Origin of the sequence: Pseudarthrobacter sp. NPDC058196, assembly GCF_042882685.1 — a bacterium.
In the GTDB taxonomy this organism is placed as follows: domain Bacteria; phylum Actinomycetota; class Actinomycetes; order Actinomycetales; family Micrococcaceae; genus Arthrobacter.
This window is the reverse complement of the sequence record NZ_JBHVVN010000001.1, coordinates 227,505-342,847: the sequence shown is the minus strand read 5'-3', so window position 1 is coordinate 342,847 and position 115,343 is coordinate 227,505. Positions and strand designations below refer to the sequence as shown.

89 protein-coding genes and 1 pseudogene (2 of these 90 cut by a window edge) are annotated in these 115,343 nt (G+C 60.9%); 59 read left to right on the top strand and 31 right to left on the bottom strand.

The window, feature by feature from the left end:
- Both ACFVVC_RS01530 and ACFVVC_RS01525 read left to right on the top strand, forming a co-directional pair.
- Positions 1-1,657: the 3' portion of an FAD-binding and (Fe-S)-binding domain-containing protein gene (locus ACFVVC_RS01530; protein WP_387448200.1), read on the top strand. Its footprint begins 1,205 nt before the window's first position; only the last 1,657 of its 2,862 coding nucleotides appear in the window; the start codon falls outside the window, past its left edge; it ends in the stop codon at positions 1,655-1,657.
- Positions 1,658-1,687: 30 nt separating this feature from the next.
- Positions 1,688-2,932, top strand: coding sequence for an MFS transporter (locus ACFVVC_RS01525; protein ID WP_387448198.1), 1,245 nt, complete (start codon positions 1,688-1,690; stop codon positions 2,930-2,932).
- 723 nt (positions 2,933-3,655) lie between these two features.
- Here ACFVVC_RS01525 and ACFVVC_RS01520 read toward each other — a convergent pair.
- Entirely contained in the window at positions 3,656-5,041 is a 1,386-nt protein-coding gene (locus ACFVVC_RS01520) for an MFS transporter (protein ID WP_387448196.1), read from the bottom strand.
- 192 nt (positions 5,042-5,233) lie between these two features.
- Entirely contained in the window at positions 5,234-6,448 is a 1,215-nt protein-coding gene (locus ACFVVC_RS01515; RefSeq protein ID WP_387448194.1) for a PucR family transcriptional regulator, read from the bottom strand.
- Positions 6,449-6,643: 195 nt separating this feature from the next.
- Here ACFVVC_RS01515 and ACFVVC_RS01510 point away from each other — a divergent pair, with 195 nt between their 5' ends.
- The 12 genes from ACFVVC_RS01510 to ACFVVC_RS01455 all read left to right on the top strand — a co-directional run bounded on the left by ACFVVC_RS01510 (position 6,644) and on the right by ACFVVC_RS01455 (position 19,285).
- Positions 6,644-7,816: a thiolase domain-containing protein gene (locus tag ACFVVC_RS01510; protein WP_387448192.1), complete on the top strand. Its 1,173-nt coding sequence runs from the start codon at positions 6,644-6,646 to the stop codon at positions 7,814-7,816.
- The gene (locus ACFVVC_RS01505) at positions 7,813-9,474 is read left to right on the top strand and encodes an AMP-binding protein (RefSeq protein WP_387448190.1); all 1,662 of its coding nucleotides are present in this window, start codon (positions 7,813-7,815) and stop codon (positions 9,472-9,474) included. Before ACFVVC_RS01510 ends, ACFVVC_RS01505 begins: the two co-directional genes overlap by 4 nt.
- A 38-nt stretch (positions 9,475-9,512) precedes the next feature.
- Positions 9,513-10,376: a PCC domain-containing protein gene (locus tag ACFVVC_RS01500; protein WP_387448877.1), complete on the top strand. Its 864-nt coding sequence runs from the start codon at positions 9,513-9,515 to the stop codon at positions 10,374-10,376.
- Positions 10,363-11,148: an SDR family NAD(P)-dependent oxidoreductase gene (locus tag ACFVVC_RS01495; protein ID WP_387448189.1), complete on the top strand. Its 786-nt coding sequence runs from the start codon at positions 10,363-10,365 to the stop codon at positions 11,146-11,148. Before ACFVVC_RS01500 ends, ACFVVC_RS01495 begins: the two co-directional genes overlap by 14 nt.
- Before the next feature lie 184 nt (positions 11,149-11,332).
- On the top strand, positions 11,333-11,698 hold the full coding sequence (locus tag ACFVVC_RS01490) for a gamma carbonic anhydrase family protein (protein ID WP_387448875.1): 366 nt from the start codon (positions 11,333-11,335) through the stop codon (positions 11,696-11,698).
- Positions 11,699-11,996: 298 nt separating this feature from the next.
- A complete protein-coding gene (locus ACFVVC_RS01485; RefSeq protein WP_387448872.1) occupies positions 11,997-13,517 on the top strand; it encodes an MmgE/PrpD family protein in 1,521 nt (506 codons plus the stop codon).
- Positions 13,517-14,422 carry a methylisocitrate lyase gene (prpB, locus tag ACFVVC_RS01480; protein ID WP_387448188.1) on the top strand — a complete coding sequence of 302 codons (906 nt, stop codon included), beginning with the start codon at positions 13,517-13,519 and terminating at the stop codon, positions 14,420-14,422. The genes ACFVVC_RS01485 and prpB overlap by 1 nt, the downstream gene beginning before the upstream one ends.
- Before the next feature lie 32 nt (positions 14,423-14,454).
- Positions 14,455-15,597 (top strand): bifunctional 2-methylcitrate synthase/citrate synthase, encoded by a 1,143-nt coding sequence (locus ACFVVC_RS01475; protein WP_387448186.1) that lies wholly within the window; start codon positions 14,455-14,457, stop codon positions 15,595-15,597.
- A 427-nt stretch (positions 15,598-16,024) separates the two neighbouring features.
- Positions 16,025-16,804, top strand: a complete 780-nt coding sequence (locus ACFVVC_RS01470) for an HpcH/HpaI aldolase/citrate lyase family protein (protein ID WP_387448184.1) — start codon at positions 16,025-16,027, stop codon at positions 16,802-16,804.
- A 767-nt stretch (positions 16,805-17,571) separates the two neighbouring features.
- A complete protein-coding gene (locus tag ACFVVC_RS01465; protein WP_387448182.1) occupies positions 17,572-17,775 on the top strand; it encodes a helix-turn-helix domain-containing protein in 204 nt (67 codons plus the stop codon).
- A gap of 203 nt (positions 17,776-17,978) precedes the next feature.
- On the top strand, positions 17,979-18,734 hold the full coding sequence (locus ACFVVC_RS01460) for an SDR family NAD(P)-dependent oxidoreductase (protein WP_387448180.1): 756 nt from the start codon (positions 17,979-17,981) through the stop codon (positions 18,732-18,734).
- A 170-nt stretch (positions 18,735-18,904) separates the two neighbouring features.
- On the top strand, positions 18,905-19,285 hold the full coding sequence (locus ACFVVC_RS01455; RefSeq protein WP_387448178.1) for an MmcQ/YjbR family DNA-binding protein: 381 nt from the start codon (positions 18,905-18,907) through the stop codon (positions 19,283-19,285).
- 392 nt (positions 19,286-19,677) lie between these two features.
- On the opposite strand, the gene ACFVVC_RS01450 is transcribed toward ACFVVC_RS01455, so the two are convergent.
- The 7 genes from ACFVVC_RS01450 to ACFVVC_RS01420 form a co-directional block, all read right to left on the bottom strand.
- The gene (locus ACFVVC_RS01450) at positions 19,678-20,493 is read right to left on the bottom strand and encodes an alpha/beta fold hydrolase (RefSeq protein ID WP_387448176.1); all 816 of its coding nucleotides are present in this window, start codon (positions 20,491-20,493) and stop codon (positions 19,678-19,680) included.
- A 259-nt stretch (positions 20,494-20,752) separates the two neighbouring features.
- Positions 20,753-22,384 carry a CocE/NonD family hydrolase gene (locus tag ACFVVC_RS01445; protein ID WP_387448174.1) on the bottom strand — a complete coding sequence of 544 codons (1,632 nt, stop codon included), beginning with the start codon at positions 22,382-22,384 and terminating at the stop codon, positions 20,753-20,755.
- A gap of 67 nt (positions 22,385-22,451) precedes the next feature.
- On the bottom strand, positions 22,452-24,350 hold the full coding sequence (locus ACFVVC_RS01440; RefSeq protein ID WP_387448173.1) for a dipeptide ABC transporter ATP-binding protein: 1,899 nt from the start codon (positions 24,348-24,350) through the stop codon (positions 22,452-22,454).
- Complete coding sequence (locus tag ACFVVC_RS01435; protein ID WP_387448171.1) at positions 24,347-24,964, bottom strand: ABC transporter permease; 618 nt, start codon at positions 24,962-24,964, stop codon at positions 24,347-24,349. The genes ACFVVC_RS01440 and ACFVVC_RS01435 overlap by 4 nt, the downstream gene beginning before the upstream one ends.
- Positions 24,965-25,239: 275 nt before the next feature.
- Positions 25,240-26,247, bottom strand: coding sequence for an ABC transporter permease (locus ACFVVC_RS01430; RefSeq protein WP_387448170.1), 1,008 nt, complete (start codon positions 26,245-26,247; stop codon positions 25,240-25,242).
- A gap of 55 nt (positions 26,248-26,302) precedes the next feature.
- On the bottom strand, positions 26,303-27,910 hold the full coding sequence (locus ACFVVC_RS01425) for an ABC transporter substrate-binding protein (RefSeq protein WP_387448168.1): 1,608 nt from the start codon (positions 27,908-27,910) through the stop codon (positions 26,303-26,305).
- 1,812 nt (positions 27,911-29,722) lie between these two features.
- On the bottom strand, positions 29,723-29,899 hold the full coding sequence (locus tag ACFVVC_RS01420; protein ID WP_387448869.1) for a hypothetical protein: 177 nt from the start codon (positions 29,897-29,899) through the stop codon (positions 29,723-29,725).
- 1,439 nt (positions 29,900-31,338) lie between these two features.
- Here ACFVVC_RS01420 and ACFVVC_RS01415 point away from each other — a divergent pair.
- The 3 genes from ACFVVC_RS01415 to ACFVVC_RS01405 all read left to right on the top strand — a co-directional run bounded on the left by ACFVVC_RS01415 (position 31,339) and on the right by ACFVVC_RS01405 (position 35,780).
- On the top strand, positions 31,339-32,814 hold the full coding sequence (locus tag ACFVVC_RS01415; RefSeq protein WP_387448166.1) for an APC family permease: 1,476 nt from the start codon (positions 31,339-31,341) through the stop codon (positions 32,812-32,814).
- 434 nt (positions 32,815-33,248) lie between these two features.
- A complete protein-coding gene (locus ACFVVC_RS01410) occupies positions 33,249-34,400 on the top strand; it encodes an alcohol dehydrogenase family protein (protein ID WP_387448164.1) in 1,152 nt (383 codons plus the stop codon).
- 482 nt (positions 34,401-34,882) lie between these two features.
- A protein-coding gene (locus ACFVVC_RS01405) for an IS5 family transposase (protein WP_387448163.1) occupies positions 34,883-35,780 on the top strand; the annotation gives its coding sequence in 2 pieces (ribosomal slippage) (positions 34,883-35,233 and positions 35,235-35,780; 897 coding nt in all).
- Here ACFVVC_RS01405 and ACFVVC_RS01400 read toward each other — a convergent pair.
- The gene (locus ACFVVC_RS01400) at positions 35,763-36,467 is read right to left on the bottom strand and encodes a transposase (RefSeq protein ID WP_387448161.1); all 705 of its coding nucleotides are present in this window, start codon (positions 36,465-36,467) and stop codon (positions 35,763-35,765) included. The genes ACFVVC_RS01405 and ACFVVC_RS01400 overlap by 18 nt on opposite strands.
- Entirely contained in the window at positions 36,464-36,715 is a 252-nt protein-coding gene (locus tag ACFVVC_RS01395) for a transposase (RefSeq protein WP_387448160.1), read from the bottom strand. Before ACFVVC_RS01395 ends, ACFVVC_RS01400 begins: the two co-directional genes overlap by 4 nt.
- 337 nt (positions 36,716-37,052) lie before the next feature.
- On the opposite strand from ACFVVC_RS01395, the gene ACFVVC_RS01390 reads away from it, so the two are divergent.
- Positions 37,053-37,964, top strand: coding sequence for an IS110 family transposase (locus ACFVVC_RS01390; RefSeq protein WP_387448158.1), 912 nt, complete (start codon positions 37,053-37,055; stop codon positions 37,962-37,964).
- A 1,269-nt stretch (positions 37,965-39,233) separates the two neighbouring features.
- On the opposite strand, the gene ACFVVC_RS01385 is transcribed toward ACFVVC_RS01390, so the two are convergent.
- Both ACFVVC_RS01385 and ACFVVC_RS01380 read right to left on the bottom strand, forming a co-directional pair.
- Entirely contained in the window at positions 39,234-40,019 is a 786-nt protein-coding gene (locus ACFVVC_RS01385) for an SDR family oxidoreductase (protein WP_387448156.1), read from the bottom strand.
- Between the two features lie 61 nt (positions 40,020-40,080).
- The gene (locus ACFVVC_RS01380) at positions 40,081-40,872 is read right to left on the bottom strand and encodes an SDR family NAD(P)-dependent oxidoreductase (protein ID WP_387448154.1); all 792 of its coding nucleotides are present in this window, start codon (positions 40,870-40,872) and stop codon (positions 40,081-40,083) included.
- Between the two features lie 1,132 nt (positions 40,873-42,004).
- Between ACFVVC_RS01380 and ACFVVC_RS01375 the strand changes: the two genes are divergently transcribed.
- The 9 genes from ACFVVC_RS01375 to ACFVVC_RS01335 all read left to right on the top strand — a co-directional run bounded on the left by ACFVVC_RS01375 (position 42,005) and on the right by ACFVVC_RS01335 (position 54,909).
- A complete protein-coding gene (locus ACFVVC_RS01375) occupies positions 42,005-42,943 on the top strand; it encodes an alpha/beta hydrolase (RefSeq protein WP_387448152.1) in 939 nt (312 codons plus the stop codon).
- Positions 42,944-43,015: 72 nt separating this feature from the next.
- Positions 43,016-43,696, top strand: coding sequence for a TetR family transcriptional regulator (locus tag ACFVVC_RS01370; protein WP_387448150.1), 681 nt, complete (start codon positions 43,016-43,018; stop codon positions 43,694-43,696).
- Between the two features lie 326 nt (positions 43,697-44,022).
- Positions 44,023-45,753 carry a CocE/NonD family hydrolase gene (locus ACFVVC_RS01365; RefSeq protein ID WP_387448148.1) on the top strand — a complete coding sequence of 577 codons (1,731 nt, stop codon included), beginning with the start codon at positions 44,023-44,025 and terminating at the stop codon, positions 45,751-45,753.
- Positions 45,754-46,388: 635 nt separating this feature from the next.
- Positions 46,389-48,050 carry a choline dehydrogenase gene (locus ACFVVC_RS01360; protein WP_387448146.1) on the top strand — a complete coding sequence of 554 codons (1,662 nt, stop codon included), beginning with the start codon at positions 46,389-46,391 and terminating at the stop codon, positions 48,048-48,050.
- A 527-nt stretch (positions 48,051-48,577) separates the two neighbouring features.
- Positions 48,578-50,029: an aldehyde dehydrogenase family protein gene (locus tag ACFVVC_RS01355; RefSeq protein WP_387448144.1), complete on the top strand. Its 1,452-nt coding sequence runs from the start codon at positions 48,578-48,580 to the stop codon at positions 50,027-50,029.
- Between the two features lie 762 nt (positions 50,030-50,791).
- A complete protein-coding gene (locus ACFVVC_RS01350) occupies positions 50,792-51,283 on the top strand; it encodes a MaoC/PaaZ C-terminal domain-containing protein (RefSeq protein WP_387448142.1) in 492 nt (163 codons plus the stop codon).
- Between the two features lie 98 nt (positions 51,284-51,381).
- Complete coding sequence (locus tag ACFVVC_RS01345; protein ID WP_387448140.1) at positions 51,382-52,089, top strand: NUDIX domain-containing protein; 708 nt, start codon at positions 51,382-51,384, stop codon at positions 52,087-52,089.
- 508 nt (positions 52,090-52,597) lie between these two features.
- Positions 52,598-53,488: a citryl-CoA lyase gene (locus tag ACFVVC_RS01340; protein WP_387448138.1), complete on the top strand. Its 891-nt coding sequence runs from the start codon at positions 52,598-52,600 to the stop codon at positions 53,486-53,488.
- A gap of 209 nt (positions 53,489-53,697) precedes the next feature.
- Positions 53,698-54,909 carry an NAD(P)/FAD-dependent oxidoreductase gene (locus tag ACFVVC_RS01335; protein ID WP_387448136.1) on the top strand — a complete coding sequence of 404 codons (1,212 nt, stop codon included), beginning with the start codon at positions 53,698-53,700 and terminating at the stop codon, positions 54,907-54,909.
- Between the two features lie 289 nt (positions 54,910-55,198).
- On the opposite strand, the gene ACFVVC_RS01330 is transcribed toward ACFVVC_RS01335, so the two are convergent.
- Together ACFVVC_RS01330 and ACFVVC_RS01325 are read right to left on the bottom strand one after the other, a co-directional pair.
- Complete coding sequence (locus ACFVVC_RS01330) at positions 55,199-56,077, bottom strand: zinc-binding dehydrogenase (RefSeq protein WP_387448867.1); 879 nt, start codon at positions 56,075-56,077, stop codon at positions 55,199-55,201.
- Positions 56,078-56,617: 540 nt separating this feature from the next.
- Complete coding sequence (locus tag ACFVVC_RS01325; RefSeq protein WP_387448134.1) at positions 56,618-59,509, bottom strand: FAD-binding and (Fe-S)-binding domain-containing protein; 2,892 nt, start codon at positions 59,507-59,509, stop codon at positions 56,618-56,620.
- 378 nt (positions 59,510-59,887) lie between these two features.
- Here ACFVVC_RS01325 and ACFVVC_RS01320 point away from each other — a divergent pair, with 378 nt between their 5' ends.
- From ACFVVC_RS01320 to ACFVVC_RS01290, 7 genes are all read left to right on the top strand, one after another.
- Positions 59,888-60,667, top strand: coding sequence for an SDR family NAD(P)-dependent oxidoreductase (locus tag ACFVVC_RS01320; protein WP_387448132.1), 780 nt, complete (start codon positions 59,888-59,890; stop codon positions 60,665-60,667).
- A gap of 116 nt (positions 60,668-60,783) precedes the next feature.
- On the top strand, positions 60,784-61,830 hold the full coding sequence (locus ACFVVC_RS01315; protein WP_387448130.1) for an NAD(P)H-dependent flavin oxidoreductase: 1,047 nt from the start codon (positions 60,784-60,786) through the stop codon (positions 61,828-61,830).
- A gap of 110 nt (positions 61,831-61,940) precedes the next feature.
- Positions 61,941-63,482, top strand: coding sequence for a class I adenylate-forming enzyme family protein (locus ACFVVC_RS01310; RefSeq protein ID WP_387448128.1), 1,542 nt, complete (start codon positions 61,941-61,943; stop codon positions 63,480-63,482).
- Between the two features lie 79 nt (positions 63,483-63,561).
- Positions 63,562-64,788: an NAD(P)/FAD-dependent oxidoreductase gene (locus ACFVVC_RS01305; RefSeq protein ID WP_387448126.1), complete on the top strand. Its 1,227-nt coding sequence runs from the start codon at positions 63,562-63,564 to the stop codon at positions 64,786-64,788.
- Between the two features lie 55 nt (positions 64,789-64,843).
- Positions 64,844-65,329 carry a MaoC/PaaZ C-terminal domain-containing protein gene (locus ACFVVC_RS01300; protein WP_387448125.1) on the top strand — a complete coding sequence of 162 codons (486 nt, stop codon included), beginning with the start codon at positions 64,844-64,846 and terminating at the stop codon, positions 65,327-65,329.
- A gap of 61 nt (positions 65,330-65,390) precedes the next feature.
- Positions 65,391-66,317: a polysaccharide deacetylase gene (locus tag ACFVVC_RS01295; protein WP_387448123.1), complete on the top strand. Its 927-nt coding sequence runs from the start codon at positions 65,391-65,393 to the stop codon at positions 66,315-66,317.
- The gene (locus tag ACFVVC_RS01290) at positions 66,314-66,904 is read left to right on the top strand and encodes an adenylate kinase (protein WP_387448121.1); all 591 of its coding nucleotides are present in this window, start codon (positions 66,314-66,316) and stop codon (positions 66,902-66,904) included. Before ACFVVC_RS01295 ends, ACFVVC_RS01290 begins: the two co-directional genes overlap by 4 nt.
- 34 nt (positions 66,905-66,938) lie before the next feature.
- On the opposite strand, the gene ACFVVC_RS01285 is transcribed toward ACFVVC_RS01290, so the two are convergent.
- Together ACFVVC_RS01285 and ACFVVC_RS01280 are read right to left on the bottom strand one after the other, a co-directional pair.
- Positions 66,939-67,547, bottom strand: a complete 609-nt coding sequence (locus ACFVVC_RS01285; protein WP_387448120.1) for an IS3 family transposase — start codon at positions 67,545-67,547, stop codon at positions 66,939-66,941.
- 828 nt (positions 67,548-68,375) lie between these two features.
- Entirely contained in the window at positions 68,376-70,049 is a 1,674-nt protein-coding gene (locus tag ACFVVC_RS01280; RefSeq protein WP_387448118.1) for a PucR family transcriptional regulator, read from the bottom strand.
- 350 nt (positions 70,050-70,399) lie between these two features.
- On the opposite strand from ACFVVC_RS01280, the gene ACFVVC_RS01275 reads away from it, so the two are divergent.
- The 9 genes from ACFVVC_RS01275 to pntB all read left to right on the top strand — a co-directional run bounded on the left by ACFVVC_RS01275 (position 70,400) and on the right by pntB (position 84,303).
- Complete coding sequence (locus ACFVVC_RS01275) at positions 70,400-71,608, top strand: NAD(P)/FAD-dependent oxidoreductase (RefSeq protein ID WP_387448116.1); 1,209 nt, start codon at positions 70,400-70,402, stop codon at positions 71,606-71,608.
- 194 nt (positions 71,609-71,802) lie between these two features.
- Positions 71,803-72,906 carry a nitrilase-related carbon-nitrogen hydrolase gene (locus tag ACFVVC_RS01270; protein WP_387448114.1) on the top strand — a complete coding sequence of 368 codons (1,104 nt, stop codon included), beginning with the start codon at positions 71,803-71,805 and terminating at the stop codon, positions 72,904-72,906.
- The gene (locus tag ACFVVC_RS01265) at positions 72,906-73,316 is read left to right on the top strand and encodes an acyl-CoA thioesterase (protein ID WP_387448112.1); all 411 of its coding nucleotides are present in this window, start codon (positions 72,906-72,908) and stop codon (positions 73,314-73,316) included. The genes ACFVVC_RS01270 and ACFVVC_RS01265 overlap by 1 nt, the downstream gene beginning before the upstream one ends.
- A 102-nt stretch (positions 73,317-73,418) precedes the next feature.
- On the top strand, positions 73,419-73,781 hold the full coding sequence (locus tag ACFVVC_RS01260) for a hypothetical protein (RefSeq protein ID WP_387448110.1): 363 nt from the start codon (positions 73,419-73,421) through the stop codon (positions 73,779-73,781).
- 575 nt (positions 73,782-74,356) lie between these two features.
- Positions 74,357-76,516, top strand: a complete 2,160-nt coding sequence (locus ACFVVC_RS01255; RefSeq protein WP_387448109.1) for a glycogen debranching N-terminal domain-containing protein — start codon at positions 74,357-74,359, stop codon at positions 76,514-76,516.
- A 195-nt stretch (positions 76,517-76,711) separates the two neighbouring features.
- Entirely contained in the window at positions 76,712-79,003 is a 2,292-nt protein-coding gene (locus ACFVVC_RS01250; RefSeq protein WP_387448108.1) for a molybdopterin-dependent oxidoreductase, read from the top strand.
- Positions 79,004-79,335: 332 nt separating this feature from the next.
- Positions 79,336-80,850 (top strand): MFS transporter, encoded by a 1,515-nt coding sequence (locus ACFVVC_RS01245; RefSeq protein ID WP_387448107.1) that lies wholly within the window; start codon positions 79,336-79,338, stop codon positions 80,848-80,850.
- Positions 80,851-81,268: 418 nt separating this feature from the next.
- Entirely contained in the window at positions 81,269-82,834 is a 1,566-nt protein-coding gene (locus ACFVVC_RS01240) for a Re/Si-specific NAD(P)(+) transhydrogenase subunit alpha (protein WP_387448105.1), read from the top strand.
- A complete protein-coding gene (gene pntB, locus ACFVVC_RS01235; RefSeq protein ID WP_387448104.1) occupies positions 82,831-84,303 on the top strand; it encodes a Re/Si-specific NAD(P)(+) transhydrogenase subunit beta in 1,473 nt (490 codons plus the stop codon). Before ACFVVC_RS01240 ends, pntB begins: the two co-directional genes overlap by 4 nt.
- 171 nt (positions 84,304-84,474) lie before the next feature.
- Here pntB and ACFVVC_RS01230 read toward each other — a convergent pair whose 3' ends face one another.
- Positions 84,475-84,792: a DMT family transporter gene (locus ACFVVC_RS01230; protein WP_387448102.1), complete on the bottom strand. Its 318-nt coding sequence runs from the start codon at positions 84,790-84,792 to the stop codon at positions 84,475-84,477.
- Positions 84,793-85,321: 529 nt separating this feature from the next.
- On the opposite strand from ACFVVC_RS01230, the gene ACFVVC_RS01225 reads away from it, so the two are divergent.
- From ACFVVC_RS01225 to ACFVVC_RS01190, 8 genes are all read left to right on the top strand, one after another.
- Positions 85,322-85,732: a hypothetical protein gene (locus tag ACFVVC_RS01225; RefSeq protein ID WP_387448100.1), complete on the top strand. Its 411-nt coding sequence runs from the start codon at positions 85,322-85,324 to the stop codon at positions 85,730-85,732.
- Positions 85,729-86,766 carry a hypothetical protein gene (locus ACFVVC_RS01220; protein ID WP_387448099.1) on the top strand — a complete coding sequence of 346 codons (1,038 nt, stop codon included), beginning with the start codon at positions 85,729-85,731 and terminating at the stop codon, positions 86,764-86,766. Before ACFVVC_RS01225 ends, ACFVVC_RS01220 begins: the two co-directional genes overlap by 4 nt.
- Entirely contained in the window at positions 86,763-86,957 is a 195-nt protein-coding gene (locus ACFVVC_RS01215; protein WP_387448098.1) for a hypothetical protein, read from the top strand. Before ACFVVC_RS01220 ends, ACFVVC_RS01215 begins: the two co-directional genes overlap by 4 nt.
- Positions 86,958-87,066: 109 nt before the next feature.
- On the top strand, positions 87,067-87,687 hold the full coding sequence (locus ACFVVC_RS01210; RefSeq protein WP_387448096.1) for a hypothetical protein: 621 nt from the start codon (positions 87,067-87,069) through the stop codon (positions 87,685-87,687).
- A gap of 107 nt (positions 87,688-87,794) precedes the next feature.
- Positions 87,795-88,496, top strand: coding sequence for an adenylate/guanylate cyclase domain-containing protein (locus tag ACFVVC_RS01205; protein ID WP_387448094.1), 702 nt, complete (start codon positions 87,795-87,797; stop codon positions 88,494-88,496).
- Positions 88,497-89,003 carry a Pycsar system effector family protein gene (locus ACFVVC_RS01200; protein WP_387448092.1) on the top strand — a complete coding sequence of 169 codons (507 nt, stop codon included), beginning with the start codon at positions 88,497-88,499 and terminating at the stop codon, positions 89,001-89,003.
- Positions 89,004-89,070: 67 nt separating this feature from the next.
- Positions 89,071-89,802, top strand: a complete 732-nt coding sequence (locus tag ACFVVC_RS01195; RefSeq protein ID WP_387448090.1) for a hypothetical protein — start codon at positions 89,071-89,073, stop codon at positions 89,800-89,802.
- A 43-nt stretch (positions 89,803-89,845) separates the two neighbouring features.
- On the top strand, positions 89,846-90,130 hold the full coding sequence (locus ACFVVC_RS01190) for a hypothetical protein (protein ID WP_387448088.1): 285 nt from the start codon (positions 89,846-89,848) through the stop codon (positions 90,128-90,130).
- A 10-nt stretch (positions 90,131-90,140) separates the two neighbouring features.
- Here ACFVVC_RS01190 and ACFVVC_RS01185 read toward each other — a convergent pair whose 3' ends face one another.
- Positions 90,141-90,275 (bottom strand): hypothetical protein, encoded by a 135-nt coding sequence (locus tag ACFVVC_RS01185; RefSeq protein ID WP_387448086.1) that lies wholly within the window; start codon positions 90,273-90,275, stop codon positions 90,141-90,143.
- A gap of 46 nt (positions 90,276-90,321) precedes the next feature.
- Positions 90,322-90,537: pseudogene (locus ACFVVC_RS01180) on the bottom strand (ATP-binding protein); the annotation flags it as partial.
- An 8-nt stretch (positions 90,538-90,545) separates the two neighbouring features.
- On the opposite strand from ACFVVC_RS01180, the gene ACFVVC_RS01175 reads away from it, so the two are divergent.
- A complete protein-coding gene (locus tag ACFVVC_RS01175) occupies positions 90,546-90,701 on the top strand; it encodes a hypothetical protein (RefSeq protein ID WP_387448084.1) in 156 nt (51 codons plus the stop codon).
- A 7-nt stretch (positions 90,702-90,708) separates the two neighbouring features.
- On the opposite strand, the gene ACFVVC_RS01170 is transcribed toward ACFVVC_RS01175, so the two are convergent.
- The gene (locus tag ACFVVC_RS01170) at positions 90,709-91,200 is read right to left on the bottom strand and encodes a hypothetical protein (protein ID WP_387448083.1); all 492 of its coding nucleotides are present in this window, start codon (positions 91,198-91,200) and stop codon (positions 90,709-90,711) included.
- A gap of 238 nt (positions 91,201-91,438) precedes the next feature.
- Here ACFVVC_RS01170 and ACFVVC_RS01165 point away from each other — a divergent pair, with 238 nt between their 5' ends.
- From ACFVVC_RS01165 to ACFVVC_RS01140, 6 genes are all read left to right on the top strand, one after another.
- Positions 91,439-93,859: a DNA topoisomerase gene (locus ACFVVC_RS01165; RefSeq protein WP_387448081.1), complete on the top strand. Its 2,421-nt coding sequence runs from the start codon at positions 91,439-91,441 to the stop codon at positions 93,857-93,859.
- Between the two features lie 251 nt (positions 93,860-94,110).
- On the top strand, positions 94,111-95,010 hold the full coding sequence (locus ACFVVC_RS01160; RefSeq protein ID WP_387448079.1) for a hypothetical protein: 900 nt from the start codon (positions 94,111-94,113) through the stop codon (positions 95,008-95,010).
- 41 nt (positions 95,011-95,051) lie between these two features.
- On the top strand, positions 95,052-97,346 hold the full coding sequence (locus ACFVVC_RS01155) for a hypothetical protein (RefSeq protein ID WP_387448078.1): 2,295 nt from the start codon (positions 95,052-95,054) through the stop codon (positions 97,344-97,346).
- The gene (locus ACFVVC_RS01150; RefSeq protein ID WP_387448076.1) at positions 97,343-98,506 is read left to right on the top strand and encodes an HNH endonuclease signature motif containing protein; all 1,164 of its coding nucleotides are present in this window, start codon (positions 97,343-97,345) and stop codon (positions 98,504-98,506) included. The genes ACFVVC_RS01155 and ACFVVC_RS01150 overlap by 4 nt, the downstream gene beginning before the upstream one ends.
- Positions 98,503-102,003 carry a hypothetical protein gene (locus tag ACFVVC_RS01145; RefSeq protein WP_387448074.1) on the top strand — a complete coding sequence of 1,167 codons (3,501 nt, stop codon included), beginning with the start codon at positions 98,503-98,505 and terminating at the stop codon, positions 102,001-102,003. Before ACFVVC_RS01150 ends, ACFVVC_RS01145 begins: the two co-directional genes overlap by 4 nt.
- A 78-nt stretch (positions 102,004-102,081) precedes the next feature.
- Complete coding sequence (locus ACFVVC_RS01140; RefSeq protein ID WP_387448072.1) at positions 102,082-102,600, top strand: hypothetical protein; 519 nt, start codon at positions 102,082-102,084, stop codon at positions 102,598-102,600.
- 114 nt (positions 102,601-102,714) lie between these two features.
- On the opposite strand, the gene ACFVVC_RS01135 is transcribed toward ACFVVC_RS01140, so the two are convergent.
- From ACFVVC_RS01135 to leuS, 7 genes are all read right to left on the bottom strand, one after another.
- Complete coding sequence (locus tag ACFVVC_RS01135; protein ID WP_387448071.1) at positions 102,715-103,179, bottom strand: hypothetical protein; 465 nt, start codon at positions 103,177-103,179, stop codon at positions 102,715-102,717.
- A gap of 129 nt (positions 103,180-103,308) precedes the next feature.
- Entirely contained in the window at positions 103,309-103,779 is a 471-nt protein-coding gene (locus tag ACFVVC_RS01130; RefSeq protein WP_387448070.1) for a hypothetical protein, read from the bottom strand.
- Positions 103,780-104,074: 295 nt separating this feature from the next.
- A complete protein-coding gene (locus ACFVVC_RS01125; protein ID WP_387448068.1) occupies positions 104,075-104,275 on the bottom strand; it encodes a hypothetical protein in 201 nt (66 codons plus the stop codon).
- 98 nt (positions 104,276-104,373) lie between these two features.
- Positions 104,374-105,147, bottom strand: a complete 774-nt coding sequence (locus ACFVVC_RS01120; RefSeq protein WP_387448067.1) for a hypothetical protein — start codon at positions 105,145-105,147, stop codon at positions 104,374-104,376.
- Between the two features lie 562 nt (positions 105,148-105,709).
- Positions 105,710-106,609 (bottom strand): ComEA family DNA-binding protein, encoded by a 900-nt coding sequence (locus tag ACFVVC_RS01115; RefSeq protein ID WP_387448065.1) that lies wholly within the window; start codon positions 106,607-106,609, stop codon positions 105,710-105,712.
- Positions 106,610-106,657: 48 nt separating this feature from the next.
- Positions 106,658-107,647 (bottom strand): DegV family protein, encoded by a 990-nt coding sequence (locus ACFVVC_RS01110; protein ID WP_387448063.1) that lies wholly within the window; start codon positions 107,645-107,647, stop codon positions 106,658-106,660.
- A gap of 86 nt (positions 107,648-107,733) precedes the next feature.
- Positions 107,734-110,256 (bottom strand): leucine--tRNA ligase, encoded by a 2,523-nt coding sequence (gene leuS, locus ACFVVC_RS01105; RefSeq protein ID WP_387448062.1) that lies wholly within the window; start codon positions 110,254-110,256, stop codon positions 107,734-107,736.
- Between the two features lie 285 nt (positions 110,257-110,541).
- Between leuS and ACFVVC_RS01100 the strand changes: the two genes are divergently transcribed.
- Positions 110,542-112,080, top strand: coding sequence for an FAD-dependent oxidoreductase (locus ACFVVC_RS01100; RefSeq protein WP_387448061.1), 1,539 nt, complete (start codon positions 110,542-110,544; stop codon positions 112,078-112,080).
- A gap of 93 nt (positions 112,081-112,173) precedes the next feature.
- Here ACFVVC_RS01100 and glpK read toward each other — a convergent pair whose 3' ends face one another.
- From glpK to ACFVVC_RS01085, 3 genes are all read right to left on the bottom strand, one after another.
- Positions 112,174-113,688 (bottom strand): glycerol kinase GlpK, encoded by a 1,515-nt coding sequence (gene glpK, locus ACFVVC_RS01095; RefSeq protein WP_387448059.1) that lies wholly within the window; start codon positions 113,686-113,688, stop codon positions 112,174-112,176.
- A gap of 40 nt (positions 113,689-113,728) precedes the next feature.
- Positions 113,729-114,478 (bottom strand): MIP/aquaporin family protein, encoded by a 750-nt coding sequence (locus tag ACFVVC_RS01090; protein ID WP_387448057.1) that lies wholly within the window; start codon positions 114,476-114,478, stop codon positions 113,729-113,731.
- A gap of 91 nt (positions 114,479-114,569) precedes the next feature.
- Positions 114,570-115,343, bottom strand: the 3' end of a protein-coding gene (locus ACFVVC_RS01085; RefSeq protein ID WP_387448056.1) for a glycerol-3-phosphate dehydrogenase/oxidase. Its footprint extends 1,044 nt past the window's final position; the window shows 774 of its 1,818 coding nt (coding positions 1,045-1,818); its start codon lies beyond the right edge, outside the window; it ends in the stop codon at positions 114,570-114,572.

Genomic DNA, 115,343 nt, shown 5'->3' with positions numbered 1-115,343 from the left:
GCCCAGTGGGTCCAACGCCTTGCTCGAAGACATCGCTGTTCCCGTCGCGGTTCTGGGCGAAACGTGCCGGGAACTCACCCGGCTCTTCGATAAGCACGCATACGAGGACTCGGTGATTTTCGGCCATGCAAAGGACGGCAACGTCCACTTCATGCTGAACGAAAACTTCGATGACGCAGTGTCCTTGAAGCGGTACGAGCAGTTTACTGAAGAGATGGTTCATCTCATCCTGGATCACGGAGGATCGTTGAAGGCCGAGCACGGGACGGGCCGGATCATGGCTCCGTACGTTCAGCGGCAGTACGGGGACGAACTGTACGAGGTCATGTGCGAACTCAAGGCCCTTGTTGATCCGCGCAATGCGTTCAACCGCGGGGTGGTCCTAAGCACTCATCCGCGCTCCTATCTCGATAATCTCAAAACCGCGCCGTCCGTAGAAGAAGAGGTGGACCGGTGTGTGGAGTGTGGCTATTGCGAGCCCGTATGTCCTTCCAAAGACCTCACTCTCACGCCGCGACAGCGCATCGTCGGGCGCCGGGAGATCGCGGCTGCGGAAGCCAACGGTGATGAAGAGCTGGCGCGGAGACTGCGGGAGGATTATGACTACGAGGGCTTGCAGACCTGCGCTGTGGACGGCATGTGCGCCACGGCGTGCCCGGTGAACATCAACACCGGAGATCTCGTTCGTCGCCTGCGTGAGGAAAACCACTCCGTTGTGGCCGATAGGGTTTGGGGGGCTGCCGCGTCGGTTTGGGGAACAACGACCCGCGTGGCTGGCGTGGGGCTCAGTGTGGCGAATGCGATGCCACCAGCGTTGCCTCGGGCGGTAACTAAAGTTGGCCGTGCCGTCCTCGGTTCAGAACACGTTCCTCAGTACCAAGACCTGCTGCCTGGCGGTGGGCGCTCCCGGCCAGCGCACCGGGACGAGGCTGCTACGGCTGTATTCTTCCCCGCCTGTGTATCCAGCATGTTCGGCACACCCGACGGGACGGGGATGTCTGCTTCCGAAGCGTTCCTCGCGCTATGTGAACGAGCTGGCGTGGCCATCACTATCCCTGAGGGGATCAACTCCGCGTGCTGCGGGACGCCCTGGAAGTCGAAGGGCTTACCTTCTGGATACCGAACAATGGCGCCGCGGACGCTGAGCATGCTTTGGGAAACTACGGATCATGGCCGGCTGCCGGTGGTCTGCGACGCATCATCATGCACGGAAGGATTAGTTGCAATGCGTGACCTCGTCAAGGGGTCAGCGGAATACAGCAGGCTCCGGTTTATTGATGCGGTGGAGTTCGTCGCCGACAACGTCCTACCCCACCTGACCGTGACCACGCTCTTGAACTCGTTGGCCGTGCATCCCACGTGCTCGTCGATCCATCTGGGCATCACTGACGCGTTAGAGAAAGTGGCGCAGGCAGTGGCCACTGAAGTCGTTCTCCCTAAAGAATGGAGCTGTTGCGCTTATGCAGGAGACCGGGGGATGCTACACCCTGAGCTGACAGCCTCTGCCACCGCAGCAGAGGCGGCCGAGATCAAGTCCGGCCAGTACGACGCCTACGCCTCCCTCAACCGCACCTGCGAGCAGGGCATGACAGAAGCCACGGGGCGGCCCTACTGGCATGTGTTACAGCATTTAGAGACGGTAACCCGTACCAGCTAAATTAGGCCGAATCGAACACTGAGAACATAAATGCCGCTGAACCTTGCCCGGGAGTTCCTGCTCCGTCCCAACCCTACGCCTCGGGGGTGGGACGCACCTCATGCGATACGAGTCGGGCTCGCCGCTCTTGGGATCGGTCTGCTCCCCCTGGGCACCAATCTGATGACCCCGCTTTTCCCCTTGTTCCAGGAACGCATGATGCTGGGCAACGGCGCTATCACAGCAGCCTTTGTAGCCTACGTCCTGCCAGTCGTCTTTGGATTGACTCTCTTCGGTCACTGGTCTGAGTACATGGGCCGGCGGGTAGTGCTGGTCGCCAGCCTTGCGCTTGGGATAATAGCCGTCACGGTTCTTCTCTTTGCCTCGGGGCTCCCCGGGCTGCTTGCAGGACGGGCGCTTCACGGGTTGGCGGTCGCCTTATCCTTCGGTGCTGGGGCAGCTGCACTGAGGGATCTGCTGCCCGGTGAGCCCGCTCTCTGTGCGCGTATCATCTTGCTCGCGTCAGTGGGAGGTGGCGCCGCAGGCCCCCTCGTGGGCGGATGGTTATCAGAATTCGGGGATCCGGTTGGAACACCGTTCTCTGTGTATCTCCTGACCATGGTGGTGGTAGTTGTCCTGCTGGCCGTGGTGCGAGCATATCCCCCACCTCTGGTTCCCCCATCGGGTGGGTTCCTGAGGAGTTTGCGTCCTCCCCGCCCGTCTATTCCCCGGCCTACTTTCAGGATCTTCTTTCTGACCTCCGGTGTGGGCTTTTTGTCCTTTGCCGTGTTTGGTTTCTTTCTCTCCGTAGCCCCGGCCTTTTATGCCCCGATACTGAGTGGATCGAGAATCATGGGCGGACTTGCGGGTGCGCTGTTACTAGGTAGTTCTGCCTGCGCCCAACTGTTGCCGATCCGAGGGCGACACAAAGCCGCGGTTAGCCTGGGGGCAATGGTGAGTGGCCTTGCGTTCATTGTGGTAGCCCAATTTCAGCATCTCACGGGGTTGCTCTTTATTTCCGCTGCGCTCACCGGGTTGAGCCAGGGAGTTGCCTTCCGGACGCTCTTCGCCGCACTCAACTCGGAGTTGCCTAGCGGGACCGCTGCCCAGACTGTCAGTCTGATGTACGTCATCACTTATCTTGGCAGTGCCATCCCGGTTCTCGGTCTTGGATTGGCTATGGATTTCTGGGGCGCGACAGCCGCGGTGAACGCCTTCCTGCTCGGCGCTGCCGGGGCTGCACTGATCTTCGCAGCTTTATGCATGTTCCATAGACCATCAGCGCCAGTGCCGTAACGCGAACGGCCCGCAAAGTCTCCCTTCGTCCACAAGGTTGTACAACCTGGATGAGCGCAGCCGGGTGGCCCAATGCCGGCAGAAGTTCTACCCTTCTGCAGCGCCAGCTAAGAATAGATTCAATATCTGCGCCAGCGTCGAGAAAGAAGGGTCCGGAAGGACGCATCGCTCGTAGTTGCCGGGGCAACAGAGCACTATTGTGGGATAGCAATTATGCTCTAGAGACCCGGCGGCTCCTCATGGCTTGCCCTGAAGACCAGGCCCCACACTCGCCGGTTCCCATTACAATCTCCCGCCTACTGATCAACGCGCCCGCCTGTGAACAGACCCAGTCAGCCACGACACCACCTACTGTCAGACCTCCGGAGGTTCAAGCGCGAGGTCCAAAAGGCGCTCTCATCGTTCGGATAGACCGCAAGCAGTCCAAGAACCACAACTCACTGGTCAAGACCCGAGAACGCCCCGCCGAGATCAAAGACCTCGCCGGGGCGTCAGTGAAGGGATCAACGACCAGGGCCGGCGGCCGGTCAGCGAAGGACTATCAATGTCATAGGTAATCGTCCCTAAATCTGCATCGACTCTTTATAAGCGCCTATATTGAACCGCGCCGGCCGTCCATGCGCTGATCGACATGGACATTCACACCCGTATTGCAGGCAGTGGGTTCCGTGCTGCCGCCGCGGGGACTTCGTTGGCCGAGGCCTGCTGTCAAACGGCGCGGGCTCAAGAAGGGTGACTGGCCTGCGACGTAGCGGTGACTGCAGGACCGCGGTGAATGTCCGCAGCGCGGAGACTCTTGCGCAATAGGAGAACTGCGATCACGGCTACGAGCTCAAATCCTCCGACGACCCACATGGCGGCACGCGAGTCGCCCGTAGCGTCGAGCAGCCAACCGGTCACATAGGGGGCGACGAGGCCGGATGCTGCGCCCAACGTGTTGACCAGAGCGATGCCAGCTGCAGCACCGGCCCCAGCGAGGAAGATTGAGGGCAGGTACCAGAACACGGGCATCGCACAGAAGATGCCGATGGCGGTTACAGAGATCACTGCCATCGTGGCCCACGGTGAGTTCGTATACAGGGCCAATGGTATGCTGACGGCCGCAAGGAGCGCAGGCAGGGCGACGTGCCAGACCCGCTCCCCTGTACGGTCCGAGTGCCGACTCCAGAACACCATAGCGATCGCACCACACGCGAATGGAACGGCGACGATCAGGCCGGTCTCGAGGATGGAAAATTTGGTGTTGAATGTCTTGGCGAGTCCACCAACGATCGTCGGGAGGAAGAAACTCAGAGCGAAGAGGCCATAGGCGATCCCAAAATAGACCACGCCAAGAGTCCACACACGGGGATCGCGAAGGGTGCGAGCGACGGATACGTGCCCTGCATCTGAGGCGGCCTGATGTTCGGCGTCTATGGTCGCGACGAGCCACTCCCGCTCGGGAGCAGTAAGCCATTTCGCGTGCTGCGGACGGTCCGTTAAGTAAAACCAGGCAGCGACGCCCAGCAGAACCGTTGGGATGCCCTGGAGCAGAAACAACATCTGCCACCCGGCCAAACCGAACACGCCATCCAGGTATTGGATGATCACCCCCGACACCGGGGCGCCCAAAGCCGAGGAGATCGGTAGCGCAATCATGAACGCACCGATGAGCCGAACCCGTACAGCACGGGGAAACCAGAACGTCAAGTACAGCACGATGCCGGGGAAAAACCCTGCCTCGGCGATCCCGAGCAGAATCCGGGCAATATAGAGCGTGGCTGGGGTGTTCACGAACGCCATCGCCGCCGCAACAAGGCCCCAACTGACCATGATCCTGGCGATCCAGCGCCGGGCACCGAACCTGTGCAGTGCCAGGTTGCTGGGAACTTCGAGGAATACGTAACCGATAAAGAACAGCCCACTTGCCAAGCCATACATCGTTTCAGTGAGCCCCAGGTCCTCACTCATCGTGAGCTTGGCGAAGGAGATATTGGTCCGGTCAAGGTAGTTGAGAAAATAGGCAAGCGCGAGGAAGGGAATGAGCCGAATGGCTACTTTGCGCATGACTTGCGCTTGGATGACCGGCAGGTCCTTACCTTGGTGGACTCGATCAGTTCCGAAACTCACGAAGACAGCCTCCTTGCTGTTTGAAGAGAGGAACCGCGAAGAACGGCACTCTGGAGCAGCCCGACGATCGTGAGCTGTCTGTCACAACACCTTGGTCGAATTGTGCCTTGGGTCACTACTACTCAACGACGAGAACTTGGCGCGCATTTTCCTCTCTCTGTAGAATGCGGCACCAACCTGACGCAGTGCGGGTCAGCGCGAAGAGGACGCCCTTACAAGGTCAAGCATGGTCAGCCCGGCGTGAAGACTAAGCCGCGTGCGGCCGTCGCTCAGATCCAGCCCGGTCAACTCCGTGATGCGTCCCAGACGGTAGTAGAGGGTCGTGCGGTGTATGTGCAGCGCTTCGGAAGCCGACGGACCGTTACAGGCGTGGTCGAGGTAGGCTCTCAAAGTCGCTGTCAGATCTCCACCAGGATCAACGGCGAGAAGTCGCCGGACTTCTTCAGGCAATGCTTCTTCAGTTACATCCTCGTCGGGTATTTGCAGCAGTAGGGCGTAGGGTCCCAGGTCCGTCCAGACTGCTACCTCCGAACCTAGGCCACGTGCCGCTGCCCGCCGCGCCAAGTGGGCATGCCTAGCGGTCTTGTGAGCCTGCTCAAGACCCGAAACGGAGGGTCCGATACCAGCCACGCAGGCGAATCTCCCCGATGACAAGTCCTTCAACTGATCGAGCATTTTCTGGACATGAACGCGGACGGCGGCCTCGCCGGTAGACGCGTCATTGCCAATAAGCAGAAAACCAGTCCCAGGGGCTACAGCGTGAAGCTCGGTTACGCGGCCCTGCCTGGAGCCCATGGTCAAGACGGTTCGCAGCGCCGCATCGGCGTGCGACGCGGTGGCACTGTCCAAGGTGCCCCGCAGACCGAACTCTACGGCAGTGACGTTCTCGAAACGTCCGGACATGTGGCTTGCAGCAAGCTCTTCCAGAGCGCGCCGACGCAATCTTACCTCCCGACCGAGCAGGTCACGAACCGTCTGATCCTGGACACCGGCGTCGGATTCCCCTTGTCCTTCAGCTACCATCACCGCAGCAATGTCCATTGCCGATTGGTTCATTTTAGACAATTCGGAAGTGGTTAGAGATCCCTCTGCGTCCATCACCATCAGCTGGCCCAGCAGCTCCCCGCGCCACCTAATGGGCACGCATACGCGCGCCTTCATTCCGATCTCTTCGTTGGCCGGAATGACACCCGCCGTGGTCCATGTCGAAACGCCCTGCGCGAGTACGTGACCTATGGCCTTAGTGCCGGCGTCCCTTTTGAGAATTGCTTGAACCCTTGCCGGGTCCTCATCACCAAAGTGGACACTGGAATAGAGCATATGGACTCCGGGGTCATTGATTACCACGGATCGTTGGAGCTGTTCCGCCAGTTGGTCCACAGCCGATTGAATTGGGTTCTCCTTCACGGTTCGATTCTACAGTCAGAGGAACAACGTCGACATTATCTCGTCGGCGGACGGTGCCCTCTCACTGCGTTCTTTGGCATCGTGATGGGAAACACAATGGCCCATCACAGCGGGCTTCCCTCCCAGTTATGTCGCCAAATCCTTCCTCCACCGGGTCGAGAGCTTTGGCACAAACTTTGAAACGAAGAGGTTTCGATGGTCACTTCACCACACATCATTGGATGGGCCCATACCCCGTTCGGCCGCCAACCACATGAGGACGTTGAGGCGCTGATCGCGGCTGTCAGCGGCTCCGCCATTGAAGACGCAGGGCTTGAGCCCGGCGACATTGATGCAATTTTTGTCGGTGTATTCAACAACGGGTTCTCCGCGCAAGGGTTCGAGGGTGCGCTGGTCGGCGCAGCCCTGCCAGCGCTGGCGGCAGTTCCCGCCACGCACGTGGAAAATGCCTGCGCCACCGGTTCTGCTGCCATTTTTGGAGCCTTAGACCGGATCGAGGCCGGCAAAGCCCGGGCAGTACTCGTCGTGGGCGCGGAAAAGATGACTGCGACGGCAAACGCTGAGGTCAACGATATCCTGCTCAGCGGCTCGCACCGGCGGACTGAAGGCAAAGCAGGCAGTTTCGCTGGTGTCTTTGCCGGCCTGGCTGATCGGTACGCGGACCGGTACGGCGACCCGCATGACGCCATGGCCATGATCGCCGCGAAGAACCATCGCAATGGCGTTGACAACCCATGGGCGCACATGCGAAAGGACTTGGGTTTCGATTTCTGCGCCGCCGAGTCCGAGCGAAACCCCAGGGTGGCGGGTCGGCTGCTGCGCACTGACTGCTCGATGGTTTCTGACGGTGCGGCAGCACTAGTCATCACATCGGCTGACATAGCCCGAACAGCGCGCCGATCCGTTGCGGTCCGCGGCCGTGCGCACGTCAACGACCACTTCGCCATTGCCGCCCGTCCAGACCCCCTCGCACTAGCGGGTGCGGCAAGCGCCTTCCGTCGCGCCCTCGAGGAAGCTTCGGTCACCTTGGAAGACTTGGACCTCCTTGAGACCCACGACTGCTTCACCATTGCCGAGCTTCTGCAGTACGAAGCGTTCGGGATTGCTGAACCAGGCAAGGCAGCCCAAGTCCTGGCCAGCGGCGCTACCAACCGGGACGGAACGCTGCCGGTAAATGTCTCGGGCGGCTTGAAGTCCAAGGGACACCCACTGGGAGCGACGGGCGTCTCCCAGCACGTCATGGCAGCGATGCAGCTCGTGGGCGAAGCCGGAGCGATGCAGTTGGCCAAAGTCAATCGGGCAGCAGTGTTCAACATGGGCGGCACCGCAGTGGCAAACTATGCAACCGTTCTGGAGAGTGTCCGGTGAGCGCCGTCAACGTCGAAATGTCTAACCACCCTATTGGGAGCGCGTCGACCGCCCCAGCTCACAGGGCAGTGAATCTGGCTCACGCCCTGACCCAGACGGCCAGGCGAATCCCGGAAGCTGACGCCCTCATTCATGGGCAGACGCGCTGGAGCTGGCGCGACCTGAACGACAGGGTCACTGCCCTTGCCGCCCACTTGATCGAAAGGGGGGTTAAGCCCGGCGAGTGCGTACTATTGGACGCACCGAACCACCCAGAATTCGTACAGGCAATGTACGCTACCTGGCGCATCGGTGCAGTGCTGGCCCCAGTTAATACCCGTCTGCACGACAGTGACATCGTTTCGATCGCCCGGGTTTGCCAACCGGTACTAATGATCGCCCATTCGTCCACGGCTTCCCATGTCAACGCCGTCAAGGCGGCCATCAGCCCGGAACTGGAAACGCTGTGGCTGGACGATTCTCCCGGTCCCGACACAGTCAGCGCCTATACCCGCCCAGCCAGTCCGCTCCAGGACCAAAGCGTGTGGACGGGTGACGCAGCCTGGTACTTCTTCACTTCCGGAACCAGCGGTCCACCAAAAGCCGCTGTACTGACCCACGACCAGCTCGGCTATGTCGTTACCAATCACCTGGCAGATTTGATGCCCACCACGACGGAGACTGATCGTTCTCTCGTTGTGGCCCCGCTGTCACACGGCGCAGGCGTTCACCTCCTGCCACAGGTGGCACGAGGAGCAGCAACGGTCATCCCGGTCTCCTTCAGCCTCAAACCTGCAGAGGTGTGGGAACTGGTCGAGACCGAGCGTGTGGCCAACATGTTCACAGTCCCGACCATCCTGAAGCGTCTGGTCGACGACGAGTCCATCAACAGCTATGACCACTCTTCCCTTCGCTACGTCATCTACGCCGGGGCGCCCATGCCCAGCCGGGACCAGCAGGAGGCTCGCGCCGCCCTCGGCGAGGTTCTCGTGCAGTACTATGGCTTGGCAGAGGCCACAGGCAACATTACTGTCCTTCCCCCTCACCACCACGGTCATCCGTCACCTCCCGGCATCGAGTTCAGCACCTGCGGCTTCCCGCGGACTGGGATGCAGGTGAGCATCCAGGATGAGCAGGGCAATGAACTGGCGCCTCTTGAACACGGAGAGATCTGCGTCGCCGGGCCCGCTGTCTTTCCCGGATATCTCAATAACCCCAAGGCTAATGACGCCGCCTTCCGCGACGGCTGGCTCCGTACCGGAGATATCGGAACATTCGATAATGAGGGATTCCTCTACATAACGGGCCGCTCCTCCGACATGTTCATTTCTGGCGGTTCCAATATCCACCCCCGCGATATCGAGGAGAAGATCCTTACACATCCGGCCGTCCAGGAGACGCTTGTCCTGGGAATGCCTGACCCCACGTGGGGCGAGGTTGGAGTGGCCGTATGCGTGCTGCACCGGGGAAGTTCCATGACCGAAGAAGAGATGCGCCAGTACCTCTCCGAGCGCATGGCGCGATACAAGATCCCCCGCCACATCGTGTTCTGGGATGAGCTGCCGCGCTCCGGAAACGGCAAAATTGTGCGCCGCACCGTACGGCAACTCTTCCTCGAACTTGGCTGGGACCCCCAACTCGGACCCGTCGGCGGACAGACCAAGGGAGACACCCCTTGACTCTCACCCGCCGAATCCAGCCCCTCAAACACCCCGGAGTGGTCGCTGCGGAGCGCAGGACGTCCGTAGTTACCCGCAGCATCGCGCGCAGGGTGACCCTGCCGGCCGGGGCAAAGCTCCTTGATGCCATGGCGGACGCGTTAGAGGCTCTGGGAGCCACGTCTGGACAGGTGGAACTCCTCGACGGTTCCCTGTCCAGGGTCAGCTACTGTTTTCCCGCCCTTTGTGAGGACGCATCGACCGCAGTCACCTACAGCTCGACGCATGAGGCTATGGTTCCGGCGAGGGTGATCGCCGGGTCTGCAACCGTCGGATTCCGTGACGGAAAGCGCCTAGCCCACTGCCATGCCAGTTGGTTCGATGCCAATGGCGATGTCCGTGGTGGCCATCTCTGGTGGGAGACCGTTATTGGGCCTGGCCCCGTCGAAGCCATTGTCCACGCTTTGGACGAAGCGGAGTTGATCTGTGAAACCGACCCCGAGACCAGGCTCCCTGTATTCACGCCTCATCCTTGCCCCTCCCGCAAGCTGGAAAAGGCAAACTCCGTTCGTGCAGTGATCTCCCGCTTGGCTCCTGGCGTTGAAGTGGCCGCAGCCGTCCGGGAAATTATGCGGGAGCAGGGTTTCCAACAGGCTTCAATAGCCGGCAGCGTCGGCAGTTTGGTCGGTGCTGTTTTTCATCGCGCGAACAACACCGTTGCAGTGGTCGATGGTCCCGCCACAGAAGTCACCTTCACTGGTGAGTTCGACCTACGCGATCCCAATGCCCCTGCCCCTTGGTTCAGCGGCATTGCCATCGACCGCTTTGGAGCCGTCCATACCGGCCAGCTCGTCGAGGAAGAAACCATCGTGGCCTGTGCCATGGAACTGCTCGTGGAAGAAGTTTTCAATGAACGTACCTGAACTCGACGGCAAGGTCGTCCTCGTTTTCGGCGCCGGCTCCAGTGGCGCAGGCATAAGCAACGGCGAAGCAGCCGCCATGGCCTACGCTGCAGCCGGCGCAGCGGTGGCAGTCATAGACCTCAACGCCTCCGAGGCGGACCGCGTCGCCAAGGAAATCGTTGCCGCCGGCGGGACCGGCATCAGCATTACTGCCAACGTAACGAGCGAGGCCGACGTCGCCCGGGCGGTCGCCACTGTTGTCCAAGAGCTTGGGATCCCCGAAGTTCTCCACAACAACGTCGGTGTTCCAAGAATGGGCTCGGTTCTCGACGTCGATCTGGATGCGTGGAACGCTTCGATCAATCTCAACCTGACCAGCGCCTACCTGACGTGCCGACACACCATCCCGCATATGTTGCGGGCCGGCCGGGGAGTCATCACCAACATTTCGTCAGTAGCCAGTATCCGCGACACCGGCTACCTCTACCCGGCCTACAGCTCCGCCAAGGCGGCAGTAAACCAGCTGACTACCTCCCTGGCGCTTTCCTACGCCAGGCAGGGCATCAGGGCCAATGCAATCTTGCCGGGACTTATTGACACACCACTAGTCAGCAGCAAGATTACGGATGACCCCGCGGCCTTGGCAGCGCGTCATGAAATGAGTCCCACGGGTCGGATGGGAAGTCCCCAGGACATCGCAAACGCAGCCGTGTTCCTGGCCTCCGACAAGGCGTCCTACATCAACGGCGTCTGCCTTCCCGTCGATGGTGGTCTGGCGGCTCGCTGTGTCTGATCGGCCTCTAACACCATGGATAGCGCCCAACGCCACTGTCATAGGTGATGTCATCATAGGGGCGGAGTCGAGCATCTGGTATGGCGCAGTTGTCCGGGCGGATTCGGCTCTAATCCAGATCGGCAGCCGGACCAACGTGCAGGACAACTGTGTCCTCCACGCCGATCCTGGGTTCCCGCTTACCATCGGCAACAACACCACCGTTGGCCACGTCGCTATTTGCCACGGTGCCACGATTGGCGACGGAGTCCTGGTAGGCATGGGCGCCGTTGTCATGAATGGCGCAACAATAGGCGACGAAAGTCTCATTGCAGCAGGAGCCGTAATTCTCGAGGGCACTGTAATCCCTCCGCGCTCGCTTGTTGCCGGGGTTCCAGCCAAAGTCGTTAGACCTGTCTCCGATGCCGAAGCAGCTTCGCTCGTAGAAAATGCCCAAAACTATGCTGCGCTCGCACAACAGCACCAGGTGAACGAGTTCCGTGTTCTTAAACAGCCCCTCACCAGCAAGCAGGAAATCGGTGGTCCTTCCCTATCTGGTTCCAGCATGTGACTATTGCAAGCACGTTTTCATGAGCATCACTACTGGGTGATACCCCAGTGGCGCGACAATCACATATGGCTGCCACTGTCGATGCCCTCCGCTCGGATGATGCTTCATTTGTTACTGCTCATATTCCGGTAGACGGCTGTTACGTGGCCGCCGGAATTTACGAAGCAATCAGATGCGGCATCGCCCAAGCCATGGCCCTCAGCAATTAGCCCGTCGCGCCAGCTATCACCAAGTTTGCATCTGCACCCGAGCCTTTCGCATGTCAAAAACACGCTCACACCGCATGACAAGGAGCACCATGGTCAAGGAACACCACGTCCGCGTCTACAAAAGCGAAGAGAACCTGCCCCGCGAGGACCAACTGGCCTACAAGATCGCCAAGGTCGCCGCCGACCCGGTAGAGGTCACCGACGAGGTCACCGACATGGTCATCAACCGGATCATCGACAACGCCTCCGTGGCCATCGCCTCGCTGAACCGGGCCCCTATCGTCGCCGCCCGCGCCCAGGCCCTCACCCACGGACCCAGCACCGGCGGCAAGGGCTCCAAGGTCTTCGGCATCGAGGAGCGAGTCTCCCCCGAATGGGCCGCCTGGGCCAACGGCGTGGCCGTTCGTGAACTCGACTACCACGACACCTTCCTGGCAGCGGACTACTCCCACCCGGGCGACAACATCCCGCCGATCCTGGCCGTGGCCCAGCACGTGGGTTCCAGCGGCCGGGACCTGATCCGCGGCATCACCACCGGCTACGAGATCCAGGTCAACCTGGTCAAAGCCATCTGCCTGCACAAGCACAAGATCGACCACGTCGCACACCTGGGTCCCTCAGCCGCCGCCGGCATCGGTACCCTGCTGGGCCTGGACGTGGAGACGATCTTCCAGTCAGTCGGGCAGGCGCTGCACACCACCACTGCCACCCGTCAGTCACGCAAGGGCGAGATCTCCACGTGGAAGGCACACGCCCCCGCGTTCGCCGGAAAGATGGCCGTCGAGGCCGTGGACCGGTCCATGCGCGGGCAGACCTCTCCGGTGCCGATCTACGAGGGTGAAGACGGGGTGATCGCCTGGCTGCTCGACGGTCCGGACGCCTCCTACCAGGTCCCGCTCCCCACTCCCGGTGAGGCCAAGCGGGCCATCCTGGACACCTACACGAAGGAACACTCCGCCGAGTACCAGGCCCAGGCCTGGATCGACCTCGCCCGGAAACTCCACAAAGAGCACCCCGAAGCCACCGACCCGGCCAAGGTAAAGTCCGTACTGATCAAGACCAGCCATCACACGCACTACGTGATCGGCTCCGGCGCGAACGATCCGCAGAAGTACTCCCCCACCGCGTCAAGGGAAACCCTGGACCACTCCATTCCGTACATCTTCACCGTGGCCCTGCAGGACGGCGCCTGGCACCACGTGGACTCCTACTCCCCCGAACGCGCCGGCCGCCCGGACACCGTGGACCTGTGGCACAAGGTCACCACGGTGGAAGATCCGGAATGGACCCGCCGCTACCACTCCCTGGACATCGCCGAGAAGGCCTTCGGCGGCTCCGTGGAAATCACGCTCAAGGACGGCAGCGTGATCACCGACCAGATCGCCGTCGCCGACGCGCACCCGCTCGGCGCCCGGCCCTTCGGCCGGGAGCAGTACGTCACCAAGTTCCGTACCCTCGCTGCCGGCCTAGTGGAGGAGGGCGAGATCGAAAGGGTCCTCGCCGCCGTCGAACGCCTCCCCGAACTCGCTGCAGGCGAGCTGGACCAGCTGAACATCACCGCCGCCCCCGGCGTCATCAACCTCGGCGCCGCACCCAAGGGACTCTTCTGATGCTGTATTCGAAAGTCACGCCCGAGCAGAAGCGAATCGATTTCCACAACTTGCTTGCTTCGGCCACTATCGCGCAGTTTCCTGGTGCATTCAACCCGCTCTCGGCCCGGCTGATCGAGGAGAAGGGCTTCGCGGGGGTTTACATTTCCGGTGCGGTCCTGGCCAACGACCTCGGCCTGCCCGACATCGGCCTGACCACCCTCACCGAGGTCGCCACCCGGGCCGGGCAGATCGCGCGGATGACGGACCTTCCCGCCATCGTGGACGCTGACACCGGTTTCGGCGAACCGATGAACGTGGCCCGCACCGTCCAGGAGATCGAAAACGCGGGCCTGGCCGGGCTGCACATCGAGGACCAGTTCAATCCCAAACGCTGCGGCCACCTCGACGGCAAAAACGTCGTGGATCTGGAGACGGCCACCAAGCGCATTCGTGCCGCCGCCGACGCCCGCCGTGACCCGAACTTCCTCATCATGGCCCGCACCGACATCCGCGCCACCGACGGACTCCACGCAGCCAAAGACCGCGCCAAAGCCCTCGTGGACGCCGGCGCCGACGCCATCTTCCCCGAAGCCATGCGCGACCTCGCCGAATTCCAGGCCATCCGCGACGCAGTCAACGTGCCGATCCTGGCCAACATGACCGAATTCGGCAAAAGTGACCTCTTCTCCACACGACAGCTGCAGGCCGTGGGAGTCAACATGGTCATCTATCCAGTCACGCTGCTCCGCAGCGCCATGGGCGCCGCTGAACACGTCTTGGATACCTTGCGTCTGGAAGGCTGCCAGGAGACTCAAGTGGAGGCAATGCTGACCAGGGCAAGGCTTTATGACTTGGTGGACTACGAAGGCTACAACCGCTTCGATACAGGGGTCTTCGACTTTCACATCCCCGGACGAAGTTAGTACTGCGCACATCTACAACGCAAGGACGTCACATGAGCACCCCAACGATTGAAGTCCGCAAGGGACTCGCCGGAGTCGTAGTGGACTACACCTCCGTCTCAAAGGTCAACCCGGACACCAACTCACTGCTTTACCGTGGTTACCCCGTACAGGAGCTTGCGGCCAAGCGCAGCTTCGAAGAGGTCGCTTATCTGCTGTGGAACGGGGAGTTGCCCACCGAAGCGGAACTGGATCGCTTCCGAAAGCTTGAGCGTGCAGGCCGCGCCCTGGACCCCACTGTCAAGACGGTAATGGATTCCCTCCCCATGTCAACGCACCCCATGGACGTCTGCCGCACGGCCGCCTCCGTGATGGGGGCGCGGCACCCGCTGGCAGAAGACTCCTCGGCGGCGGCAAACCTCATCAAAGCAAAGGATCTCTTTGCCGCGTTTCCTGCCGTCGTGGCCTACGATCAGCGCCGCCGCCGCGGCCAGGAGATAGTGGAGCCGCGTGAGGATCTGGGCTATTCGGCGAACTTTCTCTACATGACATTTGGGAAAGACCCGACAGCGGAGGTGGTCTCGGCGTTTGATGTGTCGATGATCCTTTACGCCGAGCACTCCTTCAATGCTTCCACGTTCACGGCGCGGGTGGTCACCTCATCGCTTTCGGACCTGCATTCGGCAGTCACTGCCGCAATCGGGGCACTCAAGGGGCCGCTGCACGGCGGCGCCAACGAAGCCGTCATGCACACCTTCGACGAGATCGGCATCCGCACTCAGGAGTCCGTGGACGAGGCAGCTTCCCGTGCAAAGGCCTGGATGGAAGATGCCCTGGCTCAGAAGAAGAAAGTCATGGGCTTCGGCCACCGCGTCTACAAGCACGGGGACTGCCGCGTTCCCACCATGAAGTCGGCGCTGGACAAGATGATCGCCCACTATGGCCGCCCGGAGCTGCTGGGGCTGTACAACGGCCTGGAAACCGCGATGGACGAAGCCAAGGGCATCAAGCCCAACCTCGACTACCCCGCCGGGCCTACCTACCACCTCATGGGCTTTGACACTCAGATGTTCACACCCATCTTCGTCGCCAGCCGCATCACCGGCTGGACGGCCCACATCTTGGAACAATCCGCATCCAATTCCCTAATCCGACCGCTGAGTGCATATAACGGCGTGGAGCAGCGCTCCCTGTAGCTGGCATTATCGAGTTGGGCTCGAACTGGCCACGCGAAGACCGATGATCATCGTGGCGCATGGAGATCAGTGGTGACAACGCGGTCCAGTCCGGCCAGGCCTCCCCCGGAGGAAGCGCTTGCACGCATGAGGCCAAGCTCCCAAGTTAAGCAGCAGAGCCATATGACCAGCACGACGCGGGCTTCGGGCCAGCTTTTCTCGTCTTTACGACAAAACGACGAAGAATCGCCGGCATTCCTGCTGCCGGGCGCTGTGGCACACCCCCCTCGTTGACTGCGAGTGTTAATCAGTGTGGAACGGCAATAATCCGGACGCTCACCAACCGCGCACGAACAGCTTGGCACTTCATGAAGTGCGATTGTCCGTACGCCGAAGTGGAGCGTCCGTCAGCGCCTGCCGGACCTGTGCACCCTAGAAAGGAACGACTATGAACGAGAAGCTGCGGGCCAAGATTGCTGCTGACGAAACAGCTTACGGATTGTGGGTCACTATGGAGAGCCCCGCGGTCATCGAGGTCGCCGCCGAGCTGGGGCTTGACTGGGTGGTGATCGACCTTGAACACGGATATCTGAGCTACGAACACATCGCTAACCACCTGCGTGCGGCGAAGGGCACCGATCTCAGCGTCATCGTCCGCGTGCCTTCACACGACCTTGAGCCGACGAAGCGCGTGCTCGACTTGGGAGCTCACGGCCTCGTGGTCCCGCTCGTCCGTAGTGCAGCCGACGTCGAGCAGATCCAGAAGTACGCTTACTACCCGCCGCGGGGCGAGCGCGGTCTGGGAGGTGAGCGCAACGTGCGCTGGGGCCTTGGGCTTGAGGACTACATTAGGCGAGCAAACGACGAGATCATGATCTTCCCCATGATCGAGGTCAAGGAGGCGACAGCGGCCTTCGACGACATCATCGCCCTCGACCAGGTTGAGGCAGTTGTCTTCGGGCCCGGCGATCTCTCGTCCAGCTACGGCCACATCGGACAGTGGGAAGCGCCCGGTGTGGGCGAGGAGATCCTGGAGCTCGTCGGGCGGGCGAAGGCCAAGGGCATTGCCAGCGCAGTGGTAGCACGCAATGCTGATGACGTCGTGGCTCGCCAGGATCAGGGGTTCGGAATGGTAGCACTCGGATCCGATGTCGGCATGATCGTGCGCCACGTCTCCGACATCGGAAAGGCGCTCGGGCACACCACAATCGACCACCGCTGGTTCTAGCGATCACGATTAGCAGTGGAACGAAGTGCAGGTTGCGCGTGAGTTAGCCTCGGAGGGATTGCAGGCCTAGTCCCTCCGAGGCTTTCCTCGTAGCTGGCTCCCGTATACAACGCACACTCCTTCCCTTCCGACTGAGCTTGATTTGGCAGATCGCCGGGCAAATGGGGTGGAGTTGACCGATGACGGTCAAAATGACTGCGGGGAATGGGCTACGGCAGCTCGTGGACGAACTGTCGCGTCACCTTCAGCGCTCCGTCGCCGTGAACCATCAGGCCGTACGTCTGGTCTTTGCGAGTCCTCACTACGGGGACGAAGACCCCGCGCGCATTCGCCCTATTCTACGGCCACAGCGGCGCGGAGCTGGCTGCACGGATCCTGGCCCAGGGCGTAAACCAGTGGAGTCAGCCACATGTACTCCAAGCGAATCCTGATCTGGGTATGGCGCCTCGTTATTGCGTCCCCCTGTTCGCCGGATCGTAGTCGAGGTCGTGTGCTCCTTCGGACGTCGTTGCCGTGTCGATGTCGGCGTTGGTGCCGATCATGGCGGGCTGGATACAGCATGGCTCGCTCGTCGTCGCGCCGACACAGTGCTATTCGCTTCCCAACGAAAGTCGACCGCTAAGAACGCGGCCACAGCGTTCTGGGAAGACCTCGGTGTGGACGCCCCTCCTCCTGCGCCTCACAGAGACTGACCTTACGTTGGACAAAGTACTCGCCTCGGTGGAGGCTTCCACGAGCAAGTTCGCGACGGGACGCTCCTACAGACGATGCTCGTATACATGGACCACGGTGGATCTGTCGCCCATACAGCAAATGCCATGCATCTCCATCGCACAACTCCGCAGTATCGGATCGACCAGATACGGAAGGCCACCGGACTCGATCTCGACGACGGCCGCAACCGCCTCGAGCTGCACATCGGGCTGCACCTTCTACGCCTCGTCCTTCTTTCCTCTATCTCCGACAGATAGTCGGAATCGGGGGTCCTCTCTTCCTCTCACTGACGGTTCCGCCCGGACTGACGGTGTACGAGACTGAATCACGGACCACATGGTGTGGGTCGATGATCAGCCGGCCTTGACGCCGACTAGTAGCGGGAGCCTCAGCCCGTCGTCGACATCGAGTGGCGCTCCGCCGAGGCGGCGCGTGCCACAAGCCTTCAGGAGGAACACTTATGGCATCAAGGATTGCTGTCATCACAGGCGCTGGCTCCGGCATTGGAGCCGCAACCGCCGATGTGTTGGCCAAGCGAGGCCACCGCATCGTTGTGGCCGACCGAGACATCGAGGCTGCTGAGCGTGTCGTCGATCAGCTCGTCAAGCAGGGGCTGTGCGCCCAGGCTAGGCATGTCGACATCGGGGACTGCGACTCGATCGACGCCCTGTTTTCAAGTATCGACAAGGAGCATCAGCGCTGCGACATCCTCGTCAACAACGCTGGTGTCTCGCAGATTCGGGATCTTCTCGACTTCCCCGACGATCTATTCACCATGACCGTCCAGATTAACCTGATCGGGACGTTTCGGTGCAGCCAGCGGGCAGCCCGGATCATGGCACGCGGTGGCTGGGGACGTATCGTCAACATCAGCTCGATCAGCGGACTTCGCGCGGGGATCGGACGTGCGGCCTATGGCCCTACAAAGGCGGGAGTGGACGCGCTCACAAGGCAGTTCGCAGCCGAGCTGGGCTCAAAAGGCATCACTGCCAACGCCGTCGCTCCCGGCCCCATCGAAACGCCGCTGGCAAACAGTGTCCACACGGACGCGACCCGCGACGCGTATTACCGCCACATCCCGCTGCGTCGCTACGGGAAGGTGGAAGACATTGCTAATGCAGTTGCTTTCCTCGTTTCCGAGGAGGCCAACTACATCAACGGGCACACGCTGCCGGTCGATGGAGGCTTTGTCGCAGTAGGGCTGCTGGATGCGTGAGCCGTCGCTTCCGACACGAGCACAAAGGCGCTGTCGACAGGGCCCGTCCGACTGTACAACGCCTTTGCCAGATGGCGTGCGCGTTGTACGGCGTGCTGCGATCCGGCATCCACCGCTTGCCGCCACACCAGTGTGAATTGATCGGCATCCGACGGAAAGACGGGAAGCATATGTACATCAAACAACTGCAAGACCGAGCCGCGACCCGCACACAGGAACTACCCGGCGCGGAGCTCACTCACCCGTTCGGCACGGATTGGGACGTCTGGAAGGTGTGCGGCAGGGTCTTCATGCTCCAGACCTCGATCACCGGCGAACCCATCGTGATCTTGAAAGCAGCACCGGCTGACGGGAGGGCACTGCGCGAAGCGCACGACGACATCACGGCCGGCTATCACATGAACAAACGACACTGGATTACACTCCACCCAGGCGGCGAGCTCGATGCGCAGACGGTCGACGACCTCGTCACGGAATCGTACCTGCTCGTCGTCGAGAACCTGCCAAAAAATCTGCGCCCAGTTGACCCCTCTACGTTCGGCCAGCACTAGCGACCTGGCGGCTTCGCACCGGCACGGAACCTGGTCGCGCAGAGAGCCTTGAGCACGTTGGTACCTCATTGCCAGCCATGCGGGGCGCCACCAACTCGCGCCTGAGGGTCGATAACAATTCGAATGGCACTTCGTCCCGCACGCCGGGAGTCCTCGCTACAAGCCATCTAACGCGAAAGACTGCGGATCCGATTCAGCTGGGAAAAACAGGACACGGCCCTTCTGGCGGCCGACATCGAGCCCAAAAACTTATTATGGGACACCACACCGAATCTCGCACTCCCCGAGGGCAAGCAGCGACACCTACAGTCGTGTAACCCAAGGAGCGAGACGACGACCGGTTGAGGACCGACCGCCGTCTCGCATACTCGCCCGAGTCGACGTCTCAGCAATCAATGCTGGGCGATGAACTCCAGAAGTTGGGCATTGAACTCAGAATATTCGTTAAGGTAGGGCTCGTGACCGCTCTGCTCGAATACGCTCAGGCGACCATTGGGCAAAGTGTCGGCAAACCAACGCATACCTTCGAGTTCGTAGAAGGGAGAATGACGACCCGTCATAACGAGTGTCGGGACCGCGACCGTCGGCACGACATCCCGCCAGTCGGAGACCATATGGTCGATAAGCAGGCGGCGTGCCTTATCGAACGGATAGCTCTCCCAAGAAGGCTCAATTGTATCGACCAACTGCTTCACGAAATCGGGCACCGTTGGTTCACGTCCATTATCGAACCATTCGAAACGAAAGCGGGCCGCGTCGAAGACGTTCTGCTCGTTAATACCGCGTACACCCCATTGCCATTCTTCGTCGTTGACGATCTTCGGGGACTGATCTACGGCGACAAATGCGGTGACGCGCTCCCAGGGATCGGCAGTAATAGAGAAGTAAGCCAGACTGACATTCACACCCATCGAGTGACCGACCAGGACAACATCACGGAGGTCCAAGGCCGCTAACAGCTCGCCGAGGTCAAGAGCGAGGCGGCTCATCCTCTGTCCGTGTTCCGGGAAGTCGGAGCGCCCGTGGCACCTGTGGTCGTATCTGATTACACGGTATCCTGCCTGCACCAGAGCATCGCGTTGCCACACGAAGTGTGCGCTTTGCCCTTGGAACCCGGAGGAGAAGACGATAGGGCGCCCATCGCCCTCATCGTCGTAGCGAAGGGTCACTCCATCTGACGTCTGCAAGGACAGATTTGTACCGCTCATTAGTAATTTCCTTTCGATATTCACAGCAACCTGACTCATCTTCGACCAGATGGATCGGTGACAACTGTCCTTCCCAATCAAGCTCCTGCTTTCTTCATAGAGATCCAAACTTTGGATGACAAAAGCTCAGCCCGGCGTGCTTTGGTCTAGCCGGCGAAGCTCTGTTGGCGCGTCAGTTGCATGCGCACCACTGAATGTACCGGCGCAGACGCCCTTTACAGGGGCCGGAAGGAATCCAAATCGAGCAGGTCCTGGCCGCTCATGCCGTCTGGACAATTGGGAGGGTCACGTAAGACCAGCCGCCACCCACGTGAATGAGTTGGTTGGCCACTCGCATTTTCCCTGTTGCCAGGCCTTCTTCGGTATTCAGGTTCCGGTCCCATCGAGGGAAGCAACTGGACGTGACCTGCACTCGGATGCGGTGCCCCTTTTTGAACACCATGCTGGTTGACCAAAGGTCTACCTCCACGGACTTCATTTCCCCTGGCTTGCCGTTAATCCTTCTGATTCCATCGGTCACCACGTATGAGCGTTCGTTCGGATGAACATCGCACAGGCGCACCACCCAGTCAGTGGTCGGCCCGTCGGTTTGGGCAACGAGAGTTGCGCAAACACGGCCAGTAACTTCGAGATCCTCAGTCAGAACATCACTCGTGAAGAGAAGTACGTCGGCTCTAGCTTCCACCTGCTCTTGGTCCATCGCTCCTGCAGAAGGGCTTGGATCGAGGAGGCTCGCGCCGCCTACGGCAGGAACGGGATCCTGCGGGTCGTACGTGAAGGGTACTGATGAAGCTGTGCTTTCGGCCTTCGGCTTGAGGGCTCCACCGGCAGTGAAGAACCATGGTGTCGGGGTAGCTCGCTGAAGAGGCCATTCGGATTCGGAACGCCATTCGTTGGCACCCATTACGTAAATCTTTACCGGCAGCTCATTATCAGGCGCCTTGCCGATGGTCATCCAAGAGTGGAGCCAGTCGAAGGTAAGCCCGGCGATGGAGTCTTTGAAATCAATTGCAGACCCGTTCCCCGCAAAGCCAAAGTTGATGTCTCCTTGTTGGGCAGACATCTGAGTGTGGCTCCAAGGGCCGATGATAAGTCTCGCGGGCGTGTTCTTTGCGGCAGCGAGATAATTATCGATTGTTCCCTGCATAAAGACGTCGTACCAGCCACCTATGTGCAGGCTTGGGACAGTCACTTCTGTCTGATGTGGAGGGATTTCGGCAGATTCTCTTGAGTCGGGGCTCGCCAGGTTCGGGAGGCCATACCGGCTGATGACGGCGTCCGGTGATGTGGGTAGTTCCGAATAAATCCGTTCCGGTATACCGTCTGATGCTTCCGCCAACAACCGAAGATGCTTGTCCAACTCGTTGCTGTCGTGGCCGTGGCGCCGAATAGCTTGATCGAACCCCATAGAAACGCCCCAACTGCGGATGAGACCAACTTCGTTGGCGCCCCCGCGAGCTATTAGCCCGTCGGCTGGCTCTCGGAAGGTAAAGGAGGGGACGATTGCTTTGAGGGCATCGGGCCGCCTGCCGGCTGCCTGCCACTGGACGTTTCCCAGGTAGCTAGGCCCCCACATCCCGACGGCACCGCTTGCACCGGGAAGGGTTGCCGCCCATGAAATGGTGTCCTCACCGTCGAATCCTTCTGCCACAAAGGGCTGGAACTCGCCCTCGGAGCTGTAACGGCCTCGGACATCTTGAACGACGGCCATAAAGCCGCGACGTGCAGCCAGCCAAGGGTCAAGCAACGAGAGTACGAATAGATCCCCTTTGTCGTAGGGCGTTCGTGCAACGATGACAGGCCAGGGACCATTTCCTCCTGGACGATAGATGTCCGCTCGTAGAACCACTCCGTCTCGCATAGGAACTGGGATGTCGTATTCGATTGTCACACTAACCATCTGATCCCCACCTAAGCTTTTACACATCCGTCAACAAGATCTGCTTACCCGTTCTCGTTCATTCCGCGATTCTTGTTGACGACAGGCCCTGCCTGTCCCGCCTGGCCGCTTGTGGAACAGCCCCTGTCAGGAATGGACCCGATGCAGAGGCGTTGAGAGTGGCAGCGGGACTGTACATTGGAATGGCCTCAACCAGTTCGCGCGTGTAGTCGTCGGTAGGCGACTCGAACAGCTGGGCGACCTTCCCGACTTCTCTGACGACGCCCTTCTTCAAGACAAGAGCACGATGCGCAACGGCCCGGACCACCGCTAGATCATGGGTAATGAATACTACGGAAGTTCCGTGCTCCGCAGATAACTTTGCCAACAGGTCGAGTATTGCGGCCTGCACTGACACATCGAGTGCGGAAGTGATCTCGTCGGCAAGGATCAGGCGCGGGTGCGTCACGAATGCCCGGGCGATTGCGACGCGTTGCTTCTGTCCGCCAGACAGCTCGCTGGAGTACCGGTGAACCATTGACTCAGGAAGATTTACGTCCGCCAAAATTTTACGCACACGTTCTTCACGGTCAGCCTTGGATAACGTCGGTTCGAAGAGCTGCAGAGGCCGCGAGACGAGGCTCATCACATCGTGGCGCGGGTTCAGAGACATATCCGGGTTTTGGAAGACTATTTGCACATCACGCCGCAACGAGCGTGATCTCTTTCCCACGTTAGGCGCTAGTGTTGTGCCCTCGAACTGGATCTCTCCACTGCTGCGCGGGTGCAGTCCTGCAATTGCGCGCAGCAGAGTTGACTTGCCGCTGCCGGATTCACCCACCACTGCAAGCGTCTCGCCAGCCGCGACGCTGAACGTGACCCCCTTGACGACCGGCGTCGAATGACCGCGCGAGCCATACTCGCACCACACGTCGTCTACCGACAGCAGCGGCGCTGAATCCTCCACCACTCCGAGAACTGAAGGCCGGTCACTTACCGAATGAATTTCGTAGTTGCCGGCTCGGATGCACCGGACGTCGTGGGAAGGTCTTAACGGCAACAGGCTCGGGTTGGACTCTGAGCAGCTCTTGATGCTGAACGGGCATCGCGGCACGAAAGGACAGGCTCCATGGACGACCCCCGACGGCGGCGCACCTGGGATCCCTGACAACGCACGAGTACCACTCGCATCCGGAACGGCGGCCAGTAGCGCCCTCGTGTATGGATGCTCTGGGCTTGACATCAGTTCCCTCGCCGGACCTGACTCGACCACCTGGCCCGCATACATTATTGCGATCCGGTCGGCAACTTCCGCGAGGAGAGGCAGGTCATGACTGACGAACAGGGCAGCGGTCTGGTGTTCCTCAATAGCACGCTTGAGCAGTTTCACAATTTTTGCTTGTGTCGTGACGTCCAATCCAGTGGTCGGCTCGTCGAGGATCAGCACCTGGGGGTTGCACGACAGCGCTATCGCGAGGTTAATCCGTTGTTGCTGTCCGCCGCTGAACTCATGCGGATAGCGCCGAAGGGCGGCCTTCGGATTGGGAACGCCGACCTCCTCCAAAAGTTCGATCTGCCTGTCGTAGTTGGCTCGTCCCTTGAGCCCAAGATGGACCTCCATCGGCTCTGCCATCTGACGCCCGATTGTCAAAGCCGGGGTCAATGCGTTGGATGATGCTTGGGGCATATATACGACCCTGCTGCCCCATATCCGTCGAAGTTGTGGAAGGGGGATCTTCAGCAAATCAATATCCCCGAGCTTCGACTGACCCGCGGGCACTTGCATAGCACCGGGACGGTATCCGATCGCCGCCAACGCCGTCGTGCTCTTACCACAGCCGGATTCGCCTGCCATTCCGAGAATCTTTCCTCGCTCAAGCACGAAATCGACGTCGCTGACCACCGTCTTCAAGTCATTGTTCCGCAGGCCGTACCCTACTGAGAGGCCCCGCACTTCCAGTGCGACCGAGGTAGTCATAGCATGAAGTCCTTTGACGTGTCATTGTTGACGTAGGAGATGATTGAATCTGCCATCAGGTTGAGGCCGACCGACAGGGCAGCGATCCCGGCGACCGGTGCCAGGGCGGCCCACGGCTGAATCTGCACATACCCCAGGCTGCTCGCAATGGAGAGGGCCCAGTCAGGTGAGGGAGGCTTAGCCCCGAGGCCAAGGAAGTTAAGAGCGGCAACGAAGAGTACTCCGTAGGTGACCCGGAGGGCGAGATCTGACACCACGGGGCCGACGATGTTCGGCGCGATCTCCCGCACGACGATGGATACAGGCCATTCACCACGTGCCCGTGCTGCTTGTATGTAGTCCGATGTGACAACTCCAAGGGTTGCTCCGCGGGCCACTTTTCCGATTCCAGGTGCGAAGATTACGGCCACCGTCGTTAACAGGACTGTGGTTGACGAACCGAAGCCAGCGATAACGGAGAGCGCAATGAGTAGGGGCGGCAGAGTCAGCAGGGTGTCGAAGACTCGGGAGACCACCTTATCGAACAGTCCACCGGTGTAGGCAGCAACCATCCCTAGCAGTCCACCGGTGACCGTAGCCAGTGCGACGGCAGCGAGCGGAATCAGCAACACCATCTGACCGCCGACGAGGAACCGGCTGAAGACATCCCGTCCCAGGTTGTCCGTTCCTAACGGCAGATTGCTGGTGGGAGGTGAGAGAGGCCGCCCCACCGCAAGCTGGTCAAACGGATGCGGAGCCAGTGCCGGACCGAAAATAAGGACCAACAGAACCCCGCTGACGATAACGAGTCCACAGCGACCCGACCAAGTGTGGGTTATCGGGCGGAATGGGCGAAGCTTACGTGTTGACCGGCTATTCACAACTGCCGTCTGGCCTGGCGAATCGGCGCTCATCGGACTGCCTTCAATCGTGGGTTGAGGTAGGTGACGAAGATGTCTGCGACGAAGCTGAGCGCGATAAACACCGCACCCAAGAGCACCGTGATCGCAAGAGCGGAGTTGGTGTCGCCTTGGGTGATGCCTTGTATCAAGAGCCGTCCCAGACCTGGAAAAGCGAACACGTTCTCAACGATGATGGCCCCTCCAAGCAGGTAGATAATGACGAGTGCGACGGCGTGCACGAGTGGAACGGCCGCCGATCGGGTGGCATGTCCCCACACGACCACGCGCCGGGGCAACCCTCGCAGCACGGCATTTCTTGTAAAGGGAGAATTCAAGGCCTCTGATACGGACGCACGTGCAATGCGCGAGACATAAGGCACGACAATCAGTCCGAGAGCCGACGCGGGGAGGATGAAGGCCTGGACCCAGGCGACACTTACCTCACCCGACACTGCTGAGGAGGCAACAGGCAGCCAGCGAAGCTGAACTGCAAGCAGAATCATTAGTCCCAACCCGATGACGAATTCAGGGAGTGCAGCCAGCACAGTCATCACCACGAACGCAGCTCGATCAAACATTCCTCCTTTTCGGGCCATGAACACCCCCAGTGCGACGGCCACAGGAAGGGACCAAGCCAGCGAAGCCAGGGCGAGCTCAGCGGTGTGGGCGAAAGCAGGAAGTACGACAGGTTTGATCGGCACGTTCGAGGTCAGTGTCATGCCCCAGTCACCTTGAAGGTAGTGACCGAGCCAGTCGAAGTATCGAACGAACAGTGGCCGATCTAGTCCTCGTCCCGTGATAAAAGACTGCAGCTGTTCGTCGGTAACACCTATACCGAGTGCATTGCGCGCGATCTGTTCGGCTGAACGGTTCATCGCTACGAACGCAATGAATGAGATCAACAGGAGCGTCAGAACCGACATCAAAAGCTGACGGGCCACGGCCCAGACGCGAGTCATACTCCTTCTGGGTGCGACCACCGTCTCGGCGACCGGTTCCGGGGCCACGATAGTCATTCGATACCCTTCCTCACTTGCAAATGATCCAACATTTGTGCTCGCCTCCGGGCTTTCAGGCCAACCACGTCTTTCGGAAATCGACCGTGTCCAAATTCATGAACAGGCCGTTGACTTTCGAGGACCGTGCATAAGCTGCGTCTGAGAAAACGGGAATCAGAAGGCCATAGGACTTTCGGGCCTGCAAGTAGGCCTCCTGGGTCAGCTCGACTTGCCGGCGCTGATCGGTTGCGGCGTAAAGCTCATCGACTTTCTTGTCCACAGCTGGGTCTGCGAAGTGCGTGAGAGGCCAAGCAGCGCTCTTCCGATAGAAAGCGTCGAACCCAACAGGGGGGAAGAACTGTGTAAAGGTGTCGACGAAGGCAGGGGTGGCCATCCACCCCTTCGACCAGTACGTGTCCGGTGAGAACTGGTCCAATGTCACGTTGATCCCGGCGCTCTTGACGACCTGCTGCCAGGCTTGGGCAGCGTCCAACATGCCGGGCACCGAATCTGTCACACTCAGCTTGATATCCAGTCCGTCTGGGAAACCCGCGTCGGCCAGCAGCTTCTTCGCCTTGTCCGGGTCGTACTCCGGCTTCAGATTAGCTGGATACCATGAAGAATCGGGGGCGATCGGCACATCCGCCGTAGCCGACCCGTGGCCCAGCAGTGCGGTCTCGACCATCTTGTCGCGGTCGGTTGCAAGTTTGATGGCATCGAGCACGCGGCTGTCGTTGAACGGTGCAACGCGCTGATCGAACGCGAAGGCCCAGCTTTGCCTGTTCTTGATTGTTTCGAGTGCCAGGTCGTTTCTGCCCTGGATTCCAGCCCACAGCGAGACCGGAATCATGTCCGTGACATCAGCTGCACCTGATAGTGCGGCCTGCAACTTGGCGCCCTGATCCGGGGTAACGGTTGCCTCGATTCCATCCAGGTAGACAGTGTCACCCCAATAAGCGTCGTTCCGGACAGCCTTCCACCCCGTGCCGGGGCTCCATGAAGTCAGCTTGAACGGCCCTGTTCCCACCAAGTTCTTGCCGCTGAAGTCTGTCACGCCTTCCTTAATCAGGTGACTTGCGGGGTTAGCGCCAATGGTCTCCATGAGGACGCTGTTGGCCTTCTTGAGGTTGAGCACAATCGTCGAAGCATCCGGGGCCGAGACCCCGCCCATGTCGAGGTACGGAGACAGGAATCCGTTGAGCGCACTTTCCGACTTGGGATCGAGCCAGCGGCTGATGGTGTACATCACGTCTTTTGACGTGAAATCACTTCCGTCGTGCCATTTCACACCTTCTCGAAGGTGGATGGTCCACTTTGTCGCATCGGCATTGGCTTCCCACGATGTCGCCAGTGCCGGTTGGGCCTTAAAATCTGTGTCTGTGACAGCAAGCGGGTCGTAAATCGATTTCACGGCCAAGGTTGCATTAGCCGTGAGAATGGTACCCGGGTCGAGCGTATCCGAACTGCCGCCATCGCCGATCGAAATGCGGAGGGTACCGCCCTTCTTGGGCGTTCCGCCAGACTGCTCGGAGCCGGTGCTGCCCGGCGAGTTGGTGCATGCAGCAAGCAACAGAGCGCCCAGGCTGATGCCACCCACTGCCAACACCTGGCGCCGTGACGGCGCGAAATTAAGTGCATTACCGACCCCCGATGTGGACGGCTTTTGAAAGTTGTGATCCATGCGAAACACCTCCATGTTCGACGTACCGGACAGACCGATAACGATTTGAACAAAAGCTACCTGTGAAGCGGCTCACCCATCGATCGTTAGATTTCATAACTTCGGGACCAGCCTTAGTGTTTCTTACAAAGGTCCACCGCACCGGGGCGGCCCTGGGTCGACAGATCACCGAAAATAGATCCAAGCCATCGAAGCTCTGGATAATCCCGAAAACGCCCAGCCCGACTGGTGGCTCGGTTCTCCGTCGGCAGGAGGAAAAGTGGTGGTTTCGCAAGCTCGCGCTGATACTCGGCTTATTGCCCCGACGACGGCGTAGAGATGGACGCAAGCCAAAATGCGAGCAAGCCAGGCGCCGTGGGTTGTCAGCGGTGCAAGATGGATGCCTGTAACGTCGCCCAGCAAACCGAGCAACGGCGGCCCTGCCAAGAAGAAGGCGTATCTCCGGATGGACACCACAGAATGCGTGCGGCGGCATGCAGCAAATAATCCGCGCCAGCAGACCTTTCCATGGGAAATGCCAATGTGGCCGGCCACCCCATAACGTGGCTCCGACGCCCGATCATGATGACGTTTTCTGCCATTATTAATAGGGCCAAGCCCACTACGACCGCCGCCAGGCTGGTCCGGAGGACAACCACCCTTCCGAGCCTGCCGATTGCACGTCCTCCAAGAACGCGCGTAATGGTCAAGGCAGCCACAAAAATGTCATGCAGCAGCGCGCCGCTCGACTCCGAGGGATGCGTGCCATCGGTAATCGCCTTGGCGACCCAGTCGTGGCCGCCGTCTTGTGCTAATCCGGTGACGAGTAAGACGGCCCCCTGGAGCAAACGTCCGGGAGTTCTTCCATGCTAGGTCCTTTCCTGGCGGCCTTGCGTCGGTCGCCAGCATCATCTAAACCAATTACCCGGGCACGGGGTTCGAAGTGCGGGAAGCCAACAGCGTCAGGACCACAATCGGGGCTGCGATAACCAGGAGATGAACTGGGAGACCAAGCCCTGCCGCGGACACGATTGCCCCCAGGAAGGCGTCGAGAAAGGTGCCGCCACTGGAGGTGAATATGTCAACGTCATTCAGGAGGCTACGTGGAACTGAGGCATTACTGTCCGGCGAAGCTTATGTTCCACGTCTACGCCTTCAATACTCTGTGCGATGTCCCTTACTACTATCCCCATCCCGTACGCAAATAGGGCGACGGCAATCGCTGCGGCTGACCAGCCGAGGGAACAGGCGATGCCGACCGTCGCGGGGCGATAAGCATGCCGTCCGCCCTGACGCTAGCGGCCGTTCCAACCCGGCCGACCCTCAAGCCGGTGAACGGCATGCGGACAGAGCTCCAAGTGATAAGCAGAGAAGAAGTGCGCCCATTTGGCAGCACGACAATTGCAACGAGTCCATAAGAGCCGGGATCCTGGCGGCCCAACTCGCAATAGCGGCCGTTCATACCGAAGATCAGGAAAGTTGAACCCGCAGGGGGCCCCGGACAGTGGATTCAGTAAGGGCTGCGGTTGTCGTACAACAGGCTCCATCTGACGCCGGACTTGGAACGCGTGCCCGTGCTGGACTAGACACACAACACCGGAAGTACGAACAGAGCGGCACCGCGACCACCGCGCTGCGTTCCCACCCAGCGCTATCGTGTTCCGCGTACCAAGACGGACTCAACGCGATTTCACCCCCTCGGCCAACCGCAAAGTTGATGAGGTTCGCTCTCCACCTTCCGCGATTGGCCCGCATCAGACTGTTTCGCACGGCGGCGCCTTTCCCCATTCGCTGAAACAACGCCAGCTGGCGAATCCCTCGCTCAGCGCCTGCTTAGGGGCAGGATGAGCTGCTGGCATGGTCAGGCCCGTGCATGATCCTGTTGGTGGCTACTATCGCATCATCAATTGATTGGTGGGCAATGAAGCCGCCGGTGTTCGTGTTCCGTCGTGGTGCGGGAAAGTTGCTGCTGGAGATGTCGAGCCAGATGCGGCGTCCTGGCTTGAACATGTTGGAGGTGGCCGCCATCGGTAGGTCACTTCGTATACATTCCCGGGGGCTCGGGGGTGGCGTCCCTCACTTAAGACATCGGCCATACCGATGAGCAAGAGGAAACGTATCTGCGAAATTGCACCTGATTACTGTCAGATCTCAGAATTGCAGGAACGCTCTGGGTGGAACCCCCAATTCGGTCCCGATGCGATGGCGGCGTAGGTCCGGTGATGAGTCGAGCACCCAGTCCCGGTTTGATACCACGGGGAAGGCATGCGGTTCTGTCCTGGGTCGGTGGAAGCAGCGCTAGACGGACGTACTTCCGAACTTCCCTTCTCATGGCAGTAGTTGTTGGCGGTCCCTTTGGCAGTTGCGTTGCTTTTAGGGACGTTATGGCTGAACCGGGTCAACCAAGGCGGTACCTGGCTTGTCTATTCAATGGAGGATGGATTCTTCGACAAAGCCAAGGGGACCAAGACTGAGGTGACGCTTCTGCGCGTTGATGCCGCACAAACTGCCGGTTTGTGCGTCCCTATTATCAGTGGAACGCTCTGGTCCCTGGCCGTCCAGTTTATTATCGCCGGCGCTGCCCAGGTTCCGCCATGGCGGCTTGGACGGAAACGGATTTATTGCTTGCCGGCTGTGCGTCGCCGAGCGTCAGCTCAACCGTAGGCCTGCTGGCGTACGGATGCTCCATGTGCTGGTCCTTCAGAGCTCATCTGCATGAAGCCGTACTCGCCCTCCTATACAGCCGCTGCTAACTCTCGGGAGCGTAGGCTCCACCAGGGTCGAAGGCTCGGCCTGCTTTGCCTGAGTGCTGTCGCCGTCGCTGGTGAACTTAGACATGTACGCCCGAGGGCGATATTGAGCGGCCCGAAGCGCGGACACCGGCTACAGACAAGAAGACTAAAGCCCTCCGTAGCTTCAGGTCTGTCCGAGCCGGCAACGGGAGGTCAAGCCACTGTCGCTTACCGGCACCGCCCGGCCCCCAGAAGGGATGCGATCAGGCACCTCGCTATGACCCCTGAACAGTCTGGTTGGCATGCGGCGGATCCACCAGTCCAATCTACTCCCTAAGCCGATTTAGCAAGGCCGTCCTGTTTTCTTTCCGCCTGGAAACATTGCACGTGAGCCGGTGACGTCCAGCGTTGGCGGCAGTTACAGAACGGGGCCCAGGTGGCACTCTAGTGAGGCCGTCCCCGGGCCGCGATTAGCGATGATGACCGATATTGGCGGAACGCGTCTATCCCGACAGCTCGCGGCAATCACTCTCCTGAGATTTCGGTCACATACCGAATGCCTCATCGGCCATTCGGTCTATCTCCAATGGTTGGTGGGGCAGCACCCGCATACCTTCAATGCGTAAAGATTTGCGGGACCAGAAGCGGATGTGCCCGTTCGCGGCCATTGCCGAATCGCTGCGCTTCCGGTTTTCACACACGACAGGAGTACCTGCTATGCCAATCACTGAAAGCTCACCTCCTCAAGCCACGACAGCTGTAAGACAGGGACAGTTGCACGGCAATATTGGCTTCCTTAATCTCGTTTTCACCATCCTCGCCTACAACGGCCCCATGGTAGTGTTCCTCGGATTTATCCCCATCGTCATACTCCTAGGCAACGGAGTCGGGACACCGGCCATGATTATCGTGTGCGGTATCGTTGCCGTGCTTTTTACGGCCGGCCTGGTTGCAATGGGCTTACGACTTCCGAAACCGGGCGGCTTCTACTCAATTGCCTCTGCAGGTCTGGGTAAAGTCGTCGGCCTGGGGGCGGGTTACACAGCCATGGTTTGCTACTTTGCAGCCAATTTGGGCGCTTATGCTCTAGGCGGTGTAGCTGCCGAAAGCTTTTTGCGTGACATCGGCGGCCCTGAGCTTCCATGGTGGATCTACGGGCTTGGAATGTTCGCTGTCACGTCATTCCTCGGCTACATGAACATTGATTTTTCGGCAAAAGTGCTCACTTTTTTCTTGGCTCTTGAGCTTCTCCTCATGCTTGCATACAACATTTCTGTGGTGTCGCAGGGCGGGGCTCAAGGATTGGGCCTAGATAGCTTTCAGCCGGAGAACATCTTCAGCGGCTCAATCGGCATCGCATTCCTCCTCGGGATTGGTATGTACGGCGGATTCGAAGCCAGCGTCATCTTCCGCGACGAGGTGAAACGGCCGGAGAAAACTGTCCCGCGTGCCACATATACCGTGGTCGTCGTGCTCACTATCCTCTATGCATTCACTGCGTGGTCATTCATCAATTCCTACGGACCGCAAGCAATCATGGGGGTCCTGAGTTCCAATGCAGCCGAATCATCGTTCGAAAGCGTCCGGCACTTCACGGGGGACTTCGCTTACCTAGCGGCAACAATGCTTCTGATTACAAGTAATTTCGCCCTCTCCCTGGCAAGTCACAACATCGTCTCGCGGTACTTGTTCAACCTCAGCACGGACGGTGTCATCGTCAAATCCCTCTCACACGTCCACAGGCGCCACGCATCCCCTCACAAGGCTTCGGTAGCTGTCAGCGCCTTCGTCGCAGTCGGTATTCTCCTTTTTTCTGGCATGGAAGGAGGACTAGCCTACGCTCGCTTGGCTGGTATTTACGCCTACGCCTTCGCAATCCTGATGGCTGTCGCGGCACTGGCGATCACAGTCTTCCTCGCGAAAGACATGACAGGAGGACGAAGAGCCCTCTGGCAGGCCGTAGCTACCGGAATCTCCACCGTGTTTCTGGTCATCGCACTTGTTTTGGCCACGACAAACTTCGAGCTAATCATTGGAACAGAAGGTACTCTCACGTGGCTGATCCTTGCCGTTATTCTCGGTGTCATCGGGACGGGGATGGTTACCGCGGCCGTATACAAGAAGCGCCGGCCCGACATTTACGCCCGAATCGGTCGAGATGACGCAGGGGATATCGTTCCGCGGATCGAGTAAATAGGTAACGGAATGTGGAGGCTTCAAGATACAGTTCTGGCTCTGGGAGTCACGGTGTGTTGACCTACATTAACCTCATCAGGGTCTTCTGCAGCCATCGTGGGATACAACCCCGCCCATGGACGCAGGCAGCGCCTGCTCCTGCTGAAAGCCGCACGCTTCAGGAAGCAAAGTCGAGACGAATTCCAGGAGACACCTCAGGAAGGGTCAACACCCAGCAAGCATGACAGTCTTGGAAATTGCCCACGTTTTCGTGAATCTTGTTGTTGGATCTCCTGTTTTCGGGCTGGTTGCCGCCGGAGATGATTTGTGCACGGTTAGAACGCCGCGCGGGGTCCCGCTTTCGGGAGTCTTGCGGCACCCCACCATATTCCAGCGGCACTCCAAGTAGTGACCGCTCAAGACCGGAGCTGGGCCTCGACGCCCGGAGGAAAGTGAAGTTCAAGATGAAGACAACGTCCGTGACGATCTCTGAGACAGCAGCAGGAGGGTCTACAACAGTAATGAAAGCGACCGTTCTCACCGGCCATGGTGGCATCGACAAACTGGAATTCCGCACGGATTATCCCGCCCCAGCACCCCAGCAGGACGAGGTGCTTATCACGGTCGGCGCATGCGGTCTTAACAACACCGACATCAACACACGCACCGGCTGGTACGACAGGGTGGTCGAAACCAATCTCTCGGAGGATCTAGGCCTGAAAGGCCGTGATGACGATGCCGGGCTGTCGTGGACAGGTGCCTCCATCCCGTTTCCCAGGGTGCAGGGCGCTGCGGTCGTAGGTCGAATCACTGCAGTGGGTCCCGGTGTGGACTCCGCACGGATCGGTGAACGTGTAATCGTAGACCCATCAATCCGTGACGAATCGTTGCCGGCCCGTGCTCAAATGAGCGGGTATCTCGGCAGCGAACGGGATGGCGGATACGCTGAGTTGGTCGCAGTCCCGGCGGTAAACGCTCACCCCATCCAATCAGACCTGACTGATGCTGAGCTGGCCACCTTCCCATGCTCGTATGACACGGCCGAAGAAATGCTTGAGCGCGCAGGCCTGTCTGAGGGAGAGACGGTGGTAATCACAGGGGCAGCCGGAGGCGTCGGCACTGCCCTTATTCAACTTGCACGAATCCGTGGAGCACGCGTCGTAGCAGTTGCTAGCGGATCCAAGGAAGAACGGCTGCGCGCTCTCGGCGCACACGACTTTGTTGCACGTGAAAGCCAGGATCTGCAGGCCGAGGTGGAACGTCTCATCGGCGAGCGTGGCGCCCACGTTGCTGCAGACGTCGTCGGGGGTGACATGTTTGGCGTTCTCATGAAGGTCCTGAAACCAGCCGGGCGTTACACCACGGCGGGCGCCATCGGCGGACCAATCACCCGCATCGACCTGCGGGAACTGATCTACAAGGACCTCGAAATGCACGGCATCACAAACCCCACAGCGTCGACCTTTGCACGCTTGGTGGGACTGATTCAGAGCGGTCAACTCAAGCCCCTTCTGGAAGCAACATATAAGCTCCAGGACCTGCCGGAGGCACAAACACTGATGATCAAGAGGTCCCACGTAGGCAAGATCGTCGTCACCCCGTAGGGCTGGATCTATTCGACTGTGCCGGGGCTCATTGAGAGGAAGCGTCAGTGAGCCCCGGCCCTCTAAGTTAAAGACTCATACCGAAGGACATTGTCGCTCCCATCGCGTCGCCAAGTAATGAGGTCTTTCGTTATCAGAAGAAGATGCGCCTACTTGCCCAGAGTGCCCGTCGGACAGCGCCAGGTTGTCTTTTACGATGCGCAGTTGATGGCTCGGGTACATCTCCATCCCCGTGCGCGATGAGTAGTAGCGAACATCCCTGCTGATCGGTGGATGAAATACTTCAGCCCGCCACCAGTAGCTTTCGCATCTATGGACGCTGCCAAGGAGGCCATCATCGCGAGGCCTAGAGGCCCGCTTTGACAGATCTGCCGAACAAGGCGCCAACCGTACCCAAGCCTGGAAACAGACCGCGGTTCGGGACCCGCAGGCCTAGGGCGTGTCTCCTAAACCCTGTTTGGTTTAGCCGGGATGCTTGAGGGGTGTCTCGTACTTCTGTTTTGACTGATGGGCAGTGGGCCCGCATCCAGCCGTTGCTGCCATCCTCTGCTGGCCGGCGGGGACGTCCTTTCCGGGACGACCGCCGAGTGGTCGAGGGCATCATCTACCGGTACCGGTGCGGGATCGCCTGGCGGGATGTACCCGAAGAGTTCGGTCCTTGGCAGACCATTTGGAAGCGTCATCGCCGCTATAGCGGTGACGAAACCTGGGACAGCATCCTGGCGGCACTGCTGACGGTCGCCGATACCCGGGGTGAAGTGGACTGGTCGGTCTCGGTCGACTCGACGGTGAACCGTGCCCACCAGCACGGCACTAACCTTCCCCGCACCACAGGGGGCCGGCTCGAATTACATGAATCTGTTTGCTGAACCGGAAGATCACGCCATTGGCCGTTCCCGCGGCGGACTGAGCACCAAGATCCACGCTCTGGTGGACGGCAAAGGCCGGCCTTTGGTCCTGCTGGTCGCGCCGGGCCAGGGTGGCGACGCTCCAATGTTCGCCCACCTGATGAACCAGTTGAAGATCCACCGGGTGGGTCCGGGAAGGCCCCGAACCCGCCCGGACCGGGTCCGCGGTGACAAGGCCTACTCTTCAAGAGCGATCCGGACCCACCTTCGCGACCGCGGCATTACCGCAGTCATCCCGCAACCGTCCGACCAGATCGGCCACCGGAAGCGAAGAGGTTCCACCGGTGGCCGACCACCCGCCTTCGACAAAGAGGACTACAAAGGCCGCAACGTCGTCGAACGCAACTTCAACACCTTCAAACAGTGGCGAGCCTTGGCGACCCGCTACGACAAGCTCGCCCTGACCTACCGCGGCGGAGCAGTCCTCCGAGCAATCAGCATCTGGCTGACAGCTTTAGGAGACACGCCCTAGTCCCGTAGCGATGATGTAGAGCGCACTGTTTGCTGCGCGATCGCCGCTGCGGGAGAGCCGGTGCCGCCCGGTTGTCCGTCCGCTACTGGCCGGTTGCGGTGCAACTCCACAGAGTTTCGCGAACGCGGACTCGTTACGGATCCTGTCGGTGTTATCCCCGACCGTGACCAGGAACTGTCCAGCAATTTCGGTGCCCACGCCGTGGAGATGAATGAGGTCGGGGGCAGCATTTGTCACAAGCGCATCAATCTGAGCGTTGAGCTGCTTGATCTCATCGTCCAGCGCCTTCCAACGGCGCGCGAGGTCCGGCAGTGCAAGCTTGGTCCCTGCCAGGTGCATCCGTTCGGGAGCGGTTGTTAGTGACATGAGATCCTCGGTCGCGGGGCGGAGTCGCAGGCACCTGTTCACGAGGGTGCGCATGGTGAGGTCGACCAGCTCGTCGCGCAACGCTGAGGGAGCGCAGATCACGATGCCCAACAAGGTGTTGAAAGCTTGAGTTCGTGCTTTCACGGCGCTGGACCGAGTGACACGGAGGGTTCGGATAACCTCGATTGTCCCTGATTTGCTTTTCGGGATGGCTGTGGAGGTTTCCCCCAGAACGGCGCGAGCCCTTTGTTCGACGTCTAGGCGATCAGATTTGCCGTCCATCCGACGGGCTATCCGATTGGGCCGGTTCACCTCGATCACATGCTCACCTTGCGGGTCAATTCGCGCGCGAGTGCGGCACCGAATGATCCTTTGCTCTCCACCCCAATCAAGGCGAGGTGGCCACAGCAGCGCATCCAGGACTGTAATGCTGCGTATCCGGGAGAGGTGGCGGGGAACTCCCGATGGCCGAGCAGCCGGCCGTGGTCGTCGATCAGGGCGGCATAGTGGGTGTGCTTGTGGGTGTCGACTCCACCAATGACCGTGACATCGTCGATCAGGGTTGTCATGCTGGAAACGCTCCTTCCGTGCTGGATGAATGAACGGATGAGGGCGAGCCGGCGGGGCGGGCGGCAGGTCTGTGACGGGGCTTCTAGTCGAAGCTCCTGACTTGTTTCATTGATGGTGGGATGCCGCAGGATCTGCAGTCTTGTAGCGTCCAGGGTGTCAGCCGGCACAGGTCCGCAAGCTCCTTGCCGCCCGGTATGGTCCGGGTTGGCTCACTGATAGCGTGCCGCGCCGCTGACACCCGCCCGGGGCGTGGCTCGACAGAGGCATGCAAACACTCCAAGTCAGGGTGCCCGCCACGGGTGATTCATCACCGACATCGGCGAAGGGAACCCGGACGTGATCGTTATCGGCATCGACCCGCATAAATCCTCAATCACCGCCTCAGCCATCGATTCCTCGGGCTGTCAGCTCGCGGTGCGGCGCTTCGTGGTCAACGCGGGCACCGCCAAGCAACTGCTGGGCTGGGTCGCGCAATGGCCTGAACGCAGGTTCGCTATCGAGGGTGCCAACGGGCTGGGACACGAAATCGCCCAGATCCTTGTTGCCCGTGGGGAGTCAGTTGTCGATGTGCCCTCGACACTGGCCATGAAGGTCGGGGTTCTTTCTACCGACGGTGGCCGTAAGAGTGACCCGGCCGATGCGTTCGCTATTGCCGTCATTGCCCTGCGGCAGGAGAACTTGCGCCCAGTCACCGCCGAAAACCAGAGCACGATTTTTCGCCTGCTGGCAGAACGTCGCGAAGACCTCGGCCACGAACGCGCCCGGCTGCTCAACCGCCTGCACCGGCTCCTGCGCGAACTGATACCAGGCGGCGTCGATCCCGGACTCAGTGCCGAAAAGGCTGCCGCCGCGCTGCGCACCGCCCGGCCGGCAACAGCCACCGACGCAATCAGACGCGAGCTCGCCCGGGAATTGCTGGCCGACCTGCGGCGCATCGATGCAGGCATCAAAAACAACGAGGCACAAACCCGCGACGCCCTGGCCGCATCGGCTACCACGTTGCAGGAGATCCCCGGAGTCGGCGTCGTCCTGGCGGCAAAGCTCCTGGGCCACGTCGGCGACATCACCCGATTCCCCAGCGCCTCACATTTCGCCAGTTACACGGGCACCGCACCCCTGGACGCCTCAAGCGGCCACCAAATCCGCCACAGACTCAACACCGGAGGTAACCGACAGCTGAACTCGGTGTTGCACATCATGGCCCTCTGCCAAAGCCGTGACCCGGGGCCAGGCCGGACTACTACCTAAAGAAAACCGCCGAAGGAAAAACACCCCCCGAAGCCCGCAGAGCACTCAAACGACGCCTCTCCAACGTCCTCTACCGGCGGATCCTGCACGACCACCACCAGGCCGAAAAGACCGCTGCTTGACACAAAGAGGCGCTATCAGGTCAGATCCGTCTGGCCGGCGCACTCTACGGTGCTGCGCCGCGCCCAGTCGACAAATCGAACGAAGGACACCATGGTCCGACTTTGGCCGGGGTCAGACCGGACCCAACGCAGCACCACAATAAGTCTTCATAGACTTGCCGTTGGTTTGGATTCGCTAGGGCCCTGGTGCGCTCGCGCCCGATCCCGGATCTCGCCAGGACAGCGACGCAGGCACGGGAGCGATAGCTGGAGGCGTTATCGAACAGCACCCTCGCATTTACACGTCTCGCGCGCTGAACGTGGCGATGGTGCTTGCGCATGGACGCCGACGCAGTTTTCTTGGTCTGTCCGACAGGAGTTCGGAGTAGACGAACCGGGAACGGTCACCCACTTCCTGATGCAGGACGGTGTAGCCGCGGTCTTCGGTCCGGCCCTTTCGGCTAAGTTCCGGCCCTGGGCGTTCACTTCTCTTTGGGAGCGACCCTGAACGGGGTGTACCCCGCCGTTGGGATGCGTCGGGGTTTCTTGATGTCCATGCGGATCATTTCGTTCGGCCAGGCATGTTCGTACCGGCCGGCGCGGTCCCGGCCACGGACCCTGATCCCCGGGGCTGGCTGGGTGAAGCCCAGCGGCCGACACAGGTGGACCGTGAAGACGTTTTTGTGCTTGTGATAAGCGGATCCGGACCGCTTCCCAGCACCGGTTCACACGCAGTCCCAGCACGCGCCACCCGGTGCACCTCCCGGTCGGGTGCGGGCAGGGCAGTGCCCGGCTCGTTTATTCCCTACAGCCCCGCCTCGCCTAGCTCGCTGTAGCGTACGGACCAGTAGGCAGCGGTCGGGACAGAAACATCAGACCTCTCCGTCTCGCCGCGCAAAGGCCGGCTGTCAATCAGGATGCACTGGGCCAGCTGCAGCGCCCCGAATAAGTAGAAAGAGGCTTTACGGCGTTAGATACGCAAAGAGACCTCCCGACGTGTGTGCGTTCTCGACAAAGCACCGTACAACACCCGGAGGTCCTCTTATTGCCCAAAGCCAATCCCCGGTCATCAACCTGCTGGACGGTCCACTTAGCGACCGTCCTGGGCCTCGGTCGGTTGCAACAAGGGCCGGTCCTCCGGGACCGGCCCTTGCCGGGTAGGTGAGCCTTACACTAGCTCGGGTCGGCGGAGGCTCTCTGCGCCGCCGTCGATGAAGATAACTTGGCCAGTCACAAAGCTGTTATCCGGACTTGTAAGCCAAGCAAGGAGGTTCGCCACTGCGGAGGGGTTCGCGGCCGGCCCTCCGAAAGGTGCTGGCGCGAGCTCATTTAGAGATGCACGGCCTTCTTCAGTCTCAAGAACTGAAGTGGTCATGGGCGAAAGGATCACCCCTGGGGCAACAGCGTTGAGAGCGATACCCTCCTTAGCCCAAGAAGCCGAAGGAGCATTGCGCCGCACCCAACGGGCAAGAGAGAGCTTAGTCGTTGTGTAAACGGTGCTGGCACCCGCGATATCCTTTGCTTCCGCGAGGGAATCGGCATGCGCCCGTGCAGCCCCTTCGTCACCCGACTCGATGAGATCAAGGAGAGTCTTATCGAACTCGTCGATGATCGCTCGCGAGGCCACTACAGCTGCGCGCGGCCGCTCGGCAGCAGCGAGGAGAGGCCGCAGTCCTTCAAGGGTCGCCACTGCACCAAAGTGATTGACTGCCACTGAGGGCGACGATGAGGCCAGAACTCCTGCAATCGCCAGTACACCGTCCAGCACTCCGCCGCTCAGCTCAGTAGCCTTACTTACAAGCTCAGCGCGGCCCTTTTCCGTGCTAAGGTCCACCTCGATATCGGCGTCTCGAAGATCTACGCCAATTACGCGGTGTCCATCCAAACGCAGTTTCTCTGCCGTGGCCTTACCGATTCCGGAAGCGGAGCCCGTTACTACATATGTACGTGTCATGTTGCCTGGTTCCTGTTCGTGTGTGCTTTGTTTCTAAGTCCGGCGTCGTGTCCGATGCCCCTCACAGCTCCCCCAGTGCGCGGCGATTCACGGTTTGCAGGGCGGCCATTTGACCACCGTCAACCGTGACGACAGAGCCAGTCGTGAAGCCGCCGCCAGGGCTAGCAAGCCATACCACCGTGCTGCCGATATGCTGAGGCTTGCCGATGACCTTGAGAGGGTTCAATGGGAACGGCTCCTCACCCGAAACCATAGACTCAGGCGCGATCGTTGAAGTTGATGTGGAATGGATCCACCCTGGAGCAATAGCGTTGACGGTAATGCCATGGCCAGCAAGGTCTACCGCCATTGCCTTTGCCAGGGCCGAGACGCCGCCCTTACTTACGGTGTACGGGGCGCTGTTCGGCTCCGCGGCCGACGCGCAGACCGATGAGATCAGAATGATGCTGCCGCCGTTACCAGCCGCGGCCATACGCTGCGCCGCCGCCTGACCGCTGAAGTAGACACCCTTAAGATTGACCCCAAGCACTCGGTCCCAATCTTCTTCGGTCATCTCCAGGAAGGGGCTGTAGCTAGAGGTTCCTGCATTCGCGACAAGAATGTCGAGACTGCCGAAGGTCGAAATCGCATGGTCACATAGGGCCTGTACTTCTTCGCGCTGTGACACGTCGCAGGCATATGCCGAGACAGGGCCAAGCGCACTTAGTTCCTGCTCGACCTCCCGAAGTGCGCTTTCCGCCCGTTGGGCGATGACTACCTTCGCTCCAGCCTTCAAAAGCTCCTCAGCGATGCCACGCCCAATTCCGCGTCCGGCACCAGTTACCACCGCTACTTTGCCCTCAAGCTGGCTCATTAATCAGTTCCTTTCGTTCATTTTTCGGCCGTAGGTCAGCTGCTCGAGACAACGGATATCTCCTACGGAGTTGCCTACACACCGAGGCGATGAGTAAACAGGTCGCGTCGAGTTGCTCAACAAGATGCAGTCAGTGCAGAGTCCAGGGATGGCCAGCGGCTTCCCTTGTTTGCCAATAGGAAATCTTGGTCATGTTGCCTCCTGAACTTTCAATGAAGAAGGTGATCCGGGAAGCCACCTGTCTCACCACTAGTGAATAGCCATGACGCGCCTCCCGAATACTGGGAAAATTCCAGTGAGCTGGCCACTCTTTGTGGGAGTCACAAAAGTTGGCTTGCGCTGGAGGGTGGGCCTGTCCGCGTCCACCTGGTCCGATGGGCTTCCGGCGGTGGGGGCGATACCTCGGCGGAATCCGCCAGGGTGACGGGACACCACTTAAAGACGGGATTGGTGCCGTCGCCTATGAAGGAGCGGTCTGCTCCCAAGTCCCGGGGATGGCTTCCCTGCGAGTCGCTGAGTAGACGGGCCGAGTCAGGTTACTCAACAAGTTGCACTTGGCCGATGTCTGCAGCGGAAGGCTCAAGGCCGGCGTCAACCACAAGCTTTGCAAGGGTGCCGTCCTTGCGTCTCATAGGTTATCCACCGCTCCTGCTATCAGGGAGATACGTCCACGGATCCTACTTCCAGTCGTGGATAAGCTGAATTGACCCCAGCCATGGACGGATAAGAGTCGCCATCAGGCCGGCCGCGTGATCAGCGAGCACGGATTTGCCCGCCCGCCCCGACAGGTTGACGGAGATCCGTTATTGGCGTAATAAATCGGGTGGTCCTTGAGTAAAGGTGCCGTATGGGCAAACGCTCAACATTTCGGATTAGTCCGAGCCGCCAGAAACCAAGTCTGTGCGCCAGCCGCGCGCGTGGTGCTCTGTCACATCTTTGCAATTTGCTAGACGGGAGCCGCGAATGCAAACACAACTAACATTGCTGCGGCCATTAGTGTGCGGTGGCGCGGACGCTGGTTTGTAATTCTGCGTTCCAGCTTCTTGCCAGCTTTGCCACTGCATGCCAAGCTTGTGGCACTCAGTTACCGAATTGCGATGAAGCGAAGATTGGAAGGGCGATTATGCCTTTAATGATGGATGCAGAGATTGCTGCTGTCCTCGCCTCTGCCCTGGAGGCAGCCGGAGAGGTGCCACCTACCCCTCGCGGCGATGCCCAGGCCCTAAGAGAGGTAACGAACGCCACTCTTGCCGCTATGGACGCAGGGGATCCAGAGTTTCCTAATGTCCTGACCGAAGATCACGCAGTGACGGTTGGGGACGGGTCGTCGATCCTCGCCCGATGGTACACAAAGGCAGGATCCAGACCTGGTTCTGCTGTCCTCTACCTTCACGGCGGAGGCATGATTTGCGGGTCGGTGGACTTGTATGACGGCGTCGTCGCCAAGTATGTCGAGGAGACGGGGGTGCCTTTCCTGTCTGTCGACTACCGACTGGCACCCGAGCACCCTGGAACCACCCTCGTCACTGACAGCCACTCCGCACTCACTTGGCTGGTTGAGCGGGGGGAAGACTTCGGCGTAGACCCAGCTCGTGTAGCGGTCCTGGGCGACAGCGGAGGCGGAGGCGTCGCCGCCGGCGTCGCGATCGCAGCCAGAGAGGCCAGAACGCCGCTTGCCGCTCAAATACTCATCTATCCCATGCTTGATGACCGCAACGTCGAACCGGATGCTCACATCGCTCCCTTTGCCACCTGGACGTACGACAATAACTACACCGGCTGGCATGCGCTCCTAGGAGATGATCTCGGCACGGAACGAGTGTCACCCCTTGCCGCCCCCGCCAGGCTGTCAAGGTTCGACGGGCTCGCTCCTGCTTTCATCGATGTCGGTGATCTTGACATCTTCAGGGATGAAAACATCGCGTATGCTCGCAACCTGCTAAGTGCCGGTGTACCGTGCGAACTCCATGTCCGGCCCGGTAGCCTGCATGCATTCGATCGGCTGGCGCCTAATGCAAGAGTGTCCGCGGCATCGTGGACTGACCGATGCAGAGCAATTACCGCCATCTAGTTGGTAGTCTGCCGTCATAGAGGTTCCCGACGTGGAACGGCGAACTAACCGCTGAAGAACGAGAGGCCAATTATGGTTCTAACAATTGAGCCAGCATGGGCAACTCACAGCGACGAGCCTAATCGTTCGCGAACAGCTCAGCGCCTAGCTATTCGCCGGGCAACGCTACCGTTGCTCATTCAACGTGGATATGACGCCGTCACAATCGAGGACATCATCGGAATAGCGGGGATTTCTCGACGCACGTTTTTCCGCCTTTTCGGGGGCAAGGATCAACTAGTTTCCTGCGACCACGAGGTATACCACCGCGAGATGCACACTTACCTTCTCCAGCATCAGGGGCAGCGTTCCATCGGTCGCGCCGCAAGGGGTGCGGCACTGATCGTAGACAGCCTTACCGCAGTCCGCGAAGACTCGCTCGAACGAGCTGCCCTCCTTGCATCGAGCTCCGCTCTCTCTGCCGAGGAAAACCGCTGGTTTGACAGGCATCAAACAACTATCGCCAGCTTCTTGACTGACCACACGAATCTCCGAACGACCATCCAGGCCGAAATGACAGCCGCCGCGATCATCACCGGCGCTCGAATCGCGATGCGTGACTACCTTCAGCATCCGGATATATCAGCCCCCACCAGGTTTAAAGAGGCAACCGCGTCGCTTACCCGTTACCAGTCGGACGCCATACGTCAAGTCGCAGTTGTTGAGACATCGCTGCCCCTCGACGAGATACTCGCGCGGATAAACAATCCCTGATCCGCCTGATCCGCCCCTATGCAACTCATGGCTCCACACGCGCGAGCACTCCCGGGACCAGCCTGGGCAACCAGCCAAACGAAATCACCGAACAGTTAGCCGCCTAACTCCCGTTGGTACAGCTCACCTTGAAAATTTCCGGCAGCGGAATCCCTAGCTGACGTTGTTACACGCCGAATGCAATATCTGCGATTCGGCCTATCTCCAATGGTTGGTGCGGTAGCACCCGCATACCTTCAGCTGGTACAGAATGCCCTAGCCAATACCAACAGGACGCGGCGCCGCAATCGCCTGCCGCCGTTCAACTTACCAATGAGGAGATTCTCATGAAACACGTATATGAGCCTGACGTCAGCATGCCGCTAAGGGACGGGATCACACTGGTGGCTGACATCTGGCGGCCTTTGGAGGGCACAGCCCCCGCTCTGCTCGTGCGGACGCCTTACGGAAAGCGGGCGCCCTTCATGTACGGCGGCAGCCCGTCCCTAATTCCTGGCATTATGGCGCTGGTAAACGCCGGATACGCGGTGGTCTTCCAAGACGCGCGGGGAACCTTTGGTTCCAAGGGCGAGTTTCAACCCAAGATAAACGAAATCGTCGATGGCCAGGACACGGTGGCGTGGATCATTAGGCAAGACTGGTCTAACGGGATGGTCGGCATGTACAGCGGCTCCTACATGGGCATGACTCAGTGGGCCTTGGCGATAAAGAACACACCCGGGTTGAAGGCAATCGCACCCGCGATGTCAGCAACCGACTGGTACTCCGAGCTCTTGTATTCAAAGGGCGGAGCCCTGTCCCTGAGCTTCGTCACCTGGTGGAACGCCTTCATGTATGCCGCCGAGGAACAACGGGACCTTGAGAGCGGCAAAACGACCGATCCCAGCGCGCTGACGCAGCTCGGCAACGCACTCATGGACCCGATATCGCTGAATGAACCCACCCCTGTCGCGGATCTGCCGGTTCTCGGGAGGGGACGGTGGTTTGATGACTGGCTATCCCATCCTGACTTCGACGGTTACTGGGCAGGCCAAGACTGGTCTCCTATGGTCAGTTCGGTCGCGGTTCCTGTCTTGGCAACCGGCGGTTGGTACGACCTTAAGATCCATGGGACAGTCGCCGACTTCGTCCGGGTCCGAACCCAGGGCGCTTCGGAGGAAGCGCGCGAGAACTCCCGCCTGATCATCGGGCCTTGGGACCACGAAAACCTTACAGGGAAGTACCCCGACCGGCATTTCGGGCCGTTGAGCCTCGGCAACGTCGGCGATGAACACATCGCTTTCTTCGATCAGACGCTCCGTGGCCTCACCCCCGAAACCCCTGCGCCCAGGGTACGGATCTTCGTTATGGGCACTGACCAATGGCGCGACGAACAGGACTGGCCACTGCCGGATACCTCCTACACGGATTACCACCTGCACAGCGGCGGCGCGGCCAACACCCGCCATGGTGACGGAACCCTCCAGCCCCTTCCCTCCCCGACAAACGCCCACGACGAATTCCGGTACGACCCCCGCGATGCGGTACCTACCGCAGGCGGCGCGCTCCTGCCATCCGAGCCGGGACTGGTCGGACCGGTCGACCAAAGGGTTGTAGATTCCCGCACCGACGTCCTGTGCTACACCGGGCCCGTCCTCGAAGAGCCCATCGAGGTCACCGGGCACGTCGAGCTCAAGGTCTTCGTCTCTTCCAACGCTCTGGATACCGACATCACCGCAAAACTCGTAGATGTCTTCCCCGACGGTCGGGCGATCAATCTCTGCGACGGCATCTTGCGGCTGCGCTACCGCAACGACCTCTCCAACCCCACACCCCTGGCCCCCGGGGAAGTGTACGAAGTAACCGTACCAATGGCGGCCACCTCCAACGTGTTCCTGCCAGGACACCGTATCCGGCTCGACATCTCCAGCAGCAACTTCCCGCATTACGACCGGAACACGAACACCGGCGGCTTCATCGCCTACGAATCACTCGATCAGGCGATCGTCGCCACCAACAGGATCGTGCACGGACCTGACCATCCCAGCCGGCTCATCCTGCCCCTGATCAAGCGTTGAGCGAAGAAACGGATGAGATGTTGTCATAACAGGACGATTCAGCGAATACCCCGGCTAAGACAGCCTTCGTGGGAAACACGAAGGGCATTCGCTCACTTCTGAAATCTGACAGTAATCAGATGTATTTTTCACAAACATGCTTTGTTCATCATCGCTATAGCCGATGCATCACAGTGAGGCGCAGCTCACGGCCCGGAGCCCCGGCACGGTGTGGAAGGCTGTCCGGAACGACGCCCATTTGGGGTGACGCGGTGTATCTGGACGGGATCGAGGCAACGTTTACTCCCAACCAGGAACACTATTAGGCCTCCTTTGTTGCCTCTGTGCCGTTGCGAATCTCCGCCCACGACTTGCTACGTCCTGGAGCATCTGGAAGTACCTATCAAGTCTTCCACCACCCGCTGGGAGCGTTTTGGTCCCAGCGGGAGGTGTAATTCTCAGTAGCACCCTGTATTACGGCCCTGTTCTCAGTCTTCTATCTCATGCAGTCGCCAAGATCCTTACCGGACCTTCGTAAACCTCCCAAGTGCACGATCGCACCTGTACGTAGGAAGTTTGATGCATGATCAGAGCAATGCGGAATAAGTTCCGCACCGGTGTGCTCGTGGCAGTGCTTCAGCGACAGGAGAAGAGCATTGAATGATAAAACCTACGACTACATCATCGTCGGTGGAGGGTCTGCGGGCTGTGTTTTAGCGAATCGATTGTCTGCTGACGAACGAACCCGCGTCCTCGTGCTTGAGGCCGGACACCGTCACTCTCGCTTCGACTACCCAGTACGGGTACCGGCAGCGTTCCTGTTCGTGATGGGCCACCCCTTTTACGATTGGCGTTTCAAATCTGAGCCTGAGCCCATGCTGGCTGGTCGGAGGATAGAGCAGTACCGGGGAAAGATCATGGGAGGCTGCAGCTCGATCAACGGCATGTTCTTCCAGCGGGCAAACCCCCTCAGCTATGAGAAATGGGCTGCCGAATCGGGCAGCGACGAATGGGACTACGCACACGTGCTGCCCTACTTCAAGCGACTTGAGAGGTTCACAGGTTCGGACCCCGATCAAAAGTATCGAGGCTACAACGGCCCAATACCCGTTCACCAGCACAATGTGAAGAACCCACTGTTCAACTCCCTTTTCGGTGCTGCCAAGGAAGCCGGCTACGAGATCCTCGATAACGTCAACGGCTACCGGCAAGAAGGGTTCGCACCCTTCGACTCCAACATTGAGAACGGTGAGCGTTACGACGCTGCGCGAACATACTACGCGCCGGTCCGGGACCGGAAAAATCTCGACGTCATCACAGGAGCCCAAGCAACCCGCATCATCTTCGACGGCAACAGGGCGGTCGGTGTGGAATACGGTTCTCGGAGGGGCGGGCGGAATGAAGTCAGAGGAGCAGAGGTCATTCTCTGCGGGGGCGCATTCAATTCGCCCCAACTGCTGCAGCTCTCCGGAGTAGGCAACGCAGATGAACTGACGAAGCTCGGGATCGACGTAGTGGAAAATCTCCCAGGCGTGGGTGAGAACCTGCAGGACCACCTTGAAGCATTCGTCATGTACTCATGCACACAACCTGTGTCCAATGCCGGGATCCTGCGGAAACGTACATACCCCAGCACCGGGCTGCAATGGCTCACCGGACGCAGGGGCCCCGCATCGACAAATCACTTCGAAGCAGGAGGATTCATACGTTCGCAGCCAGGTGACCCTATGCCCAACCTCATGCTCACCATGCTGTCCCTGGGGGTAAGGAACGATGGTACGCCCGCCCCCACGCCTCACGCCTATCAGATCAACCTTGGGCCCCAGCAGCCAGAATCAAAGGGGCATGTCAAGCTTCGATCGAGCGATCCCTTCCAAGATCCTGTACTTACATTCAACTACCTTTCAACTGAACGGGATCGACAGGATTGGATCGATGGAGTTCGCCTTACACGGGAGCTTATGAACCAACCGGCGTTTGCACCCTTCAATGGTGGCGAACTCTCCCCGGGGCCCGCCGTAAAGACGGACAAGGAGATTCTCGACTGGGTGGCTAAGGATGCCGAAACAACGTACCACCCCTGCGGGACCGCCAAGATGGGCACGGACGAGGAGTCAGTAGTAGACCCTACAACGCTGCGAGTGCACGGCACTGAGGGCCTGCGCGTTGTCGATGCATCCGTGATGCCATCAATTCCGAACGCCAACCTGTATGCCCCCGTGATGATGATCGCCGAGAAGGCAGCCGACCTTATCCTGGGAAAGGAAACGCAGGCTCCTGAGCAGGTTGACTTCTATCGAGCAGCCAAGGTGTCCTAGAACGACGCGCCGCCGCCCAGGAAATCGGATAGCCCTGTTGCATCGTCCGCGACACGGTGAATGGAGGTGCCTGAGTCAATCGACCTCAAGGCCTAGCCTCGGACACAGGCTGCCTGTAGCGGAGTGCATGCCGATATAAAGAAAAAACAACAGCATATGACCGTGAAGCCGGTGTCTTTTTCCTATGGGGATCAAGGCACCGGCTTCACCCATCCCTGTCTTCCTGACATTATGCGACGACCTGCAAATCACGAGGGTCCCCTAGCCGACAGCATATCCATGTTCCATCCCGGCGCTCGATGACACCGATATCAGTCGTGACAGGGATACCCCTTGTGGCATCGGCAGACAAGATGGAGTCGGCGTTGTAAGTTCATGAATGGAAGTCCGATCCTTTCGTTAGTTTCACAGTTCTTCTGGGGTGCAGATTGCCAGAAGATGGTCTTGCCAATTAATCCGGGTGGGATGCTAGCTGTGGTCCTCGAGAGCGTTGCCGAGCCCGAACAACATGATGTGAGGAGTCTTCCTTGACGACGACCGTAGTTCAAAAGAATCAAGGTGGTCTTGCTGCAACCCTTGCGGCGGGACCCGATGACCAGAATGTCTCCGAGGTGATCAACCCGGCGACAGGGCAGATCTCTGCCCGTTACCGCCGCGCCACCCGTGAGGACGTTCATTCGGCCGTTAAACGGGCTGAAGCTGCATTCAAGATATGGGGCGCCACTCCCCCGGTTGAACGCGCTGAGGCGCTGCTCAAGATTGCTGACGCCATCGAGGAAGAGGCCGAAGAGTTCGCGCGGCTTGAGAGCGAGGACGTGGGCAAGCCCATTACCCATGCACGCGGCGACATGCCGTGGATGTGGGATGTAATGCGCTTCTTCGCCGGAGCTGCTCGAGTTTCTTCGGTGCCCGCCGCCGGTGAATACGCGAATGGGAGCACGTCCTGGGTTCGTCGCGAGCCGCTGGGGGTTGTCGGGCTGATCACGCCCTGGAACTATCCTCTCTTGATGGCGATTTGGAAGATAGCCCCGGCTCTTGCCGCTGGGAATACCGTTCTGCTGAAGCCGGCCTCGTTGACGCCGGCGACGACGATCAAGTTGGTCGAGGTCGCCAACCGTTTCCTGCCCGAAGGGGTTCTCAACCTCATTATTGGGGACCGGGAGAGTGGGACGGCCATGGTGGAGCATCCAAGCATTCGGAAGATTTCGCTCACCGGAGCGACGTCTACCGGTAAGTTTGTTGCCGCGACTGCCTCGAAGACACTGAAACGGCTCGGTCTGGAGCTCGGCGGCAAGGCACCTGTACTGGTCTTCGCGGATAGTCCCATCCGGGAGACTGCACGGGACCTTGTAGAGTTCGGGTTCTCGAACAGTGGCCAGTCTTGTACTGGACCCCACCGGATCATCGTTGAGGATTCGATCTACGACGAATTCGTCGAGGCCTATTGCGCCGAGGTGAAATCGTTGGTCGTCGGTGATCCCGCGGACCCTGCAACAGGGATGGGGCCTCTGATTTCGGAGCACCACATGAATAAGGTCCTCGGTTTCATTGAACGTGCACGGGAGGCAGGCGCGAAAATTCTCGTCGGCGGAAACCGGATCGAGCGGCCAGGTTGGTTCGTTGAACCCACCGTCGTGACAGAGGTGAAGCAAACGGACGAAATTGTTCAGGACGAAGTCTTCGGACCCGTCGTGACCATCCAATCTGCAAAAGATGACGACGAGATGCTCCAGCTCGCGAACGATGTCAATTTTGGATTGTCAGCGAGTGTATGGACCACAAATTTGAGTCGGACATTGCGTTTTTCACGGGAACTACAGTTCGGCACAGTCTGGGTCAACCAGCACGAGTACAACGCCTCCGAGATGCCCTTCGGCGGCTTCGGAGAGTCCGGCATGGGGTACGAACTCACCGCTCACGGAATAGACGAGTATTCCCAGGTAAAGCATGTAATGGTCAAGCCTGACCTGAACGCATAAAGGGCGAACAGGACTGTTGGGGACCTGCCTTCCCTTGGCGGGTCCCCATTGCCATGCTTGGAAGCCACAAACGCAGCTCGTCCGCTGACCCGAAGAGGTAGCAGCCCTGGATATCCTGCCGAAATGGGCGGACTGTAGTGTCAGGATCTGCCATCCAGGAGATTCACCATCGACCGTGTTTTCTCGCCTGTACCAAGGAGCGGTGGCTGCTGCCCGGGTCTTGGTTGTCCGCACCTTCAGCACCGACAAGTCGCGGTTCGAATTCGACACACGTTTAGCCCCGTGAGGATGGCGCGGGGCGACATTCAGTTGCCACATGCAGGTTCGAAAGATTTGGATAGTCATTCCGAGCAGGCGTCAAAGCGCCTCGCTGAAATACTCGATCATCGCAGCGCTTCTCAAGGCGCAAGATAGGGCCGCCCAAGACGAAACTACCCACTAATGCCTGGCAGCACCGTACGTGTAGCCCTTAGACCCCGGGGTCTCCAGCTGCTCTCTGCGCTGGAGGGCCCGGCTTCACCGGCGAATAGCCAGTCATCAGAAGCACTGCAGCCGCGACTTGGAATCTATCCTCGTTAGGGGTGAAGTTTGGGTAATTATCCAATGTCGGCAAGTCAAAATCGACCCTACAGTTCGATGTCATGACGAACATGTTTTCGGAGCTGCATTGCCCGCACGGCTTGCCCTCACTCCGGTGCTGCTCGAGTCAAAGCCGGCTGGCAAATCCCACCAGACAGGTACTCAACGGAAAAGGACTAAAAGATGACACCCCCAACGGACAGTCGCCTGACGTCGGCAAACCGATTCCTTGAGGACCTCGACGTCGGTGACTCGTGGCTCTCGCAAGGACGCACTATAACCGAGACCGATGTGGTAGCGTTCGGGACCTGGTCAGGTGACATGCACCCATTGCATTCCAATGAGGAGTATGCGAGGCGCACCCAATTCGGCGGACGCATCTTCCACGGCCCCGGAGCACTGGCGATCGCCTTCGGGCTGGAAATGGGAATCGGCTGGAAAGAGCATTCCGCCATAGCATTCCTGGGCATCCAGGACTGGAAACTCATGGCGCCTGTGAGGATAGGGGACACAATTTCGGTACGGGAAGAGGTAGCGGAGGTCAGGCCCTCCGCAACCAAGACCGATCGCGGAATCGTAAAAACCAAAGTTGAGATAGTCAACCAACACGGCGAAGTCTGTCAGGCAGGCCACTGGGTTGTTCTTTTGTACCGGTCCGCGGTACATACCCCCTGACGACCCACCCAGGCCCGCCTCGCAGTTACATGTCAGCAGCGCCTGAGCGGACTGAACCGATGCGATTAGCGCCATCACCCGTACAAAAGGAGGCGACGGTGGAGCATATAAGCACGCCAAAAGAGGATGCGTTCAAAAATCCTGAGCCACGGCTCGCTGTCAGCGTCGTCCTGCTTCGGGACTCGCAAAACGGGCTTGAGGTGTTTGTTCAGCATCGTGCTTCGACAATGGACTTTGCCGCTGGTGTGGTCGCTTTCCCCGGAGGGCGAGTTGACGCTGTCGACTCCTCGTATGGGCAATTGAGCGTCGACCTGGTGGAAGCACATGCTGCGGCTTGGGAGCGTACCGAGGCCTCCTCTGAAGCCGCCGAGGCGTGCCATAACGCTGGCCGTCTCATTGCTGCAGCCGTGCGCGAGGTGGCAGAAGAATGCGGCATCTCCGTGGAACCCGTTGCCCTGACGCCTTGGGCAAACTGGATAACCCCAAACGGCATGCCGAAACGTTTTGATACATACTTCTTTGTGTGCGCGTTGGCGCCCGGCGTTGAGCCACGGCATGTAACAACCGAGGCATCGCATTCGTATTGGGTGTCCGTTCGCCAACTCCTAGAACAGGAAGCCGCCGGCCTGCATAGGCTCCTGCCCCCGACGCTGACGATCCTGGATGAGCTCCTTGAATCTGGTGGAGCAGAGCACATCCACCAAAAGCGTCGAACGATTGAAGCTGTGCAGCTTCGTCCTGACGGGATTGAACAGTTCTATCGCTTGCGCACGGTTTTTCGACCAGCGCCGGATCCTGAGGCCTAGGCCAGACAAAATCACTGCCGAGCCGCAACGTTGCAGCATGGCAGAGTCTTTCAATGCCTCTTATTTAACTTCATCGACAGTCGGGCATAAAGACTCGTGCTGCCCTGCGGGGCCCATAGAACTCAAAGCGTCGTCATGCGGTTGCGACCGGGAGATGCTTTTGGTGCGTTGTGGAGCCTCTTGTCGAAGGGGAGTACCGCCAGCCAGCGTCCTGCTCGATGGGCTGCGGTATCCACCGGGCCACTTGACGACCGCGGCTTGGATGACCGTACCCTGCTTTGCGTAAGCGGTCATATGGAACTCCAGGCTGGTCCAGGTGAGTTCCAGTGACACGAGGCCACCACGGCTTTGACCCTCTTATCGTCAGGCCTGTATGGCGGATGTACAGTCCGGCGGCATATGAATGAAACAAGTTGTCTTCTGCGGCTTGTGGGTAATACGAAAAGATCGGCGTAAGGTGGATTTCCCACCAATGTAGCCGATCAAGTAGGCGTCCTAGTCTTCCTACATGCATCAGTTAAATTCAGCTGCTTTCTCAGAAGCCAATGCACCTAGCACACCTTCCGCCGATCCTTCACAGCAGGTGGATGCGCCGAGATATTGGTCCACTTCGGTGAGCCGGGTAACGGATTCAAAGGTCTACATCCGTGGGTATGATCTTGAAGAAATGATCGGCAATGTCCCGTTCGCGGCCTCGACGTTCTTGTTGCTGCAGGGCCGACTTCCTACACCAGCTGAAGCGGATCTGCTTGACGCGGTTCTATCGGCCATCATGGACTACTCCCTGCAAAAGTCAGGAACTGTTGCAGCCCGCTACGTCGCCTCTGCCAATCCCAACATGGCAGCTGCACTGGCCACCGGAATCCTTGGCGTTGGGAAGAACACCATGGACCCAGCGGACACGGCCCGGTTCTGCATTGATATGTATTCGCGCCTGCAGACCAGCAACAAGACCTCCGACGCTCTGGCCGTTGAGATTGTCGAGGAACTACGGGCAAGGAAGCAGCGGATTCCAGGTCTGGGCCATCCCGTTTTCCGGTACGTTGACCCTCGGGCGCAGAAGCTGCGCCAGCGCGCCGTTGACGCAGGCATCTGGGGACCCAGGGCCGAGTTCTTCGAGGAAATTTTCCGCGCATTCACCAGCCTTCCCGGCAAACAGTCGATTGTACTGAACGACATTGGGATGATGGCACTGGTGCTTGTCGAGATGGGGTTTTCGCCGGAAGAAACTACTGGTCTCGCGATCCTGTCAACACTTCCAGGCGTTATCGCCCATGTCTCCGAGGAATTGGGACAAAAGCGGCCTATCCGCACGGTCCCTGAGGGTACGGCCGAATATGACCTAACAGCAAAGGACTTCAACAACGGCTGGAGTAAGGCTGGATGGAGGGAAGAGTAGCAACCCCTGTGTGAGCTGGCCTATCAGCTGGCTTTCTGTTTCTCAGTTCAAGCTCTCCACCATCAGGCCAGAAGAGAGACTCCCGGCCTTGAACCAAGCCTGGCCTGATGGTGCGGTCCGCGCGATACCAAAGCCCTGGGACGTGAATATGTCGAACCAAGTGACATTAGCCTCCTACTTTCGCTCCCTTGCTCCGAAAGGATTCAGTCTTGACCAGTTCAGTTCTTATCATTGGCGGTGGCCTCATCGGTACATCCAGCGCATACTTTTCCGCACGACTAGGCTTGAACGTCACCTTGCTCGAACAGAAAACAATGGGTTTTGGCGCCTCCAGCCGCAACGCAGGATTCGTTTGGCTCCATTGCCGCAACCCTGGTTGGGCACTCGACATCTCGAAGAAGGGCCGTGCACTCTACGATGAACTCCGTAACGACCTGCCTATTCCCTTCGAATTCCGGGCTGAAGGCGGTCTGATCTATTTCCACGACGAACGCCAGGCACCCATTTTCAAGGAGTTCGTTGCTGCACGACAGGCCGACGGCCTCGATATGTCGCTGCTGGAGACCAAAGAGGTTCGGGACCTGGTCGGGCCGATCCGTGAAGACGTTGTCGGCGCCAGCTATTGCGCCGAGGACGCCCAGATCAATACAGCCACAGTGGTGGCGGCCTTGGCCGCAGGAGCACGGGCCGAAGGGGCAGACCTCCGCGAAGGAGTAACGGTTTCCAAACTCATCTTCTCCGGAGGACGTGTCATCGGCGTGGAAACGAATGAGGGAAACCTTTTCGCAGACAAGGTAGTCGTTGCATCGGGAGCATGGACCGAAAAGTTGATGCGGGCGAGCAACCTGGTAGTCCCAATCGGGCGCGAACGCCTCCAGGTTATGGCTACCAAACCCCTGCCCATGCAGATCAAGCCGGTCGTCTACGGTCCCACCGCAGCAAAATCATACGGGCTCTTCCGCAATCTACCGAGCTGGGACGATGAGCTTTTCCGCAGCAGGATCGAAGAAGAGTCTGGCTATGAAATGCTCACCCTCGCCGCACAACGGGCGAATGGGGAAATCCTGATTGGTTGTCCGATGGACTACCCTTCGGAAGTAGATCTATTCCCGACACTTGACGGGCTGAAAGCAATCGCCGATGACATTATCGGAGATTTCCCAGGTCTAAGGAAGGTGGGCATAGACCGAGTATGGGCAGGCGTCCTGCCGTTTACTTCAGATCTGGTCCCGGTGGTTGATGAGATCACGCCCGGCCTCATCATGGCGGCCGGGCATGTGTTCGGCAATTCCTCAGGGCCAATGACCGGAAAACTCATCAGCCAACTCCTCACGGAAACTGAACCTGAGATTGACCTGACGGAGGTTCGCTGGAACCGCCAGCTTGATCCCGTAATTCCTGGGGCAACCGTCCACTGGTAACCTGAACGCCCGGCAGGAGCAGGCGGCACGCCACATGCCGCCACTCCGGTCGGAGTATTTCCCGGCAAGGGACGAAATGGGGGCCAGGCGTTAATTCCGTACACCGCTTCTCAACGACACTGGAAGGCGTGGCCGAGACCCCTGTGCTGAACTAACACTTCAAGTCCTGCGGGTGCATCCCGGAGCAGAAACGACGCTAACGGGAAGACATGGGTCTACTAACGCTTCTGGCTGTGCCGCAGGCACGCCTGGCACTTGTCTCTCTCCTGGCAGATTGACGGCATGGATCTCACGGTCTCAGCACAACTCTGCCTTGCACGGCCCCGGACTCGAGGAGTTCGTGGGCGGCTGAAGCTGACTGAAGAGGCAAGATCTCCTGTATTTCGGCACGAACAAGATTGCGTTGTAGGAACTGTAGGCAATCTTCGAGCTCAGCACGGCTGCACGCCTTGGAACCCACAAGTCGTATCTCTCGTTGGATTAGGGCTCCCGGCAAGATGGCGACTGTCTTGTTTTCTAAGTTCCCCACGACGGCGACGCTGCCACCACGTCGGACCGACCGGAGACTACTGTCCAGGGTCGCGTAAGCAGTCATGTCAAGGACGATGTCCGGTTGGAGGTTTCGTTGTCGTACTTCCTTGTCGAACACTCCTCCCTCAGCAACGACAACCTCGTCGGCATATAGCCGCAGCTTATCAACTTTTCGCGCACTGGAAGTAACCCCTACAACCTCGGCCCCCATGCTTCGGGCCAACTGAAGAGCATGTATTCCGATGCCCCCGCTGGCCCCTGTAACCAGCACGCGCTGGCCTGGCTTTACACCTGCGAGCATCAGCGCGTGATATCCCGTGCCAATGGCACACGCAGCAATGGCGGCAGCATCGAAGGAAACTCCATCGGGAATTTGCGCAAGGCTGAGTTCATCGATGACGCAGTATTCGGCGTAGCCTCCGTCCAGGCCTTCTCCGTACAGGGCCCCCTGCGTGCAGAGAACTTCCCGTCCACCCAGGCACTGCCGGCAAGTATGGCAGGACATGCGCTGTGTGGAGGCAACCCGGTCTCCAAGCCGGAGTTCCGATAAGCCCGGACCAGTGCCGGCAACAGTGCCGGCTATTTCATGTCCTATCACCGGCCCCAGGACGCGATCGACCCTGCCGCTTCTTCTCATGATGTCCTGGCCGCAAACACCGCAGGCTTCTACTTTTACGAGGACTTGGCCCCGCCCTGGGACCGGGACATCTCGAGTACGTATCTGGAGTACGTCACTGGCACCAAATGCTTCGAGAGGGAAGGCAAGCATAGTCTCCGGGATCACTTGACTCCCACTGTTAAGCGTGGCCATAGCTTGTGCCGCTGCATGCGTCCGCCAGTACTTCCGCGACTGTTCCGTCATTTCCGCTTCCGATGGGAGTCTCCGAACTGATGAGTGTCTGAAAAGGCTGATGGGGTACAGAGTGCTCAAGGACTTGGGCCGGACGTCCTGCCCAGGACAACAGAACAGTAGGTCCGCATTGGCGTTGCCGACATTGGAGATTCAACGAGATTCCGCTTCCCAGGTTGAAGATTCCGATAGGCATCTCCCCCGGGTCTCCGTGGGCCGCTGAACATGGTGGTTCCGGGCCCTCCAACTTGAAATAGCAGCTGGAGGACCCGGGTACTTGAAGCCACAGATGATTGCGATTACTGGACCAGTTCGGAGCTGCCGGACCTATTGCTGTTCACGGGCAAGTCTCGGATCGATGATCTCAGCGAGATGGAGTGATGCCTGGTCCGTATGGTTTTCCAGAATTTGCCGGACCTGCATGTGGCAACTGAATCCGTCCGTCAGGATGGGCGTCCCGTCCAGCGTTTCCCGTAGTGCAGGCGCCAGCGACTGCTCAGCAACTGCCATACTGACGTCAAAGTGCTGGTGTTCGAAGCCGAAGTTCCCAGCAACACCGCAGCAGCCGGTGGCCTGAGTGATAGTTGCTACTCCTAAAGCAGCCAGCGCAGAGGTTTGTGACGCTGATCCAAAAGTGGCGTATTCGTGACAATGAGTCTGGACGGTGACAGCCAAGGGCACGGTTTGGGGGCGCCAGCCTGCGCTTGCTTGTTCCAGGACCGCGCCTGCGAAGTTCTGAATACGACTTGCGACGCGGCGCGCAGATTCGGTAGGCACGAGCTCCGGCAGGTCTTTTCTCAGTGCTGCTGCACAGCTGGGCTCGATGACGACAATTGGGCGATCTGTCCCGTCATCGAGGGCGGCGGCGGTCTTTGCAAGGAGCTTCCGGGCTGTATCCAATTGTCCTGTTGAGATCCAGGTCAAACCGCAGCATTGGTCGGCGCTGCACTCAACAGATTTCTGGGCGTCTTCCAGGACCCGTTTCGCTGCACCCGCGACTGCCGGCCGGAATCCGCGAGTGAAACTGTCCACGAATAGCACAGTGTCGGCCTCAGCCGGCCTGCTGTCCCCCAGTTCTCTTTGCAGCTGTCTCCGCGATGCGAAGTCAGGCATCTTGCGTTTCGGTGTGATTCCTGCGGCACGGGCTATTACCCCAGCAAGAGGGCTGTGAAGGGTCATGTTGATCAATGGGGCTATGTGGCCGGTGACCTTCAGCCACGTTGGCAGCCAACCCAGACTGTAATGCGACAAAGGACGCAGGCGCCTCTGGTAGAAGTGGTGGAAGAACTCGGATTTATACGAAGCCATGTCGACTCCTGCAGGACAGTCACTTGAACATGCCTTGCAGGAAAGGCAAAGGTCCAGGGACTCTCGAACGTCTTTCGATTTCCACCCCTCCTGCGCCGTTCTAGACCCCACGACCATTTCTTGCAAGACCCGTGCACGGGCCCTGGTTGAGTCTTTTTCGTCCCGAGTGGCCCGGTAGCTTGGACACATTACTCCCGCTCCAGCCGTGGTACGACATCGTCCAACACCGATGCAGGATTGAACGGCGTCCGGAAAGCCTTCTCTGCCTTCCGTCGTCGGCTCGAGGGCAAAGGAAGTCCGGAAACCGCGTGCAGGGGGGCCAGCGAGGGCAAGGTCTGCCATGACCGGGACTGGCTTGGTGATGATTCCAGGGTTTAGAAGTTCCTGTGGATCCCAGATGGCCTTGTAGTGAGCGAAGGCCGTGATGGCTGCGGGGCTATACATAATCGGAAGGAGTTCAGAACGGGCCCTGCCATCCCCATGCTCGCCGGAAAGCGATCCGCCGTGGCGGCTAACGAGAGCAGCCGCCTCCTGGAGGAAGCGTTGCATGATCTCACGCCCCGACTCGCTTCGTGGGTCAAAGGTTACTCGTACATGAGTGCAGCCAGCGCCGAAGTGCCCGTACATCACGCCGCGAAGTTGGTGTTTTTCCAGCAGGGCAATGAAGTCCGAAAGATAAGCCGCAAGATTGTCCGGAGAAACGGCGGCGTCCTCCCATCCGGCCCACGACTGCTCGCCGTTCGCCAGCCGTGATGAGAGACCCGCCCCGTCTTCCCTTACACGCCAGAGATTCGCACGTTCGACCGGGTCCGGTACGGCCAATCCTTCCAGGAGGTTTCCGCGCTTGGCCAGGTTTTTCAGAAGAATCTCCGCCTGCCGGCCGACATCTTCTGCATCTTCACCATCCAAGTCCACGTAGAGATATGCCCTGCCTTCAGGCAGCGCCCCAACCGCCGCGTCCCCCCTGCGATGGCGGATGGTCTGGACGATGGCATCGTCGATACCCTCGACTGCTGCGGGATTGAACCGCAGGATCTCGGGTACATCGGATGCGGCGGCAACGACGTCAGGATAACCAAGACACACAAGTAGCGCGGAGGGGGCAACCTTTGCCAATTTAACTGTGGCAGAGACGATGACGGCGCAGGTACCCTCGCTGCCAGCCAGCGCCTTAGCAGTATTAAAGCCATTCTCAGGCAGTAGGTTCGCCAGCTGGTATCCGGAAACTTGCCGGGCAAGTCGACCAAACTCAGTCCTGAAGAGGGCCAGGTTGGAGTCCGCAAGCCGCTTAAGTCCTTCCTGGATGCGTGCCGCCTCGACCACTGATTCCGTATCCAAAGGATCGACTGCCCGGACTCCGCCCGCTTCCGCCGTCACCAAGTGGCCCGATGCCGTTACCAAGTCGACGGCTACGATGTGGTCTGCCGTCCTGCCGTCCCTAACGGAGTGGTTGCCGCAAGCATCGTTGCCTATCGCCCCTGCCACGGTTACCCGGCCCATAGATGAAGGATCAGGAGCAAAGGTGTACATTCCAGCTGTTGCTGCTTGGATTTCCTTTTGGAGGGTCGTGAGGACAATTCCAGGTTCGACCGTGACGGTCTGCGACGCCAAATCCAGTCCCAGCAGGCGGTTCATGTAACGGGAAAAATCCATGACAAGGCCGCTTCCAATGGCGTTCCCCGCCATGCTAGTCCCGCCACCCCGACTCGTCACGGGGCATCCGTGGCGTTGGCAAATTCGAACAATCGACCTGACGTCCGCGCTGGTACGGGGAAAGGCGACCCCCAGTGGCCGGACCCGGTAGTTGGAGGCATCAAATGAGTACTCCGTCCGTCGCCGACTACTGCTGTCCACCTCTATGCCAGCGCCTTTTAGATCACGAACAAGCGCTTCGGTGATGTCTGAGCTCATGTGCTGAAACTTTCCGTAAGGTGGCCTGTCGGGCCTATCTAAGACTGGTGGCGGCTCTGCCCCGTCGACGAGGCGTTACCTTCGCCATCGAATGCTGTTCTGAGATCTTAGGATGGTCTCAGGGGCAGCAGCCGCCATAATTTCTTCGAAAGAAAGAACGGAACTTTGGTCCTTTTCCGAGGGCCCTGTTTTGCTGCCTCAACTCTCCACCTAGATTTAGGGTACAAACCCTGTCGTGCCCTACCGGTACGGGACTGGGCAGATCATCGCGGTGCGTTGAGCCTCTGCGCCACTACCTGTAGCTTCCACGAAGAGAACGGCCCGATGCCGTGAAGTTGCCAGTTTCGCCACAGGATTCATCCCCGTAATTTGGATGGCATGGGAAGCAAAAGCGTATTAATCACAGGGTCCGGATCGGGTATCGGTCGAGGCATTGCCACAGCATTTGTCGAAGCAGGATATGAGGTCTTCGCCAGCGATATCTCCGAGGAACGCCTCGCAGAGACTCGAAACGAGCTCGGTTCTCCGGAGTCACTGCACACAAGGGTTGCAGATGTCAGCGACTACCAGTCGGTATCCGCACTCGTAGACGAGGTCGTGGACAAGACCGGGAAGCTGGACGTCTTCGTCAACAGCGCAGGGGTATTCGACGGATACGCCGACGTGCTTGAAACGACCCCGGAGCTATGGGCCAAGATCATCGGGGTCAACCTGACCGGGGCCTTCTACGGAGCCCGCGCCGCGGCACAGGTAATGACCAAGCAGAACTCCGGTCGCATCATCACTATCGGGTCAGTTGCAGGGCAGCGGGGTGCAGCCGATGGAATCTCGTATGTCGCTTCCAAGGCTGGCCTGGAAGGCCTGACCCGGCGGCTGGCCATTGATGTTGCCCCACACGGCGTCACCGCCAACGTCGTCGCTCCCGGCGTTATCAAAACCAACCTCCGCGCGACGTCGGAGGAAATCCTGGGCGACCTTGTCTCAACCCAGCAACGCGGCATTGGCGTATCGCCCGAAATCATGGACTTCCTCATCCCCGCGAAACGGTCAGGTGAACCATCAGAAGTCGCGAGTGTCGTCCTCTTTCTCGCTTCCGACGCCGCCAGCTATGTCAACGGTCAGACCATTCAGGTCGATGGCGGCTGGAACGCCACCTAAATCGGCCGGGCCGTATGACTGGCTAACAAACAACCAACCAAGGGTCCCAAGTGGGGACAAGATGAAACAGCCGGAGCAAGGCCGAAGCCGAAATCCGGGACGTGAAAGGTGTATCAGTGATCAGGACAGCATTGACCGAGGCCCTCGGTCTCCAGTACCCCATCTGCTCCGCAGGCATGGCCCGGGTGGCGCAGGCCGAGCTTGTAACTGCCGTTAGCAACGCCGGGGGCCTGGGTTGCCTCGGTGGTGTCAGCTTCATGCCGGATAACCTCCGGGCCGAAATCAAGAGGATCGAAGCTGGCACCGACAAACCCTATGCGGTCAACCTGCTGCTTCCGGACTCCCTTACCACTGACGATGAAGCGCAGTGGGCACCGGTGCGCGAGCTGTGGAAGTCACTGTCTGGAGCCGACCAGGAAAAAATGGCCGGCGTGGAAGCTCTCCTGACCCCTGGCGCCGTGGCAGATCAAGTCCAGATTGTCCTGGACGCGGCACCTGCCGCCGTTGTCCTGACCTTCGCCACGCCTGACTGGTTCATCAAGGAATGCAAGGATCGTGGGATAACTGTCTTTTCCCTTGTCGGCTCCGTGGGCAAAGCAAAGGAAGCCAGCGAGGCCGGTGTTGACTTCATCGTCGCCCAGGGAACCGAGGCCGGGGGGCACACTGGCTACGCATCAACCATGACCCTCGTGCCAGCCGTAGCGGATGTTGTAAAACAGCCCGTCTTGGCTGCCGGCGGCATCGCCGACGGGCGAGGACTGGCGGCTTCCCTCGCCTTGGGTGCAGCGGGCGTTTGGGTAGGAACCCGATTTATCGCAAGCCCGGAGGCCTACGGCCATAACAACTTCAAGAACCGCGTCGTTGAAGGCTCTTTCAAGGACAGCACCATCACTTACTCCTACAGCGGTAAGCGTATGCGCGCTTTCGAAAACAAGTGGACGTCGGAATGGACGGCGGCCGATAAGAAGCCCGCAGGCTTCCCCGGCCAGTACGCGGTCGCGGGTACCAGGGTCGAGACCGGGTACCAGGACGGTGACATGGATTTCGGTATGATGCCGGTCGGCCAGACAATGCAGCTGGTTCACGAGATACTTCCCGCCGGCCAGATCGTGGAGAACATGGCCTCGGACGCTGAGAAGATCCTCAAAGGACTCGGGGTCTGACCAACCGCTCGCCGGGCCGAAGGACTGGTAGGCAACCGGTCTTAGCGCCTGACAGCAGTCCTTACGGGGCCTACAGCGTGTTCAACTATCAAATTCAACGTGGAGCGGATATGAACAACTCGTCAACCGAGCAAAAGGGATGTGTATCCGCCTTCGAGAAAGTCGCCGGCCGCAACCCCGGCCAAACGGCGATCATCGATGGCGATAGGACCCTCAGCTATGGGGATATGCAGGCATCCATCGATCGCCGCGCCGGCATTCTGCTCGAAGCCGGGCTCAAGCCCGGTTACCGGGTGGCCCTCATTGCTGAAAGCTCCGCCGACTATCTGGTCACTGCTTTGGCCGTCTGGCGTAGTGGCGGCGTCCTTGTGACCGTCTACCCCTCTTCGGGGCCCGGTGATCTGGAGTACGCCATTGACACGAGTGACCCAGCACTGATCGTTACTTCGGAAAGCGTCGACCGCGCATTGGTCGCTCCAGCAGCACGTAACGTGCCTATTGTCGATATTGCCGACTTTCGCGTTGCCGAGTTACGGCATGACGCGTCGTCCAACCCCGAAGGTCTTCGCGAACCCCTCGCCATGATCTGCTTCTCATCGGGCACCACGAGCAGGCCGAAAGCGATTATGCTCTCAGCAACCACCATCCACAATTGCGCGGATACCTACGGTGAGGTTTGGCACCTCGGCCCCGAAGATACAGCCATCATTTGTCTACCAATGGCCTGGTTGTATGGGCTCGCCAGTACCTCATTGGCCGTCCTGCTACGCGGCGGGACCGTGGTCGTGGTCCGCAGGGCCCGACCGGAGATGATCGCGCCAGCCATCGAGAAACATCGTGCGACGTTCCTGGCTGGGGTCACTGCCACCTTCGGGAAACTGGCACAATTCGCGGAACAGAACAGCACCGGCCATCCTGCCTTCCCTTCACTGCGGCTTTGCATTTCAGGCGGAGAGCCCCGAAATGAAGCCGCGTTCAGCCGCTGGCAGGCACAGACCGGACTGCCCGTCCTGGACGCCTACTGCGCCTCGGAATGCCTACCGCTGGTGACGTATGACCCCATCTCCACCCCAACCCCCAAACCGGGCTCCGCCGGCAAGCTCGTGCCCCGCTCGAAACTGAAGGTTCTCGACGCCGAAGGACAAGAAGTTCCAGCAGGCCAAATTGGGGAAGCCTACTCCTCAGGCCCCGGACTAATGCTCGGATACTGGAGGGACGAGGAGCAAACGCAAGCCGCTATCACCGATGATGGCTGGTACCGCACCAAAGACCTTGTGAGAGTAGACGAGGATGGCTTCGTTTACGTGGTTGGCCGTCTATCCGATGTCATCATCCGCGGCGGCACAAATATCTCTCCTGCAGAAGTCGAGCGAGTTCTTCAGCAACACCCGTCCGTTGCTGAAGCTGCCGTCGTGGGCATCCCGGATGACATCTACGGCCAGCGCGTCGTGGCTGCCATTGTCCCCCAGGGGGGTGCACCCCTTGACCACGTCGAGCTTGAAACGTTTACTGCGGCGCGGCTCTCGTCTTATAAGGTTCCCAGCCAATTCATTACCGTCGATTCACTTCCAGTGAATTTGACGACCGGAAAAGTCAGCAGGCGTGACGTGGCAGCGCTTCTGTCGGAAGAAGCAAGCACAAGCGGCTCATAACGGCAGACTCCACCACCAAAATTTATGCGGCAGCGCTCCTAGACATGCTGCCAGACCAGACGAGTTAGGACAGGACGAAATGAATCTCGACAAGGCCGGAGTTGTAGTCGTAGGCGGCGGGATAGTAGGCGTAACAACCGCCTATTTCTTGGCGAGTAAGGGCCACAAGGTTGTGCTCCTCGAGCAGCGGGAACTTGGCCACGGAGCTTCTGGGCGAAACCTGGGATTCCTGCACATGCAAAATCGTCACGGCGACTACGCGGTGAGGCTGACGCGCGCCGGCAGAGCCCTTTACGATGACTTCGCGGACATCCTCGGGCCAACCTTTGAATACAGAAGCAACGGCGCGATGACGTTTTTCTACACGGACGACCAGCGGCGGGTCTACAAGGAATTCGTTGAAGCGCGCATTGCTGACGGGTTCAAGGCCGAGCTGCTCGACGACCAAGCCGCTCACGAAGCTGCCCCCATCCTGCCCCCCGACGTCATTGGAGCTACCTTCAGCCCTGAGGACGGTCAGATTCGAACGCCAAAGTTTGTTCGTGCACTGGCGCAGGAGTGCCGCCGGCTTGGAGTTCGCATCCACGAAAACACCCCCGTCCTTGGGCTGCTGCGGCGTAATTCGAAAGTCGTAGGTGTGAGGACAGTCGCGGGCGATGTCTCTGCGGACAAAGTTGTTTGGGCCGGGGGCATTTGGTCAACGATGCTTGAAGCGGAAGGCGTCAGCGTACCGATAAAGCCACACAGGCTGGGGGCTGTGTTGCTCGCGCCCGTTGAAGAGAAACTCGACAAGATCCTCAATGGTCCGCTGGCGGCAAAACAGTATGCCCATATCCGCAACCTTCCCAGCTATAAGGACGAGTATTTCACCTCGCCTTCCGAGGATCAGACCCACGGTCTTGAACATATGGAGTGCGTGGCCAAGACGGAAGACGGCAATTTGTTCATAGGTTGCCCAATGGACTACCCGGAACAGCTTGATGACCGGATGCCTGCTGCTGGTCTCAAGCTAGCAATCGACTCATTGCTTCGCACGTTCCCCAATTACAGGACTCTCGGAATCGAGAGCGCATGGGCTGGGCTGGTACCAGCAACGGCTGATTCCCTCCCGATCGTTGATGAAGTGGAGGAGCTTCCTGGGCTGGTCCTCGCCACGGGCCATGTTTATGGCAATCTCGCCGGCCCGATCACAGGGCGCCTTGTGGCTGAGCTACTTTCGGGCGAACAGACCACCCTGTCCCTCGACGAGCTGTCACTCTATCGACCGTCCCTCGCCGCCCCGGTCGACGGGGTCATCAGGTACTGAGCCTGCCAGTTCAAATGCACAGCATCCAACAAATACACTAGAAGTGGGGAAGACTTTGACTGCCAACCTCCTGGGCACGGCCAACACATCGGCCGTGCGGTATCTCGACGACCTTGACCTCGGTCATAAATGGACCTCTGCCGGTCGCACCGTCACCGAATACGACGTCGTGACTTTCGGCACGTGGTCGGGCGACATGCATCCGTTGCATACAAATGAGGAGTATGCCAAAACCACTGAATTCGGGACCCGGCTTTTCCACGGCCCTGGGGCGCTGTCCCTAGCATTTGGGCTCGAGATGGCTTTGGGATGGAAGAACGGGTCCGCTATCGCGTTCCTGGGGATCGACAATTGGAGAATGTCCGCCCCGATACGCATTGGTGACACTATCACCGTTGATGAAGTGGTCACTAACATCCGCCCCTCAAGCACCAAGCCGGACCGCGGCGTGGTAACGACCCGGGTCCGAATTCTTAATCAGAACGGAGCTGTCTGCCAGGAAGGAGACTGGGTCGTCCTCCTTTCCCGGCGGCCAATGTAGAGGGCCTAAGTCGGTCTAAGCACCTACCTCGTCAAACTTATCCCAAAGAAAGCTGATTGCTGTGCCACTCCAACTACCAGAAGGTAAACGGCTCGCCGTTTCGCTAAGTCCGGATTTTGACGCCCAAAGTGTCTGGTTGGGAACGTTTCGCACTACCTCTCAAACCCAGCTGTCACGTGGTGAATTCGGTGCTGTCGTTGGCGCTCCACGGCTATTAGAGGTGTTCCGCCGATACGGGATTACAACGACGTGGTGTGTACCTACACACACGATGCAAACATTTCCCGACTCTGTAGCGGCGGTCGTAGATTCTGGACATGAAATCGGCGCTCACGGTGTTTACCACGAGTACGTGCCTAAATTGGAGCGGGACGAGGAGCGGCGCCTGTTGGAACTGCAAATCGAGCAGCACGAAGGGTTTATTGGAAAGCGTCCGCGAGGCTATCGCTCCCCCGCCCTAGATGTCACCGACAATACGCTTGAGCTCCTGGAAGAGTTCGGCTTTGATTGGGATTCATCTTTGATGGGTCGGGATTTTGAACCGTACCGGCCCCGAATGGTCGTGGATGTCAGCCTAGAAAAAGGTAACCGGTTCGGACGGGAAAGCAACGTCCTCGAGTTTCCGGTTTCTTGGATTCTTGACGACTTCCCCGAGTTGGAGTCCTTCAAGGGCAGCCCACTGATGCAAAGCAATGAGGCGGTGCTCGCGCGTTGGATCGACAGCTTCAACTTCGCATATGAACGTTGCCCGGGCGGTGCGATGACGTGGACTCTGCACCCGCAGACGATCGGAAGGGCGCACAACCTCCTAATGCTTGAAAAATTTCTCGACCACATTACTGCATTCGATGGCGTTTGGTTTCCGACTCTCTCCGAGCTCTTTGACAGCTGGAATGACGATAACCGGGGGCAGGCCAACCAGGATGCGGCCCCGTTGACGCAATTCGTCCGTCATTCCCCCCTCCATCACGAAAGGACCACCCCATGATCAGAATGCTCCTGATCGGCCCCCCGGGGGCCGGAAAAGGTACTCAGGCTAGCCGCGTCAGCGAAGAGTTCGGAATCCTCGCCATTTCGACTGGAGACATCTTTCGGCAAAACGTGAAGAACCGAACTCCCTTGGGTCAAGCCGCGGAGTCTTACATTAATGCAGGGCAGTTCGTCCCGGATCAAATCACGAACAACATGGTGCGGGATCGTCTGGAACAGTCGGACGCGCGGGACGGTTTCTTGCTGGACGGGTACCCCCGCACCGCAGCGCAGGTAGCCTTCCTCGATGAGATCCTGGCTGATATGGGGCACCGACTTGATGTAGTACTGCAACTCGTCGTTGACCCGGAGGAATTGATTCACCGACTGCTCAAGCGGGCCGTCAGCGAAAACCGCACTGACGATACGGCCGAAGTTATCCGGGAGCGAATGGCGCTCTATTTCGAACAAACAACCTCCGTGACCACGCTGTACGACGAACGCGGCCTCCTCACCAGCGTCGAAGGCGTCGGCGACGTCTCGGATGTTGCCCAGCGGGTTTCAAATGCCCTGGATGTGAAATTAGGGGCGTCTTTGCCGCTCTAGGTTTGGCCGAAAGTGAACAGCACCAAGACGTTGGCTATAAATCTGGTCGCTCAGGCGAGGGGCCGGTCCTCATGAACTGGTCCCCGAAAGTTGGACTGTCTATGTAAGAGCCTAAGCCGCGAGGGCCTGAGCGCGGTATTGCACCGGGCTCAGGCCCCTTGAGCTTTGTTGAGATGAGCTCTTCTTTCAGGTGTCCGAAGAAGTTCTCCGTAACGGCGTTGTCGTAGCAATTGGCTTTTCGGTACGTCGACTGGCCGACGCCGGTGCTCTCCAGAGTCCGCCAGGTACCGTTCTGGTATTGAAAACCTTGATCCGAATGCACAACTGGACGCTGGCCAGGCTTTAGGCAGCTGAGGGCCTTGCGCAGGGAAGCGTTAGTGAGCTCCAAGTTCGGGGACGGGCTGACGGCGTGGTAGATGATCTGCTGGTAGAAGTGGTCCATGATCGGTGAGAGGTAAAGCTTCCGGTCCCCGACCCTGAACTCCGTCACGTCTGTCACCCACCACCGGTTGGGTCTATCAGCCTCAAACTCTCGATTCAACGCGTTCGGGGCAGCCTTTCCCTGATCACCCTTGTAGGAGCTGTAGCGTTTCCGCCGCCGGACTTTGCAGACGAGCTCCAAGGAGCGCATTAGCTTCAGCACTGTCTTCTTGGCGGTCGCTCATCCTTACTTGACCAGCTCCGCATGGATACGCGTGTTCCCGTACTGGCCATGGTTCTTCTCGAAGATGTCGATGGCCTTGCCCCTAAGGCGCCTCCCGGAGGTCGGGAGCTTGGAGACGGGCCTGATGGTAGAAAAACGTTGACCTGGCAAGACCCGTGACCTGAAGCAGTACCGGGAGCGGAAAGTCAGCCTTGAGAGAGATGAGGGCTTGAACCTTCACCGTCGCTCTGCGCCCTCAAGACCCGCAATTTTCCCAGAAAAGCCACTTCCGCCCGCAAACGCTCGTTCTCCAGGCGCAGTCGTTCCAGTTCCGATAGCTCCACTGGTGGCGAGGCGCCGGTGTCTCTGGGACGGCCTCTTGCCTTCGGACGCAGCGCATCCGGCCCCTCCCGGCGGTATGCCCGAGCCCACGTTTCCATAAGTTTGGGTGATGACAAGCCACTTCTGAAGCGAGATCCTGCGCAGCCTCACCTGCGGCGAAGAGTTCAACAAGACCGAGCCTGATTTAAACGAGTATGCGCGTTTTGTCGGCTTAGCCATCAACGCTCCCCGGCCATGGAGACCCCACCGTCGATAAAGGAGACCAACCGGCGTGCAGGCCACGCCCAGCACGTTGGCCGTCGCCGTGTCGGCAACGCCCTTCTCAAACCACGTTACGACGGCCTCGTGCTGGTCCTCCGATAGCGAACTAGACGAACACATAAGACTGCTCCCCGGGAGTCGGAACTGGATTTCCCAGTCCCGACTCCTGTGGAGCAGTTCATCACGAGGGCCGGCCCCCCTCGCAGTTAAGGGCCCACGAGGCACTTACCGGGCAGGGGGCTTTACTACCCCGCCTCTTTGTGCCGGCGGTCTGGCGTAAGGCAGCACACCCGTAGCCTCGACGTCAGTCGCCTTACGATTTCCCAGCGTTTCACCTGAGGACTTTGGCCGAGCCTGTTGGATGCGACCTAGCTCCAGAGCAGTCAATGCCAGGAAGACTGAAGAAACCGCACCCGGCTCTCTCAAGTTGATCGCAAGAATCTCTTCAGCCTTTGCTAATCGGTAGCGCAATGAATTGTGGTGGATTTCCAGCGAGTCTGCAGCTGCGTTGATATTCTGAGCATGCTCAAAATAGGTCTGTAGCCCTTCTATAAGCAGATCTCGCCCCTCCAGTGGCTTCATAAACTCCTGGGCCCACATGATCATTTTGTCAAAGCCAACATCCGCAAAGAGCCGCGTTGCATAGTTAAAGTCCTCGTAGGCCATGATTTTCGGGCCCCGGGAGCTCCTGCGAAGTGTTCTGACAGCTAGCTGTGCATCTTGGTAAGAATCCAGAATCTCGCCAAGGGCACGCACCTTTCGCCCGATACCAATATGGGCGTTCGGAAGTTTGTTGCCTTCGGCAACCACGATTCTACGCAGGGTTTGAACGCCGCACTGGGCGGTTATGATGACGGCTTTATCCTTCGTGGTCAACAGATACGCGACTGACTGCGATTCCAATGCCATGCCTAATAGCTCGGAAACGTCGTCGATGTGGGGCAACGGCCGTGATGCGACGGAAGAACGAATGGGACGAAAAACCAGCGTTCGCAACTCTTCAGCAAAGGACAGGCCAAATGCGGAGATCCGCCCTGCCAGCTCAGGGTTGTTTGGCTCCCGGCGTAAAGCAAGAGCCTCCTCAAGTACTGCTGTCCGTATAGCCCGCTCCTGCTGCCTGGCAGCAACGGCCATTCGTTGACTGGCTTCCACGAGCGTTGCGGCTACGTGAGTGGCCGACGTTGAGTAGGTGTCAGGAAAGTTTTCCCGCCTAGTCGTCACGACCAGCCAACCAAAGTGAGACTCATCTGGGCCGGGAGCGGAAATTCTCGCCGCCATCCCCCGCCACCCGTCAACGTCCACCATTTGGGAGTCAGCTTCGGTTCGGGCGACCTCGCCGAACAGGAGGGACATCGGGATTGGTCCCGTCGCATGTAGCGTAACGCCGAGCCGATCTACCAGGACTGCCGTGGCGTTGCACACATGCGCTAGTCGGGCCAATAGCGCTGGTATTGGCTCAGGCTCCGTCATGGCCTGACTGAGTGCCCGCTGCAGCGAGGCCAGTCTCCTTGACACTGATTCCTCCGGTACCTGCATTGATCGTGCGATGGAGACGATTACGTCGGCAACGTTCAAACGGGCATCAACGGCGACAATAAGGTGACTTCCAGCAACAGCTTGAACACCCTCCGCCGCGACTGCGGCCGTTGAAGATACAAAGAGCACTCGACCTGGCCCAGTAAGTTGGCCGAGGAACTCCTTCAAATCGGCATAGTTTTCCAGGCGCGGGCAAACCACGACAACGCCGGTATCGTCAGGAAGATCTTCTGGCTTCAGCAGGACCGTAGCGCCGCTAACCTGCCTGGACAGTTGAGAATCATCACCCGTCAGCAACGCGGCGGCCGCACCCAAATCTGCTAGCACCGTTCCCAGCGGCACGGAAGTCGAATCTTTATTCATTGGGAAACTCTCTTGGAACGAGGGCGGAAGGGACGACGCCCTCCTGCCGTCGCTTTCGCCCAGACTAAACGAGGAACGCAGCCCTACCATTGGAGAAATTCTAAGCCCGTTGGCGAAACTTTGGAGGAGTGCCAATTACAGCCCACTCCATAGCCTTCTAACGTCACGTGCAGAACATTAATTGGATCATTGGGAAATCAAACGGAACCTACCGCGGTGAAAGGCTGTAAGCCAAGCAGAACGAGCAGATCGCTCCCGGACTAAGCGGACGAATCCGTGCTTTCGGCCCCGGTGATCTGGAAGACTAAGGAAGGGCTTAAAAAAGCTCTGCCAGCAGGAAGGAACGTGCTATGGGCGCTGACACCCTCGCGACCGGTGACATCGTGGTCGTAGGAGCAGGAATGGTAGGCCTGTGCACGGCTTGGGAGCTGCGCAAAAGGGGCTTCGATGTTGTCGTTGTGGAACAGCGATTCCCCACATATGGCGCATCCGGGAGAAACTCTGGCTCGTTGTGGCTGCAGACTCGCCGTACCGGCACGGAGCTGGCCCTCGCCAAGGCAGGTAAAGAGAAGTATCAGGAATTTTTGGGCGAGCTTGGTGACGTGTTCGACTATCGCAGTCAGGGCGGGCTGTTCTTCTTCGAAACCGACGAACAAGGCAGAGTCCTGGAGGACTATGTTCTAGACCGGCGGGAGGCCGGTTTGGATGTAAATATGATTAGTCGGGACGAGGCGCTGAAACACTCTTCCATCCTTCCAGATAGTGCAGCAGGTGCTGTATTTTGTGCAGACGACGTACAGATCGACGGTGTTCAGTTCGTCAATTCCTTGGCCTCTGCCTGCGTCCGTGCTGGCATCCGAACCTTCGAAAATACGTCAGTACTTTCTACCCTTCGCCAGGGGGAAACAGTCATCGGTGTACGCACGGTCAGAGGCGAAATCCATGCCCCGGGAGTGGTGTGGGCAACCGGTGCTTGGTCTACCAACCTCCGGGCCGAGGGTATAGAGGTTCCCATCGAGACCGCCCGAGTGGGCCAGTTACTGACCCAACCCGTAGACGCACAAGCAAACGCCATCATGCGTGGCCCACGGGGTGTCTACGGCTGTGGGGCACTCACGGACCTTGCTACGTACGATGCTGCAATGTTTGCTCCCCCCGTCGCTTCCACCGTTAGCTATGACGACTCCATCGCCCAGAATCGCGGCGGTGCGATATTCATAGGCAACAGCTTTGACGGTAGGGGCTCGCTCAACCCGCACATCAGCATTAATGCAACAAACGCCATGGTCTCGACGACGTTGGACAGGTATCAAGGGCTCGCCGATTATGGAGTAACCGGCCTATGGGCCGGATTGGGAAGTGAGACCTCCGACCACCTGCCCATTGTTGATCGCGCCGACGGCGCCTACATAAACGTTGGGCACGCCTGGGGAATAGCGAGCGCCCCTATTTGCGGTCAGGTGATGGCCGAGGTCATCGCCGGCGAAACAAGCAGCTTTGCCACCGCACTGAAACTAAACAGGCCTACGCTGGCCGCTGCGACCGGCTCACCGTCCTAATCCGTTCCTTCCTCCGACAGTCACCCTAAAGGGTTGCTCCCTTGGGCTCTGGCCTGCACGATATAGCAGTCCAGGTCCTTCTTGAGCGTCTGAGTACCGGAGGCGCTGGGCATAAGCCGGTCCTGCGAGGTGGACTCTGGCACTTGCTTTGGCATCCAAACCAAAGTCGGGTCGGACTTTTGAGAATCCTCCCAATGTCCGGACCCTTTGCCCTCGAGTACCGTCAAGGTCAGAAGCTGGAGCGCCGAGCCATGAACCGGTCCACCAATTCGTGCTCAACCTCGAACGTTCATCTGCAACATCAACTGCCCTCACCCTCGGTGACCGATGGGAAAACAAGCGAGGACAAGAATCGCCGTTCTGAAACGGCCGGTCTTAGACAGGAGTTTCTTATGACCAAGGCGTCATTGAAGGTAGCCACCATTCAGTTCGAACTTCGACAGGAGAAGAGCCTCCGCCAGTACTTGGAGCACATGGAGAGCTTCGTGAAGCGTGCCGCGAAACAAGGTGCCGAAGTTGTGCTCTTCCCCGAACTTGCCAGTACTGGACTTCTTGCTGCAGTTGAAGACCATGACGTCACGACTGCCTCCATCGCTTCCGACTATTGGCACTTCCTGCCACATCTGACGGACGATATCGTGGCAGGTCTTGTCAGGATGGCACGTGAGAACCAAATTGTCGTCGCTGGTGGAAGCCACAACCGCGTCGCAGAAGATGGGTCGCTCCGGAACACGGCTTTCATTGTGCACCCGGACGGGCGCGTTGAATCCCAGGACAAGATCCACCTGACACCCCAAGAGCACGCCCTGGGCGCCAGGGGTGGCGACGAGTTACTCGTGACAAAGATCGGCCCTTTTACTGCTGGGCTTTTGATTTGCGCCGATATCCAGTTTCCCGAACTGACACGCTACCTCGTGCACAAAGGGGTCGACCTGATCCTTTGCCCATCTCTCACCTGGAACCGACGCGGAGTGCACCGTGTTCGTACCGGATGCCAGGCGCGGGCTATAGAAAACCAGCTGTACGTCGTCATGTCGCCGCTGTTTGGAACCAACGGACTTCCGACTGATTCGCCCATGTACGCAGTAGGCAAAGCGCTCGTGTCCGGGCCGGTGGATAAAACCGTAGGGATCAACGATGGAATTTTGGCAACCACGGACTCAGCTGAAGAACAAGTTCTGATCGTTGACCTTGATCACGACCTGCTGCTGGCCTCAAGGGCGAATCCAGAAGCACCCGGCCTGGCCCTCCGCCGGTTGGACCTTTACGCAAAGCTTCAGGCGGAAATGGGAGCATAATGCTGGTCTATCAGCACCGGGTCAGGAATCACGAAGTCGATTCGCAAGGGTTCTTATTCAATAGCCGCTACCTTGAAATTGCTGACGTAGCAATGACTGAGTACTTCCGCAGCATCGGCTGGCCCTACCCCAAGCTTGTAGCCCAAGGTACTGATCCCTCCGTGGTCAATGCAGTTGTGGCATTCAAGGCTCCTGCTTATTTCGACGACACCCTGGACGTCGACGTCGAATGCCGCAAGGTCGGAAACTCCAGCTTCACGTTGGACGTTCGAATTAGCCGTGACTACGCAGGGTTGGCCGACATCGAGCTCGTTTATGTCAATGTCGACCCCAGCGCAGCAAGGTCCCGGCCGCTGCCCGAAGCAGTGGCATTTGCCCTCCGAGAGGCCCTAACAGGCAAATCACAGTGAATTGCCGCGCTTCCTGCCTGGAAGCACGGATGGCTGGCGGTCCCCTCTACGGGCCGCCGTTCCTGAGCACCACATCAAACCAGACATATAGGAGAGTAACTAATGGCGGTAACTACCAACTACAAACCAAAATTTGACTCGAACAATGTAAAGGACTTCGGCCCCGCACGAATCGAGCACAGGACGGCGGCTTCAGAACTTACACAGCTGGGCACCTACCTGATGACCTTCGATGGGACAGAGTTCAGCGACCCTTGGACGGTGCAATACGAAGAAACGATCTATGTGATCGAGGGACAGGCCCGCTTTGTCGTCATCAACGGCGAAAACGAAGAGTCTTTGGTCGGGGACCCTGACGAGCTGCTCGTTCTTCCAAAAGGAACCACCGTCCAGTACGGTGCCTTGCCAGGAACGCGTCTTCTACTGTCCATCGCACCGGTTAACTGGCGTGACGCAGGCGTTTAGGCGGCGGTGGCATCACGGAAGTCCTACTTCATAAAGCCCTGCCAAATGCGAAGGCAAGAACCACGGCCGAAGGTGCGTCGTGAAGAAGATGGCATCCAGGCCGGCATGTGATTCTGGAGATGGGGCACTGTCAACGACGGCCGAAAAGTGAGCCATTCGGCCGCCGAGCCGTCACAATGGCTCACTTTTCGGCCGTCACCGACACGAACCGCGGAGGCAGCGTCCACCCCCATGCGGGATCTCTTCCATCTGGGTCAACGGCTGACATAATGCCTCAACTCGATTTCACTTAGGTAATCTGCCAGCGGAAGGGCCGCCAACCCCCAACTACCGGCGAAGCTTCTACCTCCAGGAGGTTCCGTCACTTTCCGATGGTAGGCACCTAAGCGCCGACATGTTCTCAGGACTGTTCCGCTGACAGCTGTACCCCGAAGCAGACCCATTTCCCACAACCGCCGTCGGACTCGCGGGAACTTAGGCAGTGCCTTGCTGTTTGGAGTACCGTCTGGCATAGGTTCAGTGACAGGCGTAGATTCAGCTCTATTCGAGGCGGCATTTTTTACAGGGAGCCTGGAATGGCTGGATGGAATGCGGAGAACGCGGCCGGACCTGCCGGACAGGGGGCCGTGACTTTGGTGGCGGGATCATCATTCTGCATCTCGCTGCAGAATGGGGATATCTTCCCTCATCATCCTCACGGGGTTTTCTACCGGGATACAAGGATCTTGTCACGATGGTCGCTCACGGTAAACGGGCAGCCGGTGGAACCGCTGGGGGCGTGGAACCCTTCCCCCTACCAAGGCACGCACATCGGGAGGGCCGCGCGTTCCGATGGCCGGGCCGACAGCCCGCTGATGGTGGAACGGAATCGCAAACTGGGTGCCGGCATCGTGGAGGACATCACTATCCACAACTATTCCATGCAGCCGGCGGCCTGCGAGATCGTCCTCTCGGTGGATGCGGACTTCGCTGATCTTTTCGAAGTCAAGGACGGTCGATTCCACCGTCTCTGGGAGCATACGCGGCGCACTAACGCGGGGTCTGTGACGATCGAAGCGGCTTGGCAGGAGACACGGAAAGGGATCGTCGTGCGCGTGTTCAATTCCGAAGCCAATGCTGAAGGCTTCGTCCTCAGCATGACCATCCCAGCGCATAAACAGTGGACTGTTCGGGCGACAGTGCTCCCGCTCGCAGCCGAAACCGAAATCGATGCGGATACACCGAACGTCTCCCTCTCTGCCGCTATGAGCTCGGCGCAGGAGCAGCTACAGCAGGCGTGGGAGGCACGTATCCCCCTTCCCCGCATTGGCAATCCCTCGATCGAACGAAGTCTCCTGCGGAGCCACGACGATATCGGGGCCCTGCGCATTGTTGACCCCGAACATCCGGACCATATGGTCGTCGCGGCCGGAGCACCATGGTTCATGGCGCTCTTCGGGCGGGACTCATTGCTGTCCTCCTTCATGGTCCTGCCGCTCGACGCAACGCTGGCACTGGGCACGCTGCAGACTCTCGCGGACAGGCAGGGCACGAAGGTGGATTCGCTGACCGAGGAGCAACCTGGCCGAATTCTGCACGAGGTGAGGCTCGACGTCGGAACCCGCCTTGCTCTTGGCGGCAGATCCGCATACTACGGCACGGCCGACGCCACGCCCCTGTTCGTGACAGTGCTCGGCGAGGCGAGCCGCTGGGGACTCGCGGCAGAGGACATCGCGGCGCTGGTGCCCCACGCCGACCGTGCCCTGGACTGGATTCAGTGCTACGGCGACCGCGACGGCGACGGGTTCGTGGAGTACGAGCGCCTGAACGACCAGGGCCTGATAAACCAGGGCTGGAAGGACTCCTGGGACGGAATCAATTTTGCCGACGGCAGCCTCGCGGAGGCCCCTATCGCATTATGCGAGGTTCAGGGCTACGTTTACAGTGCCTATATCGCCCGGGCATGGATGGCGTACGACGTCGGCGACGAGGCTCTTGCCCATGATTTCCGGGAACGTGCAGAGCGGCTGAAAAAACAGTTCAACGAACAGTTCTGGCTGCCCGACCGCGGGTACTATGCGATCGCACTGGACCGAGACAAGCGCCAGGTTGATGCCTGTGCCTCCAACATGGGCCACTGCCTCTGGTCAGGAATCGTGGATGAGGACAAGGCACCACAAGTTGCCCGCCGACTTATGTCCCCGGAAATGTTCAGCGGCTGGGGCGTGCGCACCCTGGCAACGGACATGGGGGCTTACAACCCGGTCAGCTACCACAACGGCTCCGTCTGGCCCCACGACAATGCGCTGATTGTCGCAGGTTTCATTCGGTACGGCTTCGTGAAGGAAGCGCAGCAGCTTTCCTCAGCGCTGATGGAGGCCGCCGAATATACCGACAACAGGCTGCCCGAATTGTTTTGTGGGTTCAGCCGGTCCGCGTGCCCCGAACCTATCCCTTACCCGACGGCCTGTTCACCGCAGGCATGGGCATCGGCGGCCCCTGTGATGCTCTTCCGGAGCCTGCTGCGCTACGACGCCCACGTCTCGCTGGGCAGGCTGTGGATGGACCCCGTGTTACCGGAAGCCTGGGGAACCCTGCATACCACCAACCTGCCGGTGGGCGGGGGGCGGGTGACGCTCGATGTGTCGGGATCCGATGCGAAAGTTGAAGGATTGCCTGAAGGCATGGTTTTCCACAGGGGGACACGTCCGCCGCTGGCAGACTTCGTCGAGCTTGACAGATTGCGGCGGTATTGATGACTTCTCAAATCGCCAGCATTAGGAAGTCGGTGACCTGCTTCGCTGGAGTTCCTACGATCGCACGATGGTCGCATCGGCCCTTCTCCAATTTTGACGTATATGGACACAATTTAGTGTTGGGGTACCTACCTGAGCCGTTCTTCGGCACCCGCGGTCGGCCGCCACTAGAACAGCATCCAAGGAAACGGAAGCATGCGCACGCATTTGACCCACTGGGGAGCTTTTGAAGCTGAGAGCGATGGAAAGGCTCTGCTGTCTGTCAGGCCCTGGTCCCAGGATCCGGACCCGCGAGACCTTTTGGCTAACGTGTCTTCTGCGCAACATCACCCGACTCGTGTTTTGCGTCCCGCAGTTCGTGCTGGGTGGTTGGAACGTGGGCCCGGAACCGGTTCCGGGCGAGGAAATGAACCCTTTGTAGAGGTTTCATGGGACCGGGCAATTGAGCTGGTGAGTGCGGAACTGGGGCGCGTCTACCGCGAAAAGGGCCCCTCCGCTGTGTACGGATGTTCTTATGGGTGGGCCAGCGCCGGCCGATTTCATCACGCGCAAAGCCAGATCCACAGATTCCTCAACTCTCTGGGAGGATATGTTGCCGGCGTAACCGACTACAGCTACGGCGCCTCTGGCGTGCTTCTGCCGCACATCATCGCTGCCTCCCCCGATCAGGTCATGGCCCGTGCAACTTCATGGGAAGTGGTGATTGACAAGACAGAACTTTTCGTTTCCTTCGGGGGAATTTCCGAGAAAAACAGCGGAATCGGGCCGGGCGGAATTGGTCGTCATGTCGCCAGAGATGCCATCCGTAAAGCGGTGGCCAGGGGGTGCAGATTTATTGATGTGTCGCCGATTGGGGACGATACGTATAAGGAAGCGGAAGCCGAGTGGATTGCGCCGCTACCTGGCAGCGACGCCGCCCTGATGCTGGCACTCGCGTATGTGCTGGACAGTGAGAAACTTGCCGACGAAAATTTCCTTTCTCGGTATTGCGTTGGGCTCGACAGGTTCCTGCCGTACCTCCGAGGTGAGGTAGACGGTGTTCCGAAGGACCCGCGGTGGGCTGAAAAGCTAACGGGCATTCCTGCTGCTCGAATCTTCCAGTTAGCGCGCGAAATGGCTGCCTCGCGAACAATGATAAATCTGAGCTGGTCCATGCAGCGGCAGCAGCACGGCGAGCAGCCGATCTGGCTTGGGGTCACAATCGCCGCGATGCTTGGGCAGATAGGGTTGCCTGGCGGTGGTTTCCAGCACGGTTATGGATCATCCGCAGACGTAGGGCTACCTCTACGAGTCTCCAGTGCGCCGTCATTCCCGCAAGGTCGCAATCCAGAGACTTCTTATATTCCTGTGGCGAGAATTTCCGACATGCTGCTCGAGCCCGGCACTCAGATAGATTTTAACGGTCAGCGGATTACGCTGCCGGAGATCGAGTTGATTTACTGGGCCGGCGGTAACCCGTTCCACCATCATCAGGATTTGGCCCGGTTCCGGAAGGCGTGGGCCCAACCAGCTACGGTTATCGTGAATGAACAGTTTTGGACCAGCACGGCCCGTCATGCTGACATAGTGCTTCCAGCAACAATGTCAATCGAGCGGGATGATTATGGGGCAGGTCGAAACGACCCGTCGTTTTTCCCGATGCATGCACTCACGGCACCTCCTGGCAGTGCAAGAGACGACTATGACATTTTCGCCGCGATAGCAGACAAACTCGGCCGGGCGGAAACGTTTACGGAGAACCGGGATACGATGGGCTGGCTCCGTCACCTGTACGGGGGGTGGAGAACCAAGCTTGGCGATCGTGGTGTTGATGTTGTCGACTTCGACACCTTTTGGGAATCAGAGAGAATTGAGATCCCAATTATCGAACCGCGCCAAGTTCTATTCTCTGAATTCCGGCAGAATCCTGAGAAGTACCCACTCGGCACTCCCAGCGGCAAAATCGAGATCTTTTCCTCGACGATCGCGAGCTTCGGTTATGCCGATTGCCCGGGCCACCCCGTGTGGATCGAACCTGACGAATGGCTCGGTTCGTCCGGCGACTATCCCCTGCACCTAATCGCCAATCAGCCAAAGACAAAACTTCATAGCCAACTTGACATGGGTGCGACGAGTCAGAAATCCAAGATTCAGGGGCGAGAACCGCTTCGAATGAACCCGGCTGATGCCGCCGCGCGCGGCCTCGAAGACGGACAGGTTGTACTGGTACGGAATGACCGCGGAAGTTGTTTAGCGGGTTTGGCGATCAGTGCTTCCCTACGGCAGGGCGTCGTTCAGCTTTCGGCCGGGGCCTGGTACGACCCTGCGCCGAACGACCCTTCCTTTTGCCGGCACGGGAACCCTAATGTGCTGACAGCAGACAGACCATCCTCCAGCCTCTCACAGGCTACGACTGCGCAGCACGCACTTGTCGAGGTGGAAGCCTGGCCGGCTGAAGTCCCCAACCTCACCGTGACAGTTCCACCCGAACTGATCCCAGAGGTATAGCATCTTCAGCCGGAGCAGTCGCGAACACCGCCTCCTGCCCAGCCCCGCTAATTTTTTCGTCATCGCTCTGTTCCGGATTGGATGTTCCGGTCATAGCACACCAACGACGACGGGAGCGGGTCACAATCTTGAGGGCAGTAAACAAGGATGAGATCCGCTGGGCGCCATGGCCAGGATTTGGGGTCTGTACAAGTTTCCAAATGTTCCGCTGTCGAATGTCTTATGGATCATTCTGTATATAACTGCTTGAGTTTCTCTAGGGAAGCAAGATGGCGGCCTTACGGTCGACTGCGACTTCACCTAGCATCAGCGAATCGGAATGAAGGATACCAATGTCCACTGGAGACCAAGGATTGAGGAGCGCCACCGGCGCCCATCCTGGCAAGCGGCGTCTGAAAGTAAGCGACATTCGAATTGTCAACAAGGCTGCCCTGAGACGCGCTGTCGCCGGAACAGTCGTCGGAAACATCATCGAATGGTATGAGTTCGGAGTATTTGCCTACCTCATAACTGTAATGGGGCCCGTCTTCCTGCCACAGGCCGACCCAACGGTCCAGGCTCTGTACCTGTACGGAACATTTGCAATCACGTTCGTTGCCCGCCCCCTGGGCGGCGTATTCTTCGGATGGTTGGGAGACAGGATCGGCCGGCGGAAAGTCCTCACGTTCACGCTGCTCCTGATGGCCGTCGCCACGTTTGGTACCGGACTGCTCCCGGGCTACGCCGTGATCGGTCTGTGGGCCCCGGCACTTCTCGTGTTCCTAAAACTGCTGCAAGGGTTTTCGGCCAGCGGAGAATACACCGGAGGTGCGACTTTCCTGAGCGAATACGCCCCTGATCGGCGACGGGGTTTCTACGTTGGGTTCATGGGCTCCTCTTACCTCGGGTTCGCCTTTGGAGCCGGTTTGGTAGCTGTCCTACAACTGAGCCTTAGTCAGGACGCTATGCAGTCCTTCGGCTGGCGAATTCCGTTTCTCATCGCTGGGCCGCTTGGAGTCATAGCTCTGTATTTCCGCTATCGGATCGAAGAGTCACCTACCTTCAGTGCGGTTTTGAAAGAGCGGGCTGAGGAATCCCGGAAAACCGGCGAGTTGGCAAAAAACCCCGGTATCGTACAGGTCATTTGGACCCACGGACGTTTCATTCTGCCGGTAATGGGCGTTGCAGCCGCCGGCAACGTCATTGCCTACACCATGACGTCATTCACTCCCACGTACCTGAACCAGACGCTCGGGTTCCAAGGAGCCCTCGGCACCCTCGTGATCTTTCCCCTCTTCGTCCTCGCTGCCTTCGCAACCCAGTTCTTTGCCTCGCTCTCGGACAAGATAGGCAGGAAGCGGATCCTGTACACCGGCGCAATCCTCGGCGTCGTGCTTCCGGTTCCAGCGTTCATGATGATGGGGTCCGGCGAAGTCTGGGGCGCACAGCTCGGCACACTTTTCATCATGATCTGTGCCACTCTCTTTTCGTCGAGCTACGCTTCTTCGCTGCCCGAACAGTTCCCCACCCCGGCGCGTTCGAGCGCTCTCGGGCTCGCATATAACGTGGGAAATGCCGCCTTTGGCGGCACAGCTCCACTGGTTGTTGCTGCCCTTATCGGAGTCACTGGGAACAAGATGGTGCCCGCTTACTACCTGATGGGCGCTGGCGTTCTGGGGCTCATTTCCGTTTTGTTCCTCAAAGAAACAAGTAGGAAACCACTAAACGGGTCTATGCCCAATGTGGAAACAGCGGAAGAGGCTCAACACCTCGTTGATACCCAAGACACCAACAAACTCCTCAACCCCGCGGAAATGCCTCTCACCTTAGGTGCCCATTCAAGCACCGAGCGTGGAACGCGCATCTAGCCACCTCAGCGGCTCCTGGGTATAAGCTGGTCGATCTTCTCGAGGGATTTTATTTCCGAGCGTGCGTACTGGCTGTGTATACATCTGCGAGATTCAGGAAATATTCGTGACTCGTTTTTGGGTGGGATCGGCGCTCTATGTGTACCGTCGTAGCGAAACCGAAATCCAATGCGAGATAGTCGACCCTAAGTATCGGGAAGACGGCATTGCAATGAGCAGGCGGCCTACTGCAATCCCGAACTCAACAGAGGCGACCAGGTTTTGAATCAGTGACAATCAGCACATCTGGCCGGATTGACGTAGATATTGTCGAGAATTCCGCGCTAGGCAGTCTTTGCTGTTCGGCGCGGAGGACAAAGAATAAATGCAGTTGTGACCGCAGCGGAAGCCGCAGCGGGATGAATGAGAGAGAGCGAACGTGACAAGAATTGGCATCGTGGCCGAGTTGGGTCATGAGAAGAGGGTGGCGGCGACGCCCGCAACTGTTAGTCAAATAATTCAGTTGGGCTACGAAGTCGTAGTCGAAAAGGGCGCCGGGGAGGCAGCATCTTTCCGTGATGAGGCATACCTTGCTGCTGGCGCCCTGATTGTTGGCGCAGACGAAGCCTGGGGCTGTGCGATCGTGCTGCGGATCAATCCGCCCACTGAGGATGAGATCGCCCGTCTCACCGAGGGTGCCACGCTGATTGGGTCGTTGAGCCCTGGATTGCGGCCTGAGTTGGTGGATGCATTGGCGGGGCGTCCGATCACGGCGCTGGCGCTGGATGCGGTGCCGCGGATCTCCCGGGCCCAGTCGATGGATGTGCTCAGTTCGATGGCGAACATTGCCGGGTACCGTGCCGTGATCGAGGCGGCCCACGAGTTCGGCCGGTTTTTCACGGGACAGGTGACCGCGGCGGGCAAGGTTCCGCCCGCGAAAGTGCTCGTCGCGGGCGCCGGCGTCGCCGGGTTGGCGGCGATCGGCGCTGCGAGCAGCCTGGGCGCGATTGTCCGGGCGACGGACCCCCGGCCCGAGGTCGCGGACCAAGTGAAGTCCATCGGCGGAACTTACCTCAAGGTCGAGGTGGAGGAGGAGATGAAGTCCTCCGACGGGTACGCCAAGGCGACCTCGGAGGCGTACAACCGGCGCGCTGCCGAAATCTACACCGAACAGGCGAGGGACGTTGACATCATCATCACCACGGCCCTGATTCCGGGTCGTCCGGCACCGAAACTGCTCACGGCCGGTGACGTCGCCGAGATGAAGCCGGGCAGCGTCATCGTGGATATGGCCGCTGGGCAGGGCGGAAACGTTGAAGGCTCCGTGGCCGGGGAACGAATCGTCACCGAAAACGGTGTGATCATTCTCGGCTACACGGATCTCCCTTCCCGGCTGCCGGCCCAGGCCTCGCAGCTGTACGGGACCAACCTGCTAAACCTTCTCAAGCTGCTCACAAAGGACAAAGACGGTCAGCTGAGGATCGACTTCGACGACGTCGTTCAACGATCAGTGACGGTAGTACGCGAGGGAGAAAAAACCTGGCCCCCACCCCCCGTCCAGGTCTCGGCGGCACCCGTTGCGCAAGCGGAAGCCACTCGCGCCGGTGCGCGCTCCGCCGACAAGGCGGAAAAAAAGGCGGGGCTGGGCACTGGCGGCAAAGCCGTTCTTATCACCGCAGGAATCGCTGTCCTCTTTGGCATCAACGCCGTGGCTCCGGCCCCGCTGCCGCAGCACTTCACGGTGCTGCTGCTTTCCATCGTGGTCGGATTCTACGTCATCGGCAAAGTCCACCACGCCCTGCACACCCCGCTAATGTCCGTCACCAACGCTATTTCCGGGATCATCGTCGTCGGCGCGCTGCTGCAAATCACCTCTGAAAACCTCATCGTGCAGGCCCTCTCAGCTGTGGCTGTCCTGCTTGCCAGCATCAACATTTTCGGCGGTTTCGCCGTCACTCGGCGCATGCTCGCGATGTTCTCCAAGGGAAATAAGGCACACGGATGAGCCCGGTACGCGAAGCAACAGGAATTCTTACAAGGAGCACCGCAGTGACTGACACCGCATCCGGTCTGTTGACCGCCGAATCCGTAGCCGGAGCAGCGTACATCGCAGCGGCCCTGCTGTTCATACTCAGCCTTGCCGGTCTCAGCAGGCACGAAAAAGCACGCGCCGGCGTCATCTACGGCATCTCCGGAATGGTCATTGCCCTTGCAGCGACCATCTGGCTGACCCTCCGAGACGCATGGGGCTCGGGCCACGGCCTCACAGGTCTCATTCTGCTACTGGTCGCGGTCCTGGTAGGCGCCGCGATCGGCCTGTGGCGGGCCCGCGTAGTCCTAATGACCGGGATGCCAGAACTCATCGCCCTGCTACACAGCTTCGTCGGCCTCGCCGCCGTGCTCGTCGGCTGGAACGGGCACCTGGAAGCCCCCAAACTGCCCGAAGCCCTCCAAGGCATCCACCACGCAGAAGTCTTCATCGGAGTCTTCATCGGAGCCGTCACCTTCACCGGCTCCATTGTGGCCTACCTGAAACTCTCAGCCCGGATGAAATCCTCACCGCTGACTTTGCCCGGCAAAAACGGCATCAACCTCGGCGCCCTGGCCGCGTTCATCGCCCTGACCGTCTGGTACGTCAACGACTCCCAGCTCTGGCTCCTCATCGCCGTCACCATCCTCGCCCTCGGGCTGGGCTGGCACCTCGTGGCTTCCATTGGCGGCGGCGACATGCCCGTTGTCGTCTCCATGCTCAACAGCTACTCCGGCTGGGCCGCAGCGGCCGCCGGTTTCCTGCTCAACAACGACCTACTCATCATCACTGGCGCCCTGGTCGGATCCTCCGGCGCCTACCTGTCCTACATCATGTGCAAAGCGATGAACCGGTCCTTCATCTCCGTGATCGCCGGCGGTTTCGGCATCGAAGCCACCAAGACAGGAGACACCGACTACGGCGAGCACCGCGAGATCTCCGCCCAAGCAACCGCCGAAATGTTGACCAATGCCTCCAGCGTCGTCATCACCCCCGGCTATGGCATGGCCGTCGCGCAGGCCCAGTACCCTGTCGCGGAACTCGCCCAACAACTCCGCGACCGCGGTGTGGACGTCAAATTCGGCATCCATCCTGTCGCCGGGCGCCTGCCCGGACACATGAACGTCCTCCTCGCCGAGGCCAAAGTCCCCTACGACATCGTCCTGGAAATGGACGAAATCAACGAGGACCTCAACGAAACCTCGGTCGTCCTCGTCATCGGAGCCAACGACACCGTCAACCCCGCGGCAGCCGAAGATCCCGGCAGCCCCATTGCCGGTATGCCCGTTCTCCGCGTCTGGGAAGCCGAGAACGTCGTCATCTTCAAACGATCGATGGCTCCTGGCTACGCCGGCGTCCAAAACCCCCTCTTCTTCAGGGACAACTCCCAGATGTTGTTTGGCGACGCCAAACAAAGAGTCGAGGACATCCTCAAGGCGTTCTAAAGGGAAGTGGCGAATCCCAGCCGAATCTGTTAGCTATGGCGGCTGCCGGAGGATCTCCTCCGGTAGTCGCCTGAGCGTATTTAACAAGGCGAGGCGTCGGTATCGAGTGTCTCAGGGCCGTTGCGTCGTGACGATCCCTGGCTGCTTACTGGATGGCGTGCGGGAATCTTGCTAGTGGGTCGCGCCGAGTTCGACGAGCAAGACGCCACCGATTACGAGGATTATTCCAAGGCCCATCAGCCAGGTGAGCGGTTCCTTGAATAGGAATTTGGAGATGCTGGCTGTGAGAGCGACCCCTGCTGCTGCCCAGATACCGTAGGACACCCCCAGGGGAAGGCCATTAGCTAAGGTGAGGGTGAGCATCATGAAGGCGACGAGGTAGCCGGCGGCAACCCCGCCATACCAGCGCCTATTGTCGACAGCGAGGCGAAGGCTAACAGTGCCCGCGACTTCGAAGATGATTGCGTCGGCGAGGAACACGTAGGCCATGACGCAGACTCGGCTTTCTTGTGTCCGGCTTGCACTCCGAGTTCGAGGCTTATGACTTTGAGCAAAGCACTCCATGAAACATGGATGAATGGGGAGCCGGGACAACCGGCAGAGGGTGGCCGTCACTCCTGCCATACCGCGTGAGTGACCGCGGCGGTGAGCACTCCGACGACGATCCGGCCCCGGCGAACGACCACAGGTGGTGCAGCCAAAGCTTCTGATCGGGCATTGCATCCCTCCTCGTGAACCGGCATGAGGTTCAGGCTTTCACCAAGAGCATGGGGAGCAACAGAGACTTTCTGCCCGGGTCGGGGACACCTGTGGGGCGGCATCGGGGCCGTGGACCCGGGGCCGCCCTTTAAGGGGACACGTGATCAGGCGCTGACCGCGTGATGCAGACGACTTTAGATGCCTGCCGAATTGCTCTCCAGAGGTCTATCACTGGCTCATTAACCAATTATTCGTTACAGGAGTTAAATAGCGCTAGAATTGACTCGTACATCAGTCGAATGCGACAGAGAGGCGAGACATGACCGTCGTCGACGAGCCGAAGGCCGGGCCTCCGTCTACGCGGGTTGCGACCACGTCCAGCGGACCGGGCGCCGACCAGAACGGCAGCCACCGCAGGGAGCGGGTCTTCACCCGCCTGTCCTCGGATGAGAAGCAGCGGGCGGAGTACTGGGCGCGGCGGCGCGGCTACCCCTCCGTCAACGAGTACTACGCCGAGGCAATCGCCGAGAAGGTCCGGCGCGAGAACCTCGACTTCGACATCCCCGATCTGCTCACCGCGCGTATCAACCAGGTGGTCGACGAGCTCAAGGCGCTCTCGACGAACAACGCCAACCTCGAACGGGTCGTAACCATGGGCTTCGACAGCTTGCTCGGATTGACTCGCGGGGATAACTACCTCTTGGACGAGGAGAACGGGGAGCTGACGTGAGCCAGGGGCTGAACGAGATCATGCCCTCCACCGACGAGCTGATGGACGTGGACACGTCCTTCCTCGACGCCTACCGCACCGGTGGGAGCGAGGGTCTGAAGCGGGCCCAGCAACGGGCACAGCAGCCTGAGCCGGAGCGGGACACACCGGAGAAGGCTGAGGCCCCGCAGCCGAGCACCGAAGACCCCGACCGGGACTCCGGTGCCGGCCAACGGGGAGGCTCGGGAGCAAGCAGCGCTACTCCCCCGGCCCAGAGCGACGCCGTCGCCGTGGACCCAGCGGCGACGGCGCACGTGCACGACGACGCAGACGATGAAGCACATCAGGCGGTCCTGTCGGTGTCGCCGCCTGAAGATGCCACCCTCCTCCCATCCGTCCCGCTCCAGCACACTGACCATCAGGATTCCGTGCAGTCTGCGGCGGCCAGGGGCGGCTCCGGCGGAGGGGACGAGGGCAGCGGGGCGTTGCCTCAGACCGGCTTCCGGCTCGATGGCGTGAAGAGCCAGCCGGCGGTCCGGGCCCTGCCCGAGACCATCGTCGGCGCGCTCCGCAAGCAGCTGCGCTCAGCAGCCGTCCGTGAGCTCGGTGTCGGCGACACCGCAGCCCGGGAGTTCGCTGAACGGTTGAGCCAGGCGAGCCTGGTCACGGCCTTCCTGCTGGCCCAGCTCGATCTCGGGCTGGCGACCGATGCCGCCACGCGGCGCGCGGCGCAGCTGTTCCGCTCCCGGGATCCGCTACTGGGCAGTATCGCCGCCCGCATGGAGACCCTGGAGCGGTGGGGCCGCGAGCAGTCCCAGGGCCTGGCCGCGCTGCACGGGCAGCTGGGCGAGGTGAAGGAAACCAGCGCCGCGATCGAACAGGCGGTCGCGTACTCGATCGCGGACCGCACGAGCAACTTCCTGCGCGGCTCGCACGATGTCCACGAGGCCCCGATCACCCATAAGGACGCCGTCTTCGTGCGCGACCGGGTGCGCGAGGCAACGAAGAAGCAGGCGAAGCTCGAGCGCGAGCGGGAAGGGCGGCCGATCCGGTGAGCACCGCCACGCACAGGAGTACAGCGACCGACGCCGAGCGGTTCTGGGAGAAGGTCGACAAGGAGGCGGGCAGGCTCGACGGCACAGGCTGCTGGAGCTGGACCGCCTCGGGCCGCTTCGGCCTGTCGAACGGCGGGTCCTCGGTCACGCCGCGCCGATACGCCTGGGTACAGGCCGCCGCCGACGGGTAGAAGCTTTCTTCCTCAAGAATGGCGCAGGTAATGCGCAGTTTCAAAGCCATTCCGTTTGTTCCGGGTTACGCTTCCGCCGTTAGGTTGGGGATCTTTTGGGGGAACAACAATGACTTACCAGGACTATGAAACACCACCGGCACCCTCAAAGCGCAGAGCGGGGCTCTGGTGGAAGATTGCGATCGCTGTCGTCGGCGTTCTCGCTATCGGGGCTGGAGTCATAGGTGCGATTACTCTTAGCTCGATCAACGCAGCGGCCGAAGCGAGCGTATCAGCCTCAGCGAGTGCTGCGGCGAGCAGGTCAGCCGAGGCGTCAGCGAGTGCCGCTAAAGCGAAGGCACAAGCCGACCTAGACCAGTCGATCAAGGACCTGGCAGCTGCCGTGGATAAGACTGCTGCGGATGCTGCCAAAGCAGACCGCGTCGCCATGGAGAAGAACGGCTGGAAGTATGTGTCCGACTACCTGTACTACGCCACTCCTACTAAGCACTTCACCTGCCCTAGCCATTACGGGTGCGCATCCTTCATTGTCACCAACACTATGCAACCGAACGGCTGTCCATCCGGCGTGAGCGCCAATGTGTCGTTTCTGGCCGCGAACGGGCTATCTGTCTACAGCTCCATCAGGAGTTCCGGGGCGCTTCGCCCTGGCGAGCAAGCACAATTAGACTTCACGGATTTGTCTGGTAACGGTGCCACCTACCGGGTCGATTCCATGAACTGCTACTGACTTCGACTCTCGGGGATGCCACACACCACCTACCAACTAAGTCGGCCCACCAAAAATGTCTGACCCGTTCAGTAAGGTTGAATTACCAACTAACTGAGGGGGACTTGGTGTATCCATCCATTGAAAGTAGCGTCAGCGATATCCTAACTGCGGCATGGGCTATCACTGATGGGCGGGTCGTTCCCAAGACGGAAGACATCGTAATGAAGAACGGTGGCAAACTCGTGGACGCAACGTACCTATATGCGGATCTTGCAGGCTCTTCCTTGATGGCAAACTCACTAAAGAAAGAAGCCACCGCCAAGATCATTCGGGCCTACATCAACACTGCGTCTCGTATCCTTCGCAACTTTAGCGGCGAGATCAGAAGCTTTGACGGTGACCGCGTTATGGCAATCTTCATGGGCAGTGACAAGGAGACGAACGCGGTTCGCGCCGCTCTGGCGATCAACTGGGCTGTCTACAAGGTATTGCGTCCTCAGATCAAATCGAACTGGTCTGATGGAGAGGACTTCTGCAGCATAAGCCATGGCATCGGTATCGATACCGGTGAAGCGTTGATCGTCCGCGGTGGCGTCCGTGACAACAATGACCTGATCTCCATTGGTAAGGCACCGAACAAAGCTGCCAAGCTCAGCGAGATTCGTGATTCTTACCAGCTGACCATTACGCCGGCGGTCTTTGAGGCGATGTCCAACGATGTCGCCTACATGGACGATGGAAGTTCGCTCTGGCACAAGTCTTATGCGAGGAACGACAGCGGGGTTCAGGAGACTTTGTTCCGGTCACAGGCAACCTGGGGCGTCTGAATGGAGGACAAGGAAGCTATTGATAACGCCTGGAAGATCCACGCGGCTCAAGCGGAGTGGACCGGCAAGGTGGATGCCAAAGCCTCTTTTGCATTTGGTCTGGAATCCGCGGCCATCGTCACAGTTGTTGCGCTCAGCGCAAAGGGCAGGATCTTCGGTGATCTAAGCGACCATGCAGCCGCTTGGCTATACGGCATAGGCTTAGCGCTCCTCCTGATTGGCGCACTCTTCGCCGTGACTGTGGTTATCCCCCGGCTCAAATCTGACCTGGTGAAGAGCAGCGCACCGGACAACTTCATCTACTTCGGTCATGCCCAGCACTGGGAGCCAGATGACCTGGCTGTCGCCCTTCGAGAGCGCGAAATTCTTCCAGTGATCGGCCGTCAGATTATTGTCATGGCTGACATCGCATGGCAGAAGCATCGCTGGGTTCAGCTCTCGATGTTCACGGGGTGCGCCGGCGGTGCGTGCATCGTTCTGTCTGCCTTGGTACTGCGGTTTCTATAGCGTTCGGACAGCTGGTGAAGAATTAGAAGGGCCCCGCCTTGCCGGCCGGTACTAGTAGCCTTGAGCAATGACTGCTGATACTCCTACCTCACGAGTGAACACTCTCTCGGACCGCTTTGCTTCGCTCGCTTATGATTCAATGCAGCCGTCGCTCACTGCTCTCCTGGGGCAACAGTTCACCAACAGCACATCGAACATTGGCTCCCTTGTTCTGCAGCAGTTCAACACGCCTAGATTTGCGAGCCTGGTCGGCGACATCGCACCTACGTCCAACATCTCGAAGATGATCTCAGACCACTTTGAGTCGAGAGTCGGCTCTCTCGGCAAGGCTCTTGCTGAGCTGCATCGGACTCAGTTTGAAGACATGTTCCAAAGAGCCGAGTTCCAGAGCGCTATGTTGGGCTTTAGCCAGGCATTTACCGAGTCAGTCAGCTCAACAAGCGTAAGTTCGCTGCTGTCGCAAGCTGCGTCACTGCAAGGATTCATAGAAGACCGGCCTGATGTTGACAACTTCGCCGCCGAGTTCTTGGATGACCAACCTGTCCTGACTGAATCCATCGAGAGGCTGCCTTTCCTCAGCGGCCTGACAATCTCGGACCAGCAGCTTCTTGTCTGGTTCATTGGTGTGGTCGTGGCAATCTACATGACATGGGGAATCCTGATTGTGAGCGCAGACAGCCCAGAACTCGCTATGGTCCTGAGTGCGCTTGGCGTCAGTGGCCCACAGGCGGGTAAAGCAGCTGCGGCCACCGCGAAAAAACTGCTCGACAAGCTGCCCGAGGCAGACGGCGAAGAGTAGCGGCCGGGCCGATCGTTAGAACATATGTTCTATACTTGCTTGCGTGATCAAGTCAGGCTCCCCCGAGGACATGGAACGCATGATGGCTCGGCTGGAAGCTGACCAGAGCCGTCCGATTGATGATCCGGCTCCGATCCGCGACTTCCCGAAGTATGGCCGCCCCCTGGTCTACGTCAGCGGGATCTACGGCATGGCAGTTGCCTGGACGCACACCTACGGCCTGATCGAATGGCTCGACTCTTCCGGAAAGTACCACATAGGTTGGGCGCACTCTTCAAACATTAAGCGAGTTAAGCCGGAAGAATGGAAGGGTGCTAGCGCGCTTTGAACCGCCCCCTTTAGACATCTTCTCGCGCTTTGTTTTCCTTTGGCCAATCGCGCTTCCACTCGATGAAATCGTGCTCTACTTCTTTTCCAGCACGGATTTGATCCACGGCGGTGAGCACTCTGGCTTCAAGTTCGATTGAACGCATGCACTTACGCTACCCAGTCCCTCCGACACCCCCAGCGTTGACGGTAAAGCGTGGTATGCCCTAGATTTGACGCCTCGTCCAGGAAAAGCACGCCACGGTGCGCGCGGGATGCGGCACCCGGCCGCGGAAGCCCTGAACCACCCCTAATAATGGCCGCCGCGGTGGCCGAGCGGTGCGGGTTTTCGAACGGTGGCCGCCGCAGAAGCTGCACCGCGGACTACGTCAGACCGCACAGCGATTGGAGGGCCGTGACCTCCATGGACCCTGGCCGTGATCGCATACCTGCTGCGCGCCATCGACCCGGACACGGGTTGGTCCGGTCGGCTGGCGGCTTTGCTTCGCCAATTCCCGGTCTCACACGCCCTGACCATTGAGTCGATGGGCGCGCCTGTCGGCTGGGAGTCGCTCGAGCTCTGGCGCGGCTGAGGCGGAGCTAGGACCGGACGGTGAGCCGGCCTTCCTTCATGTCATCGCGCAGCTGCGACAGCATGTACCAGTGCGCGCCCTTGGGCTTGAGTGAGATGTAGTGCTCGTGCTGCTTGCCGTCCTGCTCCCAATCCAGGACCATCTCCGGACGGCGCAGCAGCCCCTGGTATTCGTCGACGTCGGCACGGATCTCCACGCGCACACGTTCGTCCGCAGGCGGCACCAGCAGCACCGCGACGTCGCCCTCGTAGCTCAGTGAGACCTCCTGGGCGAGGAGCCGCCGCACGTCGGCCGTGCAGATCTCTCCGCCGGCGACGTCGAAGACGTTCTTGCCGTGCGTCGCGCTCTCCCAGGCGTCGATGCACTCGATCAGCATCGAGCACCCCTGGGCGATACGGATAACGTCCGCCTCGTCCGGCGGCCAGCTGCCCTCCTGCATGTCGATGAGCATGCCGGCGAAGTCCTGCGGTGTGCGGAGGAAGGCGTTGTCGAGGGCCATGGGGTTCGTGCTCCTGGGTCAGGCGTGAGCGGGTAGCGACTCCATAGACGTTACCCCGGATCGAGCTATCCGTGAATGATCCGGGGGCCTCTCTGACCGCCGTGCCGGCGCGGGTCACTGCGCTTTCACCTGACCCAACCACTGACACTATTCGACTCGTCTTTCGAGTCGTCCTCTCGATAGACTCGTCATTGATTTATGAGTCGACTGGTTTATGAGTCATCGACGAGAAGGAGTCATGATGGTTGTCGGGATCCTCACCGAGAAGCCGAGCGCGGCGCGGCACTTCGCCGCAGCCCTCGGCGGTATGAACGGCACGTACAACGGGGAGCAGTTCGTTATCGCCCACGCCCGGGGGCACCTGTACGAGTTCGTCGATCCGCACCGGATGGTCGCGGACCCGGACATGGCTGAGAAGTACCGGACCTGGGACCTGGGCAACCTGCCGTGGGACCCGCGGCAGCTGGACTGGAGCCTGGAGGTGATCAAGAACGCCGGGTCCGTTGCCCAGGACGTGAAGCGCACGCTGGGCAAGTGCGATGAGATCGTGATCGCCACCGACGTCGACCCCACCGGTGAAGGCGGCATGATCGCGGTCAACGCCTTCCTCGAGCTGGGGCTCAAGCCGGGCAAGTGGTCGCGCATGTACTTCACCGATGAGGCCCCGGCGTCGCTGCAGAAGGCCTTCGCCGCACGCAAGGTGATCCCGTCGCTGCTGGACTTCGACGAGTACCGCAAGGCGCGCTACCGCTCACAGTTCGACCTGCTCTCGATGCAGTTCACCCGCGTCGCCACGAACATGGCACGGCAGTCCGGGCAGGACACGGTGCTGCGCCAGGGCCGGTTGAAGTCGGCGATGGTCAAGCTCGTCGGCGACCAGCTCAAGGCGTACAACGACTACGTCAAGAAGCCGTTCTTCCAGAATCGGTTCCGCGACGAGAACGACGTGATGTACACCAATCCGGAAGAGCCGCGGTTTGACCGGAAGGACCAGGTGCCGAACCAGTACGGCCCCTCCCCCGTCGTGCTGGACGGCAAGTCAACGAAGCAGACTGCGCCGCCGAAACTGCTGGACCTGGCTGCACTCTCCTCGCTCCTGGTCGGCAAGGGAATCAAGGCCCAGCTGGTGCTTTCGACCTACCAGTCCATGTATGAATCCCAAACCGTCAGCTACCCGCGAACTGCCGACGTGACGATCACGCCGGAGCAGTTTGACGAGCTCGCGCCCCTGGTGGACAAGATCGCCGGGGTCGTGGGCGTGGACGTGAAGCTCCTGACGCACCGCCAGCCGCGTAAGACGCACGTCAAGCCCCAAGGCGCGCACGGTGCGAACCGGCCGGGCCCGAAGGTACCCGCTTCATTGGACGATGTCGAGCAGCGCTTCGGCAAGGCCGGCCGCCTTATCTACGAAACGCTGGGCAAGAACTACCTGGCGATGATCGCCGAGGACTACGTCTACGAGCAGCAGAAGGGCCACGTCAAGGATTACTCGGACTTCGTTGGCATCGCCAACGTCCCGCTGTCGGCGGGCTGGAAGGCGGTGTTCGATCCGGACGCCGGCGACGACACCGCCGAGGGCGACGAGAACGAGTCGGCCAAGGGCCTGGGCACCAACGCTGCGCCCTTCGTCTTCGAGGGTGCGAACAAGCGCCCCGAGCACCCGAGCATGAAGTGGCTGATGAAGCAGCTGGAGAAGCGCGACGTGGGCACCGGTGCCACCCGGACCTCGACATACTCGGAAGTGACCTCGACGAAGACGAAGTACCCGCTGCTGCTGGAGAAGGGACGCAAGCTCACTCTCGCCGAGGCCGGCGACATGAGCTGGCGACTGCTGCCGGGCACCCGGATCGGTGATCTGGCGCTGACCGAGAAGGTCTACACCGACATGAAGGAGATCGCCGCTGGCACGGGCCCGAGCGCGGAGGAGCGGCTGGGGGTCGTGGCCGACTGGGTGCGCGAGGACATCGCGACCATGCAGAAGAACGCGGCTACCATGCGCTCCGAGCTGGGGCTGAAGGAGGAATCGGTCACCCGGAAGGAACGGGCGCAGGGCACCTGGGCCAAGACCGGTGCGGCCGTCGTGTTCGCCCGCGAGTGGGGCGGCCACCGTTTCACCGACGACGAGGTCGCCCGCCTGCTGGCCGGCGAGACGATCGAATTCTCGGCGAGCAGCACCACGGGCAAGGCCTACGAGGTCTTTGGTGAGCTCGGCGAGGGCCTCTTCAAGGGCCGGAAGTTCGTCGGCTTCCAGAAGCTCGGCTTCGGCCGGCGCGACGCCAGCGGCAACGCGCTGCCCCCGGACTCCTGGTGCCACTACACCTTTACGCCCGAGGAGATTGACCGTCTGATGGCCGGTGAGGGTGTCGAGTCCAGCGACTTCGTCTCCAGGAAGGGCAACCGCTTCCAGTGCAAGGTCTTCTTCCGGGAGGAGAAGAAGGGCGAGGGCAAGAAGATCGTCCCCGACTTCGAGGCCTCCCTGGACTCCCCGCCCAAGAGCTGGTGCGGCGTTGCCTTCACCGACGACCAGCTCGCGGCGCTGGCCGCGGGCAAGACGATCAAGGGCACGGGCTTCAGGTCGGCGAAGGGAAAGAAGTTCGACGCCGAACTGCAGTGGAAGGACGAGGGCGGCAAGAAGAAGCTCGTCCCCTCCTTCGGCTAAAGTCTCTTAGTCGTCCTGAAATAATCATTTGAGGACGAGTCGGATAGTCTGCCCGTCCACGTAAATCAGCACATCACGGCACCGCCCGGCGGCATCGGATCGCTTCATCCGAACCGCCGGGCGTCGTCATTTGTGTATCAGTCCTGCTCAATTGGATAGACCTATCTAAGGTAGAGTAGTCATGTATCCCTCACCTATGAGGGCATTCGGACAGACACAGACAAACCAGTGGTGGCAGCGGGGAGAGATTCATGGCGAAGATGGCCTATAAGGTGCCTACGAGCCTCAACAGGTCGTTCCTCGACCACGAGATCACGCTCAGCAAAGGCGGCTGGGCGGCCAAGCCCTCCCCCATCAAGCAGCTCTTCTTCTTCGGCGGGGGTGCACTGGCGCTGCTGTGGGCGGTGACGCAGACCTTCGTGGCGAGCTCGGGACCGGTGTTCATCACGCTCTTCGTCATCTGGGGCCTGGCGCTGATCGTCTACTTCGGCGGCATGACCAAGACCAAGGAGCTGCGGGCGATGAACGTGCCCGCACTGCTGGCCTACGCCCCTCCCCGGGCGCGCAACGTGCTCACCCGCCGCAACTCCGACCCGAGCGACTTTTACTCGATCGTTGGCATCGACGGCATCGAGGAGGACGGCCGGATCCACTTTTCCGACGGCGGCGAGGGCCAGGTCTACCTGGTCGTCGGCTCGGCGTCGTACCTGCTCTTCGACGAGGACCGCATTGCCATCCTGGACCGGGTGGACGCTTTCTGGCGCAAGATCGACACGAACTGCGAGTGGGCCTTCATCACCACGAAGGAGCCGCAGCGGATCTACCACCAGGTGGCCTCGCTCGAGCACCGCAACCACGCCCTTGAAGTCCGCGATCCCGACCTGATCGAGCTGCAGAACGAGCAGTACGACATTCTCACGCGGCACGTCGGCGGCAAGTTCACCTCGATCCACCAGTACCTGCTGCTCATGGGCAAGAGCGCTGACGCTCTGCGCCGGGCGCACATGGTGCTGCAGGCCGAGGTCGAGGGGTCCGCGCTGATGATCAAGGAGGCGACGATCCTCGACCGCGAGGAGACCGAGCCCATGCTTCGGGTCTTCTACCAGGGCATCGACTACGAACTGCACTCTCTCAAGGCATCACTGGGCTGACCGGGCCGAGCTGGACGAACACAGGAAGGACGAAGGGTGACATGGCGCTGATGACGAAGGCCCGCGCGCAGCTGGGCATCCCGGGGAAGAAGCCCCGGGGCGGGGACGCAACGGCTGTGCCGGGCGTGGACGAACTGGAGGCCGCCCTCGACGACGTTCCCGCCACTGACGGGACGGCGGTACCCGCGGAGGTAGCCGCGCCGGCGGCGGCCCCCGGGCCGGCTGAGTCCGCCGACGGAGCCGAACCGAAGAAGAACTGGTGGCAGCGCCACCAGGAGATGAAGAAGCTGGAGGGGCGGTTCGACTCGTATCCGCACCTGCTGGCGCTCAAGCCGCGGGAGAAGTACGTCTTCCGTTCCGATTACTTCGAGGTCGACGGCTCCGTGGCGTGCGTGCTCGCGTTCTTCCACGACGACGCCGCCCATGACAACTTCGCCGCGTTCTGGGGCATCGACCGGATCCCGGACGGGCTCGACGAGCGCGTCACCGCGGTGGTCCTGGAGCAGGTGCGCCGGATGGACGAGAAGTGGGTCGACCAATTCACGAAACAGTCAGAGAAGCTCGACCGGCTCGATGCGAACGAGCAGGAGGAGACCGGCACGACTTCCTCCAAGCGCAAGGCCGCGAAGATCTCCTCGGATCTGGAGGTCACCATCGGCGAAATCCAGGACGGCGCGAGCTACCTTTCTGTGCACAACCGGCTGTTCCTCAAGGCCCCGGACCTGGAGACGCTGGACGACTCGGTCGACCGGGTCACGCGCCTGTACATCGACCGCTTCGGGACGCTCAAGGCGGCAGCATATGCCGGCGAGCAGCGCCAGGAGCTCGCCGGCCTGTTCAAGAACAACGAGAAGAAGCGCGGCAAGGGCTTCCACTTCACCTCGACCGAGCTGGCAGGCTCGTACTCGCTGGTGACCAACGGCCTGAACGACCGGGGCGGCGAGTACGTCGGCTACATGGTCGGCGACGTCAACAACTCCGCCGTGCTGATGGACGTCAACCGGTACGAGCACCACGTCGTCGTGGCCGACGCGACCCTGAGCGAATACCTGGACCGCCAGCGCGTATCGAACATGTGGTGCTCGAAGCTCTCCCAGGCCTGCATGCTCGGCAACGGCTCCGTGGTCCACCTCGTGCTGGACGGGGCGGACCTGAACAAGCTCGGCCCGGACTTTGAGCGGCTGACTTCGCGCATCGACCTGAACCGCGGCGATGTCAACCCGTTCGAGATGTTCGGCGACGAGGACGACGAGCTGACGGTCTTCGCGGCGCAGATGGAGAAGCTCAAGCTGATGTTCGAGCAGCTCTACGAGACCACGGACGGCGCAATCGGCTCGATCATCCGCTCCGCGCTCGAGGACACCGCGACTGACTTCTACATCGAGCAGGGCATGTGGCGGCACAACGCCAAAGACCAGCGGCACCGCCTGCGCGTGGTCAACATCCCGCACCAGCAGGTGCCGCGGCTGCAGATGTTCGTCTCGTACCTCGCCACCGCGCACAAGACCCTGCTGAACTCGAGCAAGACCGACCCCGACCAGTTGCGCGCGTACAACGTACTGCGCGGCATTGCGAACACGATGCTCAGCACGAACGGCGACCTGTTCAACAACCACACGGCCTCGGCCGTGGACGGGGTCCGGGACGCCCGGCGCGTGGTCTACGACTTCTCCCGGCTCATGCGCCGCGGCAAGGGCGTGGCCATGGCCCAGCTGGTCAACATCGTCGGCTTCGCCGTCGGCAAGCTCGGGCTCGGGGACACCGTGGTGATCCACGGCACCGAGCAGATTGACGACCGCGTCAAGAAGTACCTGCGCGACCAGTTCGACCACATGCACGAGCGCGGCGGCCGCGTGGTCTACAGCTACAACGACGTCGACAAGATGCTTGCGGACTCGGACTTCAACAAGTTCGACGCCGCGGACTACACGCTCTTCGGGCCGATGCGCGACCGCACGGTGGCGGAGTACCAGAAGCAGCTGCATCAGCAGATCCCGCCGGACCTCGCCCAGCTCATCACGACCAAGGGCGAGAACCTTACCTACCTCCGCCGGGACGTGTCGAACGTGGTCTTCCACCTCGACCTCGCGCTGGGGATCAACCCCTTCCGCGAGGCCCAGCGCAGGCAGGTTCGTCTGGAGGCCGCCAAGGCCGACGAGGCGGCCCGGATGGACCAGCTGATGAAGGACAAGCCGGCACCCGGCGCGAAGCTCACCAGCGCCCGCCAGAGCCTCGAATCCGAGGAGGACCGCTCTGAGGACCAGATGGGGCGGGCCGAGCGGAGGAAGGCCATGAAGACGGCCGGGACGGCCCCGCGGAAGCTGGGCAAGTCATGACGACGATGAGGATGTTCGACGAGCATGCGGCCGGCCGCTTCTGGGCTCGCGTCGAGTTCGACGATTGCTGGCTGTGGCAGACGGCACGGAAGGACAAGGGTAACTACGGCACGATCACGATTTCGGACCGTCGTATAGTCGTGCATCGTTGGTCCTACGTGTACTTCTACGGTGAGATCCGGGACAGGCTCGTCATCGACCACCTGTGCATGAACAAGCTGTGCGTTCGCCCGGACCATCTTGAAGCGGTCACCCAGGCTGAGAACGTGCGTCGTGCAGCCGCGGCGAAGGCACTCGGTCGTCAGCGTGATTGGACGCACTGCTCTCGTGGTCATGAGTTCACCGAGGAGAACACGTACGTGGCTCCGTCGGGTGGCCGGCAGTGCCGGATCTGCGTCCGCGCGCGCGTTGCCGGTGAGATTGCGGCCCTGACCACTGCTGAGCGCTTCTGGGCCAAGGTCGACCGCGAGGCGAGCGTTGACGGTTGTTGGCTGTGGACGGCTGCGCTGACTCCGGCCGGATACGGCGCGTGTGGCATTGACGGGCACCAGCTTGCTCATCGCTGGTCGTACGAACAGTCGAATGGCGCGATTCCGAACGATCTGGTCATCGACCATCTGTGCATGGTCAAGAACTGCGTCAATCCTGCCCATCTCGAGGCAGTCACGCAGGTAGAGAATACCCGCCGCGCTGCGCAGGCTGGCTTGTTGGGTTCGGCTGGTCGTGCCAAGACGCATTGTCCGCGGGGACATGAGTACAACGACACGAATACATATGTTTCCGATGGCCAGGGACGGAGGTGTCTTACGTGCGCACGTGGGCGCGAAGCTGCTAGGCGTGCCGATCTAGAGATCGGCGCCCGGATCAGGACTCGGCGTCGTCAGCATCGCGAGGAGCGCATGACCAACGATCCGGAATTCCGTGAGCGCCGGCGGCAGACTTCTCGTGAGTGGAACCGGAAGGCTCGTGCTGAGAATCCTGCGCTTCGCGAGAAGTGCCGTTCGTACAACCGTGAGTACATGCGGAAGAAGCGCGATTCCGATCCTGAATACAGGGAGCGAATGAGGCAGTACCTGCGTGACTATCGCCGGCGGAAGTTGGCAGAAGATCCGGACTATTACAAGAAGCAGAGGGCCAAGGAGAAGGAGATGGGCCGATGATCACTCGTATCACGCAGAAGCCTGGGATGCGGCGTGGAATCGCTGTTTCCATTTTGGCCGCGCTGCTGATTCCGGTGCTGATGATGCTGAACCCGGCATCCGCATTTGCTGATGACAACAAGGACGAGCGCGACAATTACAGCCTCTACCAGTTGGCAAGTAATTCGAGCACGTACTTCAGCCAGGAAAACTCCCCCGAGGGCAAGGACAAGCCCGAGGAGCGGATGAACGAGGACTGGCGGGCCATCACCGCCAACCCGGCGACCGGCGGCGACATGCTCGGCTACGCCGACCCTGAGTTCAGCCTCTTCAATGTGGTCGGCTGGCTCTTCGCTGAGGCGACCGGCTCCACGCAGACCATCGGGTACGACACGTTGAACGCGACGGCCAGCGGCAGCGGGAAGAACGTCTACGCCGGCATGGTGGACTACGCCCACTTCGGCGCGGCCAACGCCGACCTCGGCCTGGACACGATGTCCTCGGGCATCGGCGGCCAGATCCTGGCGCTCATCGGCGGCGGCGCGATGTGGCTGCTCTACGCAATGGCACTGGCCGTGGGCACGCTGTTCTACCTCATCATCCAGCTGCTGAAGGTGCTGAACCCTTTCATGTGGTTCTACCAGGCAGTCGCCGGCGTTGCAGACTCCAGCGGCAACACGAACAGCGCGCACCAGCAGGACCTCGCCGACGGGATGACCGGCAGCCAGGCTGGCGGCGGTGCCCTCGCGGGCCTGCAGCATTGGATCGCCAGCTGGTACGGCCTGCTGCAGTCCATCGCCTGGGAGGCGCTGGTCCCCCTCTTCATTGGCTTCCTGATTATCGGTCTGGTCCTGTTCAAGAAGATGGACCGCGGCTCGGCGATCAAGAAGCTCGTCGTGCGCGTCGTCTTCATCGGGGTGGGCCTGCCGCTGCTGGGCTCGATGTACACCGGCGTCCTGGACAAGTTCGACGACTCACTGCTGGGTCAGCACGCCGGCCCGACCCGCGTGGTGCTCTCCACTTACGTGGACTTCGAGGCCTGGATGATGAACGACCGGCTCGGCGTCCCCGATGAGGCCGTCATCGCCTGGGACAACGGCCAGGCCAGCAACAACGCGATGATGTCGGTGCGCACGACCGCACTGGCGATCAACAAGCAGGCGCACGGCGCGACCTTCCGCGACATCAATGTGGGCCCGGGCGCGACCAACGCCGAGACGGCCTGGAAGAACAGCCTGGTCGGCATGGAGGGCAGCCCTGCGGGCGACTTCAACGCGGTGGGTGCGACCTTCGGCATGCTGAACAGCTACATCTCAGGCCAGATCACCTCGGCGTCCGACTTCGAGTCGGGTATTAAGAGTGCGATCACCAACCTGCCGGTCAGCAGTGACGTGAAGAAGGAGTGGTTCATCGACAAGAAGTCCTACGGCGACAGCGACAACTTCGGCGGACACGGCGAGTCGGACTACGTCCCGACCAACCACCCGGTCCTGGCTGTCGGCGGCAAGGGTCTGACTTCCTCGAACCCGGGCGGGAATACGACGAGCTTCTCGACCCAGAGCACCAAGCACGGCTGCGGGTTCTCGGTCTGGGCGGACAACGCCCCGGTCTCCTGCAACATGTCGGCGCTGTCGGCCTACAACTACCTGAACACCGGCTTCGGCCCCGATTCGATGACGATGTACAGCTCGAACAACGTCACCAGCGGCCTCACCCGTGAAGACCACATGGCGGTCAGCCAGGTCGGCACGGGCCCGGCGAAGTTCATGTACTGGCAGAACGCCGGCGTTGTCCTGGGCAGCATGGTCCTGCTCGGCTTCTGGTACGCCATCGGCATGCTGGTCGGCGCGGTCAAGCGCACCTTCAGCCTCGTGGCCGCGGTGCCGTTTGCCACGCTGGGCGCGATCGCCGCGATCAGCAAGGTGATCGTCTACTCCGTCGCACTGATCCTCGAGGTGCTGGTCACGCTGTTCATCTACCAGTTCGTTTCGGAGCTGCTGATCTCCATCCCGGACATCATCTCCGGACCGGTGTCGGCCTGGATGTCCAAGGACGGCCTGTGGGGCTCGGGCATGCTCGGCGGGATTATCGTGGTCATCCTGACCCTGATCTCCTCGCTGCTGATCATCGGCATCACCTTCGCGCTCCTGCGGGTGCGCAAGGTCGTGCTGCAGGCGATGGACGAGGTGTTCACCAAGCTCGTAGACAAGTTCCTCGACACGAACACCGCACCGAAGCCGGACAAGAGCGGCATGCTCCCCGCTCTGGCTGCGGGAGCCGGTGCGGGAGCGGGCATGGCCGTGGGCAACAAGCTCGCCTCGGGTGTCGGCGGAAAGCTCGGCGGCAGCGGGGCCACGAAGCCCGGCGGCACCCCCGGTGGCGGCAAGGGCCCTTCGACCAACGCCGGCGGCCTCAACGGGGAGCAGAACTCGCTCGCTGCCGGGAAGGGTGCACTGGCGCTGGCGGCTGGTCCGAATGACGGTCCGGAGGGCGGCCCCGACGGCGGCAGCCCCGCCGGTCCCGGCCCGGTCCCCGGCGGCGGTGGTGACAGTGGTGGCCATGGCCCGTCCGCTGGCGGTCCCGAGGGTCCCGGCGACAAGGGTGGTCCCCTGCAGCTCACGGGCGGCAAGGCGGGGAGTTCCCGCTCGGACAAGGAGACCGCGCAGACTCTGAGCAGCAAGGGCGGCCTGTCGAACCTCGGCTACAGCACGGGCCAGGGTCCCTCCTCGCGGGGCGGCCAGGCCACCGGCGGCCAGACGGGCTTCGGGTTCGGCGGCACGCAGGGTGGTTCCGGCACCGGGCAGCCGGGCCAGGTCCAGGGTCAGAAGCAGGACGGGGTCACGGGCAGCACCGACAGCGGTGCACGCACCAGCAGCGGCCGCAAGGGTATCGCCGGCCAGTCGGCTCCGACGCAGTTCGGCTCCGGCCAGCAGGCCTCCTCTGCCTCCCCGGAGCAGGGTCCGCGCTTCACGGCCGGTACCGGCGGCCCTGCACAGGTGAACCCCGTCGTCGCCGCGGTCCCGGGCATTCCGGGAACGCGTGCGACGCGGGCCGCGGAGGGTCAGCCGCCGCAGGCCAAAGCTGGTTCCCATGCTGTGCAGCCGGGCCCCGGTGTCCCGCAGGCCGGCGGCACCCAGCGCCGCAGCCCGCAGGCCCCCGTTCAGGCTCCGACCGGCCAGGGCAATGCCCACCGCGCTCCGGTCCAGCCCCGCACCGGCACTCCGGCGCAGGCGCAGGGACAGTCCGGTCAGCGCCCGCAGGCTCCGTCTCCTGCTCCGGTCCAGCCCCGTGCGGGTGGCCAGGTCCCCGGTGGGGCTCAGGGCAGCCGGGGTGTCCAGCCGGTTCCGCGCAGCGGACGTCGTACGGAACCGCAGGTTCCGGCCCAGGCACCGAAGGCTCCGGCTCCGCAGCCGTCACAGCAGGTTCCGGCCCAGCCGCGGCGGACGCCGGATCCGGCTCCGAAGCACACGGACGGTCCCACGTCGCGGAGGAAGCCGGCTGAGGACCCGAAGGACTGATCCGATGGTGATGAGGGCGGTGCACTCCGGTAAGGGGTGCGCCGCCCTTCGCCTGTTGGTGGGGAAAGGACGGAACTGTTGAACTTGCGAGCTAAGACGCGCGACGAGTTCCCACGGGGCTGGTGGCGATCGGGACGCTGGTGGCTCGAGGGGGCCCGCGAGCTGGGAGTGAACTGCCTTGCTGCGCTGGCGTCAGTGCTCTTCGTGCGCGAGGTGCTGCGCTTGGTCCGCGACCGGGACAGCCCCGATGACCTGGCGCGCCGGCGGGTGCCGACTGAGGGCTGGGTGGCAGGTCTCCTGCTCGGATGTATGGCATTGGGCAGCTTTACCGCTCTGGCGTCTCTGGCAGCGCAGACGGGCTCCTCCAGCCCTGACCGGGGCCTGGTTCAGGTCGCGGTCCTCGTGTCCATGCTGTGGTGGCTGGCCAACGTGGTCGTCTCAGTGACCGCGCTGGCAGTGCTGTCCAGGTCGCGGATCCGGCACATGGATGCCTGGGCCGAGATCGACTTCGTCGAGACACATGCGCCAAAGTACGGACGGCCGCCGGAGACTGTCGAGGAATACAGGGCACTGCGCCTGAAGGGTGGACGACACTAGGCCCGGGGAACAGTTGGCCAGCCGGCCATCCAGATGCAAGAGGACCCCGTGGACATGATGTCCACGGGGTCCTCTCTTCCCGTCGGGTGTGGCGGCCGCACTGCAACACCTGTCTCAATCCCTCCGGGGGCCCTTGTCGAAGATCCGTGAGATACGGTCCATTCCTTCTGCGCTGAAGATGTCCGAGACCGCACCGGCTGTTCCGCTGCGCGGCAGCTCCGAGCGCAGAGTGAGCTTGGCGTAGCCTCTGGTCGGCCTGGACTCGATGACGTAGACGATCTCGTGTGAAACGAAGGACGAGGTGTCCGAGTCCGGCTTCTTCTGGTGTGTGAGCACCCGGAAGCCCGGGCGGTCGCCGATGTAGTCGAAGAACCTGGCTAGCGTCTCCTCTTCGAGCTGCCGCCGCTCCTCTGCGTCGCGTCCGGAGATCTCGATCAGCTGGATGTGTGTGCAATCAACGTCGGCAGTCGGCCGGCGGATGTCGTCGAAGTCCCAGGTGGCCCGGGCAGCCCGCAGCTGCTCGTCGCTGGGGTACGCCACCCGGTCTTTGTAATACCTGATCGGCCCGATGAGCGTCATGCTCGACTTCCTGCATCCTGTCCGGCGCATGGGTGCGTTCCGGAAGAGAAAAGGCAGAGCCCCGCGGACGGGTGGTCCACGGGGCTCCGGTGCTGCAGGTCGGTCGAGTCAGTCAAGGGGTCAGCCTCCTTAGCCGCAGTACTTGGTCTTGACGGCTTTGCCCTGCTCGCTGTCGACGGGCACGAGCACGACGTCGTTGACGCCGTTGGAAAAGACGAACTCCATGCTCGACTTGTCCTTGCCGAAGCTGATCGTTCCGGTCTCGGTGGTGCTGCGGCCCTTCTCGGTCCAGTCCACGGAGGTCTTGGACGCGTTGATCTTGCCGGTGCCGCGGAGGGTGTAGGCGTCCTTGAGCTCACCTTTGGCAGCGGCCGCCTTCGGGTCGTCGAGGACGGAGTTGATGGAGTGGCACGCCAGGTCCTGGCGGCTGGCGGTGTCGAAGTAGGTGATCTGGTCACCGTCCACCACGACAATGTCGCCGTTCTGTCCTTCCGAGGTGGCGAAGTACCGCCCGTCCCCGCCGGAGCTGCTGCAGCCGCTGAGCACGAGCGCGGCGCATGCCAGGGCCGCAGTGGTCGCGGCCAGCTTCGTCCGCGTCACGTGTGCGGTCCTGGTGATGTCCATGGTCTTCTCGTCCCCCTGGTCGGTCCTGTCGTCCTGGCTCTGTGTGTCCAGGCAATGAGTGCTCGGAAGGTCCAGCGTCTCGGCTCCACAGTTCAGAACTGTTTCCCCGAGCCCCCGTTCCCAGACCACGCCCGGGAGCCGAAGCTGGACTATCCACGCCCGCCTGGAACGGACGACCTGCTCAGCCGAGACTGAGCAGGATTTCCACTCCTATACCTGTTTTCTCTACCAGTATGGCAGACCACGTACCACATGTACCACCTTGCACATGTCAGTCAGGAGTTGACTGGGACAACTCCAGACACAGGGAGCAGCACGCGGATCCCTGTGCGGAGAACGCCTGCAGGATCACGCCGTCGTGTCCGGTGTGCCACTCAGACCCGTCGGGGCCGGGCACCACGCCGCAGACAGGCAGCAGATTGTCGGGTTTGGAATAGAGGTGATGGATGGTCGTTATGGTCGCATCGGGCATGCCCTCATTGTCCATCAGGGTCGGTTGACTTGGTCAGACCAACCCGTCTACGAACATATGCCCGAACACCCCAATCGGCGGCGTTCAGCGGGGGTCTATCACCGGTCGTCCACGGGGCGGCCTAGACATCCAATGTCCCTCGCGACGAGTAACATCGCATGTGCTTGGCATGCGGCGGCGATTGCGCTCCCGGAATCCGGCGGGTCCTGACGGCAAGGCTTGCTTTGCGGCGAGGGCGCATCCCGGTTCTCGAGCCTGAGGTTACCCACCTCGCAACATTTGGTGGTCAACCCATGCGGGGACTCATAGTTGGCCCCGCTCACCGCGGTCAGGTGTGTCATGCCCACCACCTTCATGGCGTTGCCCAATCCCTGGTCCAGGGCGCTGGTGTCTCCGGTGACCATTCCCGGCAGGAGACCACGGGCGTCGGGCTCCAGGAAGGACGCGGCCGCTACGAACCGGCCCCGGAGCTCCCGTGCAGTCTCCTGAAGGACTGGACCGGCCGTTGACCGTGCGGGTGAAGTGGAGGCCACAAGGTTCCCCGCCTCCGTGCGTCCCGGCTCGGCGGGCCGCAACGTGCCGGCGGCGCGAACCGTTTGTCCCGGCACCACCGGGCCCCAGTCCCGGCCGCCCATGACAACCAGCGGGGTATGGGTCCGGATTCGCACCCCGCCGGTGGAGACTTCCTGGGTCACCACTGGCACGGACCACCGTTCCGCCGCTCCCCCGGGGCCGGTCACGGCACGCGGAGTTCCGGCTACCTCGACAACGGCGACGACCGATCTGCCTGCCGAGATCGCCTCTGCCAGCGGTCCGTCGAAACGCTGGGCCGAGCCGGCGGCCGAATGCGCGGCGGCGGCAGCAGCAAGCATCAGGGAGACCCCGACGGCGGCGACGAAACTCCGTGGCCGGGCCGTCCGGCGTGGCTTGGATCGGACACCGCGAATGGCCGCACGCCTGCCCCGCCGGCTACTACTGGCGGCCCCGGAAATGAATGCCGCGGCCGCTGCAGCCAGGGCAGCGCACATCAATGCCAGTGACGCGGGCGGCAACCAGATCCCTGCCACCGCGCCTCCCCATACCAGGACAGCCGGGAGGGCGAGGCGGAGATCGGTGCGGCGCCGCGGCGCCGTGGAACCGGAATCCGCTGCTGCCGGGGCGTCGGCCTTATCCCTCGCGCGCTTCCGCGCCGAGTCTATGCACCGTGTCCAGAAGCACCGGGCGTCCAGCCGTTGACGTGAACGGAGCCTGGGCGTTCGCGACGGACCCGCGGTTCCTGAGGGCACCTGCCCCTGCACGGGCCTTGGCGGCCCGGCTGCTTCTCCCCGGACGGCCGACTCCACGAACCTGCCCCAGGGGCTCGGCTGCAGGTTCCGGCCATTGCGGTCCTGCTCTGGCGTACCGGGACCGTTGCCACCGCCATGCGACCCCATCTCAGACCGTCACCAGGGGCAGCAGGGACTCAAGCATCTTGGGCCCGACACCATCCACCGCGTCCAGTTCCTCAACACTCTTGAAGGGGCCATGGTCCTTTCGCCAGTCCACGATCCGCTGCGCGAGCACCGGGCCGACCTTGGGCAGGGTGTCCAGTTCCGCCATACTGGCGGTGTTGAGGTTGATCTTCCCGCCGGGGTGGCGTGTCCCGGCAGCCGGCCCGGCAGTTTCCGGGCCATCAGCGCTTCCTGTTCCTTGGGCGGCCGGAAGCGGCTCCCCCACCTTTGGGACCTGGACCTTCTGTCCATCTTCCAGGACAAGGGCGAGATTGAGCCGGTCCACGTCGGCGTCGGCTGCGGGACCGCCGGCGGCAGCGATGGCGTCGTCAACGCGGCTGCCCTGGCGCAAACGGAAGACCCCGGGGCTGCCTACCGCCCCAGCGACATGTACCACCACCAAGCCCCCGGACGCGGACACCCCCTGGGACTGGCCGGAATCCGCTGACGAGTCCGGGCGGCCCTCTGCCGAACCGGCAACCGGGTCCTCCGGGGAGGGATGGCTGCCACCGGAAGTGCCCACCCCGCCCAGTGGCAGGATTTCGGGGGCGACGGCTCCCGCCTGCCACCAGAACCAGGCTCCGGCAGCCACGGCCACCGCGGCCAGCAGCGCGGCGACGCGCAGTCCCACCCGCCACCGGAGCCGCGGGGCCGCATCTTTTCGGCCACCCGCACCGGACACCGTGCCGGTCTCGTCGGGTTGTCCCGGGCCCTGGTACTCAAAGCCAGCCGAGCCCGGACCATCGAGCAGGAGGCCTGGGCGTCCTCCACCCAGCGTGGACTGGAGCCGGTCCCTCGCATGCCGCGCCTGCTGACCTGCTGCTCCAGCATCCCGGCGTGACATAGTTTCACCCTAGGAAGCCCTGCCACCGGGCGGCATACACCAAAGCTCCTATGTGGAAAGGCTCCCGTCGCCGGTTCCCCTGCCAACAATGACAGCAAGCACTCCGAGCCCGGCGTGCGCCGCGAGGACCGCGGGCAGGGAACTGATCTGTGCAGGAGGGCAGCCGGGCAAAGCCGCTGCCAGCCTCGCGGCCAGGCCGTCCGCCTCCGCCTGGTTTCCAAAGTGATGAACAGCCAGGCGCACGGTTTCACCAGAGCGGGGCACCGCTTCGGCCGCAACGATTTCCTCCAACCGGGCCACGGCGCGCGCGGCAGAACGCACCCGTTCCAGCGGAACGATCCTGCCGCCGTCGACCGCCAGGATGGGCTTGATGGCAAGCATGGTGCCCACGAGCGACGCCGCGGCACCGATACGCCCGCCACGGCGCAACTGTTCCAGGCTGGGAACGTAGAAGTAGACCCGGGTCCGGGTTGCCTGGGCGTGGGCGGCCGCGGCCACGTCGGCACAGCCTGCACCGGTTGCCGCTGTTGCGACCGCAGCCTGGACTGCCATGCCCTGGGCCATGCCGACAGTTTGCGTGTCCACCACCTCGACCGGAATTCCGACCCTCGCCGCGGCGAGCCTCGCAGCGTCCGCCGTACCGGAAAGTTCACCGGAGATGTGGACTGACACCACGGCCTCGAATCCGCGTTGCGCGGCTGCACGGTAGGCCTGCTCGAACTGCCCGGGCGATGGCCGGGACGTTTTGACCGCGGTGCCGGAGGCGAGGGCCACGGCGATGGTCTCCAGGATGTCGTCTTCGCCTTCGCCGTAGATCTCCGCCCCCACCATCACGGGCATCGGTACGACAGTCAGGATTCCGTCGTGCGGAAGCCCGGCAAGATAGCTGGCCGGCAGGGCTGCTGCGGAGTCTGTGACGACGGCGGTGCGGACCGCGGCGCCGGGGCCCGGACGCGCGGTCCCGGGACGGGCAGAGGGCCTCAGGGCCGACAGCCGGGACCGTACCCATGGCCAGGCGGCGGCATTACTGTCGGGCAAGGGGCCTCCTGGCTACGGTGTCCGGCTCAGGCGACACCGGCCGCCGGAGACTATCCGACGGCCGGTGGATGCTGCGGGTGCAGTGGTCAGGCCGGAACGATGTTGACCAGCTTAGGCGCACGGACAATGACAGTCCGGATGCCTCGGCCGTCGAGGGCACGCTGGACATTGCCGGACGCCAGGGCGAGCTCACGCAGTTGGTCCTCGGAAACGTCCGGAGACACCTCCAGCCGGTCGCGCACCTTACCCTGCACCTGGACAACGGCGGTGACCGTGTCCTGGACCAGGAGGGCAGGATCGTGTGCCGGCCAGCCTGCGTTTGCCACCGATGCCGGGTGGCCCAGCAGGTTCCACATGTCCTCGGCCGTGTACGGCGCGAACAGGCTGAGGATCACGGCCACGGCCTCGGCGGCCTCGCGGACGGCCGGATCCGCGGCGCCGGCCCCGGAATCGATGACCTTGCGGGTGGCGTTGACCAGTTCCATCAGCTTGGCCACCACCACATTGAACTTGTTGGCATCCAGCAGTTCGGAGGCGTCGGCGATGGTGCGGTGCGTTACCGAACGCAGGGCGCGGTCACCGGCTGCGGCGTCCACGCCGGGGCTGCTGGTGACATCCTGGGCCAGGCGCCAGGCCCGGGCCAGGAACTTGGCAGACCCTGACGGCGACACGTCAGCCCAGTCCACGTCGTCCTCGGGCGGGGAAGCGAAAACCATGGTCAGCCGGACGGCGTCCACACCGTACTTGTCCAGCTGTTCGCCGAGGTCCACGCCGTTGCCCAGGGACTTACTCATGGCCTTGCCGCCGTTGAGCACCTGCCCCTGGTTGAGGAGGGCACTGAACGGTTCGTCGGCGTCGATCATCCCCAGGTCGTGGATGACCTTGGTGAAGAAGCGGGCGTACAGCAGATGGAGGATGGCGTGCTCCACGCCGCCGACGTACTGGCCCACCGGCATCCAGTCGTTGATCCTGGCAGGGTCGAACGGGCCCTCGGTGTACTCCGGCGACACGAAGCGCAGGAAGTACCAGGACGAGTCCACGAAGGTGTCCATGGTGTCGGTGTCGCGCTTGGCCGGGCCATGGCAGCTGGGGCACTCCACGTTGACCCACGCCTCGGCGGCGGCCAGCGGGGACGTGCCCTTCGGGGACAGGTCTTCGCCGCGGAGGTTCTCCGGCAGGGTGACCGGCAGCTGCTCGTCCGGGACGGGCACCTCGCCGCACGCCGGGCAGTGGATGATCGGGATCGGCGTGCCCCAGAACCGCTGACGGCTCAGCAGCCAGTCCCGCAGGCGGAAGTTCACGAACTTCTCCCCGGTGCCCTGCTGCTCCAGGATCGCGATGGCCGCCGGGATGGCCTCGGCCTTGGGCAGGCCGTCCAGCTCGCCGGAGTTGACCAGCGTTCCTTCGCCGGTGGTTGCCGTGCCGGAGACCGCGGGGTCTTCCTCGCCGGTGTCCAGCACCGCCCGGACCGGCAGGTCAAAGGTCTTGGCGAAGTCCAGGTCGCGCTGGTCATGGGCAGGGACGGCCATGATGGCGCCGGTGCCGTAGTCCGCCAGGACGTAGTCGGCGGCCCAGACCGGCAGCTTTTCGCCGTTGAGCGGGTTGATGGCATAGCGGCCGGTGAAGACGCCGGTCTTTTCCCGTTCGGTGGACTGCCGTTCGATCTCGGAGAGCGCCTTGACCTGTTCGCGGTAGGCGTCCAGGGCCCCGGCGTGTTCCTCGGTGACCAGTTCGACGGCCAGCGGCGCGTCCGCGGCCACCACAAAGAACGTCGCACCGTACAGGGTGTCGGGGCGGGTGGTAAAGACCGTGACGTCCTTGGCGGCCTTGCCGCCGTCGGCCTCGACCACGAAGGTGACGTGGGCGCCCTCGGACCGGCCGATCCAGTTCTTCTGCATGGCCAGCACGCGCTCGGGCCAGTGCCCGCGGAGCTCGTCCATGTCGTCCAGCAGCCGGTCGGCATAGTCGGTGATTTTGAAGTACCACTGGTTCAGGGACTTCTTCGTGACGGCGGTGCCGCAGCGCTCACACGCGCCGTTGACAACCTGCTCGTTGGCCAGCACGGTCTGGTCCTTGGGGCACCAGTTGACCGGCGAGTCCTTGCGGTAGGCCAGGCCGCGCTCGTAGAAGCGCTTGAACAGCCACTGGGTCCAGCGGTAGTAGCCGGGGTCCGAGGTGTGCAGGCGGCGGGACCAGTCCGCGGAGATGGCGTAGCGCTTGAACGACGCAGCCTGCGTGTCGATGTTGGCGTAGGTCCACTCGCTGGGGTGCGCGTTGCGCTTGATCGCGGCGTTTTCCGCGGGCAGGCCGAAGGAGTCCCACCCGATCGGGTGCAGGACGTCGTAGCCTTTTTGGCGGAGGTAACGGGCCACGACGTCGCCCATGGCGAACGCTTCGGCGTGTCCCATGTGCAGGTCGCCCGAGGGGTACGGGAACATGTCAAGCACGTAGCGGCGTTCCCGGGACCCGTCGTCCACCGGGGTGAAGACCTTGAGGTCCTCCCACACCTGGGGCCATTTGGCCTCCATGGCGGTGAAACTGTAGGTGCCCTCTTCAGGCTCTGCCGATACTGTTGTTGTTCCGGTCTCTGTCTCCGGCTGAACGCCCACTGCTGCCCTTTTCTGTTCTGTTACGGCATCGGTGCTGCCATAACGGCCTGATCCTCCTGCTGACGGCCCGCATGCCCCGGACACACAAAAGCCCCTCACCATTGGAGGGGCTGCCGCTCAGCTGTCACGTCTGGGACAGCCGGCGGCTAACTAAGCAGAAGGATCGCACGCATGGATCTACTTTAGCGCACCCGTACGCCGCGTGCCGCAGCAGGGAGCCGGGACTCGTTGCATTAGCGGGCCCAAGCGCGCATGATCATCCCAAACGTTGGGAGGTGGTGTGCGGTGCCGGATGCAACCACCGCCGGCCCCGGCCAAGGTGCGCCCCTGTCCCTATGGCTGGCAAGCGCCGGCACGACCGGCTTCCCTGAACTGCGCGGCACAGTTGAGGTGGACGTGGCAGTAATCGGGGGCGGGGTCGCAGGACTGACGGCAGCGCTGGCCCTCAAACGTTCGGGCCGGTCGGTAGCCGTTCTTGAAGCCGCCCGGATCGGCACAGGCGTCACTGGGCATACCACCGGCAAGGTGACGTCCCTTCACCGTCTGGCATATACGGCATTGGAACGAAGTCACGGCGCAGTCGCCGCAGGGGTCTACGGGAAGGCGAACCAGGCTGCCGTGGAACACATCGCCCACTTGGTGGCGGCGGAGGACATCTCCTGCGGCTTCCGGAGGGTTGCCAACTTCACCTTCGCCGGGAGTAAGGACATCCTGCCGCAGGTGCGCGCCGAAGCCGAACTGGCCGCCAGGCTTGGACTTCCCGCCTCATTCACGGCCGAGGTACCTCTGCCGTTCCCTGTGGCGGGAGCCGTCCGGTTTGACGGCCAGGCCCAGATTCACGCGGTGAAGTACCTCCAGGGGCTGGCCGCAAGAGTGGACGGAGACGGCAGCTTCGTTTTCGAAGGAAGCCGGGCCGTTGACCTGCAAGACGGCGCACAGGTGAAAGTCGCCGCCGGGGACGGCACCGTGCTGGCCGCTGACGCGATTGTGGCCACGAATGTCCCCTTCGGAGACCATGGCAGGTTGGAAGCACTGTGCCCGCCACACCGCTCCTACATCGTTGCCGCGTCGGTGGACGGGCCTCCCCTGGACGCCACGTTTATCAGCGCCGATGAGCCCATGCGGTCGTTGCTCACGGTCCGGCTGAACGGGGTGACGTACCTGCTGACCGGCGGCGAGGGCCACCCCGCCGCCGAACACGTGGATCCGGTGCAGCGGTATGCGAGCCTCGCCGGCTATGCCCACAGCCATTTCGGGGCCGGGCCCGTTGCGTACAGATGGTCCACCCAGGACGCCGTTCCCCGGGACGGGTTGCCCTGCGTCGGGCCGCTGAATCCGGACAGCCGGCATGCCTTCGTCATCACTGGCCTGCGCAAATGGGGGCTGACCAACGGTACCGCCGCCGCGCTGATGCTCACGGACCTGCTCAACGGCACCCCCAACGAATGGGCTCCGCTGTTTGACAGCAACCGCGCACCGGGGCGGCCCGGGGCCAGGGCGGCAGCGGATGGCCAACCTGCGGCCGACGGAAGCCCCGCCGGGCAGGAGCCCGGCCCGGACGACGTTGCTCGGCAGGTGGCGGAACTAGCCCCTGGGGATGGCAAGGTGATTGACGCGGGCGGGACCAGTACGGCCTACTACCGGGGCCAAGCCGGTGAGATTCACGCCGTGTCCGCGACCTGCACCCATCTGGGCTGCACCGTCGGCTTCAACCGGGAAGACGGCACCTGGGATTGCCCTTGCCACGGTTCCCGGTTCACCGTGGACGGCGAGGTCATCCAGGGACCGGCCACCGAGGTCTTGTCGCCGCTGCCCGCACCCTGAAAGCGCCTCCCCCTCGCCCACGCCTGGCTGGGGCCGGACATGCAAGGGCCGCCCCGCCGGATACCGGCAGGGCGGCCCCAAGAGCAAAGGACGCTATCGCACGTCCTCGTCAACCCAGTCCATGGACTTGGTGACGGCCTTCTTCCAGAGGCGCAGCTGGCGCTCCTGCTCCGCCTTGTCCATCTGCGGCTCCCAGCGCTTGTCCTCGGACCAGTTGGCGGACAATTCGCCCAGGTCCTTCCAGAACCCGACGGCGAGGCCGGCCGCGTAGGCGGCGCCGAGCGCGGTCGTTTCCACGACCTTGGGCCGGATCACCGGAACGCCCAGGATGTCCGCCTGGAACTGCATGAGGGCATCGTTGGCCACCATGCCGCCGTCGACCTTCAGCTCACTCAGCGGAACGCCGGAGTCCGCGTTGACGGCGTCAAGCACCTCGCGGGTCTGGAACGCGGTGGCCTCCAGGGCTGCCCGGGCGATGTGGTTCTTGTTGACGAAGCGGGTCAGGCCGACGATCGCACCACGGGCGTCCGAGCGCCAGTAGGGAGCGAAGAGGCCTGAGAATGCGGGAACGATGTACACGCCGCCGTTGTCTTTCACGGCCGCGGCCAGGGTCTCCACCTCCGGTGCGCTGCTGATCATGCCCAGGTTGTCCCGCAGCCACTGGATCAGCGAGCCCGTGACGGCAATGGATCCTTCCAGGGCGTAGTGCGGCTTGGCGTCGCCGAGCTTGTAGCCAACGGTGGTGAGGAGCCCGTTCTTGGAGTGGACGATCTCCTCGCCGGTGTTGAAGATCAGGAAGCAGCCGGTGCCGTAGGTGTTCTTGGCTTCGCCGGTGTCGAACGCGGCCTGTCCGAACGTGGCTGCCTGCTGGTCGCCGAGGATACCTGCCACCGGCGTCTCGCGGAGCAGCTGGGATCCGTGGACCTCGCCGTACACCTCGGAGGAGGACTTGATCTCCGGCATCATGCTGCGCGGCACACCGAAGATGCCCAGGATTTCGTCATCCCACTGCAGCGTATCGAGGTCCATGAACAGCGTCCTGGAAGCGTTGGTGACATCGGTGACGTGGACACCGCCGTCCACGCCGCCCGTCAGGTTCCAGAGGACCCAGGCGTCCGTGTTGCCGAATACCAGGTCTCCGGCCTCGGCTTTCTCGCGTGCGCCGTCGACGTTGTCCAGGATCCATTTGATCTTTGTCCCGGAGAAGTAGGTTGCCAGCGGCAGCCCCACCTTCTGCTTGAAACGGTCCCCGCCGCCGTCCTTGGACAGTTCGTCAACGATGTCCTGGGTCCGGGTGTCCTGCCACACGATGGCGTTGTAGACCGGTTTGCCGGTGGTCTTGTCCCACACCACGGCGGTTTCGCGCTGGTTGGTAATGCCGACGGCGGCAATATCGTGCCGCGTCAGGTTCGCCTTGGAAAGAGCGGAGCCGATGACCTCACGGGTGTTGTTCCAGATTTCCGTGGCGTCGTGCTCAACCCAGCCGGCCTGCGGGAAGATCTGTTCGTGTTCCATCTGGCCGGAGGAGACAATGGCGCCGCTGTGGTCGAAAATGATGGCGCGGGTGCTGGTGGTGCCCTGGTCGATGGCGATTACATACTGGTTCATGATGACGTCCTTGTCCGGTTTGTTGATCTGTCGTGTGGGTTCAGGATGCTGCGGTGACGATGATGGGGACTATGCGGGCCACGAGGCCACCGAGTGCGCCGCCGATCAACGGTCCGACGACGGGCACCCAGGAGTAGGCCCAGTCGCTGGAGCCCTTGCCCTTGATGGGAAGCAGTGCGTGGGCGATCCGGGGTCCGAGGTCGCGGGCGGGGTTGATGGCGTAGCCGGTGGGGCCGCCGAGGGACACGCCGATGCCTACCACGAGCAGGGCAACGGCGAGCGGGCCAAGGCCGGAGGGGGTCCCGCCGAGGGTGAGGATGACCAGCACCAGCACGAAGGTGCCGATGACTTCGGTAACGACGTTCCACGGCGTGGACCGGATGGCCGGCCCGGTGGAGAAGACGCCGAGCTTGCCGGCGGGCTCGGGTTCGTCATCGAAGTGCTGCTTGTAAGCCAGCCAGCAGACCACGGCGCCGAGGAATGCGCCCACCATTTCGCCGCCGAAGTAGGTCAGGGTGGAGGCGAAATCCACGGTGACGCCCGGGGCGTACTCGGCTTTGCCGTTGAGCAGCAGGCCGAGGGTGACGGCGGGATTCAGGTGCGCGCCCGACTTGGCGGCGACGAAGACACCCGCGAAGACGGCGATTCCCCACCCCCATGTGACCATGAGGAACCCGCCGTTGTTGCCTTTTGTCCCCCGCAAAGCCACGTTGGCAACGACGCCGCAACCCAAGAGGGTCAGCATGCCGGTACCAAAGACTTCGGAGAGGAAGACTATTCCTAGAGACATCTTTGACTCCTTCTGTTTTTAGTTGTCGGCCCTCCGCGGGTGGAGGGCCGTTGGGCCGGGGTGACTGACTCCCCCGGCCGCCAGCCCGGCCTCAGGAGACCAGGCTGTGCGTTTCCACCCGGTGGAAACGCTGCAGCACGTCCTGGGCGTGCTTGATCTCTGCGGTCCGCGTTGCTGCGTCCCACTTGAGCGGTCCGGAGAGCACCTCGGCTGCCTCATTGAGCAACTCGCCGGTGACCAGTCCCCGGAAAGCCAGGGAGGTGCGCCGGATCAGGACATCCACCAAGTGGCCCACCTGTTCGTGTGCGGCCATGAATTCCAGTTCCCGGACGCTGAGCTCACGGGTGGAACGCAGCGCCTGGTCAGGGGCGGCGTCGAGGTACCCGATCACTTCTTCGGCGCGCGTTCCGTAGCGGGTCAGCAGGCCCGCCGTGCGGTCCGCGTCCCTACCGGCGGACATGTGCGCCTTGATCCACTGCTGGACGCCGTTCTCGTCAGCGGGGAAACCGGCTCCGCCGCCGATGGGCAGCTGCGCGGTTGAAACCTTGCGCTGCATGCCGAGTTCGGCGAGGACGTCGTTGGCGAGGTGCTCTGCAAGGGCGCGGAACGTTGTCCACTTGCCACCCACCAGGCTCAGGACGACGGCGGAGCTTGCGTCGGGTCCGGAGGTGCGCCGTTCGATGCGGTAGTCGCGGGAGACGAAGCCGGGCTGGGTGGCATCGTGGCTCGGCAGGGGGCGGACGCCGGAGAACGTGTACACGATGTGGTCCGGTGTCACGTCGATCGAGGGAAAGACGTGGCCGATCAGGTCGAAGAAGTACGCAATCTCCTCATCGGTGCAGATGGCGTCCTCGGACATGTCGGC

What these genes read in the sequence shown, in the direction of transcription:
- ACFVVC_RS01525 (WP_387448198.1), top strand. Translation starts at nt 1,688, where the DNA reads ATGCCGCTGAACCTTGCCCGGGAGTTCCTGCTCCGTCCCAACCCTACG.
- ACFVVC_RS01510 (WP_387448192.1), top strand. Translation starts at nt 6,644, where the DNA reads ATGGTCACTTCACCACACATCATTGGATGGGCCCATACCCCGTTCGGC.
- ACFVVC_RS01495 (WP_387448189.1), top strand. Translation starts at nt 10,363, where the DNA reads ATGAACGTACCTGAACTCGACGGCAAGGTCGTCCTCGTTTTCGGCGCC.
- ACFVVC_RS01485 (WP_387448872.1), top strand. Translation starts at nt 11,997, where the DNA reads ATGGTCAAGGAACACCACGTCCGCGTCTACAAAAGCGAAGAGAACCTG.
- prpB (WP_387448188.1), top strand. Translation starts at nt 13,517, where the DNA reads ATGCTGTATTCGAAAGTCACGCCCGAGCAGAAGCGAATCGATTTCCAC.
- ACFVVC_RS01475 (WP_387448186.1), top strand. Translation starts at nt 14,455, where the DNA reads ATGAGCACCCCAACGATTGAAGTCCGCAAGGGACTCGCCGGAGTCGTA.
- ACFVVC_RS01470 (WP_387448184.1), top strand. Translation starts at nt 16,025, where the DNA reads ATGAACGAGAAGCTGCGGGCCAAGATTGCTGCTGACGAAACAGCTTAC.
- ACFVVC_RS01465 (WP_387448182.1), top strand. Translation starts at nt 17,572, where the DNA reads ATGCTCGTATACATGGACCACGGTGGATCTGTCGCCCATACAGCAAAT.
- ACFVVC_RS01460 (WP_387448180.1), top strand. Translation starts at nt 17,979, where the DNA reads ATGGCATCAAGGATTGCTGTCATCACAGGCGCTGGCTCCGGCATTGGA.
- ACFVVC_RS01455 (WP_387448178.1), top strand. Translation starts at nt 18,905, where the DNA reads ATGTACATCAAACAACTGCAAGACCGAGCCGCGACCCGCACACAGGAA.
- ACFVVC_RS01450 (WP_387448176.1), bottom strand. Translation starts at nt 20,493, where the DNA reads ATGAGCGGTACAAATCTGTCCTTGCAGACGTCAGATGGAGTGACCCTT.
- ACFVVC_RS01440 (WP_387448173.1), bottom strand. Translation starts at nt 24,350, where the DNA reads ATGACTACCTCGGTCGCACTGGAAGTGCGGGGCCTCTCAGTAGGGTAC.
- ACFVVC_RS01435 (WP_387448171.1), bottom strand. Translation starts at nt 24,964, where the DNA reads ATGGTGTTGCTGATTCCGCTCGCTGCCGTCGCACTGGCTACGGTCACC.
- ACFVVC_RS01430 (WP_387448170.1), bottom strand. Translation starts at nt 26,247, where the DNA reads ATGACTATCGTGGCCCCGGAACCGGTCGCCGAGACGGTGGTCGCACCC.
- ACFVVC_RS01425 (WP_387448168.1), bottom strand. Translation starts at nt 27,910, where the DNA reads ATGGATCACAACTTTCAAAAGCCGTCCACATCGGGGGTCGGTAATGCA.
- ACFVVC_RS01420 (WP_387448869.1), bottom strand. Translation starts at nt 29,899, where the DNA reads ATGTTCAAGCCAGGACGCCGCATCTGGCTCGACATCTCCAGCAGCAAC.
- ACFVVC_RS01415 (WP_387448166.1), top strand. Translation starts at nt 31,339, where the DNA reads ATGCCAATCACTGAAAGCTCACCTCCTCAAGCCACGACAGCTGTAAGA.
- ACFVVC_RS01395 (WP_387448160.1), bottom strand. Translation starts at nt 36,715, where the DNA reads ATGACAACCCTGATCGACGATGTCACGGTCATTGGTGGAGTCGACACC.
- ACFVVC_RS01385 (WP_387448156.1), bottom strand. Translation starts at nt 40,019, where the DNA reads ATGACACGTACATATGTAGTAACGGGCTCCGCTTCCGGAATCGGTAAG.
- ACFVVC_RS01380 (WP_387448154.1), bottom strand. Translation starts at nt 40,872, where the DNA reads ATGAGCCAGCTTGAGGGCAAAGTAGCGGTGGTAACTGGTGCCGGACGC.
- ACFVVC_RS01375 (WP_387448152.1), top strand. Translation starts at nt 42,005, where the DNA reads ATGATGGATGCAGAGATTGCTGCTGTCCTCGCCTCTGCCCTGGAGGCA.
- ACFVVC_RS01370 (WP_387448150.1), top strand. Translation starts at nt 43,016, where the DNA reads ATGGTTCTAACAATTGAGCCAGCATGGGCAACTCACAGCGACGAGCCT.
- ACFVVC_RS01365 (WP_387448148.1), top strand. Translation starts at nt 44,023, where the DNA reads ATGAAACACGTATATGAGCCTGACGTCAGCATGCCGCTAAGGGACGGG.
- ACFVVC_RS01350 (WP_387448142.1), top strand. Translation starts at nt 50,792, where the DNA reads ATGACACCCCCAACGGACAGTCGCCTGACGTCGGCAAACCGATTCCTT.
- ACFVVC_RS01340 (WP_387448138.1), top strand. Translation starts at nt 52,598, where the DNA reads ATGCATCAGTTAAATTCAGCTGCTTTCTCAGAAGCCAATGCACCTAGC.
- ACFVVC_RS01330 (WP_387448867.1), bottom strand. Translation starts at nt 56,077, where the DNA reads ATGAGAAGAAGCGGCAGGGTCGATCGCGTCCTGGGGCCGGTGATAGGA.
- ACFVVC_RS01325 (WP_387448134.1), bottom strand. Translation starts at nt 59,509, where the DNA reads ATGAGCTCAGACATCACCGAAGCGCTTGTTCGTGATCTAAAAGGCGCT.
- ACFVVC_RS01320 (WP_387448132.1), top strand. Translation starts at nt 59,888, where the DNA reads ATGGGAAGCAAAAGCGTATTAATCACAGGGTCCGGATCGGGTATCGGT.
- ACFVVC_RS01310 (WP_387448128.1), top strand. Translation starts at nt 61,941, where the DNA reads ATGAACAACTCGTCAACCGAGCAAAAGGGATGTGTATCCGCCTTCGAG.
- ACFVVC_RS01305 (WP_387448126.1), top strand. Translation starts at nt 63,562, where the DNA reads ATGAATCTCGACAAGGCCGGAGTTGTAGTCGTAGGCGGCGGGATAGTA.
- ACFVVC_RS01290 (WP_387448121.1), top strand. Translation starts at nt 66,314, where the DNA reads ATGATCAGAATGCTCCTGATCGGCCCCCCGGGGGCCGGAAAAGGTACT.
- ACFVVC_RS01280 (WP_387448118.1), bottom strand. Translation starts at nt 70,049, where the DNA reads ATGAATAAAGATTCGACTTCCGTGCCGCTGGGAACGGTGCTAGCAGAT.
- ACFVVC_RS01275 (WP_387448116.1), top strand. Translation starts at nt 70,400, where the DNA reads ATGGGCGCTGACACCCTCGCGACCGGTGACATCGTGGTCGTAGGAGCA.
- ACFVVC_RS01270 (WP_387448114.1), top strand. Translation starts at nt 71,803, where the DNA reads ATGTCCGGACCCTTTGCCCTCGAGTACCGTCAAGGTCAGAAGCTGGAG.
- ACFVVC_RS01265 (WP_387448112.1), top strand. Translation starts at nt 72,906, where the DNA reads ATGCTGGTCTATCAGCACCGGGTCAGGAATCACGAAGTCGATTCGCAA.
- ACFVVC_RS01260 (WP_387448110.1), top strand. Translation starts at nt 73,419, where the DNA reads ATGGCGGTAACTACCAACTACAAACCAAAATTTGACTCGAACAATGTA.
- ACFVVC_RS01255 (WP_387448109.1), top strand. Translation starts at nt 74,357, where the DNA reads ATGGCTGGATGGAATGCGGAGAACGCGGCCGGACCTGCCGGACAGGGG.
- ACFVVC_RS01250 (WP_387448108.1), top strand. Translation starts at nt 76,712, where the DNA reads ATGCGCACGCATTTGACCCACTGGGGAGCTTTTGAAGCTGAGAGCGAT.
- ACFVVC_RS01245 (WP_387448107.1), top strand. Translation starts at nt 79,336, where the DNA reads ATGTCCACTGGAGACCAAGGATTGAGGAGCGCCACCGGCGCCCATCCT.
- pntB (WP_387448104.1), top strand. Translation starts at nt 82,831, where the DNA reads ATGAGCCCGGTACGCGAAGCAACAGGAATTCTTACAAGGAGCACCGCA.
- ACFVVC_RS01230 (WP_387448102.1), bottom strand. Translation starts at nt 84,792, where the DNA reads ATGGCCTACGTGTTCCTCGCCGACGCAATCATCTTCGAAGTCGCGGGC.
- ACFVVC_RS01225 (WP_387448100.1), top strand. Translation starts at nt 85,322, where the DNA reads ATGACCGTCGTCGACGAGCCGAAGGCCGGGCCTCCGTCTACGCGGGTT.
- ACFVVC_RS01210 (WP_387448096.1), top strand. Translation starts at nt 87,067, where the DNA reads ATGACTTACCAGGACTATGAAACACCACCGGCACCCTCAAAGCGCAGA.
- ACFVVC_RS01200 (WP_387448092.1), top strand. Translation starts at nt 88,497, where the DNA reads ATGGAGGACAAGGAAGCTATTGATAACGCCTGGAAGATCCACGCGGCT.
- ACFVVC_RS01195 (WP_387448090.1), top strand. Translation starts at nt 89,071, where the DNA reads ATGACTGCTGATACTCCTACCTCACGAGTGAACACTCTCTCGGACCGC.
- ACFVVC_RS01185 (WP_387448086.1), bottom strand. Translation starts at nt 90,275, where the DNA reads ATGCGTTCAATCGAACTTGAAGCCAGAGTGCTCACCGCCGTGGATCAA.
- ACFVVC_RS01170 (WP_387448083.1), bottom strand. Translation starts at nt 91,200, where the DNA reads ATGGCCCTCGACAACGCCTTCCTCCGCACACCGCAGGACTTCGCCGGC.
- ACFVVC_RS01165 (WP_387448081.1), top strand. Translation starts at nt 91,439, where the DNA reads ATGATGGTTGTCGGGATCCTCACCGAGAAGCCGAGCGCGGCGCGGCAC.
- ACFVVC_RS01160 (WP_387448079.1), top strand. Translation starts at nt 94,111, where the DNA reads ATGGCGAAGATGGCCTATAAGGTGCCTACGAGCCTCAACAGGTCGTTC.
- ACFVVC_RS01155 (WP_387448078.1), top strand. Translation starts at nt 95,052, where the DNA reads ATGGCGCTGATGACGAAGGCCCGCGCGCAGCTGGGCATCCCGGGGAAG.
- ACFVVC_RS01150 (WP_387448076.1), top strand. Translation starts at nt 97,343, where the DNA reads ATGACGACGATGAGGATGTTCGACGAGCATGCGGCCGGCCGCTTCTGG.
- ACFVVC_RS01145 (WP_387448074.1), top strand. Translation starts at nt 98,503, where the DNA reads ATGATCACTCGTATCACGCAGAAGCCTGGGATGCGGCGTGGAATCGCT.
- ACFVVC_RS01135 (WP_387448071.1), bottom strand. Translation starts at nt 103,179, where the DNA reads ATGACGCTCATCGGGCCGATCAGGTATTACAAAGACCGGGTGGCGTAC.
- ACFVVC_RS01125 (WP_387448068.1), bottom strand. Translation starts at nt 104,275, where the DNA reads ATGCCCGATGCGACCATAACGACCATCCATCACCTCTATTCCAAACCC.
- ACFVVC_RS01120 (WP_387448067.1), bottom strand. Translation starts at nt 105,147, where the DNA reads ATGCTTGCTGCTGCCGCCGCCGCGCATTCGGCCGCCGGCTCGGCCCAG.
- ACFVVC_RS01115 (WP_387448065.1), bottom strand. Translation starts at nt 106,609, where the DNA reads ATGTCACGCCGGGATGCTGGAGCAGCAGGTCAGCAGGCGCGGCATGCG.
- glpK (WP_387448059.1), bottom strand. Translation starts at nt 113,688, where the DNA reads ATGAACCAGTATGTAATCGCCATCGACCAGGGCACCACCAGCACCCGC.
- ACFVVC_RS01090 (WP_387448057.1), bottom strand. Translation starts at nt 114,478, where the DNA reads ATGTCTCTAGGAATAGTCTTCCTCTCCGAAGTCTTTGGTACCGGCATG.